This is a genomic window from Nocardia sp. NPDC004573, assembly GCF_053602135.1.
On the sequence record NZ_JBSGDA010000027.1, the window covers coordinates 1 to 97,843 of the forward strand.

The 97,843-nt window shown below is 68.9% G+C and carries 91 protein-coding genes, 1 rRNA gene and 3 pseudogenes; 64 read left to right on the plus strand and 31 right to left on the minus strand.

Annotation, left to right across the window (positions count from 1 at the left end):
* From rrf to recN, 7 genes and pseudogenes are all read left to right on the plus strand, one after another.
* Positions 1-88, plus strand: a 5S ribosomal RNA gene (rrf, locus tag ACWEKR_RS29935); the annotation flags it as partial.
* A 774-nt stretch (positions 89-862) separates the two neighbouring features.
* Positions 863-1,888, plus strand: a pseudogene (locus ACWEKR_RS29940) (hypothetical protein); the annotation flags it as partial.
* A 793-nt stretch (positions 1,889-2,681) separates the two neighbouring features.
* Positions 2,682-3,572 (plus strand): HAD-IIA family hydrolase, encoded by an 891-nt coding sequence (locus ACWEKR_RS29945; RefSeq protein WP_452357302.1) that lies wholly within the window; start codon positions 2,682-2,684, stop codon positions 3,570-3,572.
* Positions 3,573-3,585: 13 nt separating this feature from the next.
* Positions 3,586-3,894: a hypothetical protein gene (locus ACWEKR_RS29950; protein WP_195090094.1), complete on the plus strand. Its 309-nt coding sequence runs from the start codon at positions 3,586-3,588 to the stop codon at positions 3,892-3,894.
* A 1-nt stretch (position 3,895) separates the two neighbouring features.
* Entirely contained in the window at positions 3,896-4,717 is an 822-nt protein-coding gene (locus tag ACWEKR_RS29955) for a TlyA family RNA methyltransferase (protein ID WP_452357303.1), read from the plus strand.
* On the plus strand, positions 4,714-5,673 hold the full coding sequence (locus ACWEKR_RS29960; protein ID WP_452357304.1) for an NAD kinase: 960 nt from the start codon (positions 4,714-4,716) through the stop codon (positions 5,671-5,673). Before ACWEKR_RS29955 ends, ACWEKR_RS29960 begins: the two co-directional genes overlap by 4 nt.
* Entirely contained in the window at positions 5,651-7,435 is a 1,785-nt protein-coding gene (gene recN, locus ACWEKR_RS29965; RefSeq protein WP_452357305.1) for a DNA repair protein RecN, read from the plus strand. The genes ACWEKR_RS29960 and recN overlap by 23 nt, the downstream gene beginning before the upstream one ends.
* A 9-nt stretch (positions 7,436-7,444) precedes the next feature.
* On the opposite strand, the gene ACWEKR_RS29970 is transcribed toward recN, so the two are convergent.
* Positions 7,445-7,864, minus strand: coding sequence for an SRPBCC family protein (locus ACWEKR_RS29970; protein WP_159839717.1), 420 nt, complete (start codon positions 7,862-7,864; stop codon positions 7,445-7,447).
* A gap of 433 nt (positions 7,865-8,297) precedes the next feature.
* Here ACWEKR_RS29970 and ACWEKR_RS29975 point away from each other — a divergent pair, with 433 nt between their 5' ends.
* The 14 genes from ACWEKR_RS29975 to ACWEKR_RS30040 all read left to right on the plus strand — a co-directional run bounded on the left by ACWEKR_RS29975 (position 8,298) and on the right by ACWEKR_RS30040 (position 23,013).
* The gene (locus ACWEKR_RS29975) at positions 8,298-8,732 is read left to right on the plus strand and encodes a hypothetical protein (RefSeq protein ID WP_452357306.1); all 435 of its coding nucleotides are present in this window, start codon (positions 8,298-8,300) and stop codon (positions 8,730-8,732) included.
* 392 nt (positions 8,733-9,124) lie between these two features.
* Positions 9,125-10,339, plus strand: a complete 1,215-nt coding sequence (gene steA / locus ACWEKR_RS29980; protein WP_452357307.1) for a putative cytokinetic ring protein SteA — start codon at positions 9,125-9,127, stop codon at positions 10,337-10,339.
* 10 nt (positions 10,340-10,349) lie between these two features.
* Positions 10,350-11,294, plus strand: coding sequence for a copper transporter (locus ACWEKR_RS29985; RefSeq protein WP_452357308.1), 945 nt, complete (start codon positions 10,350-10,352; stop codon positions 11,292-11,294).
* Between the two features lie 224 nt (positions 11,295-11,518).
* Complete coding sequence (locus ACWEKR_RS29990; RefSeq protein ID WP_195090081.1) at positions 11,519-13,240, plus strand: CTP synthase; 1,722 nt, start codon at positions 11,519-11,521, stop codon at positions 13,238-13,240.
* A gap of 4 nt (positions 13,241-13,244) precedes the next feature.
* The gene (locus tag ACWEKR_RS29995) at positions 13,245-13,904 is read left to right on the plus strand and encodes an NUDIX domain-containing protein (protein ID WP_159839722.1); all 660 of its coding nucleotides are present in this window, start codon (positions 13,245-13,247) and stop codon (positions 13,902-13,904) included.
* A 6-nt stretch (positions 13,905-13,910) separates the two neighbouring features.
* Positions 13,911-14,855: a site-specific tyrosine recombinase XerD gene (gene xerD, locus ACWEKR_RS30000; RefSeq protein WP_452357309.1), complete on the plus strand. Its 945-nt coding sequence runs from the start codon at positions 13,911-13,913 to the stop codon at positions 14,853-14,855.
* Between the two features lie 158 nt (positions 14,856-15,013).
* Positions 15,014-15,478, plus strand: a complete 465-nt coding sequence (locus ACWEKR_RS30005) for a cupin domain-containing protein (protein ID WP_452357310.1) — start codon at positions 15,014-15,016, stop codon at positions 15,476-15,478.
* 190 nt (positions 15,479-15,668) lie between these two features.
* Entirely contained in the window at positions 15,669-16,613 is a 945-nt protein-coding gene (locus ACWEKR_RS30010; protein ID WP_040866172.1) for a ParA family protein, read from the plus strand.
* 518 nt (positions 16,614-17,131) lie between these two features.
* Positions 17,132-17,938: a segregation and condensation protein A gene (locus ACWEKR_RS30015; RefSeq protein ID WP_452357376.1), complete on the plus strand. Its 807-nt coding sequence runs from the start codon at positions 17,132-17,134 to the stop codon at positions 17,936-17,938.
* A 55-nt stretch (positions 17,939-17,993) separates the two neighbouring features.
* The gene (gene scpB, locus ACWEKR_RS30020; protein WP_195090074.1) at positions 17,994-18,650 is read left to right on the plus strand and encodes an SMC-Scp complex subunit ScpB; all 657 of its coding nucleotides are present in this window, start codon (positions 17,994-17,996) and stop codon (positions 18,648-18,650) included.
* Positions 18,651-18,659: 9 nt separating this feature from the next.
* Positions 18,660-19,739 carry a pseudouridine synthase gene (locus ACWEKR_RS30025; RefSeq protein ID WP_452357311.1) on the plus strand — a complete coding sequence of 360 codons (1,080 nt, stop codon included), beginning with the start codon at positions 18,660-18,662 and terminating at the stop codon, positions 19,737-19,739.
* Positions 19,740-19,774: 35 nt separating this feature from the next.
* Positions 19,775-20,482 (plus strand): (d)CMP kinase, encoded by a 708-nt coding sequence (gene cmk, locus ACWEKR_RS30030; RefSeq protein WP_195090124.1) that lies wholly within the window; start codon positions 19,775-19,777, stop codon positions 20,480-20,482.
* Positions 20,479-21,897 carry a ribosome biogenesis GTPase Der gene (der, locus tag ACWEKR_RS30035; RefSeq protein ID WP_452357312.1) on the plus strand — a complete coding sequence of 473 codons (1,419 nt, stop codon included), beginning with the start codon at positions 20,479-20,481 and terminating at the stop codon, positions 21,895-21,897. Before cmk ends, der begins: the two co-directional genes overlap by 4 nt.
* Before the next feature lie 357 nt (positions 21,898-22,254).
* A complete protein-coding gene (locus tag ACWEKR_RS30040; protein ID WP_159839728.1) occupies positions 22,255-23,013 on the plus strand; it encodes an acyl-[acyl-carrier-protein] thioesterase in 759 nt (252 codons plus the stop codon).
* Here the strand turns inward: ACWEKR_RS30040 and ACWEKR_RS30045 are convergent.
* Positions 23,010-24,497 carry a mannitol dehydrogenase family protein gene (locus ACWEKR_RS30045; RefSeq protein WP_452357313.1) on the minus strand — a complete coding sequence of 496 codons (1,488 nt, stop codon included), beginning with the start codon at positions 24,495-24,497 and terminating at the stop codon, positions 23,010-23,012. The genes ACWEKR_RS30040 and ACWEKR_RS30045 overlap by 4 nt on opposite strands.
* A gap of 439 nt (positions 24,498-24,936) precedes the next feature.
* On the opposite strand from ACWEKR_RS30045, the gene ACWEKR_RS30050 reads away from it, so the two are divergent.
* The 3 genes from ACWEKR_RS30050 to ACWEKR_RS30060 are packed head-to-tail and all read left to right on the plus strand — an operon-like array spanning position 24,937 to position 26,679.
* Complete coding sequence (locus tag ACWEKR_RS30050; protein WP_452357314.1) at positions 24,937-25,416, plus strand: Dps family protein; 480 nt, start codon at positions 24,937-24,939, stop codon at positions 25,414-25,416.
* The gene (locus ACWEKR_RS30055; RefSeq protein ID WP_452357315.1) at positions 25,416-25,850 is read left to right on the plus strand and encodes an anti-sigma factor; all 435 of its coding nucleotides are present in this window, start codon (positions 25,416-25,418) and stop codon (positions 25,848-25,850) included. The genes ACWEKR_RS30050 and ACWEKR_RS30055 overlap by 1 nt, the downstream gene beginning before the upstream one ends.
* Positions 25,840-26,679 carry an RNA polymerase sigma factor SigF gene (locus tag ACWEKR_RS30060; RefSeq protein WP_195090063.1) on the plus strand — a complete coding sequence of 280 codons (840 nt, stop codon included), beginning with the start codon at positions 25,840-25,842 and terminating at the stop codon, positions 26,677-26,679. The genes ACWEKR_RS30055 and ACWEKR_RS30060 overlap by 11 nt, the downstream gene beginning before the upstream one ends.
* A 6-nt stretch (positions 26,680-26,685) precedes the next feature.
* On the opposite strand, the gene ACWEKR_RS30065 is transcribed toward ACWEKR_RS30060, so the two are convergent.
* Positions 26,686-26,919 (minus strand): hypothetical protein, encoded by a 234-nt coding sequence (locus tag ACWEKR_RS30065; protein ID WP_452357316.1) that lies wholly within the window; start codon positions 26,917-26,919, stop codon positions 26,686-26,688.
* 293 nt (positions 26,920-27,212) lie between these two features.
* On the opposite strand from ACWEKR_RS30065, the gene ACWEKR_RS30070 reads away from it, so the two are divergent.
* The gene (locus tag ACWEKR_RS30070; protein WP_416382606.1) at positions 27,213-29,324 is read left to right on the plus strand and encodes an AMP-binding protein; all 2,112 of its coding nucleotides are present in this window, start codon (positions 27,213-27,215) and stop codon (positions 29,322-29,324) included.
* Between the two features lie 48 nt (positions 29,325-29,372).
* On the opposite strand, the gene ACWEKR_RS30075 is transcribed toward ACWEKR_RS30070, so the two are convergent.
* Entirely contained in the window at positions 29,373-30,737 is a 1,365-nt protein-coding gene (locus ACWEKR_RS30075) for a WS/DGAT/MGAT family O-acyltransferase (RefSeq protein WP_452357317.1), read from the minus strand.
* 193 nt (positions 30,738-30,930) lie between these two features.
* Positions 30,931-31,581 (minus strand): DUF6968 family protein, encoded by a 651-nt coding sequence (locus ACWEKR_RS30080; RefSeq protein ID WP_452357318.1) that lies wholly within the window; start codon positions 31,579-31,581, stop codon positions 30,931-30,933.
* Positions 31,582-31,779: 198 nt separating this feature from the next.
* Between ACWEKR_RS30080 and ACWEKR_RS30085 the strand changes: the two genes are divergently transcribed.
* Positions 31,780-32,274 (plus strand): hypothetical protein, encoded by a 495-nt coding sequence (locus ACWEKR_RS30085; protein ID WP_452357319.1) that lies wholly within the window; start codon positions 31,780-31,782, stop codon positions 32,272-32,274.
* 54 nt (positions 32,275-32,328) lie between these two features.
* Here the strand turns inward: ACWEKR_RS30085 and ACWEKR_RS30090 are convergent, their stop codons facing one another.
* Positions 32,329-33,096: a hypothetical protein gene (locus ACWEKR_RS30090; RefSeq protein ID WP_452357320.1), complete on the minus strand. Its 768-nt coding sequence runs from the start codon at positions 33,094-33,096 to the stop codon at positions 32,329-32,331.
* A 189-nt stretch (positions 33,097-33,285) separates the two neighbouring features.
* On the minus strand, positions 33,286-33,669 hold the full coding sequence (locus ACWEKR_RS30095; RefSeq protein ID WP_452357321.1) for a helix-turn-helix domain-containing protein: 384 nt from the start codon (positions 33,667-33,669) through the stop codon (positions 33,286-33,288).
* Between the two features lie 177 nt (positions 33,670-33,846).
* Here ACWEKR_RS30095 and ACWEKR_RS30100 point away from each other — a divergent pair, with 177 nt between their 5' ends.
* Entirely contained in the window at positions 33,847-33,987 is a 141-nt protein-coding gene (locus ACWEKR_RS30100; RefSeq protein ID WP_452357322.1) for an SDR family oxidoreductase, read from the plus strand.
* 16 nt (positions 33,988-34,003) lie between these two features.
* Here the strand turns inward: ACWEKR_RS30100 and ACWEKR_RS30105 are convergent, their stop codons facing one another.
* The gene (locus tag ACWEKR_RS30105) at positions 34,004-34,582 is read right to left on the minus strand and encodes a TetR/AcrR family transcriptional regulator (protein WP_452357323.1); all 579 of its coding nucleotides are present in this window, start codon (positions 34,580-34,582) and stop codon (positions 34,004-34,006) included.
* 451 nt (positions 34,583-35,033) lie between these two features.
* On the opposite strand from ACWEKR_RS30105, the gene ACWEKR_RS30110 reads away from it, so the two are divergent.
* The 7 genes from ACWEKR_RS30110 (at position 35,034) to ACWEKR_RS30140 (ending at position 42,333) form a co-directional block, all read left to right on the plus strand.
* Positions 35,034-36,236 carry a cytochrome P450 gene (locus ACWEKR_RS30110; protein WP_452357324.1) on the plus strand — a complete coding sequence of 401 codons (1,203 nt, stop codon included), beginning with the start codon at positions 35,034-35,036 and terminating at the stop codon, positions 36,234-36,236.
* Between the two features lie 61 nt (positions 36,237-36,297).
* Positions 36,298-36,525: a ferredoxin gene (locus ACWEKR_RS30115; RefSeq protein WP_452357325.1), complete on the plus strand. Its 228-nt coding sequence runs from the start codon at positions 36,298-36,300 to the stop codon at positions 36,523-36,525.
* Entirely contained in the window at positions 36,525-37,076 is a 552-nt protein-coding gene (locus ACWEKR_RS30120) for a nuclear transport factor 2 family protein (RefSeq protein WP_452357326.1), read from the plus strand. Before ACWEKR_RS30115 ends, ACWEKR_RS30120 begins: the two co-directional genes overlap by 1 nt.
* A 5-nt stretch (positions 37,077-37,081) precedes the next feature.
* The gene (locus ACWEKR_RS30125) at positions 37,082-38,332 is read left to right on the plus strand and encodes a hypothetical protein (RefSeq protein ID WP_452357327.1); all 1,251 of its coding nucleotides are present in this window, start codon (positions 37,082-37,084) and stop codon (positions 38,330-38,332) included.
* A 24-nt stretch (positions 38,333-38,356) separates the two neighbouring features.
* The gene (locus ACWEKR_RS30130) at positions 38,357-39,958 is read left to right on the plus strand and encodes an acyl-CoA synthetase (RefSeq protein WP_452357328.1); all 1,602 of its coding nucleotides are present in this window, start codon (positions 38,357-38,359) and stop codon (positions 39,956-39,958) included.
* Position 39,959: 1 nt separating this feature from the next.
* Positions 39,960-41,075: an NAD(P)H-dependent amine dehydrogenase family protein gene (locus tag ACWEKR_RS30135; RefSeq protein ID WP_452357329.1), complete on the plus strand. Its 1,116-nt coding sequence runs from the start codon at positions 39,960-39,962 to the stop codon at positions 41,073-41,075.
* Positions 41,076-41,106: 31 nt separating this feature from the next.
* Positions 41,107-42,333: a cytochrome P450 gene (locus ACWEKR_RS30140; RefSeq protein WP_452357330.1), complete on the plus strand. Its 1,227-nt coding sequence runs from the start codon at positions 41,107-41,109 to the stop codon at positions 42,331-42,333.
* Positions 42,334-42,388: 55 nt separating this feature from the next.
* Here the strand turns inward: ACWEKR_RS30140 and ACWEKR_RS30145 are convergent, their stop codons facing one another.
* Positions 42,389-43,753 (minus strand): cytochrome P450, encoded by a 1,365-nt coding sequence (locus ACWEKR_RS30145; protein WP_452357331.1) that lies wholly within the window; start codon positions 43,751-43,753, stop codon positions 42,389-42,391.
* Positions 43,754-43,907: 154 nt separating this feature from the next.
* Here ACWEKR_RS30145 and ACWEKR_RS30150 point away from each other — a divergent pair, with 154 nt between their 5' ends.
* Complete coding sequence (locus tag ACWEKR_RS30150; RefSeq protein WP_452357332.1) at positions 43,908-45,107, plus strand: MCE family protein; 1,200 nt, start codon at positions 43,908-43,910, stop codon at positions 45,105-45,107.
* Here the strand turns inward: ACWEKR_RS30150 and ACWEKR_RS30155 are convergent.
* Both ACWEKR_RS30155 and aztA read right to left on the minus strand, forming a co-directional pair.
* Complete coding sequence (locus ACWEKR_RS30155; protein WP_452357333.1) at positions 45,104-45,235, minus strand: hypothetical protein; 132 nt, start codon at positions 45,233-45,235, stop codon at positions 45,104-45,106. The two genes, ACWEKR_RS30150 and ACWEKR_RS30155, sit on opposite strands and share 4 nt — an antisense overlap.
* Before the next feature lie 170 nt (positions 45,236-45,405).
* Positions 45,406-46,092, minus strand: coding sequence for a zinc ABC transporter ATP-binding protein AztA (gene aztA, locus ACWEKR_RS30160; RefSeq protein WP_452357334.1), 687 nt, complete (start codon positions 46,090-46,092; stop codon positions 45,406-45,408).
* A gap of 58 nt (positions 46,093-46,150) precedes the next feature.
* Between aztA and aztB the strand changes: the two genes are divergently transcribed.
* From aztB to ACWEKR_RS30200, 8 genes and pseudogenes are all read left to right on the plus strand, one after another.
* Positions 46,151-48,154: a zinc ABC transporter permease AztB gene (gene aztB, locus ACWEKR_RS30165; RefSeq protein WP_452357335.1), complete on the plus strand. Its 2,004-nt coding sequence runs from the start codon at positions 46,151-46,153 to the stop codon at positions 48,152-48,154.
* Positions 48,151-49,068, plus strand: coding sequence for a zinc ABC transporter substrate-binding protein AztC (aztC, locus tag ACWEKR_RS30170; protein ID WP_452357336.1), 918 nt, complete (start codon positions 48,151-48,153; stop codon positions 49,066-49,068). Before aztB ends, aztC begins: the two co-directional genes overlap by 4 nt.
* Before the next feature lie 30 nt (positions 49,069-49,098).
* Entirely contained in the window at positions 49,099-50,262 is a 1,164-nt protein-coding gene (aztD, locus tag ACWEKR_RS30175; RefSeq protein ID WP_452357337.1) for a zinc metallochaperone AztD, read from the plus strand.
* Between the two features lie 73 nt (positions 50,263-50,335).
* Entirely contained in the window at positions 50,336-51,244 is a 909-nt protein-coding gene (gene bla, locus ACWEKR_RS30180) for a class A beta-lactamase (protein ID WP_452357338.1), read from the plus strand.
* Positions 51,245-51,272: 28 nt separating this feature from the next.
* Positions 51,273-51,539, plus strand: coding sequence for a hypothetical protein (locus ACWEKR_RS30185; RefSeq protein WP_452357339.1), 267 nt, complete (start codon positions 51,273-51,275; stop codon positions 51,537-51,539).
* Positions 51,540-51,587: 48 nt separating this feature from the next.
* Positions 51,588-53,423: a hypothetical protein gene (locus tag ACWEKR_RS30190; RefSeq protein WP_452357340.1), complete on the plus strand. Its 1,836-nt coding sequence runs from the start codon at positions 51,588-51,590 to the stop codon at positions 53,421-53,423.
* Between the two features lie 274 nt (positions 53,424-53,697).
* Positions 53,698-54,822, plus strand: coding sequence for an amidohydrolase family protein (locus ACWEKR_RS30195; RefSeq protein WP_452357341.1), 1,125 nt, complete (start codon positions 53,698-53,700; stop codon positions 54,820-54,822).
* 238 nt (positions 54,823-55,060) lie between these two features.
* A pseudogene (locus ACWEKR_RS30200) lies at positions 55,061-56,128 on the plus strand (YhgE/Pip domain-containing protein); the annotation flags it as partial.
* Positions 56,129-56,294: 166 nt separating this feature from the next.
* On the opposite strand, the gene ACWEKR_RS30205 reads toward ACWEKR_RS30200, so the two are convergent.
* From ACWEKR_RS30205 to fabG, 4 genes are read right to left on the minus strand one after another with little or no spacing between them, the layout of a single operon-like run.
* Entirely contained in the window at positions 56,295-57,569 is a 1,275-nt protein-coding gene (locus ACWEKR_RS30205; RefSeq protein ID WP_452357342.1) for an ABC transporter substrate-binding protein, read from the minus strand.
* The gene (locus tag ACWEKR_RS30210; RefSeq protein ID WP_452357343.1) at positions 57,566-58,387 is read right to left on the minus strand and encodes a carbohydrate ABC transporter permease; all 822 of its coding nucleotides are present in this window, start codon (positions 58,385-58,387) and stop codon (positions 57,566-57,568) included. The genes ACWEKR_RS30205 and ACWEKR_RS30210 overlap by 4 nt, the downstream gene beginning before the upstream one ends.
* Complete coding sequence (locus tag ACWEKR_RS30215; protein WP_452357344.1) at positions 58,377-59,243, minus strand: carbohydrate ABC transporter permease; 867 nt, start codon at positions 59,241-59,243, stop codon at positions 58,377-58,379. The genes ACWEKR_RS30210 and ACWEKR_RS30215 overlap by 11 nt, the downstream gene beginning before the upstream one ends.
* 55 nt (positions 59,244-59,298) lie before the next feature.
* A complete protein-coding gene (gene fabG, locus ACWEKR_RS30220) occupies positions 59,299-60,051 on the minus strand; it encodes a 3-oxoacyl-ACP reductase FabG (protein ID WP_452357345.1) in 753 nt (250 codons plus the stop codon).
* A 155-nt stretch (positions 60,052-60,206) separates the two neighbouring features.
* Between fabG and ACWEKR_RS30225 the strand changes: the two genes are divergently transcribed.
* The 3 genes from ACWEKR_RS30225 to ACWEKR_RS30235 all read left to right on the plus strand — a co-directional run bounded on the left by ACWEKR_RS30225 (position 60,207) and on the right by ACWEKR_RS30235 (position 62,708).
* Entirely contained in the window at positions 60,207-60,677 is a 471-nt protein-coding gene (locus ACWEKR_RS30225) for an SRPBCC family protein (protein ID WP_195090020.1), read from the plus strand.
* A gap of 129 nt (positions 60,678-60,806) precedes the next feature.
* Complete coding sequence (locus tag ACWEKR_RS30230) at positions 60,807-61,364, plus strand: TetR/AcrR family transcriptional regulator (protein WP_452357346.1); 558 nt, start codon at positions 60,807-60,809, stop codon at positions 61,362-61,364.
* 102 nt (positions 61,365-61,466) lie between these two features.
* Positions 61,467-62,708 (plus strand): PepSY-associated TM helix domain-containing protein, encoded by a 1,242-nt coding sequence (locus ACWEKR_RS30235; RefSeq protein WP_452357347.1) that lies wholly within the window; start codon positions 61,467-61,469, stop codon positions 62,706-62,708.
* A gap of 8 nt (positions 62,709-62,716) precedes the next feature.
* Here ACWEKR_RS30235 and ACWEKR_RS30240 read toward each other — a convergent pair whose 3' ends face one another.
* Together ACWEKR_RS30240 and ACWEKR_RS30245 are read right to left on the minus strand one after the other, a co-directional pair.
* Entirely contained in the window at positions 62,717-63,361 is a 645-nt protein-coding gene (locus tag ACWEKR_RS30240) for a LysM peptidoglycan-binding domain-containing protein (RefSeq protein WP_452357348.1), read from the minus strand.
* Between the two features lie 197 nt (positions 63,362-63,558).
* Positions 63,559-64,074, minus strand: a complete 516-nt coding sequence (locus ACWEKR_RS30245) for a peptide deformylase (protein ID WP_452357349.1) — start codon at positions 64,072-64,074, stop codon at positions 63,559-63,561.
* 22 nt (positions 64,075-64,096) lie between these two features.
* On the opposite strand from ACWEKR_RS30245, the gene ACWEKR_RS30250 reads away from it, so the two are divergent.
* The 7 genes from ACWEKR_RS30250 to ACWEKR_RS30280 all read left to right on the plus strand — a co-directional run bounded on the left by ACWEKR_RS30250 (position 64,097) and on the right by ACWEKR_RS30280 (position 73,163).
* Positions 64,097-64,297 carry a hypothetical protein gene (locus ACWEKR_RS30250; RefSeq protein ID WP_452357350.1) on the plus strand — a complete coding sequence of 67 codons (201 nt, stop codon included), beginning with the start codon at positions 64,097-64,099 and terminating at the stop codon, positions 64,295-64,297.
* A gap of 460 nt (positions 64,298-64,757) precedes the next feature.
* Complete coding sequence (locus ACWEKR_RS30255; RefSeq protein WP_452357351.1) at positions 64,758-65,999, plus strand: oxygenase MpaB family protein; 1,242 nt, start codon at positions 64,758-64,760, stop codon at positions 65,997-65,999.
* Positions 66,000-66,485: 486 nt separating this feature from the next.
* A complete protein-coding gene (locus tag ACWEKR_RS30260; RefSeq protein ID WP_452357352.1) occupies positions 66,486-67,706 on the plus strand; it encodes a sensor histidine kinase in 1,221 nt (406 codons plus the stop codon).
* Entirely contained in the window at positions 67,703-68,380 is a 678-nt protein-coding gene (locus tag ACWEKR_RS30265; RefSeq protein ID WP_452357353.1) for a response regulator, read from the plus strand. The genes ACWEKR_RS30260 and ACWEKR_RS30265 overlap by 4 nt, the downstream gene beginning before the upstream one ends.
* 193 nt (positions 68,381-68,573) lie before the next feature.
* Positions 68,574-69,518: an alpha/beta hydrolase gene (locus ACWEKR_RS30270; RefSeq protein ID WP_452357354.1), complete on the plus strand. Its 945-nt coding sequence runs from the start codon at positions 68,574-68,576 to the stop codon at positions 69,516-69,518.
* A gap of 16 nt (positions 69,519-69,534) precedes the next feature.
* On the plus strand, positions 69,535-71,451 hold the full coding sequence (locus ACWEKR_RS30275) for an ABC transporter ATP-binding protein (RefSeq protein WP_452357355.1): 1,917 nt from the start codon (positions 69,535-69,537) through the stop codon (positions 71,449-71,451).
* Positions 71,448-73,163 carry an ABC transporter ATP-binding protein gene (locus tag ACWEKR_RS30280; RefSeq protein WP_452357356.1) on the plus strand — a complete coding sequence of 572 codons (1,716 nt, stop codon included), beginning with the start codon at positions 71,448-71,450 and terminating at the stop codon, positions 73,161-73,163. Before ACWEKR_RS30275 ends, ACWEKR_RS30280 begins: the two co-directional genes overlap by 4 nt.
* Positions 73,164-73,235: 72 nt before the next feature.
* Here the strand turns inward: ACWEKR_RS30280 and ACWEKR_RS30285 are convergent, their stop codons facing one another.
* The gene (locus ACWEKR_RS30285; protein ID WP_452357357.1) at positions 73,236-73,988 is read right to left on the minus strand and encodes a hypothetical protein; all 753 of its coding nucleotides are present in this window, start codon (positions 73,986-73,988) and stop codon (positions 73,236-73,238) included.
* A gap of 27 nt (positions 73,989-74,015) precedes the next feature.
* Between ACWEKR_RS30285 and ACWEKR_RS30290 the strand changes: the two genes are divergently transcribed.
* Positions 74,016-77,222: a BTAD domain-containing putative transcriptional regulator gene (locus tag ACWEKR_RS30290; protein WP_452357358.1), complete on the plus strand. Its 3,207-nt coding sequence runs from the start codon at positions 74,016-74,018 to the stop codon at positions 77,220-77,222.
* A 12-nt stretch (positions 77,223-77,234) separates the two neighbouring features.
* Here ACWEKR_RS30290 and ACWEKR_RS30295 read toward each other — a convergent pair whose 3' ends face one another.
* Positions 77,235-77,975, minus strand: a complete 741-nt coding sequence (locus tag ACWEKR_RS30295; RefSeq protein WP_452357359.1) for an SDR family oxidoreductase — start codon at positions 77,973-77,975, stop codon at positions 77,235-77,237.
* A gap of 635 nt (positions 77,976-78,610) precedes the next feature.
* Here ACWEKR_RS30295 and ACWEKR_RS30300 point away from each other — a divergent pair.
* On the plus strand, positions 78,611-79,321 hold the full coding sequence (locus ACWEKR_RS30300) for a hypothetical protein (protein WP_452357377.1): 711 nt from the start codon (positions 78,611-78,613) through the stop codon (positions 79,319-79,321).
* Between the two features lie 185 nt (positions 79,322-79,506).
* Here ACWEKR_RS30300 and ACWEKR_RS30305 read toward each other — a convergent pair whose 3' ends face one another.
* Positions 79,507-79,998, minus strand: coding sequence for a hypothetical protein (locus ACWEKR_RS30305; RefSeq protein ID WP_228830393.1), 492 nt, complete (start codon positions 79,996-79,998; stop codon positions 79,507-79,509).
* A 283-nt stretch (positions 79,999-80,281) separates the two neighbouring features.
* Here ACWEKR_RS30305 and ACWEKR_RS30310 point away from each other — a divergent pair, with 283 nt between their 5' ends.
* Complete coding sequence (locus tag ACWEKR_RS30310; RefSeq protein WP_452357360.1) at positions 80,282-80,470, plus strand: hypothetical protein; 189 nt, start codon at positions 80,282-80,284, stop codon at positions 80,468-80,470.
* 212 nt (positions 80,471-80,682) lie between these two features.
* Here ACWEKR_RS30310 and ACWEKR_RS30315 read toward each other — a convergent pair whose 3' ends face one another.
* The 6 genes from ACWEKR_RS30315 to ACWEKR_RS30340 all read right to left on the minus strand — a co-directional run bounded on the left by ACWEKR_RS30315 (position 80,683) and on the right by ACWEKR_RS30340 (position 87,153).
* Complete coding sequence (locus ACWEKR_RS30315; RefSeq protein WP_452357361.1) at positions 80,683-81,354, minus strand: serine protease; 672 nt, start codon at positions 81,352-81,354, stop codon at positions 80,683-80,685.
* A gap of 242 nt (positions 81,355-81,596) precedes the next feature.
* Positions 81,597-82,271 (minus strand): PAS and ANTAR domain-containing protein, encoded by a 675-nt coding sequence (locus ACWEKR_RS30320; protein ID WP_452357362.1) that lies wholly within the window; start codon positions 82,269-82,271, stop codon positions 81,597-81,599.
* A 212-nt stretch (positions 82,272-82,483) separates the two neighbouring features.
* Positions 82,484-82,636, minus strand: a complete 153-nt coding sequence (locus tag ACWEKR_RS30325) for a hypothetical protein (RefSeq protein ID WP_452357363.1) — start codon at positions 82,634-82,636, stop codon at positions 82,484-82,486.
* A 42-nt stretch (positions 82,637-82,678) separates the two neighbouring features.
* The gene (locus ACWEKR_RS30330; RefSeq protein ID WP_195089995.1) at positions 82,679-82,870 is read right to left on the minus strand and encodes a DUF3072 domain-containing protein; all 192 of its coding nucleotides are present in this window, start codon (positions 82,868-82,870) and stop codon (positions 82,679-82,681) included.
* A gap of 90 nt (positions 82,871-82,960) precedes the next feature.
* Positions 82,961-84,274: a uracil-xanthine permease family protein gene (locus ACWEKR_RS30335; RefSeq protein ID WP_452357364.1), complete on the minus strand. Its 1,314-nt coding sequence runs from the start codon at positions 84,272-84,274 to the stop codon at positions 82,961-82,963.
* Positions 84,275-84,348: 74 nt separating this feature from the next.
* Positions 84,349-87,153 (minus strand): aminotransferase class I/II-fold pyridoxal phosphate-dependent enzyme, encoded by a 2,805-nt coding sequence (locus tag ACWEKR_RS30340; RefSeq protein WP_452357365.1) that lies wholly within the window; start codon positions 87,151-87,153, stop codon positions 84,349-84,351.
* Positions 87,154-87,441: 288 nt separating this feature from the next.
* Here ACWEKR_RS30340 and ACWEKR_RS30345 point away from each other — a divergent pair, with 288 nt between their 5' ends.
* Positions 87,442-88,431: a BtrH N-terminal domain-containing protein gene (locus ACWEKR_RS30345; RefSeq protein WP_452357366.1), complete on the plus strand. Its 990-nt coding sequence runs from the start codon at positions 87,442-87,444 to the stop codon at positions 88,429-88,431.
* 30 nt (positions 88,432-88,461) lie between these two features.
* Here ACWEKR_RS30345 and ACWEKR_RS30350 read toward each other — a convergent pair whose 3' ends face one another.
* Positions 88,462-88,863 (minus strand): winged helix-turn-helix transcriptional regulator, encoded by a 402-nt coding sequence (locus tag ACWEKR_RS30350; RefSeq protein WP_452357367.1) that lies wholly within the window; start codon positions 88,861-88,863, stop codon positions 88,462-88,464.
* A gap of 134 nt (positions 88,864-88,997) precedes the next feature.
* Between ACWEKR_RS30350 and ACWEKR_RS30355 the strand changes: the two genes are divergently transcribed.
* The gene (locus ACWEKR_RS30355; RefSeq protein ID WP_452357368.1) at positions 88,998-90,224 is read left to right on the plus strand and encodes an MFS transporter; all 1,227 of its coding nucleotides are present in this window, start codon (positions 88,998-89,000) and stop codon (positions 90,222-90,224) included.
* 93 nt (positions 90,225-90,317) lie between these two features.
* On the opposite strand, the gene ACWEKR_RS30360 is transcribed toward ACWEKR_RS30355, so the two are convergent.
* Positions 90,318-90,857 (minus strand): winged helix-turn-helix transcriptional regulator, encoded by a 540-nt coding sequence (locus ACWEKR_RS30360; RefSeq protein WP_452357369.1) that lies wholly within the window; start codon positions 90,855-90,857, stop codon positions 90,318-90,320.
* Between the two features lie 58 nt (positions 90,858-90,915).
* Here ACWEKR_RS30360 and ACWEKR_RS30365 point away from each other — a divergent pair, with 58 nt between their 5' ends.
* Positions 90,916-91,560: a dihydrofolate reductase family protein gene (locus ACWEKR_RS30365; protein WP_195089985.1), complete on the plus strand. Its 645-nt coding sequence runs from the start codon at positions 90,916-90,918 to the stop codon at positions 91,558-91,560.
* A gap of 7 nt (positions 91,561-91,567) precedes the next feature.
* Positions 91,568-91,966, plus strand: a complete 399-nt coding sequence (locus ACWEKR_RS30370; protein ID WP_452357378.1) for a DUF6545 domain-containing protein — start codon at positions 91,568-91,570, stop codon at positions 91,964-91,966.
* A 36-nt stretch (positions 91,967-92,002) separates the two neighbouring features.
* On the opposite strand, the gene ACWEKR_RS30375 is transcribed toward ACWEKR_RS30370, so the two are convergent.
* Positions 92,003-92,419 (minus strand): VOC family protein, encoded by a 417-nt coding sequence (locus ACWEKR_RS30375; RefSeq protein ID WP_452357370.1) that lies wholly within the window; start codon positions 92,417-92,419, stop codon positions 92,003-92,005.
* A 92-nt stretch (positions 92,420-92,511) separates the two neighbouring features.
* On the opposite strand from ACWEKR_RS30375, the gene ACWEKR_RS30380 reads away from it, so the two are divergent.
* Both ACWEKR_RS30380 and ACWEKR_RS30385 read left to right on the plus strand, forming a co-directional pair.
* Positions 92,512-93,504 (plus strand): helix-turn-helix transcriptional regulator, encoded by a 993-nt coding sequence (locus ACWEKR_RS30380; protein ID WP_452357371.1) that lies wholly within the window; start codon positions 92,512-92,514, stop codon positions 93,502-93,504.
* Positions 93,501-93,658, plus strand: a pseudogene (locus ACWEKR_RS30385) (transcriptional regulator); the annotation flags it as partial. The gene ACWEKR_RS30380 and the pseudogene ACWEKR_RS30385, both read left to right, overlap by 4 nt.
* A 58-nt stretch (positions 93,659-93,716) precedes the next feature.
* On the opposite strand, the gene ACWEKR_RS30390 reads toward ACWEKR_RS30385, so the two are convergent.
* Entirely contained in the window at positions 93,717-94,052 is a 336-nt protein-coding gene (locus tag ACWEKR_RS30390) for a YnfA family protein (RefSeq protein WP_452357372.1), read from the minus strand.
* 269 nt (positions 94,053-94,321) lie between these two features.
* Here ACWEKR_RS30390 and ACWEKR_RS30395 point away from each other — a divergent pair, with 269 nt between their 5' ends.
* On the plus strand, positions 94,322-94,714 hold the full coding sequence (locus ACWEKR_RS30395; RefSeq protein ID WP_452357373.1) for a hypothetical protein: 393 nt from the start codon (positions 94,322-94,324) through the stop codon (positions 94,712-94,714).
* Positions 94,715-94,961: 247 nt separating this feature from the next.
* Here ACWEKR_RS30395 and ACWEKR_RS30400 read toward each other — a convergent pair whose 3' ends face one another.
* Positions 94,962-96,845: a hypothetical protein gene (locus ACWEKR_RS30400; protein WP_452357374.1), complete on the minus strand. Its 1,884-nt coding sequence runs from the start codon at positions 96,843-96,845 to the stop codon at positions 94,962-94,964.
* A gap of 428 nt (positions 96,846-97,273) precedes the next feature.
* Between ACWEKR_RS30400 and ACWEKR_RS30405 the strand changes: the two genes are divergently transcribed.
* A complete protein-coding gene (locus ACWEKR_RS30405; RefSeq protein WP_452357375.1) occupies positions 97,274-97,750 on the plus strand; it encodes a LysM peptidoglycan-binding domain-containing protein in 477 nt (158 codons plus the stop codon).
* Positions 97,751-97,843 lie beyond the last annotated feature (93 nt).

A 97,843-nucleotide genomic window follows, 5' to 3' on the forward strand; every position in this document is an offset into this window, starting at 1 on the left:
CGGTCCCATTCCGAACCCGGAAGCTAAGCCTGCCAGCGCCGATGGTACTGCACTCGACAGGGTGTGGGAGAGTAGGACACCGCCGGAACATCCTTCGCGATAGGGGACCCAGATACTGGGTCCCCTATCGGCGTTTGAGCACCTGATGGAGCTTCGACAGACTTGCCGTACCGGCGACCCACCGCAGGTACGTGATTGAATTCGTGGGACTACAGACTTTTTGCGACACAAGAAAGGGAGCACCGTGCCGGAACAGAACGACGATCGGAAGCCCTTCCGGCGCGGCGCCCCCGACTCGGGAACCGGTCGGCGAGACGACAACTCGGACACCAGCCGACGCGGCGGTGGATTCCATCGCCGAGGTGAGTCCGGCGAGCGCGGCGGCTTCGCCCGGCGTGAAGGGGCGAGTGGCTCCGGCCGGCGAGACAGCTCCTCCGAACGCGGCGATTTCCAGCGCCGGGACAATTCCGGAGGGTTCGACCGCCGCGGCGGCAGCGGCAATGACGACCAGCGTGGCCGTGCGGGTGAGCGCGGCGGGTTCCGCCGCCAGGATTCCGGCGATCGCGGTGGTGACAGTGGCGGCTTCCGGCGCGGGGGTGACGCGTCGAAGCGCGGCGGTTTCCAGCGTCGGGAGGAGTCCGGGGGACACGGCGGATCCGCGGGGAGAGGTGGGCCTGCGCAGCGCGGTGGGTACCAGCGCCCGGAGAACTCGGACGAACGCGGTGGCTTCAAACGCCGGAGTGACAGCGGCGAACGCCGCGACGATGCGCGCGGCGGGTATCGGTCCGCCGGCGACTCCGGCGCTCGCCGCGGATTCGAGCGTGGCGGTTCCGGCGACCGCGGCGGATTCCGCCGCCAGGACTCCACCGACCGTGGCGATGACAGAGGGGGATTCCGGCGCGGGGGTGACCAGTCCAAGCGCGGTGGTTTCCAGCGTCGCGACGAGTCCGCGGGCGCTCGAGACGATGCGCGCCGTGGTGAACCCGGCGAGCGCGGCGGGTTCAAGCGTCGCGGCGATTTCGACGAGCGCGGTACGTCCGGCTACCAGCGGCGCGATGACGAGAGCTATCGCGCGGGCTCGGATCGCGACGAACGGCGCGGCGGCGCGGACCGCGAAGGCCGCGCTCCGCGCGGTGACGCGTCGCAGGACCGTCGCCGAGGCGGCGAGGGCGCCCGTAGCGGTGCCGGGCGATCCCTCGATCGCCGCCCGCCGCGGCCGGAAGAACCCGATCTGCCGGACGAAGTGCAGGCCACCGACCTCGACTCGGCCGTGCGGCGGGACCTGCTCAGTCTGGACAAGGGTAATGCGGAGACGGTCGCCCGGCACTTGGTGATGGCGGTACGACTGCTCGACGACGATCCCGGGCTCGCGCTCGCCCATGCCCGGGCGGCGCGGCAGCGAGCCGGGCGGATCGCCGTCGTCCGTGAGACCGCGGGCGTGGTGGCCTATCACGCCGGTGAATGGGCGGAGGCCTTATCCGAACTGCGTACCGCGCGCCGGATGTCCGGTGGTTCGGGGTTGCTGGCCGTCATGGCCGATTGCGAACGTGGTCTGGGCCGTCCGGAACGTGCGATCGAACTCGGTCGCAGCGAGGAAGCGCGTGCTCTGCGCGGTGACGACGCCGCCGAACTGCGCATCGTGGTCGCCGGTGCGCGGATGGACCTCGGTCAGTACGACCAAGCCGTCGTCACCTTGCAGACTTCGGATCTGGATCCGTCCCGGACCGGTTCCGCCGCGGCGCGCCTGTTCTACGCCTACGCCGACGCCCTCGTCGCCGCGGGCCGGACCGACGAGGGCCTCACCTGGTTCCTGAACGCCGCCTCGGCAGACTTGGACGGAGAGACGGACGCCGAAGAACGGGCCGCCGAACTCACCGGAGATATCTGAGCCTGCCGTCGAGGCGGTGCGCACCCGGTTCCTCTGGTGGCGTTCAGATGACGCGTTCGTAATCGTCGTTCGGCAGTGCAACTCCTCGCTTCGACGGGCGAGTTCGAAGACTGTCGGCACGGATCCGACTGTGCTGCCCCTGCCTCGCCTGTAGGGCGCTTCACCGCATGGACGCCTGGGCCGCTGTTGCGCGTCGCGGCTTCGGCGGGACAGATTCGGGCCTGCCGGTGGGTGGCTGGGCGCCGGTCTTTCTGTAGACGGCTGCAGTGCTTCCTCTCGGCAGGACGCCCCGCCGCTTCCGCAGCTGGTGGAGTTCAGCGGTGGCCTACTGGGACAAGGGGTGCGGGCGGCAAAAACCGCGGTGCCGGGATGCGGTCGGTTCTATCTCGGTCCTTCTCGCGGCAGATTCGGCCATGTCGGGTGGCGACGAGGAGAGCGCGGTGGGGGGTCGGCTCGCGTGTCCACGTCCTGTGTCCGGCGCGTTCGGCACGAGACGCAACACCGCGGGGGATGCGAAGCCGCACACCGTGCCTGCGCGATCACGTTGTGGTCGTAGACATGTGGGGCGAAGCCGGTCGGATAGTTGCAGTGACGGAGCCATAGGCCTTCGAGCAGCGAAACTGTCCTTGGGGCTTGCGATCCGATGTGGCAGGAGTGGCCGACGCCACGTCTTTCCGGTGTGCCCGTCGGCGTAGTGTCGAGTGTCTCGGACTCGCCGAGCGGATGTGCTGCCGGAGGGTCCGGCGGTGATGAGTCGGCACGGCGCCGATCGGTGACACGGAGTGAGAGTGGTGTGAAGCGACTACGAGATCGCTACCGAGCCCTGCTGCTGGATCTGGACGGGACGCTGTACCGCGGTCACGAGGTGATCGTGGGGGCGCCGGAAGCGCTCGCCGCGGACGGGCAGCCCGATCAGCGGCTGGTGTATGTCACGAACAACGCCAGCCGCGGGCCACAGGTCGTGGCAGCGCATCTGTCCGAACTCGGCTTTCCCGCCGCTCCCGACGACGTGGTGACCAGCGCCCAGGCCGCGGCGCGGTTGCTGGCCGAGCGGCTCGATCGCGGCGCGCCCGTTCTGGTCGTCGGCACCGACGATCTGGCCGCCGAGGTGGACGGCGTCGGACTGCGACCGATCCGGCGTTTCGACGGCGCCGCGCCCGCCGCGGTGGTGCAGGGGCATTCACCCCAGACCGCCTGGCCGGACCTCGCCGAAGCCGCCTATGCCCTGCGTGCGGACGCGCTGTGGGTCGCGGCGAACACCGACCGGACTTTGCCGAACGAACGCGGCCTCGCGCCGGGCAACGGCGCGATGGTCGCCGCACTGCGGGCCGCTTCCGATCGGGAGCCGATCGTGGCGGGCAAGCCGTATGCGCCGCTGCTGGAGGACGCGCTCGTCCGGGCCGGTTCCCGCTCCGCCTTGGTGGTGGGCGACCGTCTGGACACCGACATCGAGGGTGCCAACCGGGTCGGTCTGGACTCGCTGCTGGTGCTCACCGGCGTCAGCACGCTGGACGAACTGCGCGAGGCCCCGGACGCTCAGGTGCCGACCTATGTCGCCGATTCGCTCGACGCCCTCAATCACGCGGTCGTCGCCGCCGAGCCGGATGCCGACCTCGGCGACATGCTGCAGCGCCACCCCGGGCGAGCTGTGACGGTCCGCGCGTCCGGTTCGGAAATCCGATAGCGTTGACGCCACGATGACTACACCCACGCCTCGTCCGAACGGCCCCGGCACGGCGGCCGGTGCGCAAGGTCCCCGGCCCGGGGTCCCGCTGCCCGGTCAGCACCTGCCGGGTGCGCAAGGCCGTCCGGAGCCTGCCGACCCGGATCGTATCCGCGGCGAGGTCGACAGCCTGCTCGCCGAACTCGAGCGTCCCGGCTGGAACGGGCCCGTGCCCGCGACCGACAGCGCCGAGGCCGGAGTCGATATCACCCGTCGCGCTCGCATCCTGGAGCAGGCCCATGACGTGCTGGTACAGGCATTGGCCACGGTGGACAAGATCTGAGGTGGCCAGACGCGCACGGGTGGACGCGGAACTGGTTCGCCGCGGATTGGCGCGATCGCGAGAACACGCGGTCGAGCTGATCGGCGCGGGCCGCGTCCTGATAGCTGGAACGGTCGCGGTGAAGGCGGCGACCGCCGTCGAGGCGGGTACGCCGCTGGTGGTCCGCGAGGAGCCCGACGAGGTCTCGTGGGCCTCGCGCGGCGCGCACAAACTCCTCGGCGCGCTGGCGCGGTTCGAGCCGGACGGGCTGTCCGTGGTCGGCAAGCGCTGCCTGGACGCGGGCGCTTCGACCGGCGGTTTCACCGACGTGCTGCTGGCGCGGGAAGCGCGGGAGGTCGTCGCCGTCGACGTCGGGTACGGCCAGCTGGTCTGGCGTCTGCGTACCGACGAGCGGGTCCGCGTGTTCGACCGCACCAATGTGCGCAACCTGACGCCCGAAATGATCGGCGGCACGGTCGATGTGGTGGTGGGCGACCTGTCCTTCATTTCGCTGAGCCTGGTGCTGCCCGCGCTGGCTGCCTGCGCGGCGCCTGGCGCCGACCTGTTGCCGATGGTGAAACCGCAGTTCGAGGTCGGTAAGGAGCGGGTCGGCTCCGGCGGCGTGGTGCGGGATCCCGCGTTGCGCGCCGACGCGGTGCGTGGTGTCGCGGCGGCGGCCGCGGAGCTGGGCATGCGCACGGTCGATGTAGTGGCGAGCCCGCTGCCGGGACCGTCGGGCAATGTCGAATACTTCTTGTGGCTGCGCAACGAGGGGCCTTTCGCCTACGACGGCGAGCAGGTCGATGCGCTGGTCGAGCGTGCGGTTGAGGAGGGTCCACAGTGAACGCGCTGGCCCAGCCCTGCGGCCGGGAGATCCTGCTGGTGTCACATCCGGGCCGGGCGGAGATCATCGAGACCGCCCATCGGGTGGCGAAGATCTTCGCGGACGCGGGTATCTGCCTGCGCGTGCTCGCCGACGAGGCGGACAGCACGCGGTTCGAGGCCGAGCCGGGCGGCTATCCGGTGCGCGTGGTCGAGCACAGCCCGGAGGCGGCGGTCGGCTGCGAGATGGTGCTCGTGCTCGGTGGCGACGGAACGTTCCTGCGCGCTGCCGAACTGGCGCGTCCGGCCGGGGTGCCGGTGCTCGGGATCAATCTCGGCCGCATCGGTTTTCTCACCGAGGCCGAGGCGGAGCATCTGGACGAGGCGCTCGCCCAGGTGGTCCGGGGGGATTACACGATCGAGCATCGGATGACCATCGACGTCACGGTCCGCGTCGAGGACGAGGTCGTCGACAGCGGATGGGCGCTGAACGAGGCGAGCATCGAAAACGCTTCGCGCATGGGGGTACTGGAAGTGGTGCTGGAGGTCGACGGGCGACCGGTGTCGTCGTTCGGCTGCGACGGCATCCTGATCTCGACGCCCACGGGTTCGACCGCCTACGCTTTCTCCGCGGGCGGTCCGGTGGTGTGGCCGGAACTCGAAGCCTTGCTGGTGATTCCGAGCAATGCCCATGCCCTGTTCGCGCGGCCGCTGGTGACCAGCCCCGAGTCGCGGATCGCGGTCGAGTCCGTGGCGACCGGACACGATGCGATAGTTTTCCTGGACGGCAGGCGCACGCTCGCACTGCCCAGCGGGGGCCGGGTCGAGGCGGTTCGCGGCGCTCGACCGGTGCGCTGGGTACGACTGGACTCCGCACCCTTCGCCGACCGGATGGTGCGCAAGTTCCAATTGCCCGTGACAGGCTGGCGTGGCCGACGGCGAACGGAGAGCACAAGTGCTGACAGAGATAAGGATTGACGGGCTTGGCGTCATTTCCACGGCGACCGCGCAATTCCACGCGGGACTGACCTGCCTGACCGGCGAGACCGGCGCGGGCAAGACCATGGTGGTGACCAGCCTGCATCTGCTCAGCGGTGCGCGCGCCGACGCGGGCCGGGTCCGGCTCGGCGCGTCTCGCGCCGTGGTGGAGGGCCGGTTCACCATCGAGGACGTCAACGACGCCGCCCGCGCCGAGGTCGCGCAGGTGCTGGAGGCGGCCGCGGCCGAGCAGGACGACGACGGCAGCGTCATCGCGATCCGCACGGTCGGCAGCGACGGACGCTCCCGAGCCCATCTCGGTGGTCGTGGCGTACCGGCCTCGGTGCTGGCCGATTTCACCGCGCCCTTGCTGACCGTGCACGGTCAGAACGACCAGCTGCGGTTGCAGCGTCCCGATCAGCAGTTGTCGGCGCTGGACCGGTTCGCGGGCGACGCGGTGGCCGCGCTGCTGCGGAAGTACCAGGCGCTGCGCCGATCCTGGCTGGACACCCGCGCCGAGTTGCTCGAACGTACCGCGCGCAGCAGGGAATTGGCCCTCGAGGCCGAGCGACTCGAACACTCGCTGAACGAAATCGACGCCATCTCTCCGGAACCAGGCGAGGACGTGCGCATCGTCGACGAGGTGCGCAGGCTCAGCGACCTGGATTCGCTGCGCGAAGCGGCGGCCACCGCGCACGAGGCGCTGGCCGGGCCTGCCGACGCACCCGCAGACGGTTCCGGCGCCATGGAAGCGCTCGGCACCGCCCGCGCCCGCATCGAAGCCGCCGACGACCCGGCGCTGGTCGCGCTCGCGCCGCGCCTGGCCGACGCCATCGCCGTGGTGGTCGACGTGACCACCGAGTTGAGCAGGTATCTGTCGGATCTGCCGTCGGATCCGGGTGCGCTGGATTCGCTGCTCACCCGGCAGGCCGAATTGAAGACGCTGACCCGCAAATACGCAGCCGACATCGATGGGGTGCTGGCCTGGGCGCAGGAGGCACGGACCCGGCTCGGTTCACTGGACGTCTCCGAGGAGGCGCTGGCGAAGCTGGCCGCCGAGGTGGACACCGCCGCCGAACGGGTGCGGGAGGCGGCGAAGAAGCTGAGCGCCGCGCGCCGGAAGACGGCGGGCAAGCTGGCCGCCGCGGTGAGCGCCGAGCTGGGGGGTCTGGCGATGGGCAAGGCGCGCCTGGAGGTCGAGGTGCGGCCGGTGCTCGCGGGCGCGCAGGACTCGGCGCCGCTCACCGTCGACGGCCGGGAGTTGCATGCCGGCGCCCTGGGTATCGATGAGGCCGAGTTCCGGTTGGCGGCGCATTCGGGCGCGCAGTCGTTGCCGTTGAGCAAGAGCGCGTCCGGAGGTGAGCTGTCGCGCGTGATGCTGGCGCTGGAAGTGGTGCTGGCCGGCTCCGAGCACGGAGCGACCATGGTGTTCGATGAGGTCGACGCGGGCGTCGGCGGGCGCGCCGCGGTGGAGATCGGCCGCAGGCTGGCCCGGCTGGCGCGCACGCATCAGGTGATCGTGGTGACCCATCTGCCGCAGGTCGCCGCGTTCGCCGATACGCACCTGGTGGTCGACAAATCCGACGACGGCAAGGGCGTCGTCAACAGCGGGGTCCGTGCGCTGACCAACGACGAGCGCGTGATCGAGCTGGCGCGCATGCTGGCCGGTCTCGACGACACCGAGACCGGCCGGGCGCACGCGGAGGAACTGCTCGCGACGGCGCGCGCAGAGAAAGCGGGCGCCGAGGCGGGCGCGCGCTGAGCGCGCCGGTCAGCGCACCGCCTTCTGCGCACCCTTGATGAACTGGCCGATCAGGTTCTTCAGACCGAGTTCCAGCACCTTGGCGGGCACCGGCAGCGACGGGTCCGATTCCATCGTGTAGGAGACCAGAGTGCCGTTGTCGGCGTCGGCGAAAGTGACGATGCCGACGTGCCGTTTCACCGGCGCGCCCTTCACGATCTTGTATTCCATCCGCTCGCCGGGCACCAGCTTCGTGATCTCCTCGGTAACCCCGACCGGGCCGAGACCGATCAGATGCTGCGCGCCGACGCCCTCGCGTTCGGTGAGGCCGGGCTTGATCAGCTTGACCTGGACCGGGATGTAGGGGCTGATGCTCTCGCGGTCGGCGAAGAGCCGGTAGACGACCTCGCGCGGGGCGGCGATGACGGCGTCGACAGTGGTGCTGGCCATGAATTCTCCTCTTCCAGTTACGTGTGACCGGCAGCATATAGCTACAGCGGGCGCCGCTCGGCGATCGTGTCGTCCGCATCACAATCCCGGGCGAGCTGTCTCGTCGGGCGGGATTTCGGGCTGGTGTACGGCGCCGGACTCGAGCAGGGAAGGAGCCGTGGCCGCCGCATACAGTGTGCTCTATCTACTGGTTACATCCGTGCATCGTCCTGAAATCGCTGGAAGTCGGATCTCGGCTCGAGGAAAAGTCGACGCGTACGCAGACGGGACGGCTCATCAAGGACACCAGCTGTCAACGTATTTCGTCGCGCGCTGGTAATCGCGTTCGGATGATGTCCGCAATGTCCGATTCATGATCTACTATTGAACTCAGTAGATTTACGGTGGGTGAATTCCGCCGGGCAGCGGGAAGCGCCGAGGCAAAGGGGCCGTCATGCGCAGCGTTCTTCCAGTTATGACCGCGATCGGCGGGGCGCGTCGTCGCGGCCCGGCCGGCCGACGCCGCAATGCGCCAAAAACGGGGGCATTCGCGCTGATCGTGGCCGGTCTGGCCGCGGGGGCGATCGGCGCGGCCGGTGGGGCTGCCGCGGAGTCGTTGTCCCGCTCCGACCACTCCGGTCGCGCCGGTTCGCACGGCGACTCGACAGGGTGGCACGGGATCGACCCGTTCGGCTACCAGCATTCCGACCCGAACCCGCTGCGGCAGAACGAACATCAGCATGCCCTGCGCGAGTACCACCGGAAGAACAACCCCCGGCCCGCCGAAAGCAGCCCTGGCAACGGCACGGGCGACGCGGCCTGGAGTCGCACGTCACGTCCGGACGGTAGCGGCTGGACCGTGTGCCGCCCACAGGCGAAGTGGTGCTGACCGATCGAGTCGGCGGGCCTCGGTGTGGACGGTCGCCGTGATCCACGTCGTCCGATGGGGTCGTCTCGCTGGAATCAGCGCGATAGCGATCTATTCGCTGGGTGGGGATTACCGGCGGGATACGGCATCTGATCTCGGGCGGATGGGCGCTGTGGCGCATCGGTCCGGGCCGCTGGGCAAGTGGTTTTCGTTTCGCCGCCAGGAGGCGTCCTGGGAGATTTGTCTCCTCTTTAGATCGCTCTGAGCAGGGAATATGAGGGCGGGGCGGCGTGCTTCGTCGCGAGACGTCGCATTCGGTCCGGCGGTGACCGCGAACACCCAGAGGCGCGAACGCGGCGTGCGGAACGGCGCGCCTCCACCAATGGTTGAGGGTTTGCCGCCATCATCGGCACATGAAGATGCCGGCGCTGTTGTCGAGAAACACCGAAACGCTGCCTGGTCTGATCGGGACGGCCCGGGTGGATCGCAACACCCGGCGGCTGCTCACCCGGGTGGGTCCGGGCGACATCGTCGTCCTCGACGAGATGGACCTCGACCGGATGACCGCCGACCGGCTGGTCGAGGCGCGCGTCGGTGCGGTGATCAACACCTCGCCGTCCATTTCCGGCCGGTACCCGAACTTGGGACCCGAAGCGCTCGTCGCCAACGGGATCCTGCTGCTGGACACGGTGAGCTCGGATGCGTTCAAGAAGATCAAGGACGGCGTCAAAGTTCGTGTCGTCGACGGCGTGGTCTACGCCGACAAGCTGATCAAGAAGGAACCGGAGGTCCTCGTCGAGGGCATCGAGCTCACCGAGTGCGCGATCGCGGAACGGATGATCGAGGCGCGCAACGGCCTGGCCGATCATCTCGAGGCGTTCGCGGGCAACACCATCGAGTTCATCCGCACCGAGAGCGCGCTGCTCATCGACGGGTTCGGTGTTCCGGAACTGGAGCTGGTGATGAAGCACCGGCACGTGGTGGTGGTCGCCGACGGCCCGGAGCACGCCGAGGATCTGCAGCGGCTCAAGCCGTTCATCAAGGAGTACGCCCCGATCCTCATCGGCGTCGGCCGTGGCGCGGACACCCTGCGCAGGCGGGGGTACCGGCCCGACGTCATCGTGGGCGACCCCGAGGAGATCACCACCGCCACCATGAAATGCGGCGCAGAGGTGATTCTGCCCGCCGACACCGACGGCCATGCCAAAGGGCTCGAACGCATCCAGGACCTCGGTATCGGCGCGACGACGTTCCCTTCCTCCGGATCGGCCGCCGATCTGGCGCTGCTGCTGGCCGACCATCACGGCGCGGCCCTGATCGTCGCCGCGGGGGCGCCCGCCTCGCTCGACGACTTCTTCGACCGCGGCCGCCGCGACAGCAATCCGGCCACCTTCCTCACCCGGCTCAAGGTCGGCACGAAGCTGATGGACGCGAAGGCGGTCGCCACCCTGTACCGCAACCGCGTGTCCGGGGTCGCCGTCGCGCTGGTCGTGCTCGCCGCGCTGGTCGCGGTGATCGTCGTGCTGCTGGCGTCCAACAGCGGCGGGGACGTCCTGGACTGGGGTGCGGACATCTGGAACCGCTTCGCGCGGTGGGCGCAGGGGCAAGCCGAATCTTGGGAACTCTGAACGGAGAACGATGATTTCGATGCGCCGGCATGTCATCTCGATCGTCGCGATCTTTCTCGCGCTCGCGATCGGTGTGGTGCTCGGATCTCAGACGCTCGCGGCCGATCTGCTGTCCGGATTGCGGGCGGACAAGACCGACCTGCGGCAGCAGGTCGACATCCTGACCGAGCAGAACCGGCTGCTCGGCGAGCAGGCCGTGGCCGCCGACCGGTTCATCGCCGGGTCGTCGGGGCGCATCCTCGGCGGTGCGCTGGCCGACCGCAGCGTCGTCGTGTTCACGACGCCGGACGCCGATCCGGGGGACGTAGAGGCGGTGACGCGGGCACTGGCGGTCTCGGGGGCGGCAGTCACCGGCCGGATCGCGCTCACCGAGGCGTTCGTCGACGCCACGGAGGGTGACCGGATGCGCACGGCGCTCACGAACGTCATCCCGGCCGGGGCGCAGTTGCGAACCGGCGCGGTGGACCAGGGCAGCATGGCCGGTGATCTGCTCGGCCTGGTGCTGCTGCTCGATCCGGAGAACGGGCAAACGCGGAGCACTCCGGAGGAGCTCGGGCTGGTCCTGGAGACCCTGCGTGGCGGCGGGTTCCTCGCCTACGGTGACACGCCGGTGCGACCCGCGCAGCTCGCGGTCGTGATCACCGGCAACGGCGTCGCCGCCGCGGAGAACGGCGCGGGCTCGAATGCCGCGCGCTTCGCCGGCGCCTTGCGCGGCCGAGGTGCGGGAGTGGTCCTCGCGGGGCGCGCGGGCGCCGCCGACGGGCCGGGGCCGATCGGCGTGGTCCGTACCGACGCCGCGCTCGCGGCCCAGGTGAGCACCGTCGACAATCTCGACCGCGAACTCGGCCGGGTCACCACCGTGCTGGCGCTCGGCGAACAGCTCAACGGTGCCGCCGGACGCTACGGCACCGGCGCCAAAGCCACGTCGCTCACGCTGGCCCCCGTCCCGGGCTGACGAACTGGCGGAGGTCCTGTCGCCGGAGGCGTTCGCGCGGGTCACGAACCTGATCAGCCGTTGCCGCCGACGCTGGGCCACCGACTTGCTTGGGATACCGGCGAGCGGGACGAGACCGACCTCACATTCCGGCCGCCGTGGCTCTGATCGAAGTCTCGGCGATCGGCGGGCAAACGCGCGTGGCATTCGAACGGACGGGCGGATTCGTGTTACCGTGAAGACCCGTGGGTCAAACACGGATTCAGGCGCGAACGGACACGAAGCACATCTTCGTCAGCGGTGGTGTCGCCTCCTCATTGGGTAAAGGTCTTACCGCCTCCAGCCTCGGTCAGCTGCTGACGGCGCGTGGGCTGCGCGTCACGATGCAGAAACTCGACCCGTATCTGAACGTCGATCCCGGCACGATGAACCCCTTCCAGCACGGCGAGGTGTTCGTGACGGAGGACGGCGCGGAGACCGACCTGGACGTCGGCCACTACGAGCGCTTCCTCGACCGGGACCTGTCCCGGGACGCGAATGTGACCACCGGGCAAATCTATTCGTCGGTCATCGCCAAGGAGCGTCGCGGCGAGTACCTCGGCGACACGGTGCAGGTGATCCCGCACATCACCGACGAGATCAAGAACCGGATCCTCGCCATGCGCGGCCCGGATCTGCAGGGCCAGACGCCGGACGTGGTGATCACCGAGATCGGCGGCACCGTCGGCGACATCGAGTCGCAGCCGTTCCTGGAGGCCGCCCGCCAGATCCGCCACGACGTCGGGCGCGACAACGTCTTCTTCCTGCACGTGTCGCTGGTGCCCTACCTCGCGCCCTCCGGTGAGCTGAAGACCAAGCCGACCCAGCACTCGGTGGCGGCGCTGCGCAATATCGGCATCCAGCCCGACGCGCTGATCCTGCGCTGCGACCGCGAGGTCCCGCAGGCCCTGAAGAGCAAGATCGCGCTGATGTGCGACGTCGAGGTCGACGCCTGCATCTCCACGCCGGACGCGCCGTCGATCTACGACATCCCGCGCGTGCTGCACCGGGAGGGCCTGGACGCCTACGTGGTGCGCAGGCTGGGGCTGCCGTTCCGCGACGTGGACTGGACCGTGTGGGGCGACCTGCTCGACCGGGTGCACTCGCCGCGCGAGACCGTCGAGGTCGCGCTGGTGGGCAAATACGTCGACCTGCCCGACGCCTACCTCTCGGTCACCGAGGCGCTGCGCGCGGGCGGGTTCGCCTCGCGCGCGAAGGTGCACATCCGCTGGGTGCCCTCGGACGAGTGCGAGACCCCCGTCGGCGCCCAGCACGCGCTGCGCGACGTGGACGCCGTGCTGATTCCCGGCGGGTTCGGCATCCGCGGCATCGAGGGCAAGGTCGGCGCGATCCACTACGCGCGCACCCGCGGCATCCCGCTGCTCGGCCTGTGCCTGGGACTGCAGTGCATGGTGATCGAGGCGGCGCGCCGGGTGGGGTTGGCAGAGGCCAACTCGGCCGAATTCGAACCGGACACACCGCACCCCGTCATCTCCACCATGGCCGACCAGGAGCAGGCCGTGGCAGGCGAGGCCGATCTCGGTGGCACCATGCGGCTGGGCGCCTACCCGGCGACGCTGGCGAAGGGCTCGGTCGTCGCGCAGGCCTACGGCAGCGAGCACGTGTCCGAGCGTCATCGTCACCGCTACGAGGTGAACAACGCCTATCGCGACAAGATCGCCGAGAGCGGCTTGCGGTTCAGCGGCACCTCGCCGGACGGGCACCTGGTCGAGTTCGTCGAGCTGCCCGCCGACGTGCATCCGTTCTTCGTCGCCACGCAGGCGCACCCCGAGCTGAAGAGCCGCCCGACCCGCCCGCATCCGTTGTTCGCGGCGCTCATCTCTGCGGCGCTGAAATACAAAGCGGCGGAACGGCTTCCGGTGGACATTCCAGGTGAAGAACTGGCGGGTGCGACGGAACAGGCGTAGCGGCATGACCAACGGGGGCGCTGCCGAGCCCGGCAGCCACGATTTCGAGATCGAATCCAGCAAGACCGTCTACAGCGGCGCGATCCTCGCGTTGCGGCTCGACCAGGTGCGGATGCCGGGCGGCCGGGTCGTCGAGCGCGAGGTGATCGAGCATCACGGCGCCGTCGCCGTGGCCGCGATCGATGACGACGGCAACGTGGTGCTGATCAATCAGTACCGCCACCCGATCGCCAGGCGGCTGCTCGAACTGCCCGCCGGGCTGCTCGACGTGCCCGGGGAGGATCCACTGCTCGCGGCGCGCCGTGAGCTGGCCGAAGAGACCGGGTTGGCCGCCCGGGAATGGGCGGTCCTGGTGGACGTCGCGCTCTCACCCGGGTTCACCGACGAAGCGCTGCGGATCTACCTGGCCCGCGGGCTGTACGAGACCGACCGGCCCGATCCCGAATTCGAGGAAGCGGATCTGGAAGTGGTCCGCATGCCGGTCGACGCTGCGGTCCGCGCGGCACTGAGCGGGGAGATCGTCAACGCCACCGCGGTCGCGGGGGTGCTCGCGCTGGCGGCCGCGCGGGCGGGCGGCATCGAACCGCGACCGCCGGACGCGCCCTGGGACGGTCAGCCCACGACCTTCCTCCGCCGCAAGGCGGCCGAGAAGTCCGAAGACTGACCGGAGGTGCTCGGTCGCGAGCTCGACGCCTACCTCGACCATCTCGCCGTCGAGCGCGGCGTCGCGCCCAACACCCTCGGGGCCTATCGGCGTGACCTCGGCCGCTATCTGGACTTCTTGACCGGACGCGGGATCCACTCGCTCGACCGGGTCGCGGAGTCGGACGTCGCCGAGTTCACCATGGCGCTGCGGTCGGGCGGTCACGGACACCCGCCGCTGGCGGCGAGTTCGGTGGCCCGCGCGCTGATCGCGGTGCGGGGCTGGCATCGCTTCGCCGCCGCGGAGGGGCTCACCGACACCGACGTTGCGCACGCGGTGAAGCCGCCCGCGCCGGGCCGCAGGCTGCCCAAGGCACTGCCCTACGACCAAGTGCTGCGTCTGCTCGAGGCGGCGGGTGGCGGTCAGGCGGACGCCGCGTCGGGCGTCGACGGCGGGCCGCGCGGCCTGCGCGACCGTGCGCTGCTGGAGTTGCTGTATTCCACCGGCGCCCGGATCTCGGAGACGGTCGGATTGGACGTGGACGATCTCGATCTCGAGGAACGGTCGGTCGTGTTGCGCGGCAAGGGCGGGAAACAGCGCCTGGTGCCGATCGGGCGGCCCGCCCTGGCCGCCGTGGACGCCTACCTGGTGCGCGGACGGCCTGTGCTCGCCGCGCGCGGAAAGGGCAACGCCGGAGCCCTTTTCCTGAATGCCCGCGGCGCGCGGCTGTCCCGGCAGAGCGCCTGGCAGGTGCTGCACACCGCCGCCGAACGGGCGGGTATCGCGGCGGCGGTATCGCCGCACACGTTACGTCACTCCTTCGCCACCCATTTGCTCGACGGTGGCGCCGATGTCCGGGTGGTGCAGGAATTGCTCGGCCACGCCTCGGTGACCACCACCCAGATCTACACCCTGGTCACCGTCAACACGCTGCGCGAAGTCTGGGCGACCGCGCACCCGCGCGCACGGTAACCCGTTCGGCCCTCGACGATTTCACTCGGGTGGACGGTTCGGCCGGCGCGGCTCGTCGGCGGAACAAAGTGGACTCCGGTCCGGTTGCTTCGGTCACCGGGTGCGCGCGGTGCGCTCACCGGCGGCCCGGACTCCGACCACGACACGAGGTGAGCTGCATGGCAAAGTCTTTCATCGTCCACGAGGCCGACGTCGAAGCGGTTCCGCTGCCCGGCGGCGGTTCCTTCCGGTTGCTCGAGGACAGCGAGAACTCCGCGGGGTTGTTCGGCGCCAATCGCCTAACCCTCGGCGCCGGCGCGGACGGCACCCGGCCGCACCACCACACGAAGTCGACCGAGATCTTCTATGTGCTGGACGGCACGATGGAATTTCTCGTCGACGGCGCCCGCAGCGCCGTGGGCAAAGGCGGCCTGGTGGTGGTGCCGCCGGGTGTCGTGCACGCCTTCGGCGCGGGCGCGGACGGGCCCGCCGAGTTTCTGGGCGTGCTCACACCCGGTATCGTCCGCTTCGAATACTTCCGGCAACTCGGCCGGATAGCGCGCGGGGAGGCGGACTGGGACAGCATGAACGAATTGCACGACCGGTTCGATGTTCATTTCGACGGCGGACCGCAATGGCGTTGACCAGCGCCGGAGGAACACGCCGCGCGCAGGCGCGGCACTCGAGTGCCGTCAAGCGGTAGCGTCTATCGAGAGCTGGACCGCACGAAAGCGAGGTCGGCCCTGATCGGCCTCGCTACGCTCGGCGAGGCAACGGGCAGGAACGTATAAGGAGCAGCGGATCGTGACGACAGCCGGAGCGGCAGAGCCGCCGATGGGTGCTGGGGCGGAGCCGCTTACGGGCTCGCGACCGGGTCCGTACTCGGACGCCGCGGCGGAAACGCTGTGGGGCCACGGAGTCGAGCCGGTCCCCGAGGACGCGACGCTCGGCCCGACCGGACGACCACTGCGGCTGGTGCCGGACCCGCCGCCGGTCGGCGAGCACGGTGACGCGTTGATCGTGGCCATGTGCAACCAGAAGGGCGGGGTCGGCAAGACCACCTCCACCATCAATCTCGGTGCCGCTCTGGCGGAATACGGACGGCGCGTGCTGCTCGTCGACCTGGATCCACAGGGCGCGCTGTCGGCCGGTCTCGGCGTCGCCCACCACGATCTCGATTCGACGGTGCACGACCTGCTCATCGGTTCCAAGGTGTCCATCGACGACGTGCTGATGCAGACGCGTGTTCCGAACATGGACCTGTTGCCGAGCAACATCGACCTCTCCGCCGCGGAGATCCAGCTCGTCAACGAGGTGGGCCGGGAGCAGTCGCTCGGCCGCGCGCTGGAGCCGGTGCGCAACCGCTACGACTACATCCTCATCGACTGCCAGCCTTCGCTGGGCCTCCTCACGGTCAACGCGCTGGCCTGTTCGGACGGTGTGATCATCCCGATGGAGTGCGAGTACTTCTCGCTGCGCGGGCTCGCGCTGCTCAACGACACCGTCGAGAAGGTGCGGGACCGGCTGAACCCGCGGCTGAGCCTGTACGGAATAGTGGTCACCATGTTCGACTCTCGACTGCTGCATTCCCGCCAGGTCATGGCGCGCGTCGTCGAGGTGTTCGGCGAGCTGGTCTATGACACCGCCATCGCGCGCACCGTCCGTTTCCCGGACGCCAGCGTCGCGGGTGAGCCGATCACCACATGGGCGCCGAAATCCAGTGGCGCCGAAGCGTATCGGTCGATGGCCCGGGAAGTCATCCACCGATCCGGCCGGTGAGCGGCCGCTCCGACCCCTCGTCTGCGTCCCACCACGACCCGTCCGGCCAGGGGCCTTCCGCGGCCGGATCGACAGCCAGGCCCGACGACCGCGCGCCCGATTCGCCGGAACCGACGGCTCCGGGGCAGCCTCCCGCGCTCGGGAACGTCGCCGCCTCGTTCATCGCCGCGGGCCGGGACGCGGCGCCCCGGCGCCCGAACCCGGCCATCCTCGGAGGCGCCGCGCCCCAGCCGGACGCCGATGACCCGCTCCGGCCGCACGGCGCGGAGGAACCGTCCACGAGCCCACCCATGCAGCCCATCGAGACGGTCGCGCGGGAGGCCGCCGAGACATCGGCCGATCGGCCCGCTGACGCGCCGGACGTCCGCGGCGGTTCGCCGGATGCGCCGAACCCGTCCGCCGGTTCGGCGGGCGCGCCTGCCGCAGCCGGTCGTTCGCCGGACGACCCCGGACCGTCGCCGGGCACAGCGAAGGCGGGGGAACCGCCGACGGTCGAGCCGCAGGCGTCCGGGTTCCGGCTGCGGCTGAGCAACTTCGAGGGGCCGTTCGATCTGCTGCTCACCCTGATCAGCTCGCGCAAACTGGACGTCACCGAGGTGGCGTTGCACAAGGTCACCGACGAGTTCATCGCCTACACCAAGGCATTGACGGCGAGCATGGCGCGGCAGAACACGCTGCGCTCGGACAAGATCCTGGACCAGACGACCGAATTCCTGGTCGTCGCCGCCACGCTGCTGGATCTGAAGGCCGCGCGCCTGCTGCCGTCCGGGGAGATGACCGACGCGGAGGATCTCGAGCTGCTGGAGGCGCGCGACCTGCTGTTCGCCCGGCTGCTGCAGTACCGCGCCTTCAAGCAGGTCGCCGAACTGCTCGGCGAGCTGGAGGCGGCCGCGCTGCGCCGCTATCCGCGGGCGGTCGGCCTGGAGGAGCGCTACGCGGGCCTGCTGCCCGAGGTTACGCTGGGTGTCGGGGCGGCCGAGTTCGCCGCGATCGCCGCGGCGGCCTTCCGGCCCCGTCCGGTACCCAAGGTCGGGCTCGACCATCTGCACACGCACGCGATCTCGGTGGCCGAGCAGGCGGCCCTGGTGCTGGAACGGCTCAAACAGCGTGGTGCGGGCGCGTGGACCTCGTTCGGCGAGCTGGTCGCCGACTGCGAGGTGCCGGTCCAGATCGTCGCCCGCTTCCTGGCGCTGCTCGAGCTGTATCGCGGCAAGACGATCGAGTTCGACCAGCCGGATCCGCTCGGTCCCCTGGCGGTCAGCTGGATCGGCGACGAGGCGGCGCAACAGGCGGACACCGTGACAATCGAGGAGGACTACGGGTGAGCGAGCACAGCGCGCGATCGCGCACGACGGGGCCGGGCTCCGGCGAGGTTCGGTCGTGAGCGAGGCAGTGGTGGAACTCACCCCCGAGCCGCTCGCGGACGACGAGCTCCGTTCGGCGCTGGAGGCCATGCTGCTGGTCGTCGACTCGCCCGCACCGGCTGACCAGCTCGCGGCCGCGCTCGGCGACACCGCGGAACGCGTCGAGCACACCCTGCGCGCGATGTCCGCCGAGCTGTCGGCGCGCTCCAGCGGGATAGATCTGCGTTTCGTCGGCGACGGCTGGCGCTTCTATACTCGCAGCGAGTACGCGCCGTATGTGGAGCGGATGCTGCTCGACGGCTCCCGGTCGAAACTGACCCGGGCGGCGTTGGAGACACTGGCGGTGGTGGCATACCGTCAGCCGGTGACGAGGACCAGGGTCAGCGCGGTGCGCGGCGTGAACGTCGACGGGGTGATGCGCACGCTGCTGGCCAGGGGCCTGATCGCCGAGGCAGGCGTCGACCCGGAGACCAACGGGACGCTGTACCGCACCACCGAACTGTTCCTGGAACGGATCGGGCTCGCTTCGCTGAGCGACCTGCCGCCGCTGGCGCCCCTGCTTCCGGGCGTCGACCTGATCGACGAGATCAACGAGAGCCTGGAGACCGACCCCCGGTACACCAGGCTGAAGAAACCCGCCGAGGCCGATTTGGACCTCGGCACCGAAGAGTGACAGGACATCATGAATACGCCCGCTCGCCGAGATGGCACACCGGATCGTAGAAAACGCGGCGCCCAGCCCGAACGGGGCGGCGCCGGCCGCGGCTCGAGTTCGCGCGACGCGCGTTCGGCCCAACGGGGGGCCACCGCCCGTGGCGCCCAGCAGGGTGGCGCAGGCCGGGGACTGGCGCAGCGCGGATCGGGGCAGGCTCCCAACCCGCAGCGGCACACGGCCGCGGCCGGCAAGAAGAAACCCAAGCCGCAGCGCCAGGCCGTGCAACCGCCACTACTGAGCAATGCCAAGCCCGCGCGCCACCAGAACGTGGAGGCCACCGAGTCCGGTGGCCACACCAAGCTCCCGTGGGGCGAGGGGGAGCGGTTGCAGAAGGTCCTCGCCAAGGCGGGCGTCGCATCGCGGCGGGCCGCCGAGGAGATGATCGCGCAGGGCCGCGTCGAAGTCGACGGCATGATCGTGCGCGAGCAGGGCCTGCGCATCGACCCGCAGCACGCCGTGGTGCGCGTCGACGGCACCCGCGTGATGGTGCGCGAGGAACTCGTGCACGTCGCGCTGAACAAGCCCAAGGGCTGGCAGTCCACCATGTCCGACGATCTGGGGCGCCCCTGCGTCGGCGACATCGTGGCCGAGCGGGTCGCCGCGGGGCAGCGCCTCTTCCACGTCGGAAGGCTGGACGCGGACACCGAGGGCCTGCTGCTGCTCACCAACGACGGCGATCTGGCGCACCGGCTCATGCATCCGTCCTTCGAGGTCTCGAAGACCTATCTGGCGACGGTGCACGGCGAGGTGAACAGTCGCGCGGTCGCCAAGCGGTTGCGGGAAGGCGTAGAGCTGGAGGACGGTCCCGCCAAGGTCGACCGCTTCCAGGTGCTCGAACTGGGGGAGGGACGTTCCCTGGTGAAGGTGGTGTTGCACGAGGGGCGCAAGCACATCGTGCGTCGCCTGCTCGACGCGGTGGGCCATCCGGTCGTCCGGCTGGTGCGCACCCATATCGGTCCGGTCGCGCTGGGCGACCAACGGCCCGGCACTCTGCGGGTGCTCGGCCGCGATGAAATCGGCAAACTCTACGAGGCGGTGTCGTTGTGAACGGTGTGGAGATCCCGGTGCAGGCGCCGGCGCGGATGGCCGGTACGAGCCCGCTGGTGGTCGCCATGGACGGGCCGTCGGGCACCGGCAAGTCGAGCGTGTCGCGGCGGCTGGCCACCCGGCTCGGAGCCAAGTACCTCGACACCGGCGCCATGTACCGCGTCGCGACGTTGCGCGTGCTGCGCGCGGGCATCGAGCTGACCGACACGGCGGCCATCGCCGCCGCGGTCAAGGAACTGCCGCTGTCGATCGGCACCGATCCCAGCCGTGAGGTGATCGAACTCGACGGCGAGGACGTGCGGTCGGAGATTCGCGGGGACGCCGTCACCAAGGCCGTTTCGGCGGTCTCCGCGGTGCCGGAGGTGCGCGAGTTGCTGGTCGCCATGCAGCGCGACATCACGGCGGCCGCGGGGCGGATCGTGGTGGAGGGCCGCGACATCGGCACCGTCGTGCTGCCCGCCGCGGACGCCAAGATCTACCTGACCGCCTCCGCCGAGGCGCGGGCACACCGGCGCAATCAGCAGAACATCGCCGAGGGCCGGGGCGACGACTACGCGGGCGTGCTCGCCGACGTGCAGCGCCGCGACACGCTCGACTCGACCCGCAAGGTGTCCCCGCTGCGCCCGGCCGAGGACGCGGTGAACGTCGACACCAGCGAACTGTCCATGGACGAGGTCATCGACGAGCTGTATCGCGTTGTCGCGGAGCAGGTCTCGGCGTACGGGGTCGGAGGAGACCGATGAACGAGGACGTGCTGGCAGGCGACGGCGTCTGGAGCGACGAGGCCGACTGGGAGGTGGCCGAGCTCGAGGGCGAGTTCGAGGACGCCCAACACGTCGCGATGCCGACGCTCGCGGTGGTCGGGCGCCCGAACGTGGGCAAATCGACGCTGGTGAACCGGATCCTCGGCCGCCGTGAGGCGGTCGTGGAGGACATTCCCGGCGTGACCCGCGATCGCGTGTCCTACGAGGCGAACTGGGCAGGCCGCCGATTCCTGGTGCAGGACACCGGCGGCTGGGAGCCCGACGCCAAGGGGTTGCAGCAATCGGTGGCCCGTCAGGCCGAGCTGGCCATGCAGACCGCCGACGCGATCCTGCTGGTGGTCGACGCCGTCGTGGGCGCCACCGCCACCGACGAGGCGGCGGTGAAGAAACTGCGGCGTTCCGCGGTCCCGGTCATCCTGGTCGCGAACAAGGTCGACGACCAGCGGGTGGAAGCGGAAGCGGCGGCGCTGTGGTCGCTCGGATTGGGCGAGCCGCGCATGGTCAGCGCCGCGCACGGCCGCGGCACCGGCGACCTGCTCGACGACGTGCTCGAGGCGCTGCCCGAGACGCCGCGCGAAGGGACCGGCGGCGCGGGACCGCGCCGGGTGGCGCTGGTCGGCAAGCCGAACGTCGGCAAGTCGAGCCTGCTGAACAAGCTGGCCGGCGACGAGCGCTCGGTGGTGCACGATGTCGCGGGCACCACGGTGGATCCGGTCGACTCCCTCGTCGAACTGGGCGGCAAGGTCTGGAAATTCATCGATACCGCCGGGCTGCGCCGCAAGGTCGCCAACGCCGGCGGCACCGAGTTCTACGCCTCGTTGCGCACCAAGTCCGCGCTGGAGGCCTCGGAGGTGGCGATCATGCTGATCGACGCCTCGCAGCCGATCACCGAACAGGACCTGCGGGTGATCAGCATGGTCGCCGACTCCGGGCGGGCGCTGGTGCTTGCGTTCAACAAGTGGGACCTGGTCGACGAGGATCGCCGCCTGCAGCTGGAGCGTGAGGTCGATCGCGAGCTGGTGCGGGTGCCGTGGGCGCAGCGGGTGAACATCTCCGCGCAGACCGGTCGCGCGGTGCAGAAGCTGGTGCCCGCCATGGAGACCGCGCTCGAGTCCTGGGACAAGCGCATTTCGACGGGCAGGCTCAACACCTGGCTGAAGGAAGTGATCGCCGCGACCCCGCCGCCGATGCGCGGCGGCAGGCTGCCGCGCGTGCTGTTCGCCACCCAGGCGACTACTCGGCCGCCGACGTTCGTGCTGTTCACCACCGGGTTCCTGGAGGCGGGTTACCGGCGCTTCCTGGAACGCAGGTTGCGCGAGGAGTTCGGCTTCGCCGGTTCGCCGGTCCGCATCTCGGTGCGTGTGCGAGAGAAGCGGGATCGGTCGAGAAAGTAGGGGCGTTCGGGTGGGCCCTGCCATCGGCCGGGCCTGCCCTCACGCGCGCATCCGCACTCGCTGTGCCTCGCGTGGAGTGGTCTGGCGGGTTCCAATCCGGCAACTCGGGCTGCGCGGGCGGCAAAGCTGCCCTGTTTTCCGGACTCGGCATGCGTCCTCGTCGGCGGTCGCAGCGCACACCGGGGCCCGCAGCGTAGACAACGCAACCACCATTCGATTACGAGCTAATAATTAGCGACTCGCTTTCGGTGCGACATGTTTCATGAAATCTACTAATCAAACCGCTCATCTTCTCGTATAGATGACGATATGCGCGTACTCATCGCCGGTCTGGCAAATAGCTGGCATCATCCGGTCATGGTCATTCCCAGCGTGCTGCCGGAACCGCCGGCCGTCCTCACTCCCTTCGAGACGGGATGGCCCGTGCGTCTCGCCGACACCGACCGCGACCAGCGCCTGCGACTCGACGGTGTCGCGCGCTATCTCCAGGACGTCGGTTACGACCATCTCGACGTCTTGGAGGACGGCGATATCCACCGATTGTGGGTGATCCGCCGGACGGTGATCGACGCGCTCAAACCACTCGGATTCGGTGAATGGGCGACGCTGCGGCGCTGGCCCTCGGCCACGTCCACCCGGTGGTGCGCGATGCGGGTGCAGATCTGCGGCAGCGCGGGCGGCCTCGTGGAGACCGAGAGCTTCCTGATCCACTTCGGCACGGAATCGGGCGTTCCGACCCGGATGAGCGACCGGTTCCTCGCGCCCATGCTGGCGTGCACTACCGAGCATCGGCTCCGCTGGCAGGCCGAACTCACCGAGCCCATGCCGACGGCAGGTGAGCCCGGCGTGCAGATCCGGCCGTTCCCGCTGCGGGTCACCGATATCGACCTGCTCGACCACATGAACAATGCCGTCTACCTCACCGCGCTCGAAGAGGTACTCGCCGATCACGCCGAACTGAAATCCGGGCCGCACCGCGTGGTGGTCGAATACGGGAAGCCGGTGCGGTCCGGCGAGGACGTCGAGCTCGTCGCGAGGCGCGGGGAATCGAGCCTGGACGTGTGGTTCGCGGTGGGTGCGGACTGCCGCGCGGTCGCCCGCGTCACCCCGCGTTAGCGAGCCAGCTCCGCCACGGTGGCGTGCGCTCCCCGGGTGCGCAGGCTGTGCAGAGCGGCCGAGTAGGCGGCGACGAACCGGGGGTGCTCGATCAGGTCGCCGAACAGCGAGCGCTCGCCGAGGAAGGCGGCGGGCTGCTCGCGCTCCCGCCGGGCGAGGGGAATCAGCCGGTCACGCAGCCGGTCGACGATCTCGATCGGCTCGCCGTGCTCGTCGACGCCCTCGGCGTAGCGCGCCCAGCTCGCGACGACCGCCGCCGCGCACTCGATGTCGCCGCCGGTGGCGAGCTGGGCACGGACCACGGGCAGCAGCCACTTCGGAATCCGGTCGGAGGATTCCGCGCACAGCCGGGCGATGGTGTCGCCGATCGCGGGGTTGGCGAACCGGTCGAGCAGCGTCCGCTTGTAGTCGTCCAGGTCGACTCCGGGCACCGGGCGCAACGTCGGCGTCGCCTCGGTGTCCATATAGCGCAGCAAGAAGCGCCGGAAGGCCGGGTCCCGCGCGGCTTCGTGCACCAGCCGGTAGCCGCTCAGGTAGCCGAAGTAGCACAGCGCTTGATGGCTCGCGTTGAGCAACCGGAGTTTCATCAGCTCGTACGGGGTGACGTCGTCGACGATCTGAACTCCGACTTCCTCGAAGGCCGGTCGGCCGAGTCCGAACGAATCCTCCAGCACCCACTGGACGAACGGTTCGGTCACCACCGGCCACCGATCGGTGAGTCCGTAGCGACGCTCGATCTCGCCGGTCGCTCCGACGGGGGTCACCGGCGTGATCCGGTCCACCATCGAATTGGGGAAGCGCACCTGCTCGGCCACCCAGGAGCCGAGTCCGGGATCGTGCAGCCCGGCGAACGCGCCGAACATCCGCCGCGCGACGTTCCCGTTGCCCTCGATGTTGTCGCACGACAGCACGGTGAACGGCGCGACCCCGCGGGATCGGCGCCGGGCCAGCGCTTCGGTGACAAACCCGAAAACCGTCACCGGCGCTGCGTTCCCGGCGAGATCGGCGCGGATGCCGGGATCGTCGGCGTCGAATTCCCCGGTGGCGGCGGCGATGTGGTAGCCGCCCTCGGTGATGGTGAGCGAGACGATCCGGGTGGCGGGGTCGGCGAGTTTCGCCACGACGGCCTCCGGATCGTCCGGCGCATAGTCGTACTCGACGAGAGAGCCGATCGTGCGTGTGGTCCACGTGCCGTCCGCGCCGACCGTCGACAGTGTGTACAAGCAGTCCTGCGCCCGGAGCACGTCGCGCATCCGGCGATCACCGGGCAGGACGCCTACCCCGCAGATGCCCCAATCCTGCCCGAGCCCGCGTTCGAGCAAGCGGTCGACGTACATCGCCTGGTGCGCACGATGGAAACCGCCGACGCCGAAATGCACTATGCCCGTCGAGATCCGGGATCGGTCGTAGCTCGGTGTCGAGACGCGACCGGCGAATTCCGCCATCGTCGCTGCCCGCAGGGGCGTCGACGTCCGCTCCGGCATCACGCACCTCCCCGGTGTTGTGTGGATCACACCATAGTGCAGCGACGGTCCCGGATCGGGCGGCGCGGCCTCGGTGCGTCGAGCTGCCGAGCGGGTCGCCCACGTGCGGATCAGCACCGTGGTGCGGTGATGGCATGCCGCTCCGGACGGACCCGAGCGGCCCGCCCGCGCGGCAGCGGGGCTGGTGGGAGTTGGGTCACTTCGCCGACGATCACCACCGTGTCGCGTCACTCTGCTCGGCCGGCCGCGCGGTGCTCGGCATCGGCTCTACCAGCCTGTTCGTGCCCCCGTTCCGCTCGGACAGGTCGAGCGGCAAGGCGGCACCACGAGCCGGGGCGACCGCCCCGTTTTTCCGGCTGGGCACTCTACCGGAAGGTTTAGTGCCGCACGACTGGGTAGACCGTCGATGACCCGATCGACGGCAGAAAGGTTCGAAACGATGTCCCAACCCATCACCAGTACGTTGGACCCGCAGCAGCAGCGCATCGCGGGCGAGACTCTGCAGGCGACGGTGGTCGACCTGATCGACCTGTCGCTGATCGCGAAGCAGGCGCACTGGAACGTGGTCGGCTCCAACTTCCGATCGGTGCATCTGGCGTTGGACGAGTTGGTGACCGCAGCGCGGGAGTTCACCGACGCGGCCGCCGAACGCGCCACCGCCGTCGGCGTCAGCCCCGACGGGCGCGCCCCGACGGTGGCCAAGGATTCCGGCGCGCTCGGCATCGGCGAGGGCTGGCAGCAGGACACCGACATCATCGACACGATCGTCGGCAACCTCGCCGCCGTGATCAAGCGGCTCCGTGAGCGGATCGCGGCGACCGAGAAAGCCGATCCGGTGACCCAGGATCTGTTCCTCGCGATCGCGGCCCGGCTGGAGCAGTTGCACTGGATGTGGCAAGCGCAGCTCGCCACGGTCTGATGCGAGTCATCACATGCGCGTTCGGCGCGCCCGCCACCGAGACCACCACGGTCGCGGTGCGGATCCCCGCCGACGCGCGGCACCTGGCCTTGATCCGCGCGTTGAGCGACACCGTCTGCCTGGTGGCCGAGGTGCCGCTGGACGCGGCCGCGGACATCCGTCTGGCGATGAACGAGTCGGCCACGATGCTGATCGCGGCCGCCGTCCCCGGCTCGACGCTCGGCTGCGCCTTCACCTACGGCCTGGGCCGGATGAGCGTGCGCGTCGACGCGGTCGCCGGGGCCGAGGTCGAAAGCGACCCGTTGAGCTGGGAATTGGTGCGCATGCTCACCAGTTCCCGGTCGATTTCCCGTGACCCTTTTGATTCCGATCTCGGCGGGTACCCGACCGTTATCGAATTCAGTTGGGAACGAGGACCATTTGATGACACGTGAGTTCACGACCGACGGAAATGATGCGGCGAGCCGTACCCGCGCGGGCGACAGTTACGACAACATCGAGCCGTGGTTCGAGAAGATGGCCGCGATGGAGGAGGGCGACCCCCACCGCGCCGCGCTGCGCGAGGAGGTGACGCGGCGCTGTCTTCCGCTCGCCGAGCACATCGCCCGCAAGTTCTCCGGCCGTGGTGAGGCCTACGACGACCTGCTGCAGATCGCGCGGGTCGGGCTGGTGCTCGCGGTGGATCGGTTCGACGTCTCGCGCGGCAGCTCGTTCCTCGGGTTCGCGGTTCCCACGATCATGGGCGAAGTGCGCAGGCACTTCCGGGACAACACGTGGTCGTTGCGAGTGCCGCGCCGGCTCAAGGAGATTCAGCTGCGCGTCGGCCCCGCCACCGAAGCGCTGTCGCACCGCCTCGGCCGGATGCCGACGGCCAGGGAGATCGCCGAAGAGCTGGACGTCGAACTGGGTGAGGTCACCCAGGCGCTCATCGCGAGCAACGCCTATCAGACCAACTCACTGGACACCGGCGGCCGAGAGGACGCCGAGGGTGCGCCGCAGTCGCTCGCCGACACGCTCGGGGCCGAGGAACCGTGTTACAACCTGCTGGAGCAGGCGATGGCGGTGCGTCCCCTGATCGCCGAGCTGCCGCCGCGCGATCGGCAGGTGCTGATCATGCGCTTCTACGAGTCCCGGACCCAGAGCCAGATCGCCGAGCAGCTGGGCGTCTCCCAGATGCAGGTCTCGCGCATCCTCGCCCGGATTCTGAGCAACCTGCGCGAGCGCGCGACAGGTTCTGACGAACTCGCGTCGAGCGCCGCCTGAGTCCGCCTAGGCGCCCGGCCGGGCGGCCGACTCGGTCATCGGCGTGGCGGAGACCTCGCCCGTCCAGCCGCACGGCAGGGCGCAACTGGCGATGACCTTGGTCTCCATACCGCCGTCTTCGTAGCGCATGGTGGTGGTGGCCGCGTAAGCGGGATAGCCACACGCTCGGCATTTGCCGAAGAAATCGAGGATCTCTTCGGTCCGGGAGTGCGCGATTCGTCGTGCGGGCTTGTCGTTCATAACCTCTCCAGCCAGCGTGCGGTCCTGCCGAGCAGGCGTCTGCGACGTTAGGATCGGCCGTCGGCGCACGGCGGACGTTTCCGTGATCGTTGGGCTGATTCACAGGTGCGGCGCGCGTGCTTTGGGCCGGTTCCCAGGTGCAGGTGAATGCTGGGCAATCGCAGCGTATTTCCTGCGTGTCGCTGGTAGTGGCGACGAGCTGGGGGCTACTTGAATTTATCTGTGACTGACGTTACAAAGGAGCTACCCGCCGACCCGAAGTTCTTCGAACCGGCCGACGAGAAGTGCACAAGTTGGTTACCGATGTCATCGATGTGGTCGCCGAGTTCGCGATCGCCCGCAAGACCATCTGGGATCTGCTGCTCGAACCGCAGACGTATCCGCGCATGTTCACCGGCATAGGTGCGTGCGAGCAGATCCAGTCGGCCGACGGCGCCGTGGTCTGGCAGATGCGCGTCGGCACCTATCGGTCCGGCATCCGCACCCACCAGATCCGGTTGAGCGTGGGCCGGTGGTACGAGAGTTTCGAGATGCAGTACGCCGCGCTGGGCAGTTTCGCGTCGGTGCGGCTGCACGGCGACGAAGAGCGCACCAAGGTCACGGTTACCTATTTCGCCCCGAGCCGGGTGCACCCGCGCGTGGCCGAGTTGTCCAACGTGGCGATCGCGGACTGGACCAAGAGCGGGCTGAAGCGGGTGGCCGACGTCGCGAAGGGCGCGCGGACGTCCCTGGTCGTCAACGGCGAGGATTCGCCGATCCGGCGTAACGCGGGCGTCGCGCGGCAGATGGTGGCCACCGGCGTCGTGCTGCCGGTACGTCTGGATCGCAGCTTCAAACAGCTGCGCTCGCTCGCGAAGTGGGGGTTCAACCTGGCGGGCGGGTACGCGGCGGGAGCGGCGTCCACGCCGGAGCGCATCGCCGTCATCGACGATCGCGGCACCCGGTCCTTCGCCGACATGCACGAGCGGACCAACGCGCTGGCCGGTGCGATGGCCGCGCACGACCTCGGTCCGGGTGACGCCATCGGCCTGCTGGCGCGCAATCACGCGGCCATGGTCGAATGCATGGTCGCCGCAGGCAAATTGGGCGTGGACGTGGCGCTGCTCAATTCCGGACTCGCGGGCCGCACCATCGAGGAAATCGTCCAGCGCGACCGGCTGTCGGCACTGTTCGTCGACGGTGACCTGGAGGAGTTGGTGCGCTATCTGCACGCCGACATCCCGCGCTACAACACCGACGAACGCCCCCCGGTGCCGGACCGGACGACCGTCGACCAACTCGTGGCCGAGGGGCACACGACCTTTCGCACGCCTGCCCAGCCGGGCCGGCTCATCGTGCTCACCTCGGGTACCAGCGGGACGCCGAAGGGAGCGCGCAGGCCGCATCCGAAAGGCTTCGGGTCTATCGCGGCCTTGCTGTCGCGCATCCCGATGCAGATGGACGAGACCATGCTGATCCCGGCACCGCTCTTCCACACCTGGGGGCTGGCCGGCTTACAACTGAGCACCGCGCTGCGCGCGACCGTGGTGCTCGCGGAACGGTTCGACGCGGAGGACTGCCTGCGACGCATCGCCGAGCACAAAGTGAACACGGTGATCGTGGTGCCGACCATGGTGCAGCGCATCCTGGATCTGCCCGCGCACGTGCGCGGCCGCTACGACACCTCCAGCCTGCGGCACATGATCAGCTGTGGTGCGCCGCTGGCCGGCGCGACCGTCGAGCGCTTCATGGACGCTTACGGCGACGTCCTCTACAACGTCTACGGCTCCACCGAGGTCTCGTGGGCCACGATCGCGACCCCGGAGGACCTGCACACATCCCCGACCACGGCCGGACGCCCGCCACTGGGCACCAAGGTCGCCGTCCTCGGGCCGGATCATCGCAGGCTGCCGATCGGGGCCACCGGCCACATCTTCGTCGGCAACCACATGCTGTTCGACGGTTACGTCAACTCGGCGCCGCCGGACGAGGCGCACGGCATGCTCGACACCGGCGACCTCGGCTATCTCGACGCCGCGGGGCGGCTGTTCATCGCCGGGCGCGACGACGAGATGATCATCTCCGGCGGCGAGAACGTCTTCCCGCGTCCCGTCGAAGAGGCGCTCGCGCATTTGCCGCAGGTCAGCGACGTCGCTGTAGTGGGTGTGCCGGACCACGAGTTCGGTCAGCGGCTGGTGGCGTTCGTGGTGAAAAGGGAAGGGGCGGGGCTGGATTCGGATATGGTCCGCACCTATATCCGCAATCGGTTGAGCCGCTTCTCGGTCCCGCGGGACGTCACCTTCCTGTCGGCGTTGCCCCGGGGCGACACCGGCAAGATCCTCAAGCGTCTGCTCGCCGGCCCCGGCGCGACCAAACCGGAGCTGCCGCCCTCGATCAATGGGCTGGGGACGGCGAGTTCCTCCTGACCCCGCCTGCTCGGCGACGAGGTCTCGCCACCACGGCAGCGTCCGCGCTCAGTAGACGGTGTCCTCCAGATCGGTCAGCGCGGCTTCCAAATGGTCGAGCAGCCTGGCCACATCGGGCACGCTGCGGCGGCAGGCGACGATGCCGATGTCCAGGCTGTCGGCGCTGCTGGTGAGGGTGATGTTCACCGCCTGGCCGTCGAACGGGATCGACAGCGGATAGCTGGCGGCGACACGGGCGCCGTTCCAGTACTGGGGTTCGCGCGGCCCCGGGATATTGGAGATGACGATGTTGAACGGCGGACTGGTCAGCGCGACCGTGGCGGGCAGCAGCAGCGACAAGGCGAGCGGACTCAGCGTCAGCGCCGAGAGCGAGACCGCCTGCACGGGCGAGAGCGCGCGGTAGATCTCCTTGCTGCGGTGCATCGAGGAGCTGATCGCGGCCAGCCGCGCGGCCGGGTCGGCCAGGTCGGTGGCGAGATTGCACAGCAGCGCCGCGACGGCGTTGCCCCCGCTCGCGCCGTCATCGGATTCCGCACGCAGCGAGACCGGCACCATGGCGACCAGCGGTTTGTCCGGCAACGCGACATGGTCGAGCAGGTAGGCGCGCAGCGCGCCCGCCGACATGGCCAGGACCACGTCGTTGAGGGTGGTGCCGGTCATCTTCTTGACCTGCCGGATCCGGTCCAGCGGCCAGGAGCGGGCGGCGCACCGGCGGGCGCCGCCGATCGGGACGTTGAACATGGTGCGCGGCGCGGCGAAGGGCAGCATCAATTGCTGTTCGAGCAGTGCGGTACGGGCCAGGCGCAGCGCGGAAGGCGCCGACCCCGCCGCGGCGAGCAGCGCACGCGCGCGGGCGCCGAGCGTGTGCTTGCCCGGTTCGTGCTCGCGGCGCCCGGTGGACAGCGGAAGATGCCAGGGCACCAGCGCCTCGCCGGACTCGGGGTCGGTGGTGAGCGTGCGCTGCAACAGCCGTTGCGCGCCGACGCCGTCGATGAGCGCGTGGTGCATCTTGGCGTACAAGCCGACCCGGTCGCCGGCGAGCCCTTCGATCAGATGCGCTTCCCACAGCGGCCGGTGCCGGTCGAGCAGGGTGCTGTGCAGCCCTGCGGCCACCTCGGTCACGGCGTCCAAGCCGCCCGGCTCCGGCAGTGCCCAGCGCTGGATGTGGTAGTCGAGTTCGACGGCGTCGTCCACCGTCCAGGCCAGCTGAGGCGTACCGAACAACCGGGCCGGGCGCTTGCGGAACATAGGGTGGAAGTTCTGGTCGGCCGCCAGCGTCGCGTACGCGCGCCGGGCGAACTCGGGCCCCGTGCCGTCCGCGGGGTCGAAGATCGACAGCGAACCGACGTGCATCGGATGCTCGCGTGATTCCGCGACGAGGAACAGGGCGTCCACCGGCGAGATGAATTCCATGGGCAGTTCCCTCCTGGCGACGCTGCGACTCCGCCACGGTCTGGTTCAGGACGTGGCGGAAGGTCGGCGACGGGCGGCCGGACTGCTCATGGCGCGGGATGCCGCACCGGTCGAACGACGATCCACCAACCGATGATTCGATGCCGAATCCGGACCGGCTGGGCGGTTCGTCGCGAAATTGTGCGTCTCGAGTTCAGGACAGGCGGCTGACCGGCCAATCCTGTGGCAGCTCGAGGCGTTCGCTGATCATGCTGATCGCGTTGTGCAGCGCCTGGATCTCGTCGACGCCGCTGGCCACCGACGCGCCCTGCTCGCTGATGTGGAACCGGCACAGATGCTTGCGCCGGTCGGCCGCCAGGTAGGGCCTGCCGATGATGATCGACAACGAGCTCTCGGCATCGCGCAGCGTGCGGGCCGCGATGAGAGCCTGCGGTTCGTGCACGGCCGTCGTGGCGGCGCGCGACGGACGGGTGGGGGCGGCCGGGAACCCGGGATCGGAGGGCTCGGTCACGGCGAAGTGCGCGCCGTGGATGTTGGCCTGCCGCAGCTCTCGAGCGATCTCCTGGAAAGCGCGGTACAGCGCGGCGATCGAATCGGCGCCGTGCGCCCACCGCTCGCCGATGCCCTGGATGCGGAATCCGCACACCACGCCGGTGTCACCCGGTGCCATCTGGGGTTTTCCCACCTCGATCGACACTTCTCGGGTGGCGTCGGCTACGGTGCGGGTGGCGATCACCTCCCTGATCCGCCGCCATTTCGTGCTCGCGATCGCACCGCCGTGTTCGGACTCGCGCACTGCGGGCGTGGTCGTGTCACCAGTGACCCGCGCCGGTATCGCTCTCATGATGTCTGGAGTACCCAAGTTGGACCCCGGTTTATCCTGCGGTTCGAGGTGACCTGGACCGCAGGGCTAAGACACGCCGGACCGGCAAAGGGGCTACCGGACGGTTAACGCGCCTCGGGTTTGGCAGGCTGTCGCCGAGGTGTGATGGTGGGGCCGCGACGATGAGGAGGGGCGGACGAAGTGGTAACGATTGCGCAGTTGCGAGCGGTTCTGTCGATCCTGCGCGTCGACCCGGAGGAGGTCGGCGGGCGGCTGGGCGACACGGGTCTGCGTGGTGCGGACGCCGAGCGCGTCCTATTGATCGGTTTGCTACACCGGATCGCGAGCAGTGAGCTGCGTCAGGTCGTCACCACGACGATGGACGACGAGGAGGCCGCCAGGGTCGCGGCGGTGAGCACCCTCCCGGTGAACGGCGAGAACCCCACCGAGCAGGTACGTTTCGACGCGCACTGGCTGCACGATCGGATCGGCGCACTGGCGGCGGGCACCACCGTGGACCCGGTGCCGGTGCTGCTGGACGCCGCCGCGCGGTCGGCGGACGCGGCCGAGGTCCTGCTGCTGCTCAGCCGCAATCCCCGCGGCCACGACGCGGACACCAGATGGGAGCGCGCGCTCGATGATCTGGGGCGCGCCTATCACCTGATCAACGACGAGCGCGTGGGGCGCTCGAACACGACGACCGCGCCGCTGTAGCGGCGCGGTCGTCGGAGGTCTCGCCCGGCGGCGTGCCACGCCGCCGGGACGGAATCACTTGGGTTGCGCGGGCGTGGCCTGCACGGGTTTGTCGGCGAAGCGGGTGGTTCCCTCGGCCGCCTGCAACGTGGTGAGCAGGTCGACGCCCGCCACGACGAGCGTGGGCCCGCCGACCGCGATGGTCCCGAGGATGCCGCCGAGGCTCGCGCCGGTCAGCAGGCCGGCCACGCAACCGACGGCGATGGTGACCAGGCAGCCGATCGTGGCGCCGATGGCGGTGCCGACGAAACCGCCGATGGCGGTGGCGAGTCCGAACTGACTGGCGAATTCGTCACGCGCACGCTGATTCTCGGTCATCGACGCGACCGGTGTGGCGACCAGCGGTTCGGCGATCGCGATGCCTTCCGGCCGAGTCGGCTTCAGCTCCAGCACCGTGCCGTCCTTTTTCACCTCCGGACGCACCGGAATGGCGGCGCCCGCGATCCGGAAGTCGAGCGGCAATGTCATGGCGACATGGCCGTCGTGGTCGCGGATGTCGACCACGTCGATCACTTGCGCGATGTCGGCCGGGGCGCCCGTGGCGTCGACGAGCACGCCGTCGCGCTCGGTCAGCCGGGCGTGCTCGTCACCAGCAGGCTGGTCACGCAGCGCTTTGGACAATTCGAAGGTCCCGCCCCGGAGTGCGGCGACCACGGTCTGCTCGACGATCTTGGCCGAGTAGGTGATGTCGGGAGCCGGCTCGGCGTGAGCGACGCCCGCGCCGATGGCGAGCGAGCCGATGGCGAGTATCGCTGCCGCAGTGGTGCCGCGGAGTTGCATCATTCGTCCAATCCTTCATCGGGTTCACACCTGCGTCCAGCACGGCCGGACCCGCGCACTCCGGCGGCGCAAGAGCAGTCGTCCAGGGTCGCTGAGCAGCCTATCAGCGCCCACAGCAACCTATGAGCGTTCCGGCTCGGCCGGTCGGAGATACCGAATAATTCTCCGACCGGCCGATTTTCGGATCGGCGATCAGCGCGCCGCGGCGAGTTCGCTTGCCGGCTCGGCACGCAAGATCATCGCGCTGGTGCCGGGCGGCCACTCGAGTCCCGCGTCGAGCCGGTCGAGCACTTCGGCGCTCGGGCACGCGTTGCGCGACCGCTCGATCTCGCTGACCAGCTTGGCGGGCGGGCCGCCGTTGCCCGCCACGTCCGCCTGGGTCCACTTCCGCTCCCGCCGTCGCGCACGCACTCGCGCGGCGAGCGCGTCGAGGTCGAGCGCGACCTCCGTCTCCACCTCGTCATGAAGCTGCGGTGCCGGTGGCGCTGGTTGCGCCGGTTCGCCGGGCTCGTCCGTCCGGTGCTTCTCGCGCAGCATTCCGCTGGTGATCAGCCGGGACCGTTTCCGCCTACCCATTTTCGCCACACGCTCTCCCATCCTCTGTCGAGTCGATCGATTGCGTCGCACTGCTCCGGCGGCGGACAACGCCCATCGCGCCGGGAACGCTGAACATCATGGGGGGAGCGCGGGTGCGGACCGCGTTCGACGCGCCGGGCGCAGGGTCAGCGCGCCTCGTCGTCCGGCCGCAGGGCCATGCCGATTCCCTTCGTCGAATCCTCGGACGTCGCGCACGCGATCACGTTCCTGGCCTCTGACGAGTCGGGCTATGTGACCGGCTCGCAGATGTTCGTCGACGGCGGGGCGTCGCTGAAATCGGGCGTGGCCGGGCAGTGACGCGCAACCCGCCGCGTCACTGCAGGATGAGCATCGCGGACCGCTCGATGCGGTTCGCGATGTCGGAATACGATTCGTAGCCCATCCCGGCATGGACCAGCGCGCCCGCGTACAGCAATTCGAGCGATTTCAGAATGTCCGCGTCGGGATTTCCGGACAGCGCATGCGCGAGCCGGGCGCGGATTTCCAAACCGATGCGGGCCCGCAAATGTTCGACATCCGGATCGCGGCCGAGCAGTGCGCTGGTGACCGCGCCGGACAATTCCGGCTCGTCGGCGACGAGCAACGCGATGCTGCGAAGTTCGGCGATCACGCGCACGGTGGCATCCGGATCCTCGCTGACGGGCGAGGGCGTCGCGCGCAGCCTGCGCCAGAAGATCTCCGCGACCAGGTGCTCCTTGGAGGAAAAATATGTATAGGCGGTGGCGGTGCCGACCTTGGCGTTGGCGGCGACCATCCGGATGGTCATGCCCGCGAACCCCTCCCGGGAAAGCACTTCCAACGCCGATCTGGTGAGCTTCTCGACGGTGTCGGCTTGTTTTCCGGACAAGCGCCGCCGCGTCGCCTCGACGGTTATGGAATAGCTTTCGGACATCTGTCTAGACTAGTGTTGTCGCTCTCTTCCGGCAACTTCCGTGCTGGGTAAACAGGTGTGTCCGGCCACTGCGGACTGCCCGCGCATGAGCGCTACGGCCGGGCGTCCATGCGGGTGGCCGCCCCATGGCGGTCGGCTTGCCGGATGTGTCCGTCTTCCGTCTGCCGCACCCCTTGTCATGTCGCAGGCGGAGCCGGTCGGCTGCCGTACCGTCGGTGTCTGGACAACTGTTCGGAATGTAGTCATATCGGCATCGACCGGCAAGAACGCGTTCTTGTTTCTTGACGTGATGGACGCTGTCGATCCCGGATTCGAAGAGATCGCTCCTTCGGGATTGTCCTGAAAATGCGTGAGTGGTACCGTCCAGACACATGTCCAGCTATGTGTCTCTCCGGTGCGCGATTCCGCCGCACCCGGCGCAGAACGTGTTCTCGGTTTGGGAGTGTGGGCGATGACCGCTGCGGTGGAGCCGCTGGTGTTCGATCCGTATGACTACGGGTTCCATGAGGATCCGTATCCGACGTATCGGCGGCTGCGGGAGGAGGCGCCGCTGTACCACAACCCGGATCTGGGGTTCTGGGCCTTGTCGCGGCATGCGGATGTGGTCGGGGCGTTCCGGGACAGTGTGCGGTTGTCGAGTGCGAACGGGGTGTCACTGGATCCGGCGGCGTGGGGGCCGCATGCGCATCGGGTGATGTCCTTCCTGGCGATGGACGATCCGCGGCATATGCGCATGCGGCGCTTGGTGTTCAAGGGGTTCACCCCGAAGCGGGTGGCGGAGATGGAGAACCGGATCCGGGAGCTGACGCTGTCGTATCTGGAGCCCGCGGTGGCCTGCGGTCGTTTCGACTGGATCGATGCGGTGGCGGGCAAGTTGCCGATGGACGTGATCTCGGAATTGATGGGGGTCCCGGCAGCGGATCGGGTGGAGATTCGGCGGTTGGCCGATCTGGTGGTGCACCGGGAGGACGGTGTGCTGGATGTTCCGGTGGCCGCGGCGGAGGCGTCGATGAAGCTGCTGGTCTATTACGCCGGGATGGTGGCCGAGCGTCGGCGTGCGCGGCGCGAGGATCTGACTTCGGCCCTGCTGGACGCGGAGATCGAGGGCGACCGGTTGTCGGACGAGGAGATCATCGGGTTCTTGTTTCTGATGGTGGTGGCGGGAAACGAGACCACCACCAAATTGCTGGGTAACGCACTGTATTGGGCGGCGCGCAATCCGGGGGAGTACGCGAAGGTCGCCGCGGACCCGGCTCTGGTCTCGGACTGGGTCGAAGAGACCTTGCGTTACGACACCTCCAGCCAGATGGTGGCGCGCATGGCGGCCGAGGATCTGGACTATCACGGCGGCACGATCCCGGCGGGGTCGAAGGTGCTGTTGCTGATCGGTTCGGCCAACCGTGATCCGGATGTGTTCGGTGACGGTGACAGTTTCCGGATCGATCGCGCCGACAAGTCCGGTTCGGCGAGTTTCGGCGCGGGAGTGCATTTCTGCCTCGGCGCCCATCTGGCCCGGCTGGAAGCGACCATCGCGTTGCGGGAATTCGCCTCGCGCGTCGCGACTTTCGGCATCGTTTCCGACGGCATCCAACGCGTGCATTCGTCCAACGTGCGTGGTTTCGCCCACCTGCCCGTCACCGTGGAGACGCGATGAGCGGCCGATCCGAACGGATCCGCATGCCGGGCTCGCCGCGCCGGATCGCGCGAAGCCGGTCATGAGAATCCGGGCCGACCTGGATCTGTGCCAGGGGCACGCGGTCTGTCAGGCCGAGGCGCCGGAGGTGTTCCGGGTGCCCGAACGCGGCCGGGTCGAAATCCTCGACGACAGGCCGGACGCCGGCCTCCGGCCCACGGTGGCGGACGCGATCCGCTACTGCCCTACCCAAGCCCTGTCGATCGCCGGCGAAGCCGCGACCGACTCCTCCCCGAAAGGTACCGACTGATGCCAGGTTTCGACCGCGCCGAGCTCGACGAGATGATCCAGCGCTGGATCGTGGAGAACCAGCGCTGCGAGGAAAAGGGCGACTGGAAGCCGCTCGCGCAGATGTACACCGAGGACGCCACCTACGGCTGGAACTACGGCCCCACCCAGGAATTCATGGCCGTCGGGCGTGACGAGATCCGCGACCTGGCCCTCGGCCAGGAGATGGCCGGGCTGGACGGCTGGACCTACCCTTACCAGGAGTTCGTGGTCGACGACCGCACCGGCAACGTCATCGGACTCTGGAAGCAGGTCAGCGACGCCACACGTCCGGATGGGCGCAACTACTCGCCCGAGGGCATCGGCGGCAGCTGGTTCCGCTACGCGGGCGACTTCCAATGGTCCTGGCAGCGCGACTTCTTCGATTTCGGCAACGTCTCGGCGCTGTTCCTGGAGATGATCACGAACAAGGCGCTGACGCCGGGCATGCAGAAGCGCATCGAGCGCTCGGTCTCCGGTCAGCCGCTGCCCGGCTGGTATCGCGTCGGCGAATCCCCCGTCCCGCTGTGGTGACCGACATGGCCGCACCGCACAGCCGATTCGCCGACCTGGACCGGGAGACCCTGGCGGCGCTGGTTCCCGAGCTGCTCCTGTGCGGGCACCTCATCGACCGCTCCGGCATGGCCCATTCGATCGCCGCCTTCGGCCGCGAGGGCATGACCGCGATCGCCATCGAGGAGTGGCAGGTGGCCAGCCCGGTCTACACCCGGCGCATGCAGCGGGCGCTCGGTTTCACCGGCGACGGCGTGGAGACCATCTTCAAGGGCCTGCAACTGGACATCGGCGCGCCACCGCAGTTCATGGACTTCCGTTTCCGGGTCGACGACCACCACCGCGGCGAGTTCTGGCTCGACCACTGCGGTGCCCTGGCCGACGTGGAACCGATGGGCGATGACTTCGTCGTGTCGATGTGCCACGACATCGAAGACCCGACCTTCGACGCGACCGCGCTGGCCACCAACCCGCACGCCCAGGTCCGGCCGATCCACCGCCCGCCCCGCCGTCCGGCCGACCGCACGCCGGTGTGCGCGTGGACAGTCGTCATCGATCCCGCTCACGTGCCGCCGCCGGTGCCGCCCAACGCCGACCTCGTCGCCCGGTCGGCGGCGGCCGGACTCGAGCTCGCCGATATCGACCGGGACGACGAAGGACGGCCGGACTACTCCGGCCCGCTGCTCAGCGATGTGCGTTTCGCGGACTTCTCCCGCTCCGCGCTGGTCCGTCTCGCCGACGAGGTGTGCCTGCAACATCATCTGCTCACCCTCGGTTTCATGATCGCGGTGCGCGCCCGGTTGGAGGCCGCGGCGGCGCTGGCGATCGGGCGCAAACAGTTCGCGGGGATCGCCGGGCTGACCAGTGAACGCTTGCGCACTTGCCTCGGTCTCGGTGACGACGCCGCCGCGCTCGCGACGGTGCTGCGGTTGCATCCGGCGCTGAACCCATCGGCCTACACCGGCGTCGAGATCGACGAGTCCGGCGGTGCGGTCACAGTGATGTTCCCGGCCACGAGCGGCGCGCGCACCGACGGAACCTGGCCCTCGATGCTCGACCCCGAGCATCTGGAGCCGCTGAACACGCTGGTCCGCGGCGTCAACCCGCGCTTCTCCGCGGAAGTCGTCGCCGCGGGTACGCAGGGTTGGCGCGCCGTCGTCACGCTCGGCGACGAACCGTTCCGGGAGGCGACGGAGGTCGCGCTGACCCGGTTCAGCACCGGCGCCGCCTTCACCTTCACCGACCGGGGGATACCCCTGCCGCTCACCGTCGTGTGACCGCCCACCCAGAGATGGAACGACATGGCCAACAACTTCGCCGACCTCTTCGAGCATTCCGTGGACGCCATGCCCGAGCGGGTGGCGCTGATCCAGTCCGGCCGCCGGGTGACCTTCGGTGAACTCGACGTCCGCGCCAATCGGCTCGCGCACCATCTGGCGAGCGTCGGCGTCGCAGCGGGAACGCACGTGGGTTTCCAGATGCACAACAGCATCGAGACGATGGAGACGCTCATCGCGTGCTTCAAGCTCGCGGCGGTGCCGATCAACATCAACTACCGGTACGGGGCGGCGGAACTGGCCTACGTCTACGCCAACGCGGATCTCGAAGTGCTCGTGCACCATTCCTGTTACGCCGACGCCGTGCGGGAAGCCCGTGCGCGGACACCCACGTTGCGGCACACGATCTGCGTCGCCGACGAATTCGGCACCACCGCGGAGAGTGCCGGTTACGAGTCCGCCCTCGCCGGTGGGCCTGCCGATCGTCCGGCGGTCCGCCGCAGCGCCGACGACCTGTTCGTGATGTACACCGGTGGGACGACCGGCATGCCGAAAGGCGTCATGTGGCGGCAAGAGGACATGTGGCGGGTCCTCGGCGGCGGCATCGACTTCTACAGCGGCGAACCGGTCGCCGACGAGTTCCAGCAATCTCGCACCGGAGCCGGGGTCGAGCCGAGCAGGTGGCTGGTGCTGCCGCCGCTGATCCACGCCGCCGCCATGATGCCCACCTTCACCGCGTTGTGGTCGGGCAACACCGTGATCTTCGAGTCCCGCTTCGACGCCGCGCGCGTCTGGCGGACCGTCGCCGAGCAACGTCCTCAGGTTATGGTGATCACCGGCGACGCCATGGCCAAGCCGTTGATCGAGGCGTATCAGCGCGAGCCGTCGGACGCCTCGTCTTTGCTCGCGATCGCCTCCGGCGCCGCGCTGCTGTCGCAACCGGTGAAGAACGCACTGCTGGAGCAGTTTTCCTGGGCGGTCGTCTCGGATTCCATCGGATCGTCCGAAACGGGCTTCGGCGGCATCGGTTTCGCCCGGAAAGACGACGACCCCGCCCGCGGCCCCCGCGTGCAGACCGGCCGCGGCGCGGTCGTCGTGGACGACGACGGCCGTCCGGTCGCGCCCGGATCGGAGGGCTGGCTGGCCAAGACCGGCAACGTGCCGATCGGCTACTACAAGGACCCTGCGAAGACCGAGAAGTTGTTCAAGACCGTCGACGGCGTCCGCATGGTCGTCACCGACGATCGAGCCCGCGCCGAGACCGACGGCTCGATCACGCTGCTCGGCCGCGGCAACATGGTGATCAACACCGGAGGCGAGAAGGTGTTCGTCGAAGAGGTCGAAAGTGTGGTGAAGAGTCACGAAGCGATCTACGACGCGGTGGTGATCGGGGTGCCGCACGAACGCTGGGGGCATCAGGTCGCCGCCGTGGTGTCGCTGTCCGGTCCCGGGCGGCTCGAGTTCACCGACTTGCACGCGCACGTGCGCAATTTCCTGGCCGGATACAAAGTGCCCAAACAGATCTGGGTGGCGGACGCCATCGTGCGCGCGCCCAGCGGCAAACCCGACTACCGGTGGGCCGAGCGGTACGTAGCCGGTCGAGGGCCCGACCACAAGGCGGACTGACATGATCCGAGTGATCCAATGGGCGACCGGCGGGGTCGGGCGGGCCGCCGTCGAGGGCATTCTCGACCATCCCGAGCTGGAATTGGCCGGAGCCTGGGTGCACAGCGCGGACAAGGACGGCATGGACCTGGGTGAGCTGGTCGGCCGCCCACCGGTCGGGGTGCGCGCGACCACCGAGGCCGACCGTCTGCTTGCGACACCGGCCGACTGCGTGCTGTACAGCCCTTTCCTGGCCGACACCGAGACGATGCGCGCGATCCTGCGCTCCGGCAAGAACGTCGTCACCCCGCTGGGCTGGTTCTATCCGGGCGGCGCGGAGCGGCGGCGATACGACGAGCTGTGCCGTGCCGCCGGAGTCACTCTGCACGGCGCCGGGATACATCCCGGTGGCATCACCGAGAAGATCCCGCTGGTGGTGTCGGCGCTGTCGGGGCGGATCACCGCGGTCCGCGCCGAAGAGTTCTCCGACATCCGCACCTACGGCGCGCCCGAGGTGGTCCGGGACTGGATGCTGTTCGGCGCGACGCCGGAACAGGCCGCGACCAGCGTCATGGCCGACGTGCTCGCGGGCGGCTACGGCCAGTCGGTCCGGATGATCGCCGAAGCGCTGGGCATCGCGCTCGACGAACAGGTGCGGGTGACGCACGAGACCGCGGTGGCCACCGCGCCGATCGATTCGCCGATCGGCCCGATCGCGCCGGGACGCGTCGCGGCCCAGCGCTTCCGCTGGCAGGGGACCGTCCGCGGCGCGCCGGTGATCACGGCCGCGGTGAACTGGTTCATGGGCACCGAGAACCTGGATCCGCCATGGACCTTCGGACCGGCGGGTGAGCGCTACGAGGTCGAGATCGTCGGTGATCCCGGTGCGACGGTGACGTTCACCGGCATGCACGCGCACAGCGCCGCCGCCGGTCTGGTACGCAACCCCGGCATTGTCGCCACGGCCATGCACTGCGTGAATTCGATCCCCTACGTGGTCGCCGCACCGCCGGGTGTGCGGACCTGTCTCGACCTGCCGCTCGTGGCGGGGCGCGCCGCCGCCTCGTTGCGCGGGGCCGCCGGCGACGGGTCCGCGGCGCCCGAACCCGACGCCGCGCGGCGAACTCCGCTGCGCTGACCGGCGTGCTCGTTTCATCTAGGAGGTAGCAATGGCAGCACCGGCCTTACCGGTCGGATGGGACTTCACCGACCCGGCGCTGTGGGAGAACCGCAGTCCGGTCGAGGAATTCGCGCAGCTGCGCCGGACCGCCCCGGTGTGGTGGAACGCGCAGTCCGACGAGTCCTCCGGCGGGTTCCGCGACGGCGGCTACTGGGTGGTCAGCAAGCTCGCCGACATCAAGGAGATCTCGAAGCATCCGGAGCTGTTCTCCTCCGAGCGCAACGGGGCCATCATCCGGCTGCCCGGCGACATCACGCCGGAGCAGATGGCGCTCACCGGCGCCTTGCTGGTGAACATGGATCCGCCCAAGCACGCCAAGATCCGGCGGATCATCTCCAAGGGCTTCACCCCGCGCGCGGTGGAGAGCCTGCGCGCCGCGCTGACCGAACGCGCCGCGCGGATCGTGCACGAGGCCAGGAAGTCCGGCAGCGGCGACTTCGTCGAACAGGTCGCCTGTGAACTGCCGTTGCAGGCGATCGCCGAACTGATCGGCGTGCCGCAGGCGGATCGGCGCAAGCTGTTCGACTGGTCCAACCAGATGCTCAACTACGACGATCCCGAATACGGCGATCCCGCCATGGCCTCCACGGAGATCCTCGGCTACGCCTGGAACATGGCCGAGCAGCGGCGCGCCTGCCCGGTGGGGGACATCGTGAGCGAGCTGGTGCACGCCGACGTGGACGGTGAAGCGCTCGGCTCCGAGGAGTTCGGCTTCTTCGTCATCCTGCTCGCCGTGGCGGGCAACGAGACCACGCGCAACGCCATCACGCACGGGATGAAGGCGTTCGTCGACCATCCCGAGCAGTGGGAGATCTACCGGCAGCAGCGTCCGCGCACCGCACCCGACGAGATCGTCCGGTGGGCCACCCCGGTGACCGCCTTCCAGCGCACCGCGACGCAAGACCTGGAACTCGGCGGGCAGCACATCCGGCAAGGCAGGCGGCTCGGATTGTTCTACAGTTCGGCGAATTTCGACGAGGAGGGCTTCACGGATCCGTTCACGTTCGACGTGCTGCGGGATCCGAATCCGCATGTGGGCTTCGGGGGCACCGGCGCTCACTATTGCGTGGGCGCGAACCTGGCGCGACTGGAGATCGATCTCATGTTCCACGCCATCGCCGACGCGATGCCCGATCTGCGGGAAGTCGCCGAGCCCGTGCGGCTGCGGTCCGGGTGGATCAATGGCATCAAGAGTTGGCGCGTGCGCTACGAGTAGATCCGTGTGGGCTCCCCGTCACCGACGGGGAGCTCTCGCGTGCCCGGCCGCGCCGTCAGCCGTTGCCGTCCCTGCGGCGCCTGCGATAGCGGACGGTGCAGGGCTGGGCGAGCTGCACGACCATTTTGGAGTGGTCGTTGTGGTAGCTGTCGGATGGTTGGGTCATCTCGAACTCCCAGTCCCGCAACAGCAACGAGAAGATCGCCTTCAGCTGCATCAGCGCGAACGCCGCGCCGACGCAGCGGTGGCGGCCCGCGCCGAACGGGATCCAGGTCCAGCGGTTGACCAGGTCGGCCTGTTCGGGATCGATGTAGCGGCCCGGATCGAACGCGTCCGGATCGGGAAAGTCCTCCGGGATCCGGTTCGAGATCGCGGGGGTGGCGGCGACGTGGTCACCCGGCTCGATCCGATGGCCGCAGACGTCGAATTCACCTCGCGCCACCCGCATCAGGATGATCAGCGGCGGGTGCAGGCGCAGCGTCTCCTTGAGCACGGATTCCAGCACCGGGATCTGGCGCAGCGCGCCGAAACTGATGTCCGAGCCGTCGGCGTAGAGCTCGTCGAGTTCGGCGACCACGCGGCCGAGCACCTCTGGGTGGCGCAGCAGTTCGATGATCGTCCAGGCCGCCGTGCCGGAGGTGGTGTGATGACCGGCGAACATCATGGAGATGAAGATGCCGGTGATCTCGCCGGCGCTGAAACGTGGTGCGCCGTCGTCGCCGGGGATCGAGATGAGCACGTCGAGCATGTCCCGATCGTCCTTGCCGGTGGGCGGCCCGGCGGCCCGGCGATCCATGATCGCCTGAACCAGCTCGACCAGCTCGGCTCGCGCCTGGTCGCGGCGGCGGAAGCTCTCGATCGGGGCGTACGGGTCGACGTAGGCCAGGGCATCGGTGCCACGTTCCAGGTCGTGGTACAGGTGGGCGAAGCGGTCGTCGAGGTCGTTGCGGAATTTCACGCCGATCAGGCAGGCCGAGGAGGTGTAGATGGTCAGCTCGGCGAAGAAGTCCAGCAGGTCGATCTCGCCTTCGTCACCCCAGCGCGCGAGCATCCGCTCGACCTCGCGGGCGATGGTCGCGGCGTGCCCGCGCATGTGCTCGGCACGCAGCGCCTGGTTGTGCAGCATCTCCTTGCGGCGTTCCGGACTGGCGTCGAAGACGACCCCCTCGCCGAAGATCGGCTTCATGAAGGGGTAGGCGGCGGCCTGATCGAGTTCGTCGTCGCCGGAGCGGAAGAAGAATTCGTTGGCCTCCGCGCCGGACAGCAGGATGACCTGGCGCCCGGCCAGGTCGAACGAGCCGACGTCGCCGCACTCCGCGCGGACTCGGCGCATGAGCCCGATCGGGTCGGCGCGGAACTCCTCCAGATGACCGTGCTCGTGGTCGCCTCCGGAAACCCGCGGTGGTTTCACCAGAGTCATTGGAAATCCTTCCCCAGATAAGTGTCCAAGTTTATGATGGACACGTGTCTGGACAGTACTACGGTTAGCGAGCGTCCGGCAAGACGCGACCGGGGGCCGCCGTCGCGCCCGCCGGATGCCGTGGCCGCGAGATGCGTGATCGGTGGATTCGACGATGAATTTCGGCAGGCAGACGATGCTGGTGACGTGGCGGCTGCTGCGGTTGAAGATCGCGGGCGCGGTGCTGATCCTGCTCGTCACCGCGGTCGTCGTGGTCGCGGTGACGATGTACGCCGGGCGTTTTCGCGCGACGGTGCCCCTTACCGTCGAGGCGGCGCGTACGGGGCTGGCGCTCGACACCGATGCCGAGGTGCGCATGCGGGGCGTCGAGCTGGGCAGGGTGGACGCCGTGGAATTCCACGGTGACCGGGCGCGGCTGCGCCTCGCGCTCGATCCCGAGCTGCTGCGGCTGGTGCCGGCCAATGCGACGGTGGACATCCGCTCCACCACCGTATTCGGCGCGAAGTACGTGAATTTCGTCGTGCCGAGCATTCCTTCGCCGACTCCCCTGCGTCCCGGATCGACGATCCGGGCGGAATCGGTGACGGTGGAATTCAATACGCTGTTCCAGCGTCTGAGCGACATCCTGGCGAAGGTCGAACCGGGCAAGCTCAACGCCACCCTGGCCGCGTTGGGCGCCGCGCTGCAGGGACGCGGCGAGCGCCTGGGCGATCTGCTCGCGCGCGCGGACGACTACCTGCGGCAGATCAACCCGAGCCTGCCCGCGCTGCGGCGTGATCTCTCCGCCGCCGGGCAGGTCACCGGACTCTACGCCGACACCGCCCCCGATCTGCTGCGCACGGCCGACAACGCGACCGTGACCGGCCGGACGGTCGCCCAGGACGCGGAAGATCTGGACGCCGTGCTGCTCACCCTCATCGGTCTGGCCGACACCACCCGCTGGACGCTCATGGGCAACGAGCGAGACCTCACGGCGGTGCCGGCGATCCTGCGACCGACCGCTTCGCTGCTCGACACGTATTCACCTGTGCTGTACTGCGTCGTGGTCGGCATCGCGAAAGCGCTTCCCGCGGCGGAGGCCATCATCGGCGGCAACAAACCCGGGGCCATCTTCAACGCGAGCTTCATGTACGGGGCACAGCCCTACGGATATCCGGACGACCTGCCCAAAGTGAACGCGACCGGAGGGCCGCGCTGCGACGGGATTCTCGACCGAGTCCCCGGCAGTCACGCCCGCTATGTGGTCACCGATACCAACGAGGGTGCGCCGTTCACCCCGTCCACCACCGTCACGCCGAACCCGCCCAGAGTCTTTCAGATCCTCTTCGCCGGAATGCCCGGCGTGCCGCGCTAGTGCGTCGACCACGAACGTTCGCCGGGTTGAGTGACGCGCTGCCGGGAATGCGCCGGTGCGATGACGACATCGAGTTCGTCGTCCGCGGCGGCCACCACGCGCCCAGGGAAGCTCGGCCGGCCGTTCACGCGCTGGAGTGTGCGCAAGCTCGCCGGATACCTGGCTGACGACCCGGTCCAGATCGTGACCATCGGCACGTCCACCGGCCGACTGGCCGGCCTCGGCGATCCGATGCGGCGGCGACCGCACTGCACGCTCCTGGTCTCGGGCAACACTACGAACGTTCGCGGTCAACGCGCTAGTCGACCGTTTCGGGCAGGTTTCCGCGCAGGACGGTGTGCGGATCGCCCTCGCGGGCGACTCGGCCGTCTCGCAGCAGCAGGCAGTGGTCGGCGCGCAGGGCGTCCTCGCGGCTGTGCGTCGCGTGGACGACCGTCACGCCCTGCGTCCCGACGTGACGGATCGCCTCGGCTATCTCCTGCCGAGCAGTGGAATCCAGGCCGGTGGCCGGTTCGTCCAGCAGGAGCAAGTCGGATTCCTGCGCGAGTGCCCGTGCGAGCAGCGCGCGTTGACGCTGACCCCCGGAGAGGGTGTCGAGCCGGCGCTCGGCCAGGTCGGCGATGGCCATCCGGTCCAGGCACGCGCGCACGACGGCGCGATCCTGCTGGGTCAGACGCCGCCATGCGCCGCGATGCGCCCAGCGTCCCATGGTGACCGTCTCGCGGACGGTGATCGGCAAGGTCGCGGGAACGGCGCTGTGCTGCACGACGAACGCCGGCCGCCGCAGATGTTCCCGGCGAACGGTTCCCCCGGTGGGTGTGATGACTCCGGCCAAGACGCCGAGCAGGGTGGACTTGCCGGAACCATTGGGTCCGACGAGGGCGGTCACTCGCCCGGCCGGGATCGCGGCGCTGAACGCGCGCAGCACCGGACGTCCTCGATAACCGGCCGTCACCTCGGCGACGTCGACAGCGGGCGGCGGCATGTGCGGCTCCGATCAGCTCATTGAAATGATAACCGTTATCATTGTAGAGTGCTGCCTCATGGAGTGGTTGGCCCCGTTCGAGGTCTCGTTCGTGCAGCGGGCGTTGTGGGGCGGATTACTCGTCTCGTGCCTGTGCGCGCTGGCGGGCACCTGGGTAGTGGTGCGCGGCATGGCGTTTCTCAGCGACGCGATGGCGCACGGCATGCTGCCCGGGGTCGCGATCGCCGCGTTGCTCGGCGGAAACCTGTTGCTGGGCGCGGCCTTCAGCGCCGCGGCCATGGCGGCCGGAGTCTCGGTGCTCGGCCGCGGCACCAGGTTCGCCGCGGACACCGGTATCGGACTGTTGTTCGTCGGGATGCTGTCGGCGGGCGTGATCATCGTGTCGCGATCGCCCTCGTTCGCGGTCGACCTGACCGGCTTCCTCTTCGGTGACGTCCTCGCCGTCGGCGAGCGGGACCTGTGGTATCTGGCGGCGGCTTCGGTTATGGCGGCGGCGATCTCGCTGCTGGGCTACCGAGCGTTCGTCGCGCTCACCTTCGACCCGCGCACGGCGCACACCCTCGGCTTGCGGCCCCGGGTGGCGAACGTGGCGCTGATCGCTCTGGTGACCCTGGCGATCGTCGCGTCGTTCCACATCGTCGGCACACTGCTGGTCTTCGGCCTGCTCATCGCCCCGCCCGCGGCGGCCGTCTACTGGGTGCACCGCATCCCGCTGATCATGCTCACCGCGGCGGCGCTCGGCGCGCTGGCCACCTTCGCCGGGCTGTTGATCTCGTGGCACGCGCGTACCGCCGCGGGGGCGACCATCGCGGCGACCGCGGTCGCCTTGTTCTTCGTCTCGGCGCTGTCGTCCTGGCTCCGTGACCGGATCCGCTCCTCGCGGGTGACCCCGAAACCGCTGGCGCTCGCACTGGTGCTCGCCGCGATCACGCCGCTGATCGGTTGCGGGACAAAAGAATCCGCGCCCGCCGAGCCCGCCCCGCACGGATACGTGGCGGGCGCGGAGGAGACCGACGAGGCGCAGCCGCGTCTGGTCGCCGCCGACACCGCGACCGGCGCCGTGCGGGTGATCGACCTCCTCACCGAGGACGTCCAGGACCTCGGCCGGATGGCAGGCGTCGACCGGGTGACCGCCGACGGGCGCTTCGCGTTCCTGTCCGCCCGCGACGGGGTGCGGATCGTGGACGCGGGCGCGTGGACGGTCGACCACGGCGACCACGTGCACTACTACCGCGCATCCGCCCGGGATCTGGGTGAGGTCGCCGGCGGCCCGATATCCGCCGTGCATGCCGACAGCGCGGTCACCGCAGTGGCTTTCGAAACAGGTGGCACCACACTGCTGGACCGGCCCGCGCTCGGCGCGGGGTCGCGGACCGAGCGCGGCGCGATTCCGGACGGAGTCGCCGTGCCGTACGCCGAGCGCCTGCTCGTGGCGGTGCCTGCTGGTGGGCGGATCGAGGTCCGCACCCGGGACGGCGCGCCCGCCGAGGTCCTCGAACAGCCGTGCCCGCACCCGCGCGGTTCGGCGGTGACCAGGCGGGGCGTCGTCTTCGGCTGCGCCGACGGAGCTTTGCTGGTGACGGCGCGGAACGCGGTGGTCACCGGCGAGAAGATCCCCTACCCGCAGGGCACCGCGGACGACGAGCGCGCGGTCGAGTTCTTCCATCGCCCCGGCAGCGCGACGCTGGTGGCCGAGGCCGGACGACGTGGCGTGTGGGTGCTCGACGTCAGGAGCAGGACATGGACCATCGTGCCGACCGGCCCGGTGGTCGCGGCGAATACGGCGGGCGAGGGCGCCGCTCTGCTGACCCTCACCGCGGACGGCTTCCTGCACGGCTACGACGTCGCGTCCGGCCGCGAGTCCGCCCCGGCGCGCCCGCTCATCGCGCCGGTGCCCGAGGGCACGTCCCCGCCGCGGATCCTGGTCGACGAACATCGCGCCTACCTCAACGATCCCGCGGGGCGGGCGATCCACGAGATCGACTACACCGACAACCTGCGCACGGCGCGCACCTTCCGCCTCGACATCGCGCCCACATCGATCGCGGAGACCGGCCGATGAGACACGCTGCCCGATGGTTCGCGCCGGTCGTCGTCGCGCTGCTCGCGCTGACCGGGTGCTCGATCGCCGGCGCGGACCGCGACCGCGTCGTCGTCACCACCAATATCCTCGGCGACCTCACCCGCGCCGTCGCGGGCGACGCGGTGGAGGTCACGGTGCTCATGCCGGCCAACGCGGACCCGCACTTCTTCGCCGTCTCCGCGCAGCAGGCGGCCGAGCTCGAACGCGCGAGCCTGATCGTCTACAACGGGCTCGGCCTCGAGGAGAGCGTGCTGCGCAATGTCGAGGCGGCCGAGCGGGCCGGGGTGGCGAGCGTATCCATCGGCGCGGCGATCGACCCGATCAGCTATACGGCGGAGGATGCGGACGGAAGGCCGGATCCGCACTTCTGGACCGATCCGCGTCGCGTGCGCCGGGCGGTGGAGGTCATCCGGGACGGGATCGTCGACCGGGTCCCCGGCGTGGATGCCGCGGCCGTCCGCGCCGGAGCCGATCGCTACCTGGCCGAACTCGACCGGCTCGAGCGCTGGATGACCGAGCGGTTCGCCACCATCCCCACCGAGCGGCGAAAGCTGGTCACCAACCACCACGTCTTCGGCTACTTGGCACGGCGATTCGGCTTCGAGGTGGTCGGCGCGGTGGTCCCGGGCGGGACCACGCTCGCGTCACCGAGCCCGTCGGATCTCTCCGCCCTCGCCGGGACCATCCGGGCCGCCGGGGTGAGCGCGATCTTCGCCGACTCCTCGCAACCGGACCGCTTGGCCCGCGTGCTGGCCGAGCAAGCCGGTGTGCGCGTGCAGGTCATCTCCCTGTACTCCGAATCCCTCACCGAACCGGGCGGAGGTGCGGGCACCTACCTGGAAATGATGCGGGCCGACACCGAGGCGATCGTGCGCGGCCTCACTGCCCCATAGCCCCAACCACAACGAAACACGGAGTCACCCATGCCCGTTCGGTCACGAACCACGACATCGTCCGCTCTGATCGGCTTGCTGACCGTCGTGCTCGCCGGTTGCGGCGCCGACGCTTCCCCGGAACCGGAAGACCGGCGCGCGCCGATCGCCGATCCCGTCGCGATCACCTACGACGGCGGAATCCACGTACTGGACGGAAACAGTCTCGCGCTCGCGGCCACGGTCGAGCTCGACGGCTTCAACCGGCTCAACCCCGCGGGCGACGACCGTCACCTCATCGTCTCGACCAAAGAGGGCTTTCGCGTCTTCGACGCCGCCACAGCCGAATTCACCGGCACCGACTTTCCCGGTCCGCACCCCGGGCACGTGGTCCGGCATGCCGGGCGGACGGTGCTGTTCAGCGACGGCACCGGTGAAGTCGTCGCGTTCGACTCCGCAGATCTCGCCGCCGGGCGGCCGCGAACCGCCACCTACCGCGCCGCCGCCCCGCACCACGGCGTCGCGATCGAACTCGCCGGCGGCGACCTGGTCCTCACGCTCGGCACCGAGGAGAAGCGGACCGGGATCGTGGTGCTCGACAAGAACCGCGCCGAGAAGGCGCGCAACGAGGACTGCCCCGGCGTGCACGGGGAGGCGACGGCCGCGGGCGAGGCCGTGGTGATCGGCTGCGAGAACGGCGTGCTGATCTATCGCAACGGCGTCATCGGCAAAGTGACGAGCCCGACCGCGTACGGCCGGATCGGCAACCAGGCGGGCAGCGAAGCCTCGCCCGTCGTCCTCGGTGACTACAAGCAGGACAAGGACGCCGAACTCGAACGCCCGCAACGTGTCTCGCTGATCGACACGGTCACCGGCGCGTTGCGCCTGGTCGATCTGGGTACCAGCTACACCTTCCGTTCGCTGGCTCGCGGCCCGCACGGCGAAGCGCTGGTCCTGGGCACTGACGGCCGCATCCACGTGATCGATCCCGTCGCGGGCGCCGTCGTGCGCGCCATCCCGGTCACGGGCTCTTGGCAAGAGCCGCTGGAATGGCAGAAGCCGCGTCCCGCGCTGTTCGTCCGCGGCGGCACCGCTTACGTCTCGGATCCCGCCGCGAAGCAGATCCACCGCGTCGACCTGGCCACCGGAGCGAAGACGGCGAGCGTCACGCTGCCGAACACACCGAACGAAGTGAGCGGCGTGGCCGGGCACTGACCCCCGGGCTCTCGTGGGTGGGGACGCAGGATAATCACCGTGGCCTGCTGGGTGCTCACCTGAAAGGACGCGTATGACGTTGCCGCCGTCTCCATTCGGTCGTCGTGCGCTGCTGACCGCGGCGGCATTCATACCGCTGGCGGGATGCGCTACCGAAGAGTCGTCGTCCTCCTCCGCTCCCACAGTGCAGGCGGCGGAGCGCCACGAACGACTGATCGAGCTGGAACGAAAGTTCGACGCCCGCCTGGGCGTCTACGCCCGCGCCACGGGGACGGGCGCCACCATCGCCCACCGCGCGGACGAGCGATTCGCGTTCTGCTCGACATTCAAGGGCCTGGCCGCGGCGGCGGTATTGCAGCGCAACCCGCTGTCGCACTTGGATACCGTCGTCACCTACACCCGGGACGACCTGCTGAAGAACGCCGCCGTCACGCCACGTCACCTGGATACGGGTATGACGATCCGGCAACTGTGCGACGCCGCGATCCGCTACAGCGACGGCACCGCGGGCAACCTCCTGCTCCGCGATCTCGGTGGCCCCGCCGAATTGACGGCGTACGCGCGGAGTCTGGGCGACATGGTCACCCGGATGGACCGGATCGAGCCCGCGATCACCGAAGCCACCCCGGGCGATCCGCGCGACACGACTTCGCCGAGAGCCTTCGGCGAGCTGTACCACCGCATCGTGGTGGGCGACGCGCTGCCACCGGACAAACGCGACTTCTTGCGCGACCTGATGGAACGCAACGCGACCCCGGCCGGAGCCCAGCGGATCCGGGCCGGCACACCGCAGGGCTGGACGGTGGCCGACAAGACCGGGACCGGTGATTACGGCACGCTCAACGACATCGCGATCGTGTGGCCCCCGGCTTCCGCGCCCCTCGTCGTCGCCCTCATGTCCAGCAAGGCCGCCCGGGACGCCTCGTACGATCAAGCCCTGCTGGCCGAGGCCGCCGCGTACGTCATGGACACTCTCACCTAGCGTCGGCCGAGCTCCCGCGCGGGACTACTTGCCGTTCCGCGGGCCGCTCAGCGAGGCCGGGCAGTGGGGAGCCGCGGACCTGCTGCCCGCCCGGCCGCGGACGATCAACAGCCCGAACCGCAGCTGGCCCGCCGACCGGGCGTGGTTGGCGGCGACCGAGATCGACCTCCCGTGGACCGGCATCGCGGGCAGCGCCGCGCTGATCGAAGCGTTGCCGGCCGGCACGGTACTGGACGTCGAGGCAGTGCAACCGTCGAGTGACCTGTCGTATCGGCGGGACCGGCCGTTCCGATAGCCGCGCAGGGACGGATCCGCGGCCCGACCGCCGCTACGGTGGGATGGCATGGACACCGCTGTGCTCACCGAGCCGGAGTCACCGCGCGTCCCTCGGGCGACGGCGCGGGGCCGGTTCCGGAGGATTCCACACGTGCGGCCGGTAGTCGTCGTGGCCGGTTGCCTGCTCGTGCTGCAACTGGCGATCCGCTGGTGGGTGGCCGACAGCGGCTACTTCTATTGGGACGATCTCATCCTGGTCGGCCGCGCGGCCCGATTCGGTCTGTGGTCGACGGACCTGCTGTTGTACGACCACGACGGCCACTTCATGCCGCTGGCCTTCGCGACCGCCTGGGCGGTGAACGCGGTGGCGCCACTGGTCTGGGCAGGCCCGGTGGTGGTGCTGCTGCTCATGCAACTGGCGGCGTCGGTCGCCGTGGTGCGCATGCTGCTGCTGCTCACCGGCCCTCGCTGGCCCCTGCTGTTTCCGCTGGTCTTCTACCTGTTCTGCCCCCTGACGATCCCGGCCTTCGCCTGGTGGGCCGCCGCGCTGAACGCATTGCCGCTGCAGTTCGCCCTCGCCTGGGTGATCGGCGACGCGGTGCTGCTGGTCCGGACCGGGCGGCGCCGGTACGCGCTGTCCGGGATCGCGGTGTCGGCGGTGGCGCTGCTCTTCTTCGAGAAGTCCGCGGTCGTGCCGTTCGTCGCGTTCGCCGTCACGGCGCTGGCCCGCCATGTCGACGGCGGCGCGGCCCCGATTCGGGTGGTGGCGCGGCGCGGCGCGGCGCTGTGGGCCGGGTCGGGCGCGGTGCTGTCCTGCTGGTCGATCGCGTATCTCGTAATGGTTGACGGCCCCGGTTTGCCCGACCGGTGGGACGAGTTGCGTGACCTGCTGCCCGGCGCCGCGTCGCTGGGGATCGTGCCTGCCCTGTTCGGCGGGCCGTGGGTGTGGGAGCGGTGGCTACCGTCCACGCCGTGGGCGGATCCGCCGGGGTGGGCGGTGGTAGCGGCCTGGCTGGCGCTGATCGCGGTCGTGATGGCGACGATGCGCGCCCGGCAGCGGATCGCTGCGGTCTGGCTGACGGCCGCGGCCTATGTTCTGATCGCGCAGCTGGCCGTGGCGCTGGCCCGCGGCGGACCGAACACCGCGGGGGAGTTGATGCAGTCGCTGCGCTATTTCGCCGACACGGCGGTGGTACTGGCGGCCGCGGGGGCACTCGTGCTGCGCGCCCGTCCCCGGCCGTCCCGGGGACCGGCGCTCGTGGGTCGGCCCGTGACGGCCGCGCTGACGGTGGTCTTCGTCGTCAGTAGTCTCTGGTCCACCTGGACGTTCGTGCGATCGTGGCGCGTCGGTCCGACCGAGTCCTATATCACCACCGTGAAGTCGGGCTTGAGCGCGTGGGACGGCGCACCCCTGCTCGAGCAGGAAGTGCCGTGGAATGTGCTGAATCCTCTGGCCTATCCGCAGAATCTCACCGAGAACGTGCTGGCGCCCGTGGCCGCCCCCGGCACGTTCGCGGACTCGACACCGCACCTGCGGATGATCACCGACAGCGGCGCGATCGTCGAGGCGGCCGTCTGGTGGAACCGGATCATCCTGCCCGGACCGGAGCCCGGCTGCGGGCACCGCGTCCACGGCTCCGCCCCGGTGCGCCTGCCGCTCGACGGCCCGATGCTCGAGAACAAATGGACGGCGCAACTCAACTACCTCGCCGACCGCGACGGCCGGATCACCGTCGCGCTGGAACACGGCGAAGCGGTCACGGCGCCGGTCCGGAAAGGCCCGAACACCGTCTTCGTCCGCCTCATAGGCAGCGGGTCCGCACTCCGGATCGCCGCCACGACACCGGACTCGAGCCTGTGCGTCGGCGTCGGACCGGTCGGTGTCGCCTCCTACGACAACTGAACCGCCACACCTTTTCCGGTGCCGCGCGATTGTCCGGCCGCCGCGCGACCCACTTCATGTGCTCCCGAGTCCCGATAGCGCGGGGCGGGGCTGCGGTTTGCGCCTGGCGCACGGGGCGATATCTGATGGCCTCCACGGTCCTGAGGATTTCATCACTCGGCCTTGACGATGATTTCGTCGTAGTTGATGATTTCATCGGACGCCGTGGTGACGGAGACGGTGACGAGCGTCGACGGCTCGGTCCGCTTCCCCGTCCGGACAAGTGAGGACTTCGATGACCGTTTCCCGATTCCGCAGGACGATGACCAGGCGTGGGGCGCTGAGCGGCGCCCTCGCGGGAACGCTGGGCGCAGCCGCGACCGTGGCGATCGCTCGCGCGAACCCGGCTCGCGCCCGGCAACCTGCGCCGTCGGGCACCTACCGGATCGACCTGCACGCGCATTTCCTCCCGCCGGATTACCGCGCGGCGTTGCTCGACCACGGTCACATCACGATCGGCGGATACCCGACGCCGGACTGGTCGCCGGAACAAGCGCTGGCGTTCATGGACTACTACGGCATCCAGGCGCAGGCGCTGTCGGTCTCCGATCCCGGCGTGTCGTTTCTGCGTGGCAAAGAAGCCAACGACCTGGCCCGGTACTGCAACACCTACGCGGCGGGCCTGTTCCGGACGCATCCCACGCGGTTCGGCGCGTTCGCCGTGCTGCCGATGCCCGATATCCCCGCCTCCATCGCGGAGGCCGTCTACGCGCTGGACGAACTGCGCCTCGACGGTGTGGTCCTGCTGTCCGCCTACGACGGCAGCTACCTCGGCGACCCCCGTTTCGAGCCGTTGCTGATCGCGTTGAACCAGCGCAACGCCTACGTTTTCGTGCATCCGGCGGCCATCCCCGCCGACGCCAAACCGAAGCTGCCGCTGCCGGATTTCCTCGAGGAATTCACTTTCGACACCACCCGGGCGGCGACCTTGATGATGGTCACCGGCATGACGCAGCGCTACCCGAACATCCGTTTCCAGCTGGCGCACGCGGGCGGGACGCTGCCGTTCCTGTCCCACCGCGTCAGCGTGGCCGCGCAAACGGTGATCGGCGAACTGTGGCCTGCGGACCTGCCCCGGCCCTCGATCCTCGACACGCAACGCCAGATCGCGAACTTCTACTACGACACCGCGCTCAGCGGATCGGCCGCAGCGATGGCGGGCGTGCTCGCGGTCAGCTCCCGCGACCACGTCGTCTTCGGTTCGGACTGGCCTTTCAGCGCGCTCACCCTGCCGCAATCGGGCACCCACGATCCGGCTCCCGGGCTCAGCGACGTCTTCGACGCCGAGCAGCGGATGGAGGTCGAACGGATCAACCCGCTGCGGCAGTTGCCACGGCTGGCCGCGGCGGTCGACGCGTGAGACCGTCGCCCGCTGTCGTCGGATCCGTGTTTGCCCGGCGAAACTCGCGCCCCGTGATCCCTGGATGCCCGCGCGCCCGGGTGAAGGATAACCAGCAGTTCTCCGAACGTATCCGCACCGCCGAGTACTTGTCACCGCCGCGAGAGGAGCCGGCCCCATGGCAGCGAAACCCACGCGGGTCCGTACCTGGACCCGTCCCATCGTCGTCGTCACGCTGCTCATGGCGTTGCTGTCGGTGATGTACCTCGGTTACGTCGTCAACCCCGAGAAGAACCTGCACGATCTGCCGCTGGCGGTCGTGAACCAGGACGTCGGCGACACGCTCGGCGGCAAACCGGCCGATGTCGGCGGACAGATCACCGAAGCGCTCACCGCGCAGGTCCCCGCCGACAAGGTCGACCTGCGCGAGATCTCGATCACCGAAGCGCAGCGACAGCTGCGCGACGGCAAGATCTACGGCGCGATCGTCATCCCGAGCGATTTCACGAAGCGGCTCGCGATCCTCGGCGCCGCGGGGGTGGTGGCCGGGAAGGTCGACCGGCCGGTGATCACCGTCGAGACCAATCCGCGTACCGGCACATACGCCACCCAGATCACGCTCCGCATCGCCGAACAGGCGCTGAAGGAGGTGAACGCGACCGTCGGACGGCAACTCACCGCCGCTGTCGACGAACAACTCCGGTCGTCGGGCGGGCCGGCGCCGCAGCTGGCCGGCGCCAGCCAGTTGCAGCTCGCCGAACCGATCGACGTGGTGGTCGCGCCGTATCGGCCCCTGCCGGAAGGCACCGGCGGCGGGCTGTCGGCGTTCTTCTACACGCTGCTGCTTCTGCTGGCCGGATTCACCGGCGCCATGATCATCCACACCATGGTGGACGCCTCCCTCGGTTTCACTCCGACCGAGTACGGGCCGTGGTACGTGCACTATCCGCCCACCCCCATCTCCCGGCTGCGTACCCTCCTGCTGAAATGGGGCGTTCTCGCCGTCGCCGCGCCGATCGTGTCCGCCGTGTTCCTCGCGGTCGCGACGGCCCTGGACATGCCCGTCGACAAAGCCCTGCTGCTGTTTCTCTACTCGACGTTCGCCATCCTCGCCGTCGGCGTCACCGCGCTGTCGATACTCGCCGCCTTCGGCGCGGCGGGCATGCTCGTCAACCTGATCCTCTTCATCGTGCTGGGGCTCCCCTCGGCAGGCGGAACCGTGCCCATCGAAGCGACGCCGACGTCCTTCGCCTGGTTGTCCACCTTCGAGCCGATGCACCAGGTGTTCCTCGGTGTTCGCGCCATCCTGTACTTCGAGGCCAGTGGCGCGGCCGGCCTGGAACGCGGCGTCTGGATGACGCTGCTCGGGCTGGTCATCGGGTTGTGCTTCGGTGCGGCGGTGACGGCCTTCTATGACCGGAAAGGGTTGGCCGCACCGCGGATCGCGGCCAAGACGCCGCGACCTGATCCGCCGGCGCGCTCGCGGCGCACGCTCAGTTCCGCGCGACGGCCTCCTCGGCTGCGGCGCGGGCACGTGACAGCGCCTCGGGCACCGGAATCCGGCCCAGATACATTTCGGCGAGGATCGGGTCGACGGCGCGCAATGCGGCCGGGAAACCCGGCCCGCCACCGGAGGAGATGCGCGGGCCGCGCAGCACGTCGAAGAAGGGGGCGACATCGACCCCCTTATCGGCCCAGTAGTCGCGATAGCGCTGCTGCTCGGAGACGACTGCCGGGATGGTGGCGCCGCCTTCGGCCAGAATGCGATTGCCCGCGCCGCTGCCGAGCCAGGCCAGTACCCGGCGTACCGCGTCCGGATGCCGGGTGGCCGCGTTACCGGCGACGCCGATCGCGTTGTTCGTGCTCACCCGTCCGGCCGGGCCCGCGGGCAACAACGCGACGCCCCAGGCGAAGCGAGCCTGCTCGGAGATCTGGGCGAGAGTGAACGTTCCGGACTGGAACAGCGCCAGTTTTCCTTGCAGGAACGCGTTCTTCGCGAAGTCGGGATTGGTGTTGGTGTCGGCGGGCGATGGCGTGAGTCCGTCGGCGACCAACCGCACCAGATAGTCGAACGCCGCCACGCCCTGCGGGCTGTCGAAGACGAAGTGATCGCGATCGTCCTGGAAGCGTGCTCCCGCCGAGCCCAGATAGGGCAGTTCGACGGACTGGAAGTCGCGGCCCCCGTTGTAGGCGTACGTGGCGACGGCCGCCAGCCGGCGCAGCAGCGGGCGTAAGGTATCGTCGCCGTCCGGATTCCAGCGCAGTGCGTTCAGTTCCGCCGGATCCACGTGCGCGGCCGCGAGCAAGTCGCGGTTGTAGTAGACCGCTGTCCCGGCATCGACGAATTGCGGTACGCCCCATAACTTTCCGTCGCGTGTGTACTGCGTCACCGCCGACGGGTCCCAGGCTGTCACGGCCTCGGGACCGAGTGCCGCCCCGATGTCGATCAAGCGTCCGGCATCGGCGTAGTCCTCGTACAGATTGGTCCAGAACAGGTCGTCGGCAGTGCCCCCGGCGACGTCCAGCCGCAGCTTCTGCTGATACGACGACCACGGCACCACCGTGATCCGCACTTCGATGTCCGGATTCACCCGTTCGAACTCCGCGAGCGAGGCACGATAGGCGGGGACGAGGCTCTCGTCCCAGATCCGCAGCCCGAGCACGGTGCGGCCGGATTCGTCGCCGTCGCGGCCGAGCCACAAGACGGCCGCGACCAGCAGCACCGCGGCGAGCCCGAGGGCGACCACCACGCGGGTCGAAGTCCTCATTTCACTCCCGTCCACGCGATCGAGCGCAGCACCTGCCGCTGGAAGATCACGAACAGCACCACCAGCGGTGCGATGGCCAGCGTCGTGGCCGCCATCACCAGCGTCCACTGCGCGTTGTACCGGGTCTGCAGGTTCGCCGTCGCCACGGTGAGCACCTGCCACGAGCGGCCGCTGCTCGCGACCAGCGGCCACATGAAATTGTTCCACTGCGAGACGATCGTGATGAGCGTCAAGGTCGCCAGCACCGGCCTGCTCATCGGCACCATCACGTGCACGATGATGTCGAGGGTGTTCGCGCCGTCGAGCCGCGCCGCCCCGATCAGGTCCTGCGGGATCGCCCGGAAATACTGACGCAGCAGGAAGATCGCGTAGGGCGAGCCGAACATGAACGGCAGCACCAGCGCCCAGAACGTGTTCAGCAGGTCCAGCTGCGCGAACATCGAATAGAGGGGGATGAGCGTCACCATTGGCGGCACCATCATGGTGGCCAAGTACATCCAGAACAACGCGTCGCGGCCCGGGAACTCGGTGCGCGCGAACGCGTATGCCGCCAGGACCGAGGTGATCAGCTGGCCCCCGGTGACGAACGCCGTCATCAGGGCGGTCACCAGCACCGCCCGCCCGAATCCGTAGTCCAGCACGGTCCGGAAGTTCTCCGCGGTGACCGGATGTGGAAGGGCCAGTGGTGATCCGGTGGCGAACTGCTCGGGCGTCTTGACCGCCGTGAGGGCGCTGAGCAGCAGGGGAGCGACGGTCAGCAGCGCGCCGGCGGAGAGCACCGCATAGGCCGCCGCCGAACGAAGGCGATCAGAACTCATAGGTGGTCCGATTCCGGAAGTAGCGGTGCTGCGCCATGGTGATCGCGAACATCACCGCGAACACCACCAGGGCCATGACGGCAGCGCGGCCAGGACGCGCCGCGTCGAATGCTTCGGTGAAGATCCGCATCGCCAGGACGTCCGTGCGATCGCCCGGCCCGCCCTTGGTCAGCGCGTACACCGTGTCGAAGGTCTGGAACGCGCTCAGTACGCCGGTGACCAGGACGAAGAACATGGTGGGACGCAGCAGCGGCAGGATCAGCCAGCGGATCCGCCGCCAGCCGGTGGCCCCGTCCAGCGCTCCCGCGTCGAGTATCTCGCTCGGTATCGCGCGGATTCCGGCCACGAAGAACAGCGCCACGTAACCGAAGTTCGCCCACACGCTCACCGCGGCCACCGACGGCAACGCCAGCGCCGGATCCGACAACCACTCGACGCGCCGGCCGAGTACGGCATTGACGGCGCCGCCGGTGGGCGCCAGCATCCACTGCCACACCACACCCACCGCCACCGGTGCGCACATCCACGGCAGCGTGGACATGACCCGCAGGCTCGTCGCGCCGCGCCGTCGCGCCAGCAACGCCGCGACCGCGAAGCCCAGTACGGTCTGCGCGGGCACCACGATCGCGGTCAGCGCGAGCGTCACCAGCAGGGCATGGCCGAAGGCGGCGTCGGTCAGTACCGACCGCCAGTTGCGCAAGCCCACGAAATCCAACGGCCCCAACAGGTTCCAGCTGTGCAGACTGAGCCAGGCCACCACCAGGATCGGCGCTATCAGGAACGCGCCGACGCCGAACAGGCTCGGCAGCAGCAGAACATAACTCGTCACGCTACGACGAGCTCCAAGCCGGTTCATGTGCTGCGACGTTACCGCCCCCGCCCACCCGCACTCGGCGGGCGGGGCGGGGTCGTCAGTTGGTCGGACCGCCGGCCACGTAGATCACCTGGCCCGATACGAAACCGGCGCCCTCGCTGACGAGGAACGACGCGGTGTGCGCGATGTCGTCCGGGGTTCCCACGCGCTGCACGGGAATCTGCGCGGCGGCGGCCTTCTGGAAGTCCTCGAACGAGACGCCGACGCGCTCGGCGGTGGCGGCGGTCATGTCGGTGACGATGAATCCGGGCGCGATCGCATTGGCCGTCACGCCGAACTTGCCCAGCTCGAAGGCCAGGGTCTTGGTGAAGCCCTGCAGGCCGGCCTTCGCCGCCGAGTAGTTGGCCTGGCCGCGATTGCCGAGCGCCGAGGTGCTGGACATGTTCACGATCCGCCCCCATTTCTGCTCGACCATGTACTTCTGCACCGCGCGGGTGAGCAGGAAGGCGCCACGCAGGTGCACGCCCAGCACCGCGTCCCAATCCTCGACGCTCATTTTGAACAGCAGGTTGTCGCGCAGGATGCCCGCGTTGTTCACCACGACGGTCGGCGCGCCGAGCTCGTTCTCCAGCTGCTCGACGGCGGCGGCGACCGAATCCTCGTCCGACACGTCGGCGCCGAGTGCGAGGGCCTGTCCGCCCGCCTCGGCGATCGCGCGGACCGTATCGGCGCAGGCTGCCGCGTCGAGGTCGAGCACGCCGACCCGAAGCCCGTCCGCCGCCAAGCGCTTGGCGATCGCCGCACCGATCCCTCGTGCGGCGCCGGACACTACTGCAACTCGCTGGCCCATGAGCGCGTCCCTTCGTCGGTCGGATGTCGGATCAGTCATACCGCACCGGCCCGCCGTCGTGTCCGGGACCACTCCACCCGGAGCGGCGCGCGGGATTTCCACCGCTCTCGAGCAGAAGGCTTGCCCAGCTCTCGGCGCGATGCTTCGATCGGCACGTGACCGACCAGAACGAGGTTCCCCGTATCGTCAGCGCCAGCCGCGAGATCAACGCGGGCCCGGCGGAAATCTTCGAGCTCATCGCCGATCCCGCCGAGCAGCCGCGCTGGGACGGCAACGACAACCTGGCCGAGGCCGCGACGGGGCAGCGGGTGCGCGCAGCCGGCGCGGTGTTCAGCACGACGCTGACCAACGGAGCGGTGCGCGACAATCACGTCGTGGAGTTCGCCGAGGGCAGCCGCATCGCGTGGCGCCCGTCGGAGCCCGGGAAGGAGCCGCCCGGTCACCTCTGGCGCTGGGAGCTCGAGCCGGTGGGCGAGGGCCGCACCCGGGTCACCCACACCTATGACTGGACCTCGCTCACCGACGAGAAGCGCCAGGTCCGCGCTCGCGCGACCACCGCGGACAAGCTCTCGGCCTCCCTCGATCGCCTCGCCGGACTGGCCGAGCAGCAAGCGGTTTCGTCGTAGTCACCGTTCGCACGTCAGCGTGGGGCGGCTGATCAGTCCAGCAGTGTCGATGGGTACGGCTCCCTCCGCGCGTTGCCGGTCGTTCGCCGCGGTGCGGTCGGTCCGTCCCGGTCCGGTAACCTTGCCCGAATGACCTCGCCACGCCGTGTGAACAGGGGGCCGAAGGCGGCGGCCGGCAACCGGGCGGCGTTGATCCAGGCGGCGCGAGAGGTCTTCGCCCACAGCGGTTTCGACGCGCCGTTCAGCTCCATCGCGCGGGCCGCGGGAGTCGGGCAGGGCGTGCTCTACCGGCACTTCCCGACCCGGGAGAGTATCGCGCTGGCAGTGTTCGAGGAGAACATCGACGGCATCGAGGCGCTGGCGGCCGATCCGGCGGTCACGGTCGACGACCTACTGGCGATCATGGTCGATCAGATCACCACCTCGGCGGCCTTCATCGCGATGATCCACCCCACCGATACCGGCGACATGCGCCTGTTCGAGGTGGCGCGACGGTTGATCACCCTCATCGCCGAGAAGCTCGAGGATCCGGCTCAGCGCGGCACGATCAGTGCGGACATCACCACCGCCGACGTGGTCCTGGCGCTGGCGATGCTCGCGGCAGTGCTGTCGAAGACCGACGCGCGGTCGAAGAAGGAGACCGCCCGGCAGGCCTGGGCGTTGCTGGACCGCGCGCTGCACGCCTGACGGCGAGGTACGGCGTCGATCTCGGGCCCGCCGGGTGACCCGGACTCGGTGATGCGTCCTGCCTGCGCTGGGAAGGCTCGTTCTTAAAGTTAGCCTAACCTTATGAACGCGACCGTGGTGGTGTCCGAGCCGGGCAAGCGGATCGTCCGGGCGCGCAGGCGAGCCCGAAAACCGATGCGCCGCAAGCTGATCGTGATTCACCGCTGGTCGGCGTTGCTGCTCGGGCTGGTCCTGGTGATCCAGTCCACCTCGGGCGCGATCCTGCTCTACCACGCCGAACTGTTCCGGGCTCAGCACGCCTCGTTCTATCGGCACACCGACGGACCGCCGGTGCTCGACGGCGAGCAAGCCGTCGCGCTGGTTCGCGCCGCCGATCCCGACTTCGACGTCGGCTGGGTCGGCACGGACGGCGGTGTCCTCGTGGTCGGGAACATCGGCTACACCGCCGCCTACTCCGTCGATCCCGGCACCGGGCGGATCAACGAGCGGGCGGATCTGACCGACGGACTCCTGGGCTGGCTGGCCAATCTGCACAACTGCGCCTTCGGCTGTGCGCGGTACTCCGGCGCGATCCCGGTCCTGGAGAACAAAGCGCCGGTCATCCACATCAAATGGGGGGCAGTGATCGTGGGCTCGCTCGGCCTCCTGCTGGTCTCGCTCGCGGTATCCGGTGCGGTCATCTGGTGGCCGTCGCTCAAACGGCTGCGCCAGGGGTTCCGCGTCCGGCTCCGAAAGGGCCGCTTCGCCCGGGACCGGGACCTGCACAACGTGATCGGCATCATCGCCGTGCCGTTCCTGCTGGTATGGGGCATCACCGGCATCACCATCGAATGGCCTGCCGTGCAACGCGCCTGGCTGGTCGCGACCGGTGGCAACACCGTTCTCGAACGCACCGAGAAGTCTTTCGTGCCGAGGCTCGATGGTACGGACCGTGCCCCTGTCTCCCTCGGCGAGGCGGGCGCGATCGCGCACCGAGCCGCCCCGGGCCGGCTCGCTTACCTCGTGCTGCCCACGGAGACCACGCCGTACTACCGTGCCACGGTCGCCGGTGCCTATTCCCCGCGCGAGCACCGCCTGTTCTACAGCGGCGACGTGCTGGTCTACGTGAACGCCTACGACGGCTCCGACATCAAGGTGGTCGACGCGAGCCACGACCGGCCGCTGGCGAACACCTTCTACGCGAAGGTCTTCGAGCCCGCCCACTTCGGCTGGCTGGTGAACGGCTGGTGGCGGCTGATCTGGCTCGCTCTCGGACTGACTCCGCTCGCCCTCGCCGTCACCGGGCTGTCGACTTGGTCGGTGCGGCGCCGGACCCGGCGGCGCGACAACCGCGCGGCGACGTAATCGCGGACCTACGAGGGGAAGTAGATCGCCTGGCCGGCGAAAACCGTATCGGGGTCACCGATGTGGTTCGCCGCGGCGGCGACCGCGACGCGGGTGTCCAGATCGGCGGTGCCGTACTCGTGGCGGCACATCGTTCGCAACGTGTCGCCCGCGACGCTTCGACGGCGGTTCAAGCCGGGCACGACGAGGATGTGTCCGGGCGCCGGTTCGGCCCCCGAAAGGTGGTTCGCCAGTTCGATCACCAGAGCGAGATGCTCGTCGCCGTACCAGCGTTCGGCCAGAATCGCGAGGGTCTCGCCTTCGACGACCGTATGGTGGCCGACATCGCCCAGTTCCGGAATGTGCAACCAGGCGCCCCGCTGTATCTCCCGTTGTGCCACACCGTTGACGACTTCCCAGATCAACTGCACGCCGGTGTCCTCGGTGCCGTAGTAGCGCTGGGTGATCTGCCTGCGTGTCGCGGTGGAGTCGGTGGTGGTGACGAGATGCCGCCGCGTGATGTAGGGAATCCAGAGTTGCTGTCCGACATCGATCGAATCCGGGTCGGCGAGGTGGTTCTGGCGCGCGATCGCCGGGAACAGGCTGCTGTCTCCGTACTCGCGATGCGCGATCCCGGAGAGGGTGTCGCCGGGTCGAACTTCGTACTTCTTCAACTCTTCCACCTTCTCTGCTCGGGCGGCGAATGGTGCCGCGACTGCATTCCTGCGGAATCTCTCGTCACCGTTTGTCGCGTGGGGCCGACCTCGGACATCCGCGGGACGCTTCCGCACCACCGAATACTCGCGGGAATCGGTTGCGCAATCGTGAGTAGCCGACTACTCGTTTTCCCGGACGCCGCTATGACCTGGGATCACGGGGAATCCCTGCCGGGAAGCCAGCTGTTGCCGGGCTGAGTCCAGTGCCGGTCTTTGATCATGCGACGGGCGGCTCGCTTGTTTCTGCCGAGGAGGCGTTCCAGATAGAGACGGCCGGCGAGCTGGTCGGTCTCGTGCTGGAGACAGCGGGCGAGGTAGCCGGTGGCTTCGACGGTGACGGAGCGGCCGGTCCGGGCGACGCCGGTGACCTCTGCCCAGTGGACATTCGCCCCGATCCGGACGGCCTCGTCATCGAACACGCCACCATGCGTATCCAGGCCGAAACCAATTGGCGCGAAAAAGTTCTCGCCGATATCGACAAACTCGACGCCTCGCGTTCGTGACCCACGAGGTGTGCTCACCGCGGGCGTTTCGGTGGCCGGCGGCGGGTACGCACGTGGGTCGTTGCGGGGCAGTTCTTTTCGATCGTGTGAAGATGCGCCGGGGCTGATTGGGTCGCCGGGCGTCGGGTAGCGCCAAGACGTGGCGCACAGAGCCACAGTCGGTTTCATCCGCTACCGAAAGGAGCAAGTGATGGCAGACCAGAACAACCCCGGGCAGTTCGGCAACCGCTCCGACACCGAGGAGCAGGCGCGCCGCGGCGGCCAGGCCAGCACCGGCAGCTTCGGCGACCGCAACTCCGCCGATCCGAGCGCGGCCGGGCGTAAGGGCGCCGAAGCCCAGCCCGCCGAGGCCAAGGCGCGTGGCGGCCAGCACAGCCACGCCGGTCGCTGACGTCGACCGGACAACACGGGCCGGGCGGTACAACCGCCCGGCCCGTTTCCTGTCCGGGGTCGCTGCTGCCGGGGGCCTTTCCCTGCGCACGCGGATCGGGGCCGATCGCCGAGGCGTGTTCGCTTCGAGTGCTATGTGACTACCAATTAGCGATTACGTCGCGCGTATGGTCGTGTGGTTCCGTTGCCGTCGCCGCTGACTTGGGGGCAGCGGACGATTGTTGAACATGTGTCCGACTGCTGTGAATGTGCTGTTCATACACGGTTATCAACTCGCCTGCGCGGACACTCCAGCGCGGCGTTAGCGGATGAGAACAAGTTCTGAAAAGTAGAGACAACCAGGCATTCGTCTTGCTAAGTTAATTACTGTTCTTATCGCTTTGCGACGGCGAGGAGCGGGCGTCGCACCACACGTCGCATCATCACGGTGACGCCCGCGCTCAATGAGGAGTGGCGCAGACATGGATCGACTCAGCAGGCGTAATGCCTTGAAGGCCGGGGGCGTACTCGGCGCGTTCGGCGCTCTGGCCATGGTGACTCCGGCGCGCGCGGAGCCGTGGACGTGGTCACCGCAGGGTTCGGTGGCGGGCACGGGAGAAGGAGCCGACCCGCTCACCGTGTGGGATCCCGAGGTGGACCAGTTGGTCGCCTCGCTGGTTGACCGGGGGGAGGTGCCGAGGGTCAACGAGTTGTTGCGCACCTGGACCAGGAACGGCCAGCCGCTGCCTGCCGGGCTGCCGACGGAACTGCGCGACTTCATGGAATACGCCCGTCGGCTGCCGCCCTGGGCGGATCGGGGCAAGCTGGCCACCGCGGTCGAGTTCAACAAGAAGCGCGGCCTGTATCTCGGCGTGCTGTACGGGCTGGCCAGCGGCATGATGAGCACGGTCATTCCCAAGGAGGCGCGCGCGGTCTACTACTCCAAAGGCGGCCACGATCTGAAGGACCGCATCTCCAAGACCGCCAAACTCGGCTACGACATCGGCACCGCGAATGCCTATGGCCCCGACGGCGAGATGGTCGTGACCTGCCTGAAAACCCGGTTGGTGCACGCCGCGGTGCGCCACCTGCTGCCGCAGTCCCCGCACTGGGTGCACTCGGCCGAGGAGGACATCCCGATCAGTCAGAACGACATGATGGTCACCTGGCACAGCCTGCCCACGACCGTCATGAAGCATCTGACCGCGTGGAACGTGCCGATCCCCGCCGCCGAGTCCGAGGGGTTCCTGCACTCGTGGCAGGTGTGCGCGCACATGCTCGGCATCCGGGACGAGTACATCCCGAACTCGTGGGCCGAGGCCAACTCTCAAGCCGCCCAGGTGCTCGACCCGATCCTGGCGGCGACCCCCGAGGGCGCCAAGCTCGCCGACCGCCTGCTGCGCCTCGGCGCCAATCTCGATCTGGCCATCCTGACCAAGCCGGTGCTCGGTGCGTTCACCCGCTTCCTGCTCGGCGACCAGATCGCCGACGGGCTGGCCATCGCCAGGGAGCCGGTCTGGGACCCGCTGTTGCGGGTGAGCTGGGGGCCGTTCATCGCCGTGCGCGAAGGGCTGCTTCCGGTGGTGCCGCTGGCGCCGGATGCCTACTGGTTGTTCGACGAGTTCCTCCGGCAAGCGGCTCTGGTCTATCTGGCCGAACTGGAGATGCCGATCAGCATCGAGATCCCGACGATGAACCGGGACATGAACCGCCCGCCTCGCTGATCCGGTGCGGCTGCCCCGCCGGGTTCCGTCGCGTCTGCGCGACCGTTTCCCGGGTGGCAGGCCCGCAGCCGCAGGTCGGCGGACGGCAATCTGCACGACGAAGTGCTCGAGCGCACGGCCGATAGCTATTAAGTTACTAGCTATTCTTTGCCCGAGATAGCCGAGGCGACTGACACATCCGGAGTTGATCGTCACCATCGATGACGATGTCCACGTCGAACTGCCGGAATTGCCCTGCGGTGATCTCTGGCGGTGAGTACTGCCCGTCGAACCCTTTCCGGCCCGACGGCGCCGGCCACACCAGCGCAGCCGGGTGAGGTGGTCGGCCGGAGCGGGAGCAGTCCGGAAACCCGGTCGTCCCGGCGAGTGATCGGCCGGCCTACGCACATGCGCGTAGGCGAGCCGGGGTCGGCTGCGTCGATCGTCGTAGCCGGTCGCGCGCCCGCGCGCGAGCGGGAGCACGCGTGGGTGCCGTACGCTCACGGCATGGTTGTGCAGGCGGCGTCGCGACGGCTGTCCGCCTGGTTCTCGCGTCGGCCCATGTGGTTTCCGGATGTCCTGCTGGCGCTGTTCGTCACCGTGATCCAGGTGCAGAGCGCCGCGATCCCGGTGCCGCTCGAGCCGGCCTACACACCGGTGTCGGGTTTCGGATACGTCCTGCTGATCGTCAGCGGCCTGGCTGTGGCCGCGCGCCGCAGGCAGCCGGTGGCGGTGTTCGTGGTCACGGCGTTGGCCAGCCTGGCGTATTTCGGTCTCGGCTTCCCCGACCGCGCTTCCTATCTCGCGCTTTTCGTCGCCCTGTACACCCTCGCCGCCTACGGCGACGGGCGGCGGTCGCTGCTGATCGCCGGTGGGGGCATCACGGTGCTCGCCCTCGGCTGGCTGATCGCCGCGGCGGACATCAAGCCGCTGGTGGCCATCGGCTGGGTGTTCTTCCGGATCGGCGCGTCGGTGATCAGCACGATCCTCGGTGAGTCCGTCCGGTCTCGCCGGGTCATCGCCGCCGATGCGCAAGAACGGGCGGAACTGGCCGAACGGTCCCGCGACGAAGAAGCAAGGGCGCGCGTCGACGCGGAACGGCTGCGCATCGCCCGCGAGGTCCACGACACCGTCGCCCACGCGATCGCCATCATCAACGTGCAATCCGGCGTCACCGCGCACGTGCTCGACAAGCGACCGGAACAAGCCCGCGAAGCGTTGCGCACCATCGAGCAGACCAGTTCGCGGGCACTGCGGGAGATGCGCGCGATCCTCGGGGTCCTGCGCGATGGCGACGAACGCGAGCCGTACCCCGGCCTCGGCCAGATCGACGAACTCGTCGGCAAGGCCCGCGACGCCGGGCTCGACATCGCTGTCGAGCAGACCTCCCCGGTGACGCCGCTGCCGAGCGCGGTGGGCAGCGCCGCGTATCGCATCGTGCAGGAATCCATCACGAACGTCATCCGGCACGTCGGCCCGACGAGAGTGACGGTGGCACTGGAACCCGGTATCGACACCTTGCGGATCCGGGTGGCCGACGAGGGCCGCCGCGACGGCGCGCAGGTCCCGGCGCGTCCCGACGGCTCACCTACGACCGGTCGCGGCATCGTCGGAATGCGCGAACGCTGCCGGCTGCTCGGCGGTGAGCTCGACGCGGTCGCGCGTCCCGGCGGCGGCTTCGAGGTCACCGCCCGCCTGCCCCTGACCCCGGTCGGATCGCGCTCGTGAACTCCACGCCACCGATCAAGGTCCTGCTCGCCGACGACGAACGCCTGGTCCGTTCCGGCTTCAGAGTCCTGCTCGACCTGGAAGACGACATCACGGTGGTCGGTGAAGCCACCACCGGCGCGGAAGCTGTCGAACTCGCACGCGCCACCCGCCCCGACGTCGTCCTCATGGACATCCGCATGCCGCGGCTGGACGGGATACGCGCCACCGCGCAGATCGCGGCCGCCGCCGGGATGGAGCAGGTCAGAGTGCTCATCCTCACCACATACGACACCGACGAGAACGTCTTCGACGCCTTGCAGGCGGGCGCGAGCGGATTCCTGCTGAAAGACGCGGGACCCGCCGAACTCTTGCACGCCATCCGGGTGGTCGCCGCCGGTGACGCGCTGCTCGCGCCGCGCGTCACCCGCCGCCTCATCGGCCAGTTCACCGCGCAGCGCAGGGCCGCCAAGTCCGCACAGGAGCGGCTGGCCGTGCTGACCGATCGCGAGCGCGAAGTGCTGGCGTTGGTGGGGCAGGGCCTGAGCAACGACGAGATCGGCGCCGCACTGTTTCTCAGCCCGGCCACCGCACGCACCCACGTCAGCCGCGCGATGGTGAAACTGGGTGCGCGCGACCGAGCGCAGCTGGTCGTGATCGCCTACCAAACGGGGCTGAGCGATCCCACGCAGTAGCCGGCGCCGTGTAGGTCCCTGGCTCCGGATCAGTGTCGCGAATAGCGAGAATCGCTGCGTATTTCGCTGACGAGTGCGCGATAGGCTACGACGACCGACGCAGCCGGGGGCGATCGTCGTACGCGGATTCACGTACACGGCGCCTCCTGTGGCCGGAAGCCGAGCATGCCCGGCGGGCGCGACGATCGACGGCATGATCCTGGATCCCGAACTCGAAGCAGCTGTTCCGTTCTTCCCCCCGGCCGACCTGTCCGACCCCGGTACGGCGCGGGAGAGACTCGCCGCGCTGGCCGCCGCGATCCCGGCACCGGCCGCCGAGCACCTGGAGATCGAAAACCGCACGGTGCCCGGCGCTGTCGAGGTGCCGGTCCGAATCTATCGGCCCCGCGCGGCGCGGGGGGCGATCATCTGGCTGCACGGCGGCGGATTCGTCATGGGTGATCTGGACACCGAACATCCGTGGGCCACGCTGCTCGCCGACAATTCCGGCGCGATGGTGATCTCGGTGGGCTACCGCTTGGCCCCCGAACATCCGTTTCCCGCCGCCCACGACGACGTCTACGCGGTGCTGGCCTGGACCGCCGAGCACGCGGCCGAGCTGGGCATCGATCCGGCGCGAATCGCGATCGGCGGCCACAGCGCCGGGGCGGGCCTCGCGACCGCGGTCGCCTTGCGCGCGCGTGACGAGCAAGGGCCGCCGATCCGCTTCCAGCTGCTCAATCAGCCCGTCCTCGACGACCGGCAGCAGACCTGGTCGGCGCGCACCTTCACCGACACGCCCTTCGTGACTCGAGCGAAGGTCGCCCAGATGTGGCGGCACTACCTCGGCGCCACGCCCGCGACGTCGTACGCCGCGCCCGCACGGGCCGCCGATCTGTCCGGTCTGCCGCCCGCCTACATCGCCACCGCCGAGTTCTGCCCGAACCGCGACGAGGACATCGACTATGCGCTGCGCTTGCTGCAAGCGGGCGTGCCGGTCGAACTGCATCAGTGGCCGGGCACCTTCCACGGGTCACAGGCGATCATGTCCGCCGAGGTATCCCGGCGCCAGAGCGCCGAACTCGCCGCCGCCCTGCGCCGCGCGCTGAGCGCGGACGCGTCGACGGGCTCGGAAACAGCCGCCCAGCAGAGCGCTTGACGAAGGCGGGAGAACGATGACCACCATCGACCTCGCCGAGGCGAGGAAGCAGACCACCACACCCGCGCCGGACGTCGGTTCCGCGGCGGAGCCGGGCGCGGCGAAGTTGCTGCGCCCCTATGCGGGCGGCTTCGCCGCCGTCGTCGTCCTGCAGATCATCGGCGCGGTCGCCGGCCTGGCGCCATTGCTCGCGGTTGTCGAACTGGGACGAATTCTGCTGTCGCCCAATCCTGTCGACCACGATCAGGTCCGGATGATCGTGCTCGCGGGCGCGGCCGGGTTGTTCGTCCGGCTGCTGTGCACGGCCGCGTCGTCCGGCATCGGGCATCGGCTCGACGGCCGGGTGCAACTGGCGTTCCGCAGGCAACTGGCCGCGCGCCTGGGACGGGTGCCGATCGGCTGGTTCTCCCGGCGCGGCAGCGGCGAACTGGCGAAGATCGTGGGCAAGGATGTCAATGCTGTGCATCCGCTCATCGCGCACACCCCGGGGGAACTCGTCGCCGCATTTGTGGTGCCGCTGGTATCGCTGATCTATCTGTTCACCGTCGACTGGCGACTCACCTTGATCACGCTGATACCGGTCGTGCTGGCGGTGGCGCTGGTGCCCCTCATGATGACCCCCACCCGGTTGCGCGAGCAGGAGCACTTCGACGCGGGAATGGGCCGGATCGCGAGCGCGACCGTCGAGTTCGTCCAGGGCATCTCGGTGGTCAAGGCGTTCGGCTCCGGCGAGCGCGCCCACCGCAGGTTCCGCACGGCCACCGACGATTTCGCGGACTCCTTCCTGCGCATGGTGCACGGTCTGGCCGGGATCGGCGCGGCGATGCAGGTGCTGCTGTCGCCGCCGTTCGTGCTGCTGGTCGTGCTGCTCGGCGCAGCGGTGCTGATCCCGGGCGGTTCGCTCGCCCCGCCGGATCTGCTGCCGTTCCTACTGCTGGGGCTCGGCCTGACCGCTCCGGTCGCGGCGCTCGGCCACGGTTTCGACGATCTGCAGGCCGCGCAGCGGGCGGTCGGCCGGATCCGGGACGTGCTCGCGGTGCCGTCGCTGCCGGAACCCGCGCGCCCGACAGCGCCGCGGGGGCACCGGGTGGAACTGCGGGAGGTCCGATTCGGCTACGAAGCCGAGCACGAGGTGCTGCGCGGGATCGACCTGGTACTCGAGCCGGGGACGGTCACCGCGATCGTCGGGCCGTCGGGCAGCGGGAAATCCACACTGGTTCAGCTGTTGCCCCGGTTCTACGACCCCACCCACGGTTCGGTCCGGCTGGGCGGCGTCGATCTGCGCGCACTCGGCAGCCGGGAGCTCTACCGGAGAGTTTCGTTCGTCTTCCAGGACGTACGGCTGCTGCGCGCCTCGGTCGCGGACAATATCGCGCTGGCGGTACCGCAGGCCGACCGCGACGCCGTGGTCCGGGCGGCACGGCTGGCGAACATCCATGATCGGATTCTCGAGCTGCCGCGCGGATACGAGACGGTGATCGGCGCCGATGCCGGGTTGTCCGGCGGTGAGGCGCAGCGGATCGCGCTCGCACGCGCGCTGCTGACCGACGCGCCCGTTCTCGTGCTCGACGAGGCGACCGCCTTCGCCGATCCGCAGACCGAGCAGGCGGTGCGCCGAGCCCTGACGACACTGAAGGGCGATCGGACGATCCTGGTCATCGCGCATCGTCTCGAGACGATCGCCGACGCCGACGCCGTCGTGCTGCTGGAGAACGGATCGATCGTCGAACGCGGCAACCCCGTCGAATTGCTGGCGCGCAACGGCAAGTTCGCCGACTTCTGGCGGTCGCAGCGATCCGCGCGAACCGATGACATCGAAACCCTCGGCGGCGTGCTGCGGCGCGAGCTCGGAGCGTGGGGCGGTCGCCGGGACGCGACCCGGCGGCCCGCCGACGTCGCCGACCCGACATCGCGAGGAGGCGAGTCCCGATGATCCGAATCCTGCTGCGCGTGCTGGGACACGAGGACGCCCGGCCCGTACGTCGCACCGTGGCCATGATGGCGGCCACCTCGATCGCCGAAGGGCTGTCCTACGCGCTTCTGGTCCCGGTCCTGCGGGCGCTGTTCGGGAACACGCCCACCGACGCGTGGCCCTGGCTGATCGCCTTCGCAGCGGCGATCGCGGGTTACGCGGCGCTGCGCTATCGCAGCGATCTGTCCGGATTCCTGGTGGGGACCACGCTCTTGCGCGGGGTCTATCGCCGCTTCGGCGATCACACGGCCCGATTGCCGCTCGGCTGGTTCACCGCGCGCCGCGTCGGAGAGGTGTCGGTGCTGGCGAGCGAGGGCGTGCTGCAGGCGATGAGCGTGATCGCGCATCTGCTGGCGCCGATGATCAACGCCGCGGTGACTCCGCTGACGATCGTCGCCGTGGTGCTCGCCTACGACTGGCGCATGGGGCTGGCCGCGCTGGCGGCCGTCCCGATCGTGGCGGCGATCCAGATCTGGACGGGACGATCGATGGCCGCCGCCGACGCCGAACGCGCCGAACGCGCCGAGGAGGCCACGGGCCGCGTCATCGAATATCTGCAGGCGCAGCCGGTGCTGCGGGCAGGCGGCCGGACCGCCGAACGATTCCGCCTGCTCGACGACTCGTTGGCGGGACTCGAACGCGCTTCCCGCCGCGCCATGCTGTCGGCGCTGCCCGGCATCGTGGGCCTGGCGCTCACGGTCCAGGCGATGTTCACCGCGCTGCTGGCCTTGGGCGCCTACCTGGCGCTCGGCGGCGACGTCGGCGCGGCGGAGATCCTCACCATCCTGGTGCTCGCCGCCCGCTGCGCGGACCCACTGCTGTCGCTGTCGGAAATCGCGGGCAAACTCCGCAGCGCTCGCTCCGTGCTGGCCGGCCTGGACACCTTGTTGCGCACCGAGCCGCTGCCGGAACCCAGCCGGCCCATCCGGCCGGTCGGGCACGACCTGGTCTTCGAGTCCGTCGTCTTCCGGCACGGCGGCCGCACGGTGATCGACGGCGTGTCGCTGTCCGTGCCCGAGGGACGGCGGGTCGCCATCGTCGGCCCCTCCGGTGCGGGGAAGAGCACACTGCTGCAACTGCTCGCACGGTTCTACGACGTGGACGCGGGCGCGGTGCGCGTGGGCGGAGCGGACGTGCGCGCGATCAGCACCGACGTGCTGATGGAGCGGATCGCCATCGTCTTCCAGGAGGTCTATCTCTTCGACGGCACCATCGAGGAGAACGTGCGTCTGGGCCGTCCCGGCGCCGCCGAAGCCGACGTGCGGGCCGCGGCGACCGCGGCCCGGTTGGACGAGGTGATCGACCGGCTGCCCGGCGGCTGGGCGACGAAGGTCGGCGAGGGGGGCGCGCTGTTGTCCGGTGGTGAGCGCCAGCGCGTCTCGATCGCGCGAGCGTTGCTGAAGAACGCGCCCATCGTGCTGCTGGACGAGGTCACCTCCGCGCTGGACCCGGTGAACGAGGCGGCCGTGCACGACGGCATCGAGCGGCTGATGGCCGGACGCACGGTGGTGATGGTCGCGCACCGTCTACGGACCGTCCGCCGGGCCGATCACATCGTCTTCCTGGACAACGGCCGGATCGTCGAACAAGGCAGCCACGACGAGCTGCTGCGCCACGGCGGCCGCTACGCCGACTTCTGGGCGATGTCCACGGCGACGGTGGCGAGCGAGTGAGCCGGATGCCTGTACCGCGGCTGCCCCCGGGCCGCGGTGCGGGCATCTCGGATCGATCCGGGGCGGGCCCGGTCACACGGTCCGCTCGTGGTCCGGTGCGGACGGGCCGCGCGTGTGCTTCGCCCAGCGTCGCAGCCCGGCCGGGCTGCGCAGCATCAGCACGCCGATGGCGGCGACGGCGATGCCGCGCGGCGCTTCGTAGATGAATCCGGACAACCCCTGGGTGGCGGGAATCGGCAGGAAGAATCCGACCATGCCGAGCAGCGTGAGCACCGCGATCCAGCGGGGAATCGTGTTGTGGCGCAGCATGCTCGCGCCCAGCAGGCCCATGCCGGCGAGCATGACCAGACCGCCGATCGAGTTGAACAGCGCGAACGCGGTCGTATCGATCATGTTGTCGTTGTCCGCGATCAGGTGCGCGGTCGCCGGGTCCTGCGCGAACGGGTAGGCGACGAACAATTCGACGGTGAGATGCCCGGTCGCGGTGACGATATTGCCGAGCAGGTAACAGACCGTGCCGAGGAACCCTGCCGTGCCGAGTCGCGGCCGCAGCCACGCGTACATCCCGGGCAGTCCGAGCACGAGCAGGACGGTGCCGACGCCGAGCAACGTCTGGGCGATCGGTGTCCCCGGGCTGGTCAGCGCCTCGACCGAATGGCCCTTGCGTGCCACGATCGGATGCAGTGTGCCGCCCGCGATGCACAGGACGCCGCCGATGGTCAGCGCGGCGCCGCACATCCGCAGTACAGTCTCGCGGGAGGGACCGCCTGCGGTCCGCTCGTCGCCGGTGGCCGGGGTTGGCAGGAGTGCTTGCGTGTGTGTCATGAGCCAAGAGTCGACGAGGGCGCTGGTGTGACGCTGGTGCGCGGCCGGTCCGGCGACGACACGCCCGCCATCGCGGTGCTCGGGCCGCTGGAGGTGCGCGGCCCGGACGGCGCCCGCATCACCATCCCGGCGCGCAAACACGCCGATCTCCTGGTCATCCTGGCGGCCGAGCGCACCACTCGCAGCGCGGACCATCTGTGCGAATTGCTCTGGCGGGGAAGCCCGCCCGAGAGTGCCCTGGTCACCCTGCAGGGCTATGTGTCGCGGTTGCGCAGGGCGCTGCGGCCGCTGCCCGAAGTGCGAATCGAGACGGGACCGAACGGCTACGTGCTGCGGTGCGGCGGCTCGGGCACCGACCTCGACCTGCTCGACGTGCTGTCCAGGGACGCCCGCGCGGCGCACGCCGACGGCGATGTGGCACGCGCCGTCGATCTGCTCGAACGCGCTCTGCGGCTGTGGCGCGGTGAGGCGCTGCCGGGCGTCGGTGACATCGCCGAACTCGCTCCCGAGCGGGCGCGTCTGGACGAACTGCGGTCGGAACTGATCGGACTGTGCGCGGAGGGCTTGATCGTGCTGGGCCGGGCCGGGCACGCGGTCACACTGCTCACCGACGAACGCGAGCGGCATCCGCATCGGGAAGGCACGGCGCGATTGCTGGCGCTGGCGCTGCGCGACTGCGGACGGGTCTCCGAGGCGCTGGACGTGCTCACCCGGCTGCGACGTACGCTGCGCGAGGAGTTCGGCCTGGATCCCGCGCCGGACACCGCCCGGGTCGAGAACGAGATCCGCAATCCGCCGCAGCCGCCGTCGCCCGGACGGTCGGCGCTCGTCGGGCGCGACGACGTCGCCGCCGTACTCGATCGCGCCCGCGAACGGTCGCAGCGAGGGCTGGTCGTCGTGACCGTGCGCGGCGCGCCCGGCATCGGCAAGACGGCCGTCGTCGAGGACAGCGTCCGACGCCACGGCGACGCGGCCTTTTTCACCGCGGGCAGCAGCGGCGTGGATTCCTCCGCCTTGGCGACGTTGACGCCGTGGCTGGATCAGGCGGCGCTGGCCGGCCGCACCGTCCCCGCGATCCCGACGCCGCGAGCGCTCGCCGCGCTGTTCGCGGAGGTGGTGCGGGAGACCGGCCGGATGGTCGCCGTGATCGACGACGTGCAGTGGGCCGACCCCGACTCGGTGCGGATGATCGCGGCGGCCCTGCGCGTGCTGCGCGCCCATCCCGTCCTGCTGCTGCTCACCCTGCGGCCAGAGCCGCTCCCGCCCGAGGTGGACGCCGCGGTGCGGTTGCTACAGGACGCGGGTTCGGCTGTCGCGGTCCATCTTTCGCCGCTGTCCGACACTGCCGTGACGGAGCTGGTGCGGGCGGATGCGGGCTCGTCGGCTCCCGAGGTGCGCGCGCAGATCGTCGCGTTGAGCGGCGGCAGCCCCTTCGTCGCCGCGCAACTGTGCGATCTCGTGCGGGCCGGACGTCCGCTGGACGTCGGGGGTGCGGCCGGCGAGATCACGGCGGCGAAACTGGGCGCCGTTCCACCGTCGGCGCGAGCGCTCGCCGAGGTGCTGGCCGTCATCGGCCCGCACGCTCCGGTGGGATTGGTCGCCGCCGCCGACGGCGCACCGCGGTTCGACGACCGGATCGGCGAACTCGTCGCCGCGCGGGTCGTCTCCGTCGAGGACGGTGTCGTCGCCTTCGGGCACGAACTCGTGCGTGCCGCCGTGCTGGCCACCATCGGCGCGGTACGAACGGCGTCGCTGCACAAACGGATCGCGGATGCCCTGGCCGACCTGCGGCCCGGCGCGCTGGTGGCGCAGGCCGTGCATCGCAGCGCTGCCGCGCTCGATTCGCTGGATCCCGCCGCCGCCGACGCCTGCGCCGCCGCGGCGCGGGACGCGCTGCGGCGCGACGCGGCCACCGAATGCGCCGAACTCGCCGCGCGCGGGTTGCGGCACACGGATCCCGGTGACGCGGAGGCGGCGATCGAATTCGATCGGCTGGCCGGACAAGCGCACAACCGCCTCGGCCACTACGACGCTGCCGCCGCCTGTTTCGACCGCGCGGGGCGGCGCTGCGGTGAACGCGGTGACTGGGCCGGGCTGGCGCGGACCGCGCTGCTGGCCGCGCCGCGGGGCGTAGCCGGATACTTCTCCGGATACGGTGTGGTGCAGACGGGTTCGCCGGTGTTGCGGGCGCAGGCGCTGGCGCACCGCCTCGATCTCGACGCCGATCTGGTGGCCGAAGTGGAGGCGATCGAGGCCGCCGATCGCGCGATCCACGGCCTCGCGGGCGATCTCGACGCCTTGGCCGAAGCGCGGGCGCGTAGCGCACCGGGCAGCCGGTCGTGGCCGCAGGTGCTGCTGGCCGAGTTCGTGTGCACCTGGGATCCGGTGACGATCGCCGACCGGCGCAAGATCGCCGAGGAACTCGAGGAACTCGCCGGGCACGATCGCGCTGCCCGGGCGACGGCGGTCCATCTGCGCCGGGTCTGCGCGTTGGAGGCGGGCGACCTGCGCTTGGTGCGCCGGTTGTCGGCCGAATTCGCCCGGCTCGCCACCGACGGCGGCACCGACCTCGCGGCGACCCAGCTGTGGTGGCAGGTGATGCTCGCGGTGCTGCGCGGCGACTACCAGCGGTCCCAGGAGCTGATGACGCGGTTCGCCGCCGATCTGGGAGCGGTCGACGATCAGGCCCGGTTGCTTGCCGAGGCCTCGGTGCTGACCAGCAGTTCGATCGAGCTGTGGCATCGCGGACGGCTCGGCGAGGCACTGGCCGAGGCCGACCGCATGGCCGAGGACTTCGACGAGGATTTCGCGCTCGTGGTCGCGATGGCCGCGGCCGAGTTGGGGGACCACGACCGGGCGATGTCGTCGATCGAGTCGATCGTCGCGCTGCCGGGCAGATGGCACGGCCCGCGCGTCGTCGTGCGGGTGCCGCTGCTGCTCGAGGCGCTGCTCGCGGTGGGCCGGCAGGCGCCGCGGCAGCGCGACCGGGTGGTCGAGCTCACCGCCGGACTCGAACCGCTGACCCAGGGCTGGGGCGAGACGCTGCTGGTGCAATGGCCGGGTCTGGTTTGTCTCGGGCCGTCCGGCCTCTACCGCGGCACCGCACGCGGAATCCTCGGTCTTCCCGGCGCGCGCGACGAGGTGGTGGCGGCGCGCGACCGGGCGCGTGCGCTCGGCGCACGGCCATACGAGGCACGGGCCGAGGACCGCTTGAGCCGATGGCCGTTCGCCTGATCGGTCGGCGGTTCAGAGGGTGTTCCGGAGCCACTCCCGGTAGTGCGTGGGCGCCAGGCGCGCGTCCGGGCCCGCGGTGAGCACATCGCCGGGGACGGCGGCGAACATGCCCGCGGTGTCGTCGGTGACGACGGTGCGGTCGTCGTGCCGTGCGGCGAGGGTGAGCCTGCCGAGTTCGTCGAGGGTGAACACGTCCGGGCCCGCGACGTTGCGGACCCCGCCCAGCGGGTCCCCCGTGGCGACCTCGACGACGGCGTCGACGACATCCGCGGCGGCGATCGGCTGGATCGGGGTGGCGGGCAGGCGGACGGTGTCGCCGTCGGAGGTCCACGACAGCACCGCGTCGATGAACTCGAAGAACTGCGTGACCCGCACGATGGAGTACGGCGTCGGCCCCTCCCGCAGCAGGTCTTCCTGCAAGGTCTTGGCCCGGTAGTAGTCGAGCTGGGGCACCCGGTCCACGCCCACGATCGACAGCACGACCTGGTGCCCGACACCCGCGTTCTGCCCAGCGGCGAGCAGGTTGCGCATGGAGGTGCGGAAGAATTCCAGCGACGCCTCGTCGAAGGTCGGCGAGTTCGCCAGGTCGATCACGACCTGCGCACCCTCCAGCGCCTGGTCCAGCCCCTGCCCGCTGATCAGGTCGACACCGGTGGACATGGCGGCGGGGACGGCCTCGTGCCCGGCCGCGGTCAGCTTCCGAACCACCTGCGACCCGATCCGCCCGGTACCGCCGATTACTGTGAGCTTCATGGTTTCTCGCCTTTCGCGGTCGGCCACCGGGCAGCCCGGCGGTTCATGGCGGGCGATTGCCATGGCTTCTGCGGCCGAGCCAGCATCCCACTGGCGAATCGGCGGCGGGGCGGGTTCACGATCCTGCGCGACAGACCGTTACCGGTTCGTTCCGGTCCTGGTACCGCGTCCGCTCGCCTGACGGGTTCGCCGGTGCCGATGGCCCGAACCGGTGGCCGTCGAACACCCACTCGGCGCCGTCCCCGTCCAGCGACTCGTGCCTGCCTCCAGCTGATCATGGCGGGCGTGGCCGCCGTAGCGGGTGAGGACGGTCTCGCGCTGCATGCGGGACAGCTTCTCGGGATCGCGCACGGCGTAGAGGCCGGTGACGAGGCCGTCGTGGAAAGCATTCGCAGCGTCAGACGGTTTCGTCGGTTCCTCGGGCAATGCTGCTGCGGGGGTGGGGAGAAGGCGGGTGGCTTCCGGATTCTCGGTAGAAGGGCGTTGCCGGGCAGCGGTTTCCATCGAGGCGGTGTGCTCGATGGTGCGGCCGTGACCGGTATGGAGTTCGGGAGGCGGGCAGCAGCCGGTGCGGGGCGGCCCTACACTCGACGCACACGCATGCTTAGGACGGAGGTGATCGGCGGTTGAATCCCATGGATCCGCGCGACCAGCACACCGCACGTTATGAACCCGGTTATCAGCCGGGGGATTACCGTGATCCCGGATACAGCCGCGATCGCGGGTATGGACAAGATCCCGGGTACGGACAAGATGCCGGATACGGCCGAGAGCCCGGCTATGGCCAAGATGCCCGGCACGGCCGAGATGCCGGGTACGGCCACGGCTCGGGGTACGACCCGGATCCCGGCTACAGCGCCTACGAGTCCGACCGTCCGGCCCGGCGGTCGCGGCCACACCAGGGTCCGGACGTCAACATCGGCATGTTCGTCGGCGGTGTGATCGCGGCGGCCGTGGTGACCGCGCTGGCGGCCTGGTTGTGCGCCTGGATCATCGAGATCATCGCCACCCGGGTCACCGAGAGCGGTGAGTTCGGGGTGTGGAGCCCGATGTCCCAGGACGCGTACTGGTTCGCCGTGGTGGCCTTCATCTGCGCCCTGCTGGCCGGCGTGCTCTGGTATCTGCTGCGGTTGGGCACGCCGTCACCGGAGCTGTTCTTCGGCTGGATCGTCGGAATCCTCACCGCGGCGGCGGTGATCATTCCCCTGGCGCTGTCCAGCCACCTCTGGGTGGGTATCTCCACCGGTATCGAACATCTGGTGATCGGTCTCCCCATCTTCAGTCTCGTACGCATGGTGGGTGCCAAGAGCACCGTGCCCCCCGATAGCGCACGGTCGGCCGGGTAGCAGCCGCGGCCCCATGGCGCGGCCGAGGTGGCCGGCAGCGGTCGGATGGGCGGGAGCGGATGTGCGGCGGCCTGAATGCTTATGTCGTCGGGCCGCGTCTTCGATGATTTCGAGTAATGCGAGGCCGGGCGGATCGGTGATCCGCCCGGCCGGGTGAATTACCTCGATTCGGTTCTTTTGATGGATCAGAACGGCGTGAAGAAGAAGCCGAACCACGCACCGACTGCGGCGCCGACCGCGCAACCGATGACGGCGCCGACGATGAAGAACCAGATTCCGATGGCGATGCCGATCGCGCAGCCGATCGCCGCACCGATCACCGCGCCGCCGAACAGGGCGTCGTGCATCAAGCCCTGAATCTCCGGTGCGACCGCCGCGGGCGACGGCACGCCGGCCGCCGGTGTCAACGTCAACGTCCTACCCGACTGGTCGAGTGCGGGTGTGACGCTGAAGTTCTGCCCGGTCTCCATACGCAGTGTCGTCGGTATCGTGCCGACGATCGCGCCATTGTCGGCGATCACGGCGACCGCATCCGGCGTCACCTCGAACTTCCCCGAGGCCAGATCGACGGTAGCGGTGCGGTGATCCGCCGCCAGCGTCGTCGTGTAGGAGATAGGACCATCCACCCCGTTCATCGTGAGGTCTGTCAGGGTGCCCTCACCATGCGCTGTGGCCATTGCTATTCCTGTCGACGCTACGGCCAACAGGGCGGTCGCCACCAATTTCTTGATAATCATTCGGGCGTCCAATCATGGGACCTGTGTGGATTCCCCCGGGCGGGCATCATCGACCGTCAGCTATGATCTTTCTCCCTCAACCATTCGGTTGTCGATAGGTATTCGCTATGAGGCATTTCCGTACTCGAAGTCGGAAATTGTCTCGGCCGCCCGAGAAAATACAAGAGGGCACGGATCGGCGCGTTGCGGCGGCTTCCTCGCGGTGCGCTGGTACAACCCGTTCATGACTCGGCAGACACCGACAATTAGGCACGCGCGCCTGGCGTTGGAGCAGGTGGCCGCTGAACTCGACCAGACGGCTTTTCGCGGCGGCTATCTCACCTCCGAGCGCATGCGATTTCTCGCGACCAAGGTCCGCGACGCGTTCCAGGTGTACGACGACGCCGTCCAATCGGCCGCACCGGCGGACTGACCGGCAGCGTGGCCGCGGCGCGCACCGCCGGCAGTGCCGACGGCGCTCGACGTGTCGCGGGCGCGAATGGATCCGGCCGGGCCCTGATTGCCTATCCGGCCTGGTGTTGGTTCGCGAGCATCCTGTCGGCGGCCCCGTGGAAACGCAATCGGTGAACAGCTGTGCTGTTCACTCGCCGCGGCCGCCCCAGGGGCGGAGATCGGCGGGACAGCTCAGATCGGCCGGAACCCCGCGCCGACACCGTCGCGGGAGTCGATGTCGGCGAGGATGGCGTTGATGTCGGTGCCCACCTCGGGGCCTAGGCACCCCATGCCCAGATAAGCGTTGACCATGCCGACCAGCGTCGAACCGAGGACCACCGGCGCACCGGAATCGCCTTTGAGCACACACATCTGGGTCCAGGTATCGCTGCTGTCGCCCATCAGGTCGCCCCAGGCGACTCCGCAGGTCCGGCCGGTGGTCCGGCCTTTCTTGCACACGACGTCGGGAAATTGCGCGGGGCCGCCGAGACCGTCGATGAAGAATCCTCCGACCTCCCGGGTGGGAGCGACCCGGGCGGCATCGAATTCGATGATCCCGTAGTCCAATCCGTGATCGGCGTAGACGAATCGCCCCAGCACCCCGTAGCTCGGATAGGTCACCGACGTGACCTGCGCCCCGGGCTCGCCGCAGTGGCCCGCCGTCAATCCCACCAACCTGTTCGCCGCGTCGTAACCGATGGTGGTGAGCGTGCATTCGGCTCGGTCGTCGATCGCGATGCCCGAGCCGCCGCCCATCGGCGGCGGCGGTAACTGCGGAACACCGGCCGCCGTGCCCGCGCCGGCCGAGATCGGTCCGCACGCGAGTGCCGCCGCGGCTACGACCTTCATCAGCGAACGAGTCATTGTTCCTCCCACCGGACCGAACGTGCTTTCCCGACCTGGACCGCAGCGCTTCTGCCCTCGAATTCGGAGCATGCGCGAACTTTCCAGCGTTGCCCCTGCGGGCTACCCACGCCGACGAGACGGAAACGGAACGCCCCTTCCAGTGAGGTCCGCCGCGACAGCGCGCCGCTGGGCCGGCAGCGCAGCGCTCACCGATCTGCTCGCAACGCGAAGCCGGTGCCCCGGGCATGCCGAGCGGGCTGTCAGTCGGGATATTCGTGGATGGTCAGCAGGAGATGGTCCAGCCTGGTCCGTTGTTCGACGGGACCGCCACCGGCCGCCGCGGCGACGGTGACCAATTTGGCCGCCAGCACCCGCAGTTTGGTGTTCGTCTCCTGGGACCGCCACCGCAACACCTGGAAGGCTTGCTCGGCGGTCAGACCGTAGGCGAGCATCAGCATGCCTTTGGCTTGCTCGATCGCCGCGCGGGCCTCGACCACTTCCGGTAGCGCCTCGTCGAGGGCTTCCCGCCGTTGCTGGTCGACGGTGGCGGTCAGATCGATGAAGTAGCCGGAGGTGCCCACGACCGCGCCGGTGCCGTCGAAGATATGGTCGGCGACCACGAGCACGTGCCGGACATGGCCCGCGGTGTCGATGATGCGGTGGCGGCTGCAGAACGCGCCGTGGTCACGGACCGCGGTGGCGAGGGCGTCGGCGACGGCGGCGCGGTCGGCGGGGTGTTTGTGCGACAGCACCAGGTCGGTGGTCGGCTGTACCTGGCCGGGGAGGTAGCCGTACAGCGCCGCCACCTCGTCGGACCATTCCCAGCGCTGGTCGTCGAACCAGAACCGGAAGCTGCCGACCCGGTCGGGACGTTCGTCCTCCGGTCCGGGGCGGTCCGCGGCGTCCTGCCCATCGGCGTGGGTCACCTGTCTCATCATGCTCCTGCGCAGCGGCACCGGAGGTCACAATCGAGGCGGTCGGCACGAGGCATTCGAGCAGGCGGGCTCCCAGGGCGAGCCGGCTTTCACTACCGGCGCAGCCGCGGTGAACCCTGGTCCGGAACTGCCGAGGCGGCTCGGCAGCAAGACTCCGACCGCCTCGCTGAACTCCGTGGACGACGCCGCGCTGTCCCGGTCCGCGGCGGGACCTACGTGTCCGGGTCTTCGTTCCGGCCGTCTCCGGGGCCTGGGCCCGCCAAGTCGCCGGGGGCCTCGGACCCGCCCTCGAGGACGTCCTTTTCTCGATCGTCCGAGGTTTCGCGCGTGCCTTCGTCGTTCGCGGCGTCGTACGGGTGGTTCATCAGTGATTCTCCTCCGCGGCGTAGGCGCACCGACCGAGCCGGTCAGGCACCGCGGCCGGTGCGCTGCTGAAGTTCGTCGATGAGTTGCGAGGCTTCCGCCTTGGTCAACGCCTCCGGCACCTCCGTGCCCGCCTCCTGGGCCAGGGTGTGCAGATAGGACTCCTGCGGGCCGGTCATCGGCTCCTCACCGGTGGTCCACTGATCCGGATCCTTCTCCGGCTTCGGCTGCACCATAGCCACTCCTCACGTCGGCAGAACAAGTGTTCGACTCCTGCCTACCCGGATCGGCGATCTTCAATCACCGAGGCGGTGATACGGCGAAGGTCACCGATCCGTCGATTTCTCCGGCTTGCGCGCCTCGTCGGCGGGTTCGGCTTCGACCGTTCCGCGCCAACCCCCGATCAGCCGCATCGCGTGATAGATCGCCAGTGCGGCGACGGCGCCGAGGGCGATGCCGCCGAAATCGAGGTCGCCGATCACCCAGGTGAAATCGGCGATACCGATGACCAGCGGGATGGCGGCCGTGAACTGGTTGATCGGCTTACCGAAGTCCACCCGGTTGCTCACCCAGATGTGCACGCCGAGGATGCCGACCAAGCCGTAGAGCGCGGTCGTCACACCCCCGAGCACCCCGGCCGGGATGGCGGCGATCACCGCTCCCACCTTCGGTGACAGGCTGAGCACGATCGCCGCGGCACCGGCTACCCAGTAGGCAGCGGTCGAGTAGACCTTCGTCGCGGCCATCACGCCGATGTTCTCCGCGTAGGTGGTGGTCGCCGAGCCGCCGCCACTGCCGGCCAGTACCGTCGCCACGCCGTCGGCCGCCAGCGCGCGGCCCAGGCGCCGGTCGTAGTCGATGCCGGTCATCGTGGTGATCGACTTGACGTGGCCGATGTTCTCCACCACGAGCACCAGCACCACCGGCAGGAACATCGGCAGCACCGAGAGGTGGAAGCTCGGTGCGTGGAAGTCGGGCAGCCCCACCCAGGAGGCGTCCCCGATCGCCGCGGTGTCGACCTCACCGCGCGCGAGCGCGAGCAGATAGCCGAGCGCGACACTGGCGACGATCGCCAACCGGCCGAGCAATCCGCGGAAGAGCACGAGGCACAGGATCAGCAGGATGAGCACGACCGTCGCCGTGATCGCGTCCTTCTCGAAATTCGTCTTGGCGGTCGGAGCCAGGTTCAGGCCGATGAGGGCGACGATGGTGCCGGTGACCACCGGCGGCATCAGCGCCTCGATCCAGTGGGTGCCCGCGAAGTGCACCACCACGCCGATGACGATCAGCAGGGCGCCCACCACGACGATTCCGCCGAGCGCCGCACCCATTCCGTGCGAGGCGGTCGCCGCGAGGACCGGAGCGATGATCGCGAAGCTGGAACCCAGATAGCTCGGCAGCCGGTTGCGCGTGATCACCAGGAACAGCAGGGTTCCGACTCCGGAGAAAAGCAACGTCGCCGACGGTGGGAAACCGGTGAGGACCGGCACGAGGAAGGTGGCGCCGAACATCGCCACCACATGCTGCAGCCCGATCCCGATCGTGCGCGGCCAGGTCAATCGCTCGCCGGGGGCGATCACACCGCCGGTGCCGACCTCGGTCCAGCGGAACATCGATCCGGTTCGCGATTGGGGCGTCATGGGAGCAGTGTGCGGCATCATCGCTCGTCCCGCGCGTTCGCCCGCCCGGGCTGCGGGAAACTTGCCGGAGCGCCTTACGAGATCCCGACTCGACGATGGTTCACCGGCGCCGCAGCTGCCTCCGGCAGACCGCCGGACGCCGCGGTACCCGCATGACGGGCCGCGGTCAGCCGCGCGAGCGCGGCTTCGGTGAAGACAGACAGCCCGAGGTCGGGGTTGTATCCGTGAATCTCCTTGACGTCGAGCTCGGCCAGGAAATACAAGATCTCCGTCGAGATCACCTGCCCGGGCACCAGCACGGGGAAGCCGGGCGGGTAGGGGACGACGAAGGTGGCGGACACCAGCGGCATCCCCTTGGCGAGCCGCCGCCCGGCGTCGCCGAGCAGGACATGCTCGCGGTCGGACTCCTCGTACCCGGCGTAGAACGCCGATCGCATGTCTCCGAACGAGCTGGCACCGGCAGGACGAAACGCGCTGTCGAACTCGCTGAAATCGGGGAGGGCCGGCAGTTCCTTGGTGATCTCGTCGATCCGGCGCTGTTGCAGGGCGCGATCGGCCTTACCGGCCGCGCTCCGGCTGGTCTCGAAGTCGGCGGCCACCCGGCGTAGCACGTCGAGCAGGTAGTGCACGCTCGACCAGGTGACGCCGATGGTGAAGATCAACAGCACGCTGTTGATCGAGGTCTTGTTGATCTGGATGCCGAAGCGGTCCATCAGGATCTTCTCGCGGAAGTCGAACCCGTTCATGCCGGTAGCGCCGATGAACAGGGTGACCCTGGTGGGGTCGAGCACGAACTGATCGGACCGCCACGCCTCGTTCCACTCGGCCAGGCCACCCTGCCTGACCTGCCGGTACGAGCGGACTTCCGAGGGCCGGAATTCGTCGGGCACCAGGTCGTCCTCGTCGAGGATGCGGAACCACTTGCCGATCAACCGGTCTTTGCGGACGCGGTGACGGAATACCAGCGCCATGTCGTAGGCGTGCCGGACCAGCTGGAAGCCCTCGATGTCGACCTGCCTGCGGGCCAGATCCAACGACGCCAGCAGTTGCTGGTTCGGCGACGTCGAGGTGTGGGTCAGAAACGCCTCGGCGAATGCCTCGCGGGCGAGCGCTTTGAAATCCTGGTCGCGGACATGGATCATCGACGCCTGCCGCAGCGCGGACAGCGACTTGTGGGTGGAATGCGTCGCGTACACGCGGACGCGCGCACGCTCCGGGTCGGGAAGCAGGCGGCGATCACTCCACTCGGCACGGTCGACGCCGTGCATCGACGCACGCCACCGGCGGTATTCCTCGGCGTATCCCGGCGAGGACAACGTCGATGCGAGTTGCTCGGCGGCGACCATCGCGGTTCGCTGTCGCGCCCACGGCACCGCCGTCGCGAACGCGTACCACGCCTCGTCCCACAGGAAGCAGATGTCCGGCTTGATCGCCAGCACCTCCTCCATCACGCGCCTGGGGTTGTAGACGATGCCGTCGAACGTGCAGTTGGTCAGCAGAAGCATGCGCACCCGGTCCAGTTGCCCGGCTGCCTCGAGATCCAGCAGCGCCTTCTTGATGGTGTGCAGCGACACGGCTCCGTAGATCGCGAACTGTTCGAGCGGGTAGGCGTCGAGGTACAGCGGGTACGCCCCGGCGAGCACCAGGCCGTAGTGGTGCGACTTATGGCAATTGCGGTCGATCAGGACGATGTCGCCCGGCCGGGTCAGGGCCTGCACGACGATCTTGTTCGCGGTGGATGTTCCGTTTGTCACGAAGTACGTCTGGTCGGCACACCACGTCTCGGCGGCTTTGTCCATCGCCACCTTGATCGTGCCGTGCGGGTCGAGCAGGGAGTCCAGCCCGCCGGAGGTGGACGACGTCTCGGCCATGAAGATGTTGCGGCCGTAGAACTCGCCCATGTCCTGCAGCGACTTGGAGTTGAAGATGCTCGCGCCCCGCGCGACGGGCAGCGCGTGGAACTGGCCGACCGGCGCGGCCGCATAGGCCCGCAGTGCGTCGAAAAACGGTGTGGCGTAACGGCTCCGGATCCCGGCGAGCACCGTGCTGTGCAGGTCGGTGACGTCGTTGAGCCGATAGAACGTGCGATCGTAGATGTCCGGCTCGGCTTCGGTCTCCGCGGCGATCGACTCGTCGGTGAGCAGATACAGATCGATATGGGGCCGCAGCTTCCGGATCCACTCGCCGCATTCGACCCAGTCGGGGGCGCGGTCGGTCACGACCACTCCATCGTTTGCGCCGAGCAATGTGGTCATCAACGGCAGCCGGTCGCGGGAACGAAGCGGTAGGTCGTGCCGGATGATCGCCGCCTGGATCTCGCCGTTCAGCGCGACGGCGGTGATGGCGTCCTCGATGCTCGCCACGACGAGCAGTTCGAACTGCACATCGTCCGACGATTCGCGAAGCGCCCGCAGGCTCTCCGCCAGGCCCTCGGGCGCTTCGGGCGGGGAATCGTCGCCGAGCAGGACCGTGTAGAACTGCTGCTGCTTGGCCCGGGCCACGAGTTCCTGCTCGGCCAGCGGCGCGGCTGTGTCGAACAACGCCGCGCGGTCGCCGTACTCGGAGAGCAAGCGCACGGCCAGCGACACTTCCTCGGCGAGCCGCACCGTCGCCAGGTCGGCGAGGTATCCGCGAAACGCCGCCAGCCGCGCCGCGCCCGGGTACAGCCAGTACCGCTCGTAAGCGCCGAGACGATCGAGCAGGCGCCGCACCCTGGCGGCTTCGTGGGTGGTGTCCAGCCCGGCGCTGTTGACATCGGCGAGTCTGCGGCACGCGTCGTCGAGCAGATTCCACGTGTCGATCCGCGAGTACGACGGGTTCGCCACCGCCGCCAGCGCGGAAACGGAAAGCCCTTTCGGGCGTTCGCCATCTCGATGCATGTCGTCAGTTACGCCCCTCTGTCGGTGGGCGAAGTGATCAGTCGACCGGGACGGATCACCTTCGAACATTCATCCCTGCAGTCATTGTGCCCCGCCGTAGATCGAATTCCTAGGCGCGGGGAGTCGCGGCGGCTGGACTCTCCGGCCACGGGAGAGTCCATCATGGGCAACGCTCTTTCCGTCGCCATCCACGAGCGCGCTGTGCACACTCCTTGGTGACGCCGACTCGGTCGGGCAGGCAGAGGCGCCGCGCGAAGGGCTGACGATCTGGGTCCGGGAAGGTATGACATGACCGCGGTGAGAGACATTGATGCCCGCAGTGCCCAGCACTGCGAGACGACAGCGCTGGGGGTGCTGCTGCGAAACCAGGGCATCGACCTCTCCGAGCCGATGCTCTTCGGCCTCGGCTCCGGTCTGTCCTTCGTCTACTGGGACAGCAAGACCATGGGCTTCCCCTTCCTCGGAGGACGGGTCAAGCCGTTCGACCTCACCAGGAATCTGGCCACCCGGCTCGGACTGGAACTCTCGGTTCAGGAGACCGCGTCCCCGCGCAGGGCTTGGGCGAACGTGGTTGCCCCCATCCAGGAAGGCCACCCCGTCGGACTTCAGCTCGACAGCTACCACCTGGACTACTTCACGTCGAAGGTGCACTTCGGCGGGCACATCGTCGCCATGTACGGCTACGACGACCGCGACGCCTACCTGGTGGACACCGATCAGCAAGGCGGCACGGTGTCCACGAGTCTGACCAGCCTCGCCGAAGCCAGAGCCGCGCGCGGCCCGATGACCGCCAGGCACCGGTCCTTCACCCTCACCGTCCCGGCGAACCCGCCGTCGGTACCCAGCCGGATCATTCCGGCCATCACCGCTTGCGCCCGCGCCTTCCTCGACCCGCCCATCGCCAACCTCGGCCACCGGGGCATCGAGAAGGCGGGCAAACTGGTGCCCACCTGGCTCCGGCGAACCGACGACCCGCGGCGGGACCTGGTGCAGGCCGCCCTTCTGATGGAGAAGGCGGGTACCGGCGGCGCCCTGTTCCGTAACTTCTATCGCGATTTCCTCGCCGAATGCACTCGAACACTCGACAGCCCCCACCTGCGCACCGGCCTCGAGTCGTACACCGAGGCAGCCGCCCTTTGGACGGATGTCGCGGCACTGATCGCAGCAGCCGGTGAATCAGGCGACGCGCAGCCCCTCGTCCAGGCGGGCGCGGTTCTCTGCGATCTCGCACGCATAGAGCGCGAGGCCATGCAGGCGCTGAGCTGCCTGGGGCAGTGAGCGACCACCAGCCCGCTCCTGCCGCATGGCTCAGCCGACCTTGTGGACTCGGGCCGTTGCCGCCGTGAGGGGCTCTCCGGCCGGGGTTTCGGGGCGCAGTTCGGCGACAGGACTGCCGTCGAGGCTCAGCAGTGTCGAGTGCGGCTCGTCGTCGGTGAAGGCGTGGCGTTCTCCCCATTGCCGCAACGCGACGATGGTGGTGAAGAGGTCTTGCCCGGACTCGGTGAGTTGGTAGGTGCGGCGCTTGCCTCCGGGAGCCGGGTCGGCGGTGAGGATGCCGTGGTCGACCAGTCGGCGTAGACGGTCGGCGAGGATGTTCCTGGCGATCCCGAGACGCTGCCGGAACTCGGTGAACGCGGCCGCGCCGTCCATGGCGTCGCGCACGATCAGCAGGCTCCACCGGTCGCCGACCAGGTCGATCGTTCGAGCCACGGGGCAGCTGGGATCGGTCCAGTCGCGGGTTGAATCGTGCGTCGGGGGCACAACGCTCCTTTCCATCAGTTGCAATTCGAAACCATTATGCCTACGGTCGAATGGTTTCACTTTGCTACCAATCGGGAGGCGCGGTGTCGACGGGAGTAACCCGATCCCAGCGATGGATCCTGGCGCTGGTGTGCGCCGTGGCGGTGTCGACCGTCTACGCGATCCAGCCGGTAGTGGCAGCGGCAGGGCACGATCTGGGATTGCGGCCGGAGTCGCTGGGCCGGCTGGTCGCCGCCGGGCAGATCGGCTACTTCGCCGGTCTGGTCCTGTTGGTCCCGCTCGGTGACGTGCTCGACCGCCGACGGCTCATCGCCGCGCATCTGGCGCTCACCGCCGTGGGGGCCGCGATCGCGGCCGCCGCGCCCAGCGGCATCCTCGTCATGGCGGGGTTGGCCGCGGCGGGGATGTTCGCGGTCGTGGTGCAGGTGACGGTCGCCTACGTCGCTGCCGTCTCCGAACCGGGCGAGCGGGGCCGCAATATCGGCGCCGTCACCTCGGGTGTGGTGATCGGCATTCTCGGTGTCCGAGTCCTCGCCGGCGCGCTGGGCGACGCGGTCGGCTGGCGCGCGGTCTACGCACTGCTCGCCATCCTCTGCGCGGCACTGGCCATCCTCGCCCGAGCAAGGCTGTATCCGGACCGGAGGGCGACCGGCGCTCGATACACGCAGGTGCTGGCCTCGATGGGGCGGCTCGTGCGCACCGATCGGCTGTTCCTGAGCCGGGGCCTGATCGCCTTGTTCCTGTTCGCATCCTTCGGAACCCTGTGGAGCGGGCTCGCACTGCCGCTCGGTGCTCAGCCCTGGAACCTGAGCACCACCGAGATCGGCCTGTTCGGGTTGGTAGGCCTGGCCGGAGCGCTCGGTGCCGCCCGCGCGGGACGATGGGCCGACGCCGGTCACGCCCAGGCGATCACGGGTTGGTCGCTGACAGCGCTCATCGGCTCTTGGGTGCTGATCGCCCAGGGCCGGTCGTCCCTGGGGCTACTCGTGGCAGGCATCGTCCTACTCGACTTCGCCGTCCAAGCCGTGCACGTGAGCAGTCAGCACCTGCTCACCGCCGAGCATCCGCATCGCGCCGGCAGCGTCATCGGCGTCTACATGGCCTTCTATTCCCTCGGGTCCGCCCTCGGGGCAGTCACGACCACGTGGGCGTACAGCTCGTGGGGGTGGCGGGCCTCCTGTGGGGTCGGCGCCCTCTATGCGCTGTTCGCGCTGGTTGCTTGGGTACTGGCTCGGATCGGCGGGCGTCCGGCCGTCATGCGGTCTGCGCGAGACGTGAAAACGCCGATCCCGAGCACTGCGAATCGCTGACCGCTTTCCGATCCGCGGGGGCATCGGCAGCCCACCCGGATCGTCACAGCACTGCTGACGGAGGCGAACACATCTCAGTGGCGGCGGGCGAATCTATTCAGCGGCTTCGGGTTCCGCCCTGGCTACGGCTTCGTGGTAGGCGGCGGTCAGTTCCGCGAGCACGCCATCGGTGGGTAGCGGCGCCCCGGCCAGGTGGGTGGCGCGGAGTTCGGTCATGAATCGCTCCCAGAGCGGGGGGCCGCCGGCGGCCAGTAGTTCGGCTCGCACGGTCAGCTCCGGCGCCGTGTTCAACCAGTGCGCGCCCCACGCGCCGAGCTGGGCCATGACCGGGACGAGCTGGATGGCTGCCTCGGTGAGATGGTATTCGACCTTCTGGCGGTGACTCGGGTCGTCGTCGCGGGTGAGCAGGCCCGCGTCGACGAGTTTCGCGAGGCGATTGGCCAGGATGTTCGACGCGATGCCCTCCATGGACGCGGCGAGCAGCTCGCGGAAGTGGGTGGAGCCGCCGAACATGATGTCGCGCAGGACGATCAAGCTCCAACGATCCCCGAGCAGCTCGATCGTCATGTTGATCGGGCAGCCCGACTTTCCCGGGGGGACCGGCAGCTTGTTATGAGCAACTGGTTGCGCCATGGGATCAGTGTAGGTAAGTTGCCTACTGATTGCATATTGCAACCAGAAAGGGCTCCCGATGGCACAGTTGGTCCGCGTTCAGAACTTCAATGTCTCCAGCGATGGCTACGGTTCCGGGGAGGGGCAAAGCTTCGAGCGCCCATTCGGCCACGCCGATCCGAGTGCGCTCTTCTTCTGGACGGGCGCCACCGCGCACTGGCCCACACGGACCGAACCAGGGGGGACCTATGGCTTGGACGACTACTGCACTCGCGACTTCACCAACAACATCGGCGCCGAGATCATGGGACGCAACAAGTTCGGCCCCCAGCGGGGGCCTTGGGAGAACTACGAATGGCAGGGCTGGTGGGGAGACGAACCTCCTTTCCACACACCGGTGTTCGTCCTGACCCACCACGTGCGTCCCTCGTTCACGCTGGGAGACACAACGTTCCACTTTCTCGACGCAACTCCGGAAGCAGCGCTGGCGCGGGCATTCGAGGCCGCCGAGGGCAAGGACGTGCGCATCGGCGGTGGTGTCGCCACGGTCCGGGAATTCCTCGACGCCGATCTGGTCGACACGATGCATATCGCCGTCGCACCAGCCGAACTCGGTCGCGGCGAGAGGTTGTGGAAGAGTCCCGATGAACTCGTCGACCGTTTTCACCTGGAGCGGATCCCGAGCCCCAGTGGGGTGGTGCATCACTTCTTCTGGCGACGGTGACGTGGTGATGCCGGCGCTCCGCGGCGAGCGTCGCGGCCTCCGCCCGCTGCTCGGCGCCGGTGCGCCGCGCTCGCTGCCGCTCTGCCACTACGGCCGGACAGACCCGGCCATCCGTCTGCACCGCATGACGGTCGAAATCCGGGACAGCCTGCTACATCTCAAGCGCTACAGCGACAGCCCCGACGATCTGGCCGCCACCGGCGGTGACCCGCACAGCTATGCTCGTCGCGTCGCCGCGGCCATCGCCACAAAAGCTGCAGGGCACCCTCCGCGCGCGAGTCGCTTCCCGCCGCGGCACCGAATCCGGCCGGGCACACGGGATCTCACCGCGGAATTGCATCAGCTACTCGCGCTTGCCGAGGCATGGCCACACGTTCGCGGCCTGGCGAAGTCGCCGGAGTCATGAACGTGTGGCATCCGCTCGGCGAAGTCGTCGACCGCGTTATCCGCTGTAGCCGCTGACGACGTCGACGACCCAGACGACACCGAAACGGTCACGCAACATTCCGTAGGCGGCCCCCCAGTTCGCCGGGCCCATCGGAACCACGATGGTCGCGCCCGCGGTGAGTTTCTCCCAATAGCCCGATACCTCTTCGACCGTCGTGCCGCGCACGGAGACGAAGAACGCGTTCTCGCCGGGGTCGTAGCCCGTCTGCACGGGCACGTCGTAGGCCATGATGTGGAACCCGTTGTCGGCCTGTACCTGGCCCCACATGATCTGGTCGGCCCCGGCGCCGACGTTCCCGGCGTCCTCGTAGGTGACGACGGCGAGCTGACCGCCGAAGACGGACTGGTAGAACTCCAGCGCGGCGCGGGCGTCACCGCGGAAGTTCAGGTGGGTGGTGGTGGTGAGGGACACAGTTGCTCCTGTTCGGCTCGTCGGCTGACGTGAGCAACATTCGCAAGGGTAGTGGCCAGGTTGTGTCCGCTACTGCGGACAGAATGAGAAACATGCCGAAAACGTCCGCGCGACTGCTGGCGCTGCTGTCCCTGCTACCGGCGCGCCGGGACTGGCCGGGGGCGCTGTTGGCCGAGCGGCTGCAGGTCAGCCCACGTACCGTGCGCCGTGATATCGACCGATTGCGCGAACTCGGCTACCCCATCGCCACCACGAAAGGTCCCGACGGTGGATACCGGCTGAGCGCAGGCGCCCAGCTCCCGCCGCTGCTGTTCGACGACGAACAGGCCGTCGCCCTGGCCGTCGCACTCCAGATCGCCATCACCGCGGGCGCCGGTGTCGAGCAGGCTGCGGCGCGCGCGCTGAACACCGTCCGCCAGGTCATGCCCGCGCGGCTACGCCACCGCATCGACACCCTGCCGATCACCGCCGTCGCACCGCCCGAGGATCGGCCGGCGCCCGAGGTCGGCACGGAGGTCCTCACGGCGATCGGCGCCGCCGTCCACGCCTGCGAAGTGCTGCGTTTCGACTACGCGGGCGCGTCGTCGACGCATGCCGCCGCGCATCCGCCGCGTCGAGTGCAACCCCATCATCTCGTCACCTGGGGTGGACGCTGGTATCTCGTGGCGTGGGACCTCGACCGCGAGGACTGGCGGACGTTCCGCGCCGACCGGATCACCCCGCGAACCCCCACCGGCCCCCGGTTCACGCCGCGTGAACTCCCGGCGCAAGACGTCACCACATTCGTGACCAGCAGGTTTCGTGGCTCGGACGCGACCGGGAACTGGCCGTGTCGTGGGGCGGTGATCCTGCGCCTGCCCGCCGCCGAGGTCGCGCCGTTCCTCCACGACGGGGTGGTCGAGGCGCTCGGTCCCGACAGCTGCCGGGTAGTCCTCGGCTCGTGGTCGTGGACGGCCCTCGCCGGCGTTCTCGGCAGGTTCGACGCCGACATCGAAGTCATCGGGCCGCCGGAACTCACCGCCGCGTTCGCCCACTTGGCCCGCCGCTACGCCGACGCGGCGAACAGTGGAGCGGGAAGGTTCTGACCTGCCTGCGCGGCTGTGGACTGATCGTCGCGATTCCGGAAGGCCGGCGCAGCCGCGACGAACTCGCCGATACCGGATCGCCGCGGCGCTGGACGATCTGCTGGGGCTGGTACCGGCGTGCTGCCCGGCCGCCGAGACCGAAGGGTGCTGCTGATGGCGTCCCTCGGCATGCCCTTCGACTACTGCCGCCAGGGATGACGCGGGAACCAGGGTCAGGCGTGGCGTGGTGCGTACATGATGACGGCGACGCCGAGCAGGCAGACGAGGGCGCCGGTGACATCCCAGCGGTCGGGCCGGAAGCCGTCCAGCGCCATGCCCCAGGCCAGCGAGCCCGCGACGAACACGCCACCGTAGGCGGCGAGGATGCGGCCGAAATGCGCATCGGGTTGCGCGGTGGCGACGAATCCGTAGAGCCCGAGGGCGACGACACCGGCGCCGATCCAGGCCCAGCCACGCTGTTCGCGGACCCCTTGCCACACCAGCCAGGCGCCGCCGATCTCGGCGACGGCGGCGAGGACGAACAACAGGATCGAACGCAACACGGTCATGGCCGTCGAGCCTACGAACCCGTGTTCAGAACGTGGTTGCGGTGGTATCGCCCGCCCCCGCGGCGAATGGCACCGGGCACGACGGGCTCGCAGGCGAGCAGGTCGTCACATCCTGCCGCGTCTGCAACCCCGATAGACTGCTGCGGCCACCCACGGATGAGTCGGAAAGTGTCACGGCATCGAGGATGGGCGAGGCCGTCGTGGCGAAGTCGGCGTTTCGCGAGGACACTGAGGACGTAACACCCAACTCGTCCCCAGGAGCACATGCGATGCCAACCAACGGGCCTTTCGGCATCGATCCGGAAGAATTCGAACGCGCGCTGCGTGGAGCGGGAACCGAGCTCCGTGATCTGCTCGGGAAAGCCGGCGTGTTCCTGGATCGCGTAGATCACGCGAGTGTCGGTTCAGTGGCGTCGCTGCTCGGTCAGTTCGTCCAACCGCAACGGCCACGCCCGCCGGAACCCGAGGGCGAGACCACCGGCGAGACCGGCAGCGGGGTGTGGGTGATCTACAGCATCGATGACAGCGGCGAGGCCAGGGTCGACCAGGTCTTTCCCAGCGAACTCGAGGCCTTGCGCGCGCATCGCGACAACACCGACGATCGCCGTCGGGTGCGCTTTCTGCCCTATGGGGTTCCGGCAAGTGTATTGGACGCACCCTGACGGCGCCGGCCGCGCCATGAAGATCGGGCGCAGCCGGGGTCAGATCGTCATGACCCCAGCCGGTCGGAACGCGTGACCGGCCCTTCCATCTGGCCGTGCACCAGTCCACCACTCCCGCGGGATAACCGACGCCGCCACGACCGAATGGCGCATCGAGCGGTTCCGGCCTCGCCGAGTGGTCATCGAGCGGAGCTTCCGGAGGAGGCGATCCCGCGCGAGTGATAACGCGGGACCTCGTCCGGAACGTTCAGTGCGGGTCGAAAATCGTTCGTTGTGGCTTTCGTCGACGGAGTGCGCTTGCTGTCGTCTCCGGCGGCGGGTGTTCGAGCCCGTTGCCGCGTCTTCTGGGCGACCGCTCCTGAGGAGGGCGGATACGAGCGCCCCTGCGTTGCCAGTTCCAGACAGGGACCAGCTCGCTGCTTTCGTCGAGAACGCGTACGAGCATGCGGATCTGCTCGAGATCGATCCCTGCCGGGGTCAGGTGGTGGTATTTCCGACCCACCGGTTCTGCGGGGGTGCGGGGGTCGACTTCGCTAGGAGGGAACGCGATGAGCAAATCGGTTGCCGTGCGAATACCGAGTTGGCGCAGCCGCACCCGGGTGTTGGTGCCGGCGCGAACGCCAGGGCCGAGGCTTCCGCTGAGCTGCGCGGTCCAGCTCGGGTCCTCGGAGGAGGGTTTGGACGACGATTTGTTGTCCTGACGCAGGGCCTGCCGCCGTTCACGCCGCGTCACTTCACTGTGGTCCAGGTGGAAGTACAGCTGAGCCTGATCGATCCAGTCCACCAGTCGGCCGATAGGAACACGCGTGTGGAGGATGACATCGACGAGATTCGCCGTCACCAGACTCTGCATATCTTCGATGCCTTCTTCGATGAGCCGGGATTCGTACCATACGTTCAGGCCGTCGATCTGATTGAGCGGATAATTCGGAGTGAGCTGGGGTACCGCGGCCCGCAGAGCGACTGCCGTAGTCCGGTGGAGTGCATAGATGCCTACGATCGGGAAAGCGCCCACCACGAAGGCGATCGCTGATCGAACACCCGGTTCGAAGCCGTCGATCAGTTGATACAAGGCCACCAAGGTGGCGAAGACGACGATTATCCGCAGGAGTGCGGAGGCATACGCACTCGGTCTGAGATCACTCTGGAAGAATCGGCGGACGAGGCTCTGCACGGTGAATGCGTAGGCGCCGAGAAATCCGAACTTGAGGATGTCCCACACAGTGGTGGGATCATCGACGAAGCTTCGATCCCAGAGGACCGCTGTCCAACAGGTCGCGAAACCGATCGTAGCGAGGAAGACAGGAAAAAGGGTGTCGGTTTTGATCACAAAATCGGATTCGCCTGCGGAGGACACGGCGCGGCCATAGTAGGCGTTGAACTTCTGCCGATAGATATTGTGGTCCTCCTCCTGGAGGTAACCGCCGTCCGCGAGCCATTCCGCATAGAACTCGGAGGATTTCGGAGGTCGCGGCAAGTATTTCGGTTCGTCCACCCCGAGGCGGTGGAGATTGATGACGTACTCGCTCCACAGGGCGCCAGCGCGCTGTCCGAGAAATCGGATGTACAACCAACTGGGTAGGAAAGACAGTACCCATACGATGAAGACGCTCAGTGCGGCGGTGGACACGTCGTCCGGCGAACTGTCGCGATGAATTCCGCCCCATACGGTGAGATATGCGACCACGATGGGGACGGCGATCAGAAAATTCATCAGCACCAGAACGACTTCGCGACTGAACCATCCCGACGACCGGCTCCACGACACCGCGCGGCCTACGGGCGTGCGGCCGGCGACGGGATCGGCGATACCCTGCGTCAAGGAGAGCAGGGACTCCTGTGTGTGCGGGTGCTCGTGCAGCGTCCGCCGCAGGTGTTGCGCGAGCCGCTTGCGGCCGCCCCTGCCGCTGGTGGCTTCGACAAGGCGGCCGAGCTCGGGGTCCTTGCGAAACAATTCACCGAGTTCGCTGTCGATGGCACGGGCCACCCGATCGTTCTCGGTGAAGAATTGCGCAGCTCGGAGGCGGTAGTCCTGGCTGTTCTGCGGGAAAGTTTCAGGGCACCGCGATGCCATTGTGAGGGCTCCGGAAAGTTCCGTTGCCAAGGCATCCGTTCGTGCTGTGGCGTCCATATCTCCTCCACCCGACTGCCGCCGACCATCGAGCTGTTCCGGCGTGCTGCGAATCGACCCGGCCGTCTGCGCGAATTCATGTGTGCGTTCGCCCGGGCTCCATATCGCCGTCGCATGCCTCGCCCTGTTGATCTTGGATAGCACCAACCGTAGGCTCACCCGTCCGTCTGGTAACGAGTAGTCGACTACTCATTTCGACGCCGGTTGCCGCGCACTGCTCGATCGGGGGCCGCACAATTGTTCGCTTTTCCAGAGCTTCGGCATGAGTAGCGGGCTACCCGACTTCTGATCCGTCCGGCCGAAGACTTCAGCGCACTTTGTGCCGACTATACGCTGGATCCGGCGATTCCGACCCGGACATCGTTCATCGAATTGATCGACATCCTCGGAAACCGTGAACGGTGCGGTTCCATCGAAAGGAGTAAATCATGCTCAACACCCACAAGGTCGTCGCAGGCGATACCCTGACGGCGATTGCGAAACGATTCTACGGGCAGGCTTCGCTTTTCGAGCTGATCGCCGTCGCCAGCGGGGTTCCGGATCCCGACTCGATCCAGGTCGGAACTGTCCTGATCCTTCCCGACGTGAGCCGCAAACACACGGTGGTGCGTGGCGAAACCCTCTCCGGTCTGGCGGCGCATTTCTATCGCCCACAGAACTCGCACCTGTTTCCGCTGATCGCCGCGGCGAACGGTATCGACGAGCCCGACGTGATTCACGTCGGCCAGGTCCTGATCATTCCGGGCATCACCTACAAGGTCGTTTCCGGCGACACCCTCTCCAAGATCGCCAAGCGCTTCTACGGTAACGCGGCGCTGTTCCCGCTGATCGCCGAAGCGAACGCGATCCCGAACCCCGATGTCATCAGCGTCGGCCAAGAACTGATCATCCCCCCGAAGAGCTAGTGCCTCGTCCAAGTAGGTTGCCTCGGTAACCGGGTGTCGGGTTGATCGTGGACCTGTTGCCGGTGATGCTGCCGGTGGAGGTGGTGCTGGTGG

Coding starts and splice junctions, on each gene's coding strand:
- ACWEKR_RS29950 (WP_195090094.1), top strand. CDS start 3,586: ATGACTACACCCACGCCTCGTCCGAACGGCCCCGGCACGGCGGCCGGT.
- ACWEKR_RS29970 (WP_159839717.1), bottom strand. CDS start 7,864: ATGGCCAGCACCACTGTCGACGCCGTCATCGCCGCCCCGCGCGAGGTC.
- ACWEKR_RS29975 (WP_452357306.1), top strand. CDS start 8,298: ATGCGCAGCGTTCTTCCAGTTATGACCGCGATCGGCGGGGCGCGTCGT.
- steA (WP_452357307.1), top strand. CDS start 9,125: ATGAAGATGCCGGCGCTGTTGTCGAGAAACACCGAAACGCTGCCTGGT.
- ACWEKR_RS29985 (WP_452357308.1), top strand. CDS start 10,350: ATGATTTCGATGCGCCGGCATGTCATCTCGATCGTCGCGATCTTTCTC.
- ACWEKR_RS29995 (WP_159839722.1), top strand. CDS start 13,245: ATGACCAACGGGGGCGCTGCCGAGCCCGGCAGCCACGATTTCGAGATC.
- ACWEKR_RS30005 (WP_452357310.1), top strand. CDS start 15,014: ATGGCAAAGTCTTTCATCGTCCACGAGGCCGACGTCGAAGCGGTTCCG.
- ACWEKR_RS30010 (WP_040866172.1), top strand. CDS start 15,669: ATGGGTGCTGGGGCGGAGCCGCTTACGGGCTCGCGACCGGGTCCGTAC.
- ACWEKR_RS30025 (WP_452357311.1), top strand. CDS start 18,660: ATGAATACGCCCGCTCGCCGAGATGGCACACCGGATCGTAGAAAACGC.
- cmk (WP_195090124.1), top strand. CDS start 19,775: ATGGCCGGTACGAGCCCGCTGGTGGTCGCCATGGACGGGCCGTCGGGC.
- der (WP_452357312.1), top strand. CDS start 20,479: ATGAACGAGGACGTGCTGGCAGGCGACGGCGTCTGGAGCGACGAGGCC.
- ACWEKR_RS30040 (WP_159839728.1), top strand. CDS start 22,255: ATGGTCATTCCCAGCGTGCTGCCGGAACCGCCGGCCGTCCTCACTCCC.
- ACWEKR_RS30045 (WP_452357313.1), bottom strand. CDS start 24,497: ATGCCGGAGCGGACGTCGACGCCCCTGCGGGCAGCGACGATGGCGGAA.
- ACWEKR_RS30050 (WP_452357314.1), top strand. CDS start 24,937: ATGTCCCAACCCATCACCAGTACGTTGGACCCGCAGCAGCAGCGCATC.
- ACWEKR_RS30055 (WP_452357315.1), top strand. CDS start 25,416: ATGCGAGTCATCACATGCGCGTTCGGCGCGCCCGCCACCGAGACCACC.
- ACWEKR_RS30060 (WP_195090063.1), top strand. CDS start 25,840: ATGACACGTGAGTTCACGACCGACGGAAATGATGCGGCGAGCCGTACC.
- ACWEKR_RS30065 (WP_452357316.1), bottom strand. CDS start 26,919: ATGAACGACAAGCCCGCACGACGAATCGCGCACTCCCGGACCGAAGAG.
- ACWEKR_RS30075 (WP_452357317.1), bottom strand. CDS start 30,737: ATGGAATTCATCTCGCCGGTGGACGCCCTGTTCCTCGTCGCGGAATCA.
- ACWEKR_RS30080 (WP_452357318.1), bottom strand. CDS start 31,581: ATGAGAGCGATACCGGCGCGGGTCACTGGTGACACGACCACGCCCGCA.
- ACWEKR_RS30090 (WP_452357320.1), bottom strand. CDS start 33,096: ATGATGCAACTCCGCGGCACCACTGCGGCAGCGATACTCGCCATCGGC.
- ACWEKR_RS30095 (WP_452357321.1), bottom strand. CDS start 33,669: ATGGGTAGGCGGAAACGGTCCCGGCTGATCACCAGCGGAATGCTGCGC.
- ACWEKR_RS30100 (WP_452357322.1), top strand. CDS start 33,847: ATGCCGATTCCCTTCGTCGAATCCTCGGACGTCGCGCACGCGATCACG.
- ACWEKR_RS30105 (WP_452357323.1), bottom strand. CDS start 34,582: ATGTCCGAAAGCTATTCCATAACCGTCGAGGCGACGCGGCGGCGCTTG.
- ACWEKR_RS30110 (WP_452357324.1), top strand. CDS start 35,034: ATGACCGCTGCGGTGGAGCCGCTGGTGTTCGATCCGTATGACTACGGG.
- ACWEKR_RS30115 (WP_452357325.1), top strand. CDS start 36,298: ATGAGAATCCGGGCCGACCTGGATCTGTGCCAGGGGCACGCGGTCTGT.
- ACWEKR_RS30120 (WP_452357326.1), top strand. CDS start 36,525: ATGCCAGGTTTCGACCGCGCCGAGCTCGACGAGATGATCCAGCGCTGG.
- ACWEKR_RS30125 (WP_452357327.1), top strand. CDS start 37,082: ATGGCCGCACCGCACAGCCGATTCGCCGACCTGGACCGGGAGACCCTG.
- ACWEKR_RS30130 (WP_452357328.1), top strand. CDS start 38,357: ATGGCCAACAACTTCGCCGACCTCTTCGAGCATTCCGTGGACGCCATG.
- ACWEKR_RS30135 (WP_452357329.1), top strand. CDS start 39,960: ATGATCCGAGTGATCCAATGGGCGACCGGCGGGGTCGGGCGGGCCGCC.
- ACWEKR_RS30140 (WP_452357330.1), top strand. CDS start 41,107: ATGGCAGCACCGGCCTTACCGGTCGGATGGGACTTCACCGACCCGGCG.
- ACWEKR_RS30145 (WP_452357331.1), bottom strand. CDS start 43,753: ATGACTCTGGTGAAACCACCGCGGGTTTCCGGAGGCGACCACGAGCAC.
- ACWEKR_RS30150 (WP_452357332.1), top strand. CDS start 43,908: ATGAATTTCGGCAGGCAGACGATGCTGGTGACGTGGCGGCTGCTGCGG.
- aztA (WP_452357334.1), bottom strand. CDS start 46,092: ATGCCGCCGCCCGCTGTCGACGTCGCCGAGGTGACGGCCGGTTATCGA.
- aztB (WP_452357335.1), top strand. CDS start 46,151: ATGGAGTGGTTGGCCCCGTTCGAGGTCTCGTTCGTGCAGCGGGCGTTG.
- aztC (WP_452357336.1), top strand. CDS start 48,151: ATGAGACACGCTGCCCGATGGTTCGCGCCGGTCGTCGTCGCGCTGCTC.
- aztD (WP_452357337.1), top strand. CDS start 49,099: ATGCCCGTTCGGTCACGAACCACGACATCGTCCGCTCTGATCGGCTTG.
- bla (WP_452357338.1), top strand. CDS start 50,336: ATGACGTTGCCGCCGTCTCCATTCGGTCGTCGTGCGCTGCTGACCGCG.
- ACWEKR_RS30190 (WP_452357340.1), top strand. CDS start 51,588: ATGGACACCGCTGTGCTCACCGAGCCGGAGTCACCGCGCGTCCCTCGG.
- ACWEKR_RS30195 (WP_452357341.1), top strand. CDS start 53,698: ATGACCGTTTCCCGATTCCGCAGGACGATGACCAGGCGTGGGGCGCTG.
- ACWEKR_RS30205 (WP_452357342.1), bottom strand. CDS start 57,569: ATGAGGACTTCGACCCGCGTGGTGGTCGCCCTCGGGCTCGCCGCGGTG.
- ACWEKR_RS30210 (WP_452357343.1), bottom strand. CDS start 58,387: ATGAGTTCTGATCGCCTTCGTTCGGCGGCGGCCTATGCGGTGCTCTCC.
- ACWEKR_RS30215 (WP_452357344.1), bottom strand. CDS start 59,243: ATGAACCGGCTTGGAGCTCGTCGTAGCGTGACGAGTTATGTTCTGCTG.
- fabG (WP_452357345.1), bottom strand. CDS start 60,051: ATGGGCCAGCGAGTTGCAGTAGTGTCCGGCGCCGCACGAGGGATCGGT.
- ACWEKR_RS30230 (WP_452357346.1), top strand. CDS start 60,807: ATGACCTCGCCACGCCGTGTGAACAGGGGGCCGAAGGCGGCGGCCGGC.
- ACWEKR_RS30235 (WP_452357347.1), top strand. CDS start 61,467: ATGAACGCGACCGTGGTGGTGTCCGAGCCGGGCAAGCGGATCGTCCGG.
- ACWEKR_RS30245 (WP_452357349.1), bottom strand. CDS start 64,074: ATGAAACCGACTGTGGCTCTGTGCGCCACGTCTTGGCGCTACCCGACG.
- ACWEKR_RS30250 (WP_452357350.1), top strand. CDS start 64,097: ATGGCAGACCAGAACAACCCCGGGCAGTTCGGCAACCGCTCCGACACC.
- ACWEKR_RS30255 (WP_452357351.1), top strand. CDS start 64,758: ATGGATCGACTCAGCAGGCGTAATGCCTTGAAGGCCGGGGGCGTACTC.
- ACWEKR_RS30260 (WP_452357352.1), top strand. CDS start 66,486: ATGGTTGTGCAGGCGGCGTCGCGACGGCTGTCCGCCTGGTTCTCGCGT.
- ACWEKR_RS30270 (WP_452357354.1), top strand. CDS start 68,574: ATGATCCTGGATCCCGAACTCGAAGCAGCTGTTCCGTTCTTCCCCCCG.
- ACWEKR_RS30275 (WP_452357355.1), top strand. CDS start 69,535: ATGACCACCATCGACCTCGCCGAGGCGAGGAAGCAGACCACCACACCC.
- ACWEKR_RS30280 (WP_452357356.1), top strand. CDS start 71,448: ATGATCCGAATCCTGCTGCGCGTGCTGGGACACGAGGACGCCCGGCCC.
- ACWEKR_RS30285 (WP_452357357.1), bottom strand. CDS start 73,988: ATGACACACACGCAAGCACTCCTGCCAACCCCGGCCACCGGCGACGAG.
- ACWEKR_RS30295 (WP_452357359.1), bottom strand. CDS start 77,975: ATGAAGCTCACAGTAATCGGCGGTACCGGGCGGATCGGGTCGCAGGTG.
- ACWEKR_RS30300 (WP_452357377.1), top strand. CDS start 78,611: ATGGATCCGCGCGACCAGCACACCGCACGTTATGAACCCGGTTATCAG.
- ACWEKR_RS30305 (WP_228830393.1), bottom strand. CDS start 79,998: ATGGCCACAGCGCATGGTGAGGGCACCCTGACAGACCTCACGATGAAC.
- ACWEKR_RS30310 (WP_452357360.1), top strand. CDS start 80,282: ATGACTCGGCAGACACCGACAATTAGGCACGCGCGCCTGGCGTTGGAG.
- ACWEKR_RS30315 (WP_452357361.1), bottom strand. CDS start 81,354: ATGACTCGTTCGCTGATGAAGGTCGTAGCCGCGGCGGCACTCGCGTGC.
- ACWEKR_RS30320 (WP_452357362.1), bottom strand. CDS start 82,271: ATGAGACAGGTGACCCACGCCGATGGGCAGGACGCCGCGGACCGCCCC.
- ACWEKR_RS30325 (WP_452357363.1), bottom strand. CDS start 82,636: ATGAACCACCCGTACGACGCCGCGAACGACGAAGGCACGCGCGAAACC.
- ACWEKR_RS30330 (WP_195089995.1), bottom strand. CDS start 82,870: ATGGTGCAGCCGAAGCCGGAGAAGGATCCGGATCAGTGGACCACCGGT.
- ACWEKR_RS30335 (WP_452357364.1), bottom strand. CDS start 84,274: ATGACGCCCCAATCGCGAACCGGATCGATGTTCCGCTGGACCGAGGTC.
- ACWEKR_RS30340 (WP_452357365.1), bottom strand. CDS start 87,153: ATGCATCGAGATGGCGAACGCCCGAAAGGGCTTTCCGTTTCCGCGCTG.
- ACWEKR_RS30345 (WP_452357366.1), top strand. CDS start 87,442: ATGACCGCGGTGAGAGACATTGATGCCCGCAGTGCCCAGCACTGCGAG.
- ACWEKR_RS30360 (WP_452357369.1), bottom strand. CDS start 90,857: ATGGCGCAACCAGTTGCTCATAACAAGCTGCCGGTCCCCCCGGGAAAG.
- ACWEKR_RS30365 (WP_195089985.1), top strand. CDS start 90,916: ATGGCACAGTTGGTCCGCGTTCAGAACTTCAATGTCTCCAGCGATGGC.
- ACWEKR_RS30370 (WP_452357378.1), top strand. CDS start 91,568: ATGCCGGCGCTCCGCGGCGAGCGTCGCGGCCTCCGCCCGCTGCTCGGC.
- ACWEKR_RS30380 (WP_452357371.1), top strand. CDS start 92,512: ATGCCGAAAACGTCCGCGCGACTGCTGGCGCTGCTGTCCCTGCTACCG.
- ACWEKR_RS30390 (WP_452357372.1), bottom strand. CDS start 94,052: ATGACCGTGTTGCGTTCGATCCTGTTGTTCGTCCTCGCCGCCGTCGCC.
- ACWEKR_RS30395 (WP_452357373.1), top strand. CDS start 94,322: ATGCCAACCAACGGGCCTTTCGGCATCGATCCGGAAGAATTCGAACGC.
- ACWEKR_RS30400 (WP_452357374.1), bottom strand. CDS start 96,845: ATGGACGCCACAGCACGAACGGATGCCTTGGCAACGGAACTTTCCGGA.
- ACWEKR_RS30405 (WP_452357375.1), top strand. CDS start 97,274: ATGCTCAACACCCACAAGGTCGTCGCAGGCGATACCCTGACGGCGATT.